At 63.2% G+C, this 115343-nt stretch carries 102 protein-coding genes and 1 pseudogene (2 of these 103 only partly in view); 65 read left to right on the top strand and 38 right to left on the bottom strand.

Annotated features, from left to right (window positions below; all coding sequences use genetic code 11):
• The 6 genes from AC1RT2_RS22895 to AC1RT2_RS22870 form a co-directional block, all read left to right on the top strand.
• Window positions 1-331, top strand: the 3' end of a protein-coding gene (locus tag AC1RT2_RS22895) for a sugar phosphate isomerase/epimerase family protein (protein WP_493105628.1). The gene continues 536 nt to the left of window position 1, outside the view; only the last 331 of its 867 coding nucleotides appear in the window; its start codon lies off the left edge, out of view; its stop codon occupies window positions 329-331.
• A 7-nt stretch (window positions 332-338) separates the two neighbouring features.
• Entirely contained in the window at window positions 339-1187 is an 849-nt protein-coding gene (locus tag AC1RT2_RS22890; protein ID WP_493105626.1) for a sugar phosphate isomerase/epimerase family protein, read from the top strand.
• Window positions 1184-2692, top strand: a complete 1509-nt coding sequence (locus tag AC1RT2_RS22885; protein ID WP_493105624.1) for a sugar ABC transporter ATP-binding protein — start codon at window positions 1184-1186, stop codon at window positions 2690-2692. The genes AC1RT2_RS22890 and AC1RT2_RS22885 overlap by 4 nt, the downstream gene beginning before the upstream one ends.
• Window positions 2689-3669 carry an ABC transporter permease gene (locus AC1RT2_RS22880; RefSeq protein ID WP_493105622.1) on the top strand — a complete coding sequence of 327 codons (981 nt, stop codon included), beginning with the start codon at window positions 2689-2691 and terminating at the stop codon, window positions 3667-3669. Before AC1RT2_RS22885 ends, AC1RT2_RS22880 begins: the two co-directional genes overlap by 4 nt.
• Window positions 3666-4667, top strand: a complete 1002-nt coding sequence (locus tag AC1RT2_RS22875) for an ABC transporter permease (RefSeq protein WP_493105620.1) — start codon at window positions 3666-3668, stop codon at window positions 4665-4667. The genes AC1RT2_RS22880 and AC1RT2_RS22875 overlap by 4 nt, the downstream gene beginning before the upstream one ends.
• 61 nt (window positions 4668-4728) lie before the next feature.
• Window positions 4729-5853: a substrate-binding domain-containing protein gene (locus AC1RT2_RS22870; protein WP_493105618.1), complete on the top strand. Its 1125-nt coding sequence runs from the start codon at window positions 4729-4731 to the stop codon at window positions 5851-5853.
• 68 nt (window positions 5854-5921) lie between these two features.
• Here AC1RT2_RS22870 and AC1RT2_RS22865 read toward each other — a convergent pair whose 3' ends face one another.
• The 7 genes from AC1RT2_RS22865 to AC1RT2_RS22835 form a co-directional block, all read right to left on the bottom strand.
• The gene (locus AC1RT2_RS22865; protein WP_493105616.1) at window positions 5922-6974 is read right to left on the bottom strand and encodes an ABC transporter ATP-binding protein; all 1053 of its coding nucleotides are present in this window, start codon (window positions 6972-6974) and stop codon (window positions 5922-5924) included.
• 2 nt (window positions 6975-6976) lie between these two features.
• Window positions 6977-8506, bottom strand: coding sequence for a sulfatase (locus AC1RT2_RS22860; RefSeq protein WP_493105614.1), 1530 nt, complete (start codon window positions 8504-8506; stop codon window positions 6977-6979).
• 1 nt (window position 8507) lies between these two features.
• A complete protein-coding gene (locus AC1RT2_RS22855) occupies window positions 8508-9335 on the bottom strand; it encodes a carbohydrate ABC transporter permease (protein WP_069063210.1) in 828 nt (275 codons plus the stop codon).
• Window positions 9332-10267: a carbohydrate ABC transporter permease gene (locus AC1RT2_RS22850; RefSeq protein WP_493105612.1), complete on the bottom strand. Its 936-nt coding sequence runs from the start codon at window positions 10265-10267 to the stop codon at window positions 9332-9334. Before AC1RT2_RS22850 ends, AC1RT2_RS22855 begins: the two co-directional genes overlap by 4 nt.
• A 9-nt stretch (window positions 10268-10276) precedes the next feature.
• Window positions 10277-11632: an extracellular solute-binding protein gene (locus tag AC1RT2_RS22845; RefSeq protein ID WP_493105610.1), complete on the bottom strand. Its 1356-nt coding sequence runs from the start codon at window positions 11630-11632 to the stop codon at window positions 10277-10279.
• 103 nt (window positions 11633-11735) lie between these two features.
• Window positions 11736-13286: a CehA/McbA family metallohydrolase domain-containing protein gene (locus tag AC1RT2_RS22840; protein ID WP_493105608.1), complete on the bottom strand. Its 1551-nt coding sequence runs from the start codon at window positions 13284-13286 to the stop codon at window positions 11736-11738.
• Window positions 13287-13466: 180 nt separating this feature from the next.
• A complete protein-coding gene (locus AC1RT2_RS22835) occupies window positions 13467-14570 on the bottom strand; it encodes a GntR family transcriptional regulator (RefSeq protein ID WP_444800512.1) in 1104 nt (367 codons plus the stop codon).
• Between the two features lie 227 nt (window positions 14571-14797).
• Between AC1RT2_RS22835 and AC1RT2_RS22830 the strand changes: the two genes are divergently transcribed.
• The 6 genes from AC1RT2_RS22830 to AC1RT2_RS22805 all read left to right on the top strand — a co-directional run bounded on the left by AC1RT2_RS22830 (window position 14798) and on the right by AC1RT2_RS22805 (window position 20405).
• Entirely contained in the window at window positions 14798-15604 is an 807-nt protein-coding gene (locus tag AC1RT2_RS22830; protein ID WP_493105606.1) for an ABC transporter ATP-binding protein, read from the top strand.
• Window positions 15601-16392 (top strand): ABC transporter permease, encoded by a 792-nt coding sequence (locus AC1RT2_RS22825; RefSeq protein ID WP_493105604.1) that lies wholly within the window; start codon window positions 15601-15603, stop codon window positions 16390-16392. Before AC1RT2_RS22830 ends, AC1RT2_RS22825 begins: the two co-directional genes overlap by 4 nt.
• Entirely contained in the window at window positions 16389-17168 is a 780-nt protein-coding gene (locus AC1RT2_RS22820; RefSeq protein ID WP_493105602.1) for an ABC transporter permease, read from the top strand. The genes AC1RT2_RS22825 and AC1RT2_RS22820 overlap by 4 nt, the downstream gene beginning before the upstream one ends.
• A 37-nt stretch (window positions 17169-17205) precedes the next feature.
• Window positions 17206-18249, top strand: a complete 1044-nt coding sequence (locus AC1RT2_RS22815) for an ABC transporter substrate-binding protein (protein WP_493105600.1) — start codon at window positions 17206-17208, stop codon at window positions 18247-18249.
• 69 nt (window positions 18250-18318) lie between these two features.
• Window positions 18319-19386 (top strand): Gfo/Idh/MocA family protein, encoded by a 1068-nt coding sequence (locus AC1RT2_RS22810; RefSeq protein WP_493105598.1) that lies wholly within the window; start codon window positions 18319-18321, stop codon window positions 19384-19386.
• Complete coding sequence (locus AC1RT2_RS22805; RefSeq protein ID WP_493105596.1) at window positions 19377-20405, top strand: Gfo/Idh/MocA family protein; 1029 nt, start codon at window positions 19377-19379, stop codon at window positions 20403-20405. Before AC1RT2_RS22810 ends, AC1RT2_RS22805 begins: the two co-directional genes overlap by 10 nt.
• Before the next feature lie 76 nt (window positions 20406-20481).
• On the opposite strand, the gene AC1RT2_RS22800 is transcribed toward AC1RT2_RS22805, so the two are convergent.
• Together AC1RT2_RS22800 and AC1RT2_RS22795 are read right to left on the bottom strand one after the other, a co-directional pair.
• The gene (locus AC1RT2_RS22800; protein WP_493105594.1) at window positions 20482-23691 is read right to left on the bottom strand and encodes an efflux RND transporter permease subunit; all 3210 of its coding nucleotides are present in this window, start codon (window positions 23689-23691) and stop codon (window positions 20482-20484) included.
• The gene (locus AC1RT2_RS22795; RefSeq protein WP_493105592.1) at window positions 23688-24941 is read right to left on the bottom strand and encodes an efflux RND transporter periplasmic adaptor subunit; all 1254 of its coding nucleotides are present in this window, start codon (window positions 24939-24941) and stop codon (window positions 23688-23690) included. Before AC1RT2_RS22795 ends, AC1RT2_RS22800 begins: the two co-directional genes overlap by 4 nt.
• 341 nt (window positions 24942-25282) lie before the next feature.
• On the opposite strand from AC1RT2_RS22795, the gene AC1RT2_RS22790 reads away from it, so the two are divergent.
• Window positions 25283-25576, top strand: a complete 294-nt coding sequence (locus AC1RT2_RS22790) for a glutaredoxin family protein (protein ID WP_493105590.1) — start codon at window positions 25283-25285, stop codon at window positions 25574-25576.
• Window positions 25577-25586: 10 nt separating this feature from the next.
• The gene (locus AC1RT2_RS22785; RefSeq protein ID WP_493105588.1) at window positions 25587-26612 is read left to right on the top strand and encodes a 2Fe-2S iron-sulfur cluster-binding protein; all 1026 of its coding nucleotides are present in this window, start codon (window positions 25587-25589) and stop codon (window positions 26610-26612) included.
• Between the two features lie 100 nt (window positions 26613-26712).
• Here AC1RT2_RS22785 and AC1RT2_RS22780 read toward each other — a convergent pair whose 3' ends face one another.
• The 3 genes from AC1RT2_RS22780 to AC1RT2_RS22770 all read right to left on the bottom strand — a co-directional run bounded on the left by AC1RT2_RS22780 (window position 26713) and on the right by AC1RT2_RS22770 (window position 28924).
• Window positions 26713-28254: a multicopper oxidase family protein gene (locus tag AC1RT2_RS22780; RefSeq protein WP_493105586.1), complete on the bottom strand. Its 1542-nt coding sequence runs from the start codon at window positions 28252-28254 to the stop codon at window positions 26713-26715.
• A 68-nt stretch (window positions 28255-28322) separates the two neighbouring features.
• The gene (copM, locus tag AC1RT2_RS22775) at window positions 28323-28715 is read right to left on the bottom strand and encodes a CopM family metallochaperone (protein ID WP_493105584.1); all 393 of its coding nucleotides are present in this window, start codon (window positions 28713-28715) and stop codon (window positions 28323-28325) included.
• Between the two features lie 14 nt (window positions 28716-28729).
• Window positions 28730-28924 carry a heavy-metal-associated domain-containing protein gene (locus AC1RT2_RS22770; protein ID WP_444800503.1) on the bottom strand — a complete coding sequence of 65 codons (195 nt, stop codon included), beginning with the start codon at window positions 28922-28924 and terminating at the stop codon, window positions 28730-28732.
• Window positions 28925-29086: 162 nt separating this feature from the next.
• Here AC1RT2_RS22770 and AC1RT2_RS22765 point away from each other — a divergent pair, with 162 nt between their 5' ends.
• The gene (locus AC1RT2_RS22765; protein WP_493105582.1) at window positions 29087-31594 is read left to right on the top strand and encodes a heavy metal translocating P-type ATPase; all 2508 of its coding nucleotides are present in this window, start codon (window positions 29087-29089) and stop codon (window positions 31592-31594) included.
• Between the two features lie 61 nt (window positions 31595-31655).
• Complete coding sequence (gene cueR, locus AC1RT2_RS22760; RefSeq protein WP_493105580.1) at window positions 31656-32105, top strand: Cu(I)-responsive transcriptional regulator; 450 nt, start codon at window positions 31656-31658, stop codon at window positions 32103-32105.
• A gap of 75 nt (window positions 32106-32180) precedes the next feature.
• Here cueR and AC1RT2_RS22755 read toward each other — a convergent pair whose 3' ends face one another.
• Window positions 32181-33047: a GntR family transcriptional regulator gene (locus AC1RT2_RS22755; RefSeq protein ID WP_493105578.1), complete on the bottom strand. Its 867-nt coding sequence runs from the start codon at window positions 33045-33047 to the stop codon at window positions 32181-32183.
• 153 nt (window positions 33048-33200) lie between these two features.
• Between AC1RT2_RS22755 and AC1RT2_RS22750 the strand changes: the two genes are divergently transcribed.
• The 13 genes from AC1RT2_RS22750 to AC1RT2_RS22690 all read left to right on the top strand — a co-directional run bounded on the left by AC1RT2_RS22750 (window position 33201) and on the right by AC1RT2_RS22690 (window position 45200).
• Window positions 33201-34280 carry an isocitrate/isopropylmalate dehydrogenase family protein gene (locus AC1RT2_RS22750; RefSeq protein WP_493105576.1) on the top strand — a complete coding sequence of 360 codons (1080 nt, stop codon included), beginning with the start codon at window positions 33201-33203 and terminating at the stop codon, window positions 34278-34280.
• Window positions 34281-34335: 55 nt separating this feature from the next.
• Window positions 34336-35256 (top strand): GntR family transcriptional regulator, encoded by a 921-nt coding sequence (locus AC1RT2_RS22745; protein WP_493105574.1) that lies wholly within the window; start codon window positions 34336-34338, stop codon window positions 35254-35256.
• The gene (locus AC1RT2_RS22740; protein ID WP_493105572.1) at window positions 35253-36611 is read left to right on the top strand and encodes an acyclic terpene utilization AtuA family protein; all 1359 of its coding nucleotides are present in this window, start codon (window positions 35253-35255) and stop codon (window positions 36609-36611) included. The genes AC1RT2_RS22745 and AC1RT2_RS22740 overlap by 4 nt, the downstream gene beginning before the upstream one ends.
• On the top strand, window positions 36604-36906 hold the full coding sequence (locus AC1RT2_RS22735) for a DUF4387 family protein (protein ID WP_493105570.1): 303 nt from the start codon (window positions 36604-36606) through the stop codon (window positions 36904-36906). Before AC1RT2_RS22740 ends, AC1RT2_RS22735 begins: the two co-directional genes overlap by 8 nt.
• A gap of 218 nt (window positions 36907-37124) precedes the next feature.
• Entirely contained in the window at window positions 37125-38078 is a 954-nt protein-coding gene (locus AC1RT2_RS22730; RefSeq protein ID WP_493105568.1) for a tripartite tricarboxylate transporter substrate binding protein, read from the top strand.
• A 30-nt stretch (window positions 38079-38108) separates the two neighbouring features.
• Window positions 38109-38582 carry a tripartite tricarboxylate transporter TctB family protein gene (locus tag AC1RT2_RS22725; protein ID WP_171902494.1) on the top strand — a complete coding sequence of 158 codons (474 nt, stop codon included), beginning with the start codon at window positions 38109-38111 and terminating at the stop codon, window positions 38580-38582.
• Between the two features lies 1 nt (window position 38583).
• Window positions 38584-40101: a tripartite tricarboxylate transporter permease gene (locus AC1RT2_RS22720; RefSeq protein WP_493105566.1), complete on the top strand. Its 1518-nt coding sequence runs from the start codon at window positions 38584-38586 to the stop codon at window positions 40099-40101.
• Window positions 40102-40184: 83 nt separating this feature from the next.
• Window positions 40185-41264 carry an Ldh family oxidoreductase gene (locus AC1RT2_RS22715; RefSeq protein WP_493105564.1) on the top strand — a complete coding sequence of 360 codons (1080 nt, stop codon included), beginning with the start codon at window positions 40185-40187 and terminating at the stop codon, window positions 41262-41264.
• Entirely contained in the window at window positions 41264-42049 is a 786-nt protein-coding gene (locus AC1RT2_RS22710) for a hydroxypyruvate isomerase family protein (RefSeq protein ID WP_493105562.1), read from the top strand. The genes AC1RT2_RS22715 and AC1RT2_RS22710 overlap by 1 nt, the downstream gene beginning before the upstream one ends.
• Window positions 42046-43422 carry an NAD-dependent succinate-semialdehyde dehydrogenase gene (locus tag AC1RT2_RS22705; RefSeq protein WP_493105560.1) on the top strand — a complete coding sequence of 459 codons (1377 nt, stop codon included), beginning with the start codon at window positions 42046-42048 and terminating at the stop codon, window positions 43420-43422. The genes AC1RT2_RS22710 and AC1RT2_RS22705 overlap by 4 nt, the downstream gene beginning before the upstream one ends.
• Before the next feature lie 8 nt (window positions 43423-43430).
• The gene (locus tag AC1RT2_RS22700) at window positions 43431-43838 is read left to right on the top strand and encodes a cupin domain-containing protein (RefSeq protein WP_069063182.1); all 408 of its coding nucleotides are present in this window, start codon (window positions 43431-43433) and stop codon (window positions 43836-43838) included.
• An 11-nt stretch (window positions 43839-43849) separates the two neighbouring features.
• Window positions 43850-44143 (top strand): antibiotic biosynthesis monooxygenase family protein, encoded by a 294-nt coding sequence (locus AC1RT2_RS22695; RefSeq protein ID WP_493105558.1) that lies wholly within the window; start codon window positions 43850-43852, stop codon window positions 44141-44143.
• Window positions 44144-44153: 10 nt separating this feature from the next.
• Window positions 44154-45200 carry an AbrB family transcriptional regulator gene (locus AC1RT2_RS22690; protein WP_493105556.1) on the top strand — a complete coding sequence of 349 codons (1047 nt, stop codon included), beginning with the start codon at window positions 44154-44156 and terminating at the stop codon, window positions 45198-45200.
• On the opposite strand, the gene AC1RT2_RS22685 is transcribed toward AC1RT2_RS22690, so the two are convergent.
• Entirely contained in the window at window positions 45185-46255 is a 1071-nt protein-coding gene (locus AC1RT2_RS22685) for a threonine aldolase family protein (RefSeq protein WP_493105554.1), read from the bottom strand. The genes AC1RT2_RS22690 and AC1RT2_RS22685 overlap by 16 nt on opposite strands.
• Window positions 46256-46520: 265 nt before the next feature.
• On the opposite strand from AC1RT2_RS22685, the gene AC1RT2_RS22680 reads away from it, so the two are divergent.
• Entirely contained in the window at window positions 46521-46754 is a 234-nt protein-coding gene (locus AC1RT2_RS22680; RefSeq protein ID WP_069063773.1) for a tautomerase family protein, read from the top strand.
• A gap of 166 nt (window positions 46755-46920) precedes the next feature.
• Here the strand turns inward: AC1RT2_RS22680 and AC1RT2_RS22675 are convergent.
• Window positions 46921-47019 (bottom strand): annotated as a pseudogene (locus tag AC1RT2_RS22675) (ABC transporter permease); the annotation flags it as partial.
• Between the two features lie 99 nt (window positions 47020-47118).
• Between AC1RT2_RS22675 and AC1RT2_RS22670 the strand changes: the two are divergent.
• The 9 genes from AC1RT2_RS22670 (at window position 47119) to AC1RT2_RS22630 (ending at window position 58788) form a co-directional block, all read left to right on the top strand.
• Window positions 47119-48936, top strand: coding sequence for a diguanylate cyclase (locus AC1RT2_RS22670; RefSeq protein WP_493105551.1), 1818 nt, complete (start codon window positions 47119-47121; stop codon window positions 48934-48936).
• Window positions 48937-49214: 278 nt separating this feature from the next.
• Window positions 49215-49871, top strand: coding sequence for a pentapeptide repeat-containing protein (locus AC1RT2_RS22665; RefSeq protein WP_493105686.1), 657 nt, complete (start codon window positions 49215-49217; stop codon window positions 49869-49871).
• Window positions 49872-50156: 285 nt separating this feature from the next.
• Complete coding sequence (locus tag AC1RT2_RS22660; RefSeq protein ID WP_493105549.1) at window positions 50157-52313, top strand: 4Fe-4S binding protein; 2157 nt, start codon at window positions 50157-50159, stop codon at window positions 52311-52313.
• A 32-nt stretch (window positions 52314-52345) separates the two neighbouring features.
• On the top strand, window positions 52346-54274 hold the full coding sequence (gene nosZ / locus AC1RT2_RS22655; protein ID WP_493105547.1) for a TAT-dependent nitrous-oxide reductase: 1929 nt from the start codon (window positions 52346-52348) through the stop codon (window positions 54272-54274).
• A 3-nt stretch (window positions 54275-54277) separates the two neighbouring features.
• Window positions 54278-55609: a nitrous oxide reductase family maturation protein NosD gene (locus AC1RT2_RS22650; RefSeq protein WP_493105545.1), complete on the top strand. Its 1332-nt coding sequence runs from the start codon at window positions 54278-54280 to the stop codon at window positions 55607-55609.
• Entirely contained in the window at window positions 55575-56474 is a 900-nt protein-coding gene (locus AC1RT2_RS22645) for an ABC transporter ATP-binding protein (RefSeq protein WP_493105543.1), read from the top strand. Before AC1RT2_RS22650 ends, AC1RT2_RS22645 begins: the two co-directional genes overlap by 35 nt.
• Entirely contained in the window at window positions 56471-57292 is an 822-nt protein-coding gene (locus tag AC1RT2_RS22640) for an ABC transporter permease (protein ID WP_493105541.1), read from the top strand. The genes AC1RT2_RS22645 and AC1RT2_RS22640 overlap by 4 nt, the downstream gene beginning before the upstream one ends.
• Window positions 57289-57870: a nitrous oxide reductase accessory protein NosL gene (locus AC1RT2_RS22635; protein ID WP_493105539.1), complete on the top strand. Its 582-nt coding sequence runs from the start codon at window positions 57289-57291 to the stop codon at window positions 57868-57870. The genes AC1RT2_RS22640 and AC1RT2_RS22635 overlap by 4 nt, the downstream gene beginning before the upstream one ends.
• 3 nt (window positions 57871-57873) lie before the next feature.
• A complete protein-coding gene (locus AC1RT2_RS22630) occupies window positions 57874-58788 on the top strand; it encodes an FAD:protein FMN transferase (RefSeq protein ID WP_493105537.1) in 915 nt (304 codons plus the stop codon).
• Window positions 58789-58865: 77 nt separating this feature from the next.
• Here the strand turns inward: AC1RT2_RS22630 and AC1RT2_RS22625 are convergent, their stop codons facing one another.
• The 13 genes from AC1RT2_RS22625 to AC1RT2_RS22565 all read right to left on the bottom strand — a co-directional run bounded on the left by AC1RT2_RS22625 (window position 58866) and on the right by AC1RT2_RS22565 (window position 73595).
• On the bottom strand, window positions 58866-59123 hold the full coding sequence (locus AC1RT2_RS22625; protein ID WP_493105535.1) for a hypothetical protein: 258 nt from the start codon (window positions 59121-59123) through the stop codon (window positions 58866-58868).
• A gap of 292 nt (window positions 59124-59415) precedes the next feature.
• Complete coding sequence (locus AC1RT2_RS22620; RefSeq protein ID WP_493105533.1) at window positions 59416-60219, bottom strand: hypothetical protein; 804 nt, start codon at window positions 60217-60219, stop codon at window positions 59416-59418.
• 97 nt (window positions 60220-60316) lie between these two features.
• The gene (locus AC1RT2_RS22615; RefSeq protein ID WP_493105531.1) at window positions 60317-61483 is read right to left on the bottom strand and encodes a PP2C family protein-serine/threonine phosphatase; all 1167 of its coding nucleotides are present in this window, start codon (window positions 61481-61483) and stop codon (window positions 60317-60319) included.
• 91 nt (window positions 61484-61574) lie between these two features.
• A complete protein-coding gene (gene tssE / locus AC1RT2_RS22610) occupies window positions 61575-62054 on the bottom strand; it encodes a type VI secretion system baseplate subunit TssE (RefSeq protein WP_493105529.1) in 480 nt (159 codons plus the stop codon).
• Between the two features lie 42 nt (window positions 62055-62096).
• Window positions 62097-63632, bottom strand: a complete 1536-nt coding sequence (gene tssC, locus AC1RT2_RS22605) for a type VI secretion system contractile sheath large subunit (RefSeq protein ID WP_493105527.1) — start codon at window positions 63630-63632, stop codon at window positions 62097-62099.
• Window positions 63633-63639: 7 nt separating this feature from the next.
• Window positions 63640-65133 (bottom strand): type VI secretion system contractile sheath large subunit, encoded by a 1494-nt coding sequence (gene tssC / locus AC1RT2_RS22600; RefSeq protein ID WP_493105525.1) that lies wholly within the window; start codon window positions 65131-65133, stop codon window positions 63640-63642.
• A 4-nt stretch (window positions 65134-65137) separates the two neighbouring features.
• Window positions 65138-65647 (bottom strand): type VI secretion system contractile sheath small subunit, encoded by a 510-nt coding sequence (tssB, locus tag AC1RT2_RS22595; protein WP_444798073.1) that lies wholly within the window; start codon window positions 65645-65647, stop codon window positions 65138-65140.
• Window positions 65648-65697: 50 nt separating this feature from the next.
• Window positions 65698-66831, bottom strand: coding sequence for a type VI secretion system protein TssA (gene tssA, locus AC1RT2_RS22590; protein ID WP_493105523.1), 1134 nt, complete (start codon window positions 66829-66831; stop codon window positions 65698-65700).
• 186 nt (window positions 66832-67017) lie between these two features.
• Complete coding sequence (locus AC1RT2_RS22585) at window positions 67018-67626, bottom strand: DUF6931 family protein (RefSeq protein ID WP_493105521.1); 609 nt, start codon at window positions 67624-67626, stop codon at window positions 67018-67020.
• 9 nt (window positions 67627-67635) lie between these two features.
• Window positions 67636-69672, bottom strand: coding sequence for a type VI secretion system Vgr family protein (locus AC1RT2_RS22580; protein ID WP_493105518.1), 2037 nt, complete (start codon window positions 69670-69672; stop codon window positions 67636-67638).
• A 125-nt stretch (window positions 69673-69797) separates the two neighbouring features.
• Entirely contained in the window at window positions 69798-70274 is a 477-nt protein-coding gene (locus tag AC1RT2_RS22575) for an Hcp family type VI secretion system effector (protein WP_493105516.1), read from the bottom strand.
• Between the two features lie 74 nt (window positions 70275-70348).
• Window positions 70349-73087, bottom strand: a complete 2739-nt coding sequence (tssH, locus tag AC1RT2_RS22570; RefSeq protein ID WP_493105684.1) for a type VI secretion system ATPase TssH — start codon at window positions 73085-73087, stop codon at window positions 70349-70351.
• Between the two features lie 145 nt (window positions 73088-73232).
• Window positions 73233-73595: an STAS domain-containing protein gene (locus tag AC1RT2_RS22565; protein WP_493105513.1), complete on the bottom strand. Its 363-nt coding sequence runs from the start codon at window positions 73593-73595 to the stop codon at window positions 73233-73235.
• 96 nt (window positions 73596-73691) lie between these two features.
• On the opposite strand from AC1RT2_RS22565, the gene AC1RT2_RS22560 reads away from it, so the two are divergent.
• The 13 genes from AC1RT2_RS22560 to AC1RT2_RS22500 all read left to right on the top strand — a co-directional run bounded on the left by AC1RT2_RS22560 (window position 73692) and on the right by AC1RT2_RS22500 (window position 91208).
• The gene (locus tag AC1RT2_RS22560) at window positions 73692-74723 is read left to right on the top strand and encodes an ATP-binding protein (RefSeq protein WP_493105511.1); all 1032 of its coding nucleotides are present in this window, start codon (window positions 73692-73694) and stop codon (window positions 74721-74723) included.
• The gene (locus tag AC1RT2_RS22555) at window positions 74720-75100 is read left to right on the top strand and encodes a PAAR domain-containing protein (protein WP_444798080.1); all 381 of its coding nucleotides are present in this window, start codon (window positions 74720-74722) and stop codon (window positions 75098-75100) included. The genes AC1RT2_RS22560 and AC1RT2_RS22555 overlap by 4 nt, the downstream gene beginning before the upstream one ends.
• Window position 75101: 1 nt before the next feature.
• Window positions 75102-76181: a methyltransferase domain-containing protein gene (locus tag AC1RT2_RS22550; protein ID WP_493105509.1), complete on the top strand. Its 1080-nt coding sequence runs from the start codon at window positions 75102-75104 to the stop codon at window positions 76179-76181.
• 71 nt (window positions 76182-76252) lie between these two features.
• The gene (locus AC1RT2_RS22545; RefSeq protein ID WP_493105507.1) at window positions 76253-76999 is read left to right on the top strand and encodes a type VI secretion system-associated FHA domain protein; all 747 of its coding nucleotides are present in this window, start codon (window positions 76253-76255) and stop codon (window positions 76997-76999) included.
• The gene (gene tssJ, locus AC1RT2_RS22540; protein WP_493105505.1) at window positions 76999-77547 is read left to right on the top strand and encodes a type VI secretion system lipoprotein TssJ; all 549 of its coding nucleotides are present in this window, start codon (window positions 76999-77001) and stop codon (window positions 77545-77547) included. Before AC1RT2_RS22545 ends, tssJ begins: the two co-directional genes overlap by 1 nt.
• Window positions 77548-77622: 75 nt before the next feature.
• Complete coding sequence (tssK, locus tag AC1RT2_RS22535; protein ID WP_493105503.1) at window positions 77623-78954, top strand: type VI secretion system baseplate subunit TssK; 1332 nt, start codon at window positions 77623-77625, stop codon at window positions 78952-78954.
• A gap of 9 nt (window positions 78955-78963) precedes the next feature.
• Window positions 78964-80421, top strand: a complete 1458-nt coding sequence (icmH, locus tag AC1RT2_RS22530; protein ID WP_493105501.1) for a type IVB secretion system protein IcmH/DotU — start codon at window positions 78964-78966, stop codon at window positions 80419-80421.
• Entirely contained in the window at window positions 80418-82208 is a 1791-nt protein-coding gene (locus AC1RT2_RS22525) for a type VI secretion protein IcmF/TssM N-terminal domain-containing protein (RefSeq protein ID WP_493105499.1), read from the top strand. Before icmH ends, AC1RT2_RS22525 begins: the two co-directional genes overlap by 4 nt.
• A gap of 23 nt (window positions 82209-82231) precedes the next feature.
• Window positions 82232-85720, top strand: coding sequence for a type VI secretion system membrane subunit TssM (gene tssM, locus AC1RT2_RS22520; RefSeq protein ID WP_493105497.1), 3489 nt, complete (start codon window positions 82232-82234; stop codon window positions 85718-85720).
• A 147-nt stretch (window positions 85721-85867) separates the two neighbouring features.
• On the top strand, window positions 85868-87703 hold the full coding sequence (tssF, locus tag AC1RT2_RS22515) for a type VI secretion system baseplate subunit TssF (RefSeq protein WP_493105495.1): 1836 nt from the start codon (window positions 85868-85870) through the stop codon (window positions 87701-87703).
• 51 nt (window positions 87704-87754) lie between these two features.
• Window positions 87755-88843, top strand: a complete 1089-nt coding sequence (gene tssG, locus AC1RT2_RS22510) for a type VI secretion system baseplate subunit TssG (RefSeq protein ID WP_493105493.1) — start codon at window positions 87755-87757, stop codon at window positions 88841-88843.
• A gap of 51 nt (window positions 88844-88894) precedes the next feature.
• Window positions 88895-90433, top strand: a complete 1539-nt coding sequence (locus AC1RT2_RS22505) for a class I SAM-dependent methyltransferase (RefSeq protein WP_493105491.1) — start codon at window positions 88895-88897, stop codon at window positions 90431-90433.
• A gap of 4 nt (window positions 90434-90437) precedes the next feature.
• Window positions 90438-91208, top strand: a complete 771-nt coding sequence (locus AC1RT2_RS22500) for a protein kinase domain-containing protein (protein ID WP_493105489.1) — start codon at window positions 90438-90440, stop codon at window positions 91206-91208.
• On the opposite strand, the gene AC1RT2_RS22495 is transcribed toward AC1RT2_RS22500, so the two are convergent.
• Genes AC1RT2_RS22495 through AC1RT2_RS22475 form a run of 5 tightly spaced genes read right to left on the bottom strand, consistent with a single transcriptional unit; the run spans window position 91201 to window position 96175 of the window.
• Window positions 91201-91539: a slr1659 superfamily regulator gene (locus AC1RT2_RS22495; RefSeq protein ID WP_493105487.1), complete on the bottom strand. Its 339-nt coding sequence runs from the start codon at window positions 91537-91539 to the stop codon at window positions 91201-91203. The two genes, AC1RT2_RS22500 and AC1RT2_RS22495, sit on opposite strands and share 8 nt — an antisense overlap.
• A 32-nt stretch (window positions 91540-91571) precedes the next feature.
• The gene (locus AC1RT2_RS22490) at window positions 91572-92120 is read right to left on the bottom strand and encodes a slr1658 superfamily regulator (RefSeq protein ID WP_493105485.1); all 549 of its coding nucleotides are present in this window, start codon (window positions 92118-92120) and stop codon (window positions 91572-91574) included.
• A gap of 4 nt (window positions 92121-92124) precedes the next feature.
• Window positions 92125-94485, bottom strand: coding sequence for a SpoIIE family protein phosphatase (locus AC1RT2_RS22485; protein WP_493105483.1), 2361 nt, complete (start codon window positions 94483-94485; stop codon window positions 92125-92127).
• Window positions 94482-95660 carry a class I SAM-dependent methyltransferase gene (locus tag AC1RT2_RS22480; protein WP_493105481.1) on the bottom strand — a complete coding sequence of 393 codons (1179 nt, stop codon included), beginning with the start codon at window positions 95658-95660 and terminating at the stop codon, window positions 94482-94484. The genes AC1RT2_RS22485 and AC1RT2_RS22480 overlap by 4 nt, the downstream gene beginning before the upstream one ends.
• Window positions 95657-96175, bottom strand: coding sequence for a ubiquinone biosynthesis methyltransferase UbiE (locus tag AC1RT2_RS22475; protein ID WP_493105479.1), 519 nt, complete (start codon window positions 96173-96175; stop codon window positions 95657-95659). Before AC1RT2_RS22475 ends, AC1RT2_RS22480 begins: the two co-directional genes overlap by 4 nt.
• A 192-nt stretch (window positions 96176-96367) precedes the next feature.
• On the opposite strand from AC1RT2_RS22475, the gene AC1RT2_RS22470 reads away from it, so the two are divergent.
• The 4 genes from AC1RT2_RS22470 (at window position 96368) to AC1RT2_RS22455 (ending at window position 101337) form a co-directional block, all read left to right on the top strand.
• Entirely contained in the window at window positions 96368-97309 is a 942-nt protein-coding gene (locus AC1RT2_RS22470) for a PP2C family protein-serine/threonine phosphatase (protein ID WP_493105477.1), read from the top strand.
• Window positions 97310-97467: 158 nt separating this feature from the next.
• Window positions 97468-98229 carry a Tll0287-like domain-containing protein gene (locus tag AC1RT2_RS22465; RefSeq protein WP_493105475.1) on the top strand — a complete coding sequence of 254 codons (762 nt, stop codon included), beginning with the start codon at window positions 97468-97470 and terminating at the stop codon, window positions 98227-98229.
• On the top strand, window positions 98226-100964 hold the full coding sequence (locus tag AC1RT2_RS22460) for a response regulator (RefSeq protein WP_493105473.1): 2739 nt from the start codon (window positions 98226-98228) through the stop codon (window positions 100962-100964). Before AC1RT2_RS22465 ends, AC1RT2_RS22460 begins: the two co-directional genes overlap by 4 nt.
• 1 nt (window position 100965) lies before the next feature.
• Window positions 100966-101337 carry a response regulator gene (locus tag AC1RT2_RS22455; RefSeq protein ID WP_493105471.1) on the top strand — a complete coding sequence of 124 codons (372 nt, stop codon included), beginning with the start codon at window positions 100966-100968 and terminating at the stop codon, window positions 101335-101337.
• 51 nt (window positions 101338-101388) lie between these two features.
• Here AC1RT2_RS22455 and AC1RT2_RS22450 read toward each other — a convergent pair whose 3' ends face one another.
• The 5 genes from AC1RT2_RS22450 to AC1RT2_RS22430 form a co-directional block, all read right to left on the bottom strand.
• Window positions 101389-101985, bottom strand: coding sequence for a hypothetical protein (locus tag AC1RT2_RS22450; protein WP_493105469.1), 597 nt, complete (start codon window positions 101983-101985; stop codon window positions 101389-101391).
• 419 nt (window positions 101986-102404) lie between these two features.
• On the bottom strand, window positions 102405-103682 hold the full coding sequence (locus tag AC1RT2_RS22445; RefSeq protein ID WP_493105467.1) for an ArgE/DapE family deacylase: 1278 nt from the start codon (window positions 103680-103682) through the stop codon (window positions 102405-102407).
• A gap of 72 nt (window positions 103683-103754) precedes the next feature.
• Window positions 103755-105128, bottom strand: a complete 1374-nt coding sequence (locus AC1RT2_RS22440; RefSeq protein WP_493105465.1) for an aspartate aminotransferase family protein — start codon at window positions 105126-105128, stop codon at window positions 103755-103757.
• A gap of 34 nt (window positions 105129-105162) precedes the next feature.
• The gene (locus AC1RT2_RS22435; protein WP_493105463.1) at window positions 105163-106659 is read right to left on the bottom strand and encodes an NAD-dependent succinate-semialdehyde dehydrogenase; all 1497 of its coding nucleotides are present in this window, start codon (window positions 106657-106659) and stop codon (window positions 105163-105165) included.
• 130 nt (window positions 106660-106789) lie between these two features.
• Window positions 106790-107272 (bottom strand): Lrp/AsnC family transcriptional regulator, encoded by a 483-nt coding sequence (locus tag AC1RT2_RS22430; RefSeq protein WP_069063166.1) that lies wholly within the window; start codon window positions 107270-107272, stop codon window positions 106790-106792.
• A 102-nt stretch (window positions 107273-107374) separates the two neighbouring features.
• Between AC1RT2_RS22430 and ehuR the strand changes: the two genes are divergently transcribed.
• The 9 genes from ehuR to doeA all read left to right on the top strand — a co-directional run.
• A complete protein-coding gene (gene ehuR / locus AC1RT2_RS22425; RefSeq protein WP_493105461.1) occupies window positions 107375-108760 on the top strand; it encodes a MocR-like ectoine utilization transcription factor EhuR in 1386 nt (461 codons plus the stop codon).
• Window positions 108761-108882: 122 nt separating this feature from the next.
• Entirely contained in the window at window positions 108883-109668 is a 786-nt protein-coding gene (ehuA, locus tag AC1RT2_RS22420) for an ectoine/hydroxyectoine ABC transporter ATP-binding protein EhuA (protein ID WP_069063164.1), read from the top strand.
• 56 nt (window positions 109669-109724) lie between these two features.
• Window positions 109725-110576 (top strand): ectoine/hydroxyectoine ABC transporter substrate-binding protein EhuB, encoded by an 852-nt coding sequence (ehuB, locus tag AC1RT2_RS22415; RefSeq protein WP_493105459.1) that lies wholly within the window; start codon window positions 109725-109727, stop codon window positions 110574-110576.
• Window positions 110577-110784: 208 nt separating this feature from the next.
• Entirely contained in the window at window positions 110785-111444 is a 660-nt protein-coding gene (ehuC, locus tag AC1RT2_RS22410; protein ID WP_493105457.1) for an ectoine/hydroxyectoine ABC transporter permease subunit EhuC, read from the top strand.
• 2 nt (window positions 111445-111446) lie between these two features.
• Window positions 111447-112109: an ectoine/hydroxyectoine ABC transporter permease subunit EhuD gene (gene ehuD / locus AC1RT2_RS22405; RefSeq protein ID WP_493105455.1), complete on the top strand. Its 663-nt coding sequence runs from the start codon at window positions 111447-111449 to the stop codon at window positions 112107-112109.
• Entirely contained in the window at window positions 112109-112885 is a 777-nt protein-coding gene (gene eutA, locus AC1RT2_RS22400) for an ectoine utilization protein EutA (RefSeq protein WP_493105453.1), read from the top strand. Before ehuD ends, eutA begins: the two co-directional genes overlap by 1 nt.
• Window positions 112886-112888: 3 nt before the next feature.
• The gene (gene eutB / locus AC1RT2_RS22395) at window positions 112889-113896 is read left to right on the top strand and encodes a hydroxyectoine utilization dehydratase EutB (protein ID WP_493105451.1); all 1008 of its coding nucleotides are present in this window, start codon (window positions 112889-112891) and stop codon (window positions 113894-113896) included.
• Window positions 113893-114885: an ectoine utilization protein EutC gene (gene eutC / locus AC1RT2_RS22390; protein WP_493105449.1), complete on the top strand. Its 993-nt coding sequence runs from the start codon at window positions 113893-113895 to the stop codon at window positions 114883-114885. The genes eutB and eutC overlap by 4 nt, the downstream gene beginning before the upstream one ends.
• 34 nt (window positions 114886-114919) lie before the next feature.
• On the top strand, window positions 114920-115343 hold the beginning of the coding sequence (gene doeA, locus AC1RT2_RS22385; RefSeq protein WP_493105447.1) for an ectoine hydrolase DoeA. 758 nt of this gene lie beyond the right edge of the window; only the first 424 of its 1182 coding nucleotides appear in the window; its start codon is at window positions 114920-114922; the stop codon falls past the right edge of the window.

Here is a 115343-nt window from a genome sequence, read left to right as displayed (position 1 = left end):
GGATACCGGCAACACCTTCATCGCCGGCCAGGAGCCGACCGAGTTTCTTCCGCGTTTCATCGACAAGGTCAGCCATGTCCACGTCAAGGACGTGTCGCAATCGCTGGCAGATTCGGTGCGTGGTGGGCAGACCGGCATTGCCGTCAGCCATTGCGCGCTCGGCGACGGCGTCAATGCGGAGAACATCAAGGCCTGCCTCGCCCAACTGCGTGACCATGGCTATGACGGTGTGCTGAGCCTCGAATGCGAGGGCGCGGCCGGACCGATGATCGAGAAATCGCTGGCCTGGATGCGTGCCACCTGCCGCGATCTCGGCATCAAGCTGCATTGAGCGCGCCATGAAACTCGGCATCAACCTTCTGTGCCTGACGGACTTCGTCGCGGACAGTCATTTCGACAGCATCGGGCGGCTGCGCGATCTCGGTTACGACGGCGTCGAGGTGCCGGTCCTCAAGGGCGAGGTCGCTCACTACGAGCGCCTGGGCAAAAAACTCGACGCTCTCGGTCTCGGCCGCTCGACCACGTCGATCGTGCCGACGCCGGAGGCCAGTCCCGTCAGCAGCGATGCCGAGGTGCGGGCTCGCGGGCTTGCGCATCTCGACTGGGCGCTCGATTGCGCCATCGCGCTCGGCGCCGAGAGCATGGGTGGCCCGTTTCACGCGCCGATCGGCGTCTTCACGGGCACCGGCGCCACCGAGGACGAACTGAAATACGGTGCGGATGCACACCGCGCGCTGGCCGAGCGGGCGGCAACTCACGGCATGCATCTGAGCCTGGAGCCGCTCAACCGCTTCGAGACCTATTACCTCAACACGATGGAGCAGGCCCGCGCGTATGTCGACCGGGTTGGACACCCCGCCTTCAAGATCATGTACGACACGTTCCACGCCAATGTGGAGGAACGCCGGCAGGAAGAGGCCATCCGGTTGATCGGTCCGGATATCGGCATTTTCCATGTGTCGGAGAACGACCGTGGCATCCCCGGGCGGGGGCACATAGACTTCGCGGCGATGTTCACCGTGTTGAAGGAGATCGGTTATGACGGCTGGTTGACGCTTGAGGCCTTCGGGGCCGGCCTGCCGGCTATCGCGGCGGCGACCCGCGTCTGGCGGCCGCTGTTTCCGGATTTCGAGACGCTTTTCTCCGAAAGCGCAACGTTCATTCGCAAGACATGGGCAGCAGCATGAGCAATCCCGCAATCGAGATGCGCGGCATCACCAAGAGTTTCCCCGGCGTGAAGGCGCTGAAGAGCGTGAGCTTTTCCGCCCATCCTGGCGAAGTGCACGCGCTCGCCGGTGAAAACGGTGCCGGCAAGTCGACGCTGATGAAAATCCTGTCCGGCGTCTATCTGCTGGATGGCGGCGCCGTCGTCGTCGGCGGCGAGGAGCGGCATTTCAGCCATCCGCTGGAGGCGATCCGCGCCGGCATCGCCGTGATCTACCAGGAATTTTCCCTGCTGCCGGAGCGCACCGTCGCACAGAACATCTTTCTCGGCCGGGAGCCGACGCGGCTTGGCCTGATCGACCACAAGGCAATGAACGCGGAGGCACGGCGGGTGCTCGCGCTGTTCGGCTCGGCGCACCGCATTGAGCCGGATACGGTCGTCGCCGATCTCGACGTCGCGAGCCAACAACTCGTCGAGATCGCCAAGGCAGTGTCGCTCGATGCGAAGGTCATCGTGATGGACGAGCCGACCGCGGCGCTCAACGAGGCGGAATGCGAGGTGCTGTTCGGGCTCGTCGACACGCTGAAGAAGCGCGGCGTGGCGATCGTCTATATTACCCATCGCATGCGGGAGATCACGCGGCTGGCCGACCGGGTAACCGTTCTGAAGGACGGTGAGACGGCCGCGAGATTCGATCATGTGCCGCAACCCGATACGATCGTGCGCGCCATGGTCGGCCGCGATATCGGCGATTTTTATGCCGCACCGGCAACGCCGGGGGAGATCGGCAACGTCGTGCTGTCCGTGCGCCATGCGGGCAATGAGTGGCTGAAGGACATTTCCTTTGACCTGCGCGCCGGCGAGATCGTCGGTTTTGCTGGGTTGCAGGGGGCAGGGCGCGTGGCGCTTGCCCAGGCGATTTTCGGCTTTGCACCCTTCGCCGAAGGTGAGGTTTTGCTTGCGGGTAAGCCAGCGCGTTTCACCAATCCACGCGACGCCATTCGCGCCGGTATCGGCCTGTTACCGGGTGACCGCAAGGCCGAGGGACTGGTGCTGATGCAGTCGGTTGCCGACAATGGTTTGCTGACGGCGCGTGCACTTTCCGGCCTCGCGGGCAAGGCCGATGCGACGCCGTTCGCCTCCGCCGAAGAGATGGACAAGCTGCTGCACGAGCTCGACGTCAGGGCCGGCAGCTTTTCCCAGGAGATCAAGGCGCTGTCCGGCGGCAATCAGCAGAAGGCGATCGTCGCGCGCTGGCTGGCGCTGGCACCGCGGCTGCTGATCTTCGTCGAGCCGACGCGCGGCATCGACGTCAATGCCAAGGCCGGCATCTATCACCTGATGCGTGATCTCGCGCGCAAGGGCACGGCGATCATGATGGTGTCGTCCGACCTGCCGGAGGTGCTGGGCGCCGCCGACCGTATCCTCGTCATGCGCGCCGGCGAACTCGTGGCCGCGTTCCCGCGCGGCGTGTCGGAAGCCGATGTCATGCTTGCCGCAACCGGCGAAGAGGCGGTGGCGGCATGAACACGGCAACCCTCACCAAACGTCCTGCCTGGCGCATGGAGCGCTATGCACCGGCTCTGCTGCTTGCCGCGGCGCTTGCCATCTACATTGTGATCGCGCTCAGCCTCGGCCTCACGCGATTCCTCACGCCGGAAGCGGCGATCTCCATCCTCAACCGTTCCATCGCGCTCGGCATCACCGCCGTTGGCCAGACCTTTGCCATTCTCGTCGGCTCGATTGACCTGTCGGTAGCGCATCTGATCTCGGCGTCCGCCGTCGTCTCCTCGGCGATCATGAACGGCGATCCGGCGATGATGGTGCCCGCGGTCCTCGCCGTGCTCGTGATGGGCGCGGTGGTCGGCACGTTGAACGGGTTGATGATCACCAGGCTGGAGGTTAATCCGCTGATCGCGACGCTCGGCATGGCGCTGATTATCCAGGGTTGCCTCGCCTCCTTCCATGGCCGGTTCGGTGGCTCGGTGCCGGATGCCTTCCAGTATTTCGCCTATGGCGAGGTGCTCGGCCTTCCGGTGAGCCTCATTGCTCTGGCGCTCCTCGTGCTGGCGGCCTGGGCTGTCTTGCGCTTCACCCGCTTCGGCTCGAACATCTACTCGGTCGGCGGCAATCGTGACACTGCGCGGGCGGCCGGCATCAAGACGGCGCGGGTGGTGATGGCGAGCCACATCATCTGCAGCCTGTGCGCCTCGTTGGCCGGCCTCTATCTCGCAAGCCGGCTGAAATCCGGCTCGCCGTGGATCGGCACGGAGGGTGCCTATGACCTCGAGTCGATCGCCGTGGTCGTTATCGGCGGCACGATCCTTTCGGGCGGGAAGGGTGGCATTTGGGGCACTGTCGCGGGCGTCATCATCTTCTCGCTGATCGATTCGATCTTCAATCTCGCCGGCGTCGACGCCTTCGCCAAGCAGGTGATGCGCGGCATCATCATCGTCGCCGCCGTCGCCTTCTACGCCGTGCGTTCGAAGAGGATAGTGGCATGATCCAGGAAACCGTCGGTTCCGCAAAGGCGCCCGGCGCCGCAAGGGGCGGCCGCCTGCCGAAGATCAATCCGGTCTTCTTCGTGCTCGCCGCGCTGCTTGTCGCCATCACGTTGTCCAATCCGAATTTCGTCGAGCCCACGGGATACATGAATTTCCTGAAGCGGGCCGCACCGCTGGCCATCCTCGCCGCCGGCCAGATCTACGTCATCGTTTCGGGCGGCTTCGATCTTTCGGTCGGCTCGGTGATCACGCTGACGGTGGTCGGCTCGTCGATGCTGCTCAACAACAATGCCGATGCGACGTGGTGGGTGATCCCGGTCATGTATGCGGTCGGGCTTGCCGTCGGCGTGGTCAACGGCCTCGTCGTCAGCTATCTGCGGGTACCCTCGCTGATCGCAACGCTCGGCATGATGATCACGCTGAATGGGGCCGCCTTCATGTGGTCGAGCGGGTCGCCGCGCGGCTACCTGCCGGACACCTTCCGTTTCTTCGGGCGCGTGAACATTCAGGGCATTCCGCTCATCCAGTTCCTGCCTGTGGCGCTGCTGGTGCTCATCGCGGTCGGGCTCTGCCTGTTCTGGCTCATGCACCGCACCAATCTCGGGCGTTTGCTGCATGCCATCGGCGATAATCCGCGCGCGGCGCAGATGTCAGGCGCTCCCTTGGAGCGGGTGCGCATCATCGCCTTCGTCGTCTCGTCGCTGAGTGCCGTGACGGCCGGCATCCTGCTTGGCGGCTTTGCCGGTGTCTCGACCGATGTCGGCGTCGGCTACGAATTGCAGGCAATCACCGCCTGCGTCATCGGCGGCGCGCAGCTTCTCGGCGGGCGCGGCTCGGTGCCGGCCTCGATTGCCGGCGCGCTGACGCTGACGGCGATCTTCACGCTGCTCAACTTCATCGGCTTGCCGAAACCGGTGCGCGACGTCGTGCAGGGCGTGATCCTGATCGTCGCCGTCGTGCTTGCCACCTACCGGCGTAACCGCGCCGGCCGGACCTGAATTTCGCCGGCCGAAAGGCCGTCGGGAGGAATCTGACATCATGATCAAATGGGAGTGAGACATGAAAAAACTGCTGACCGCCGCCCTTTCGGCTGCCCTGCTTGCGAGCACGGCACAAGCCCAACAGCTGAACTTCGACGACCCCGCGGAATTCGCCAGGCAGCGTGAGATGTTGACGGCGAAAGCCAATGGCCCGGAGGGGGAGCCATGGGAGCAATATTACGGTGACCAGATGGCCGACACCGCAAAATACAAGAAGGAAGGTCCCTATACGATCTGCTTCTCGAATGCCGGTGTGAACAATGCCTGGCGCGTGACCGGCTGGACGAACATGCAGGCAGAGGTGAAGCTCCATCCGGAGATCAAGGAACTCATCCATGTCGATGCCGAAGGCTCCGACGACAAGCAGATTTCCGACATCGATGACCTGATCAACGGTGGAAAATGCTCGGTGCTGATCGTCTCGCCGAACACCACGGCGGCGCTGACGCCCGCCGTCGAGAAGGCCTGCGCCAAGCTGCCGGTCATCGTCTTCGACCGCGGCGTCAACACCAAATGCCCGGTGACCTTCATCCACCCGGTCGGCGGCTACGGCTTCGGTATCCAGGCCGGCGAGTTCGTTGCGGCCACAGCCCCCGCTGGTGCAAACGTGCTGATGCTGCGCATCGTGCCCGGTGTCGACGTGCTGGAGACCCGCGCTTCGGCGGCCAAGCGCATCTTCAAGGAGAAGGGCCTGAACGTCATCGGCGAGGAGTTCACCGAAGGCGACAATGCCAAGACCAAGTCGATCGTGGAGGACTATCTGCAACGCGGATCGATCGATGCGATCTGGATGGATGCCGGCGCGACGGCGGTTGCGGCGCTGGAAGCTTTTGAGGATTCCAGCCTGCCGCTGCCGATCATCACCGGCGAGGACCAGCAGGACTTCTTGATGAAATGGAAGGCCGAAGGCTTCAAGGCGATCGCGCCGACCTACCCGACCTACCAGTGGCGCACGCCGATCATCGCGGCCGTGAAAGTGCTGAAGGGTGAGGCGGTGCCCGGGCCGGAATGGGTGATGCCGCAGCCGGCGATCACCGCCGAAACGCTCGATCTCTACGTCAACGACAAGATGCCGCCGCTGCACCACGCGATGTGCGGCTGTGAGAAGTTGCCCGACTATCCGGCAGCCTGGGGCGGACAGTAAACATGAGCGGGGCCGCGTGACACGCGGCCCCGTTTCGCCAATCGCACGGCGGTGAGGCATGGTCCGCGCTAGGTTATGCGTCGGCTGGTCGAAGCATCGAAAATATGCAGTCGCGAGAAATCCGGCAGCACGCGAACCGTCTCGCCCGGGCGGGCGTGCAGGCGCTCGCGGCCGAGATAGGTGAGTTTCTGGCCGTGCATGTCGAGCAGCAACAGTGTTTCCGCACCGGTCTGCTCGACGACGACGACGGTCGCCTCGGTGCCGGACGGGTCGAGACGGAGATGCTCGGGACGGATACCAAGAACGACGTCCGCAGGGGTTGTTGTGTTCTTGATCCCGACTGGAGCGGAGAAGCCGCCTTTTCCGGTGAAATGTCCGTTTTCAAGACGGCCTTCAAACAGGTTTATCGCTGGCGAACCAATGAAGCCGGCGACGAATACATTGTCGGGGTGATCGTAAAGGTCCAGCGGCGATCCTACCTGCTCGACGACGCCACCTCGCATCACCACGATCTTGTCCGCCATGGTCATCGCCTCGACCTGGTCGTGGGTGACATAGACGGTCGTGGTGCCGAGGCGCTGATGCAGCGCCTTGATTTCCGCGCGCATCTGCACCCGCAGCTTGGCGTCAAGGTTCGACAGCGGCTCGTCGAACAGGAAGACCGCCGGATCGCGAACGATGGCGCGGCCCATAGCGACACGCTGGCGTTGCCCGCCCGAAAGCTGGCGCGGCAGCCGGTCCAGCAAGGGGGAGAGGTCGAGGATTTCGGCGGCGGCGACGACGCGCCGATCGATTTCGTCGCGCGCCTTGCCGGCGAGCTTCAGGGAGAAGCCCATGTTCTTGGCGACGGTCATATGCGGATAGAGCGCGTAGTTCTGGAAGACCATGGCGACGTCGCGCTGCTTCGGCGGGATGTCGTTGACGATCCGCCCGTCGATCCGCACCTCGCCGCCCGAAATGCCCTCAAGGCCGGCGATCATGCGCAGCAGGGTGGACTTGCCGCAACCGGACGGCCCGACAAGGGCGACGAATTCGCCATGTTCGACCGCGACATCGATGCCCCGCAGGACCTCCACAGTACCGTAGGATTTGCGAACATCCCGGATCTGGACCTGTGCCATGGTTATTCCGCCCCCTCTGCGGCCGCGTCGAACGCCAGCCGCGAAAATGCTTCGGGCGGCGCGCTGTTTGCCTGCATCAATCGCGCCATCAGGTCCGTCAGGCGCTGCTCCTCTTCGGGGTCCGCCAGCGGTGTTTCCTGTCCCGGATCGGCGGTGAGGTCATAGAGGCGCGTCTCGGATTCGAGCAGCGCGCCAGGGCCGTAGTTGTTGTACATCGGCGATCGATCGATCACAGGCACCTTGAGCAGTGTCGCGCCCTTGGTGAAGTCGAGCGGCGGCGACAGTTCGACCGAAGCCAGTTCCGCCGGCGAGAACGGTGAGAAGATGTGCGTCGGCATCAGCGTATATTGGTAGAGTTCCTGCTGCGACAGGTCCTCCGGGAAGCGGTGATAGGTGTAGCGGCCATCGGCAACATTCACCGCGCCGCCGAAATAGCCGAACAGGGCGCCATCGCGCAGTGCCGTGCCATCGGCCATCGCGCAGAGCGAAAACCCTTCGTTTTCGGCTGGCGGCGTGGCGCCGAACAGATCGAGGAACGTTGCTGCGAGATCGATCGACTGGGTGAGGGCCTGTGACCGGCTGCCCGGCCGGGCATCTCGGGGGTCGTGCAGGAAGAGTGGAATGTGCGCCACCTCTTCATAGAGGTTCATGCGGTTCTTCGCCCAGAAATCGTGTTCGCCGAGCAGGAAGCCATGGTCGGTGGTGACGATAAGCGCCGTGTCCTTCCACAGGTCGTGGCGATCGAAATAGTCGAGCAACTCGCCGAGCAGGTGGTCGCACATCGCGACAACGGCGTAGTAATTGGCGCGCAACTCCTCACATTCTTCGGGCAGTTCGTCGACACGGCCGTAACGCGGCCAGTCGCGGATCGGGCCCTTCCAACCGGTGTCGAATGGCGCCTTGAAGCGTTCGGGTGCCGTGAAGGGCTCGTGTGGGTCGAAGGTCTCGATCTGCAGAAGCCAGTTGTCGGCGTCGCGGTTGCGGTCGAGGAAGTCAAAGCCCTCGGCAAAGCAGCGCACCGAAGGGAAATCCTTCTCTTCCTTGATGAACTCGCGGTTGACGATGTTCTGGCCGAAATAGGAGCGCTTCTGGTCGCTGAACTGCCGGGCGTGGTATTTTTCGCGAAGCCGCTCCCAGTGCGGCTGCACCATCGCTTTCCACCGGTCACCTTCCTGGCCGCGCACGAATTCATAGGAATCGTAGCGGTTGTGATAGGTCGCACCACCGTCTTCCCAATAGTGGAAATGGTCGGTCACGAGGTGGCTGTAGGTGCCACGCTGCTGGTGCAGGATTTCCGGAAAGGCATTGTCGAACGGCTCCAGCGGCCCCCAGCTGCGATGCAGAAAGGTAAGCCGGCCGGTCAGCATGTCGCGCCGGGCCGGCATGCAGGGCAGACTGCCGACATAGTGCTTGTCGAAGGTCACGCTGCGGGCGGCGAGGCGGTCGAAATTCGGCGTCGGGATTCGTGTGCCGCCATAGGGGCCGAGAAGATGCCTGTTCAGGGAATCGAAAAGAACAAAAACCGCCTTCATGCTATTTCACTGCTCCTTGCGTGAGGCCCTTGACGATGTACCGCTGGGCGACGAGCAGCACGAGAATGGCCGGCACCATCGCCAGAGCAGCGCTTGCCGCCATCTGGGTGTATTGAATCTCGAAATCCTGGGCGAACTTGGCGATGGCGACGGGAACCGTTGCTGTCTGCTTCATCGTCAGCGTCAGCGCGACGGCGAATTCGTTCCAAGAGAAGATGAAGGTGAGGATCGACGTCGCGGCAAGGCCGGGCGTGATGAGCGGCAGGATCACGTACCACAGGATATGCGGCGTATCCGCACCGTCCATGATCGCCGCCTCTTCCAGCTCCTTCGGCACGTCGCGAACGAAGACCGCCATCAGCCAGATCGCCATCGGCAGGTTGAGCGTCGCATGTGCGAGGATCAGCCCTGTGAAGGTGTTCTCCAGTCCGACGGCGCGTGCCATGGAAAACCATGCACTCGCCAGCGCCACCGGCGGGATCATGTGGAAGATCATCGTCCAGGCGAGGAAGAGATGCACGACCCACCCGGGCCAGCGCATCCGGTTGAGCGAGAAGGCGGCGAGCGTCGCGACGACGACGCAAAGCACGGTGCTGACGAGCCCGACGATGATCGAGTTGCGGTAGTTGAGCAGGAAATCCGAGGTCTTCGACCAGAGAACTTCGGAAAAATTGCTCCAGATCGGCGTGAATAGCACATCGCCCATCAAGAGCGATATCTGTGTGCGAAAGCCGGCTGCAACGGTCCAGATGATCGGCGCAAGAACAAGGACGGCACCGGCGGCGAGTGCCAGGTGGACGGGAACAATGGAATTGGTGCGACGGCTCATGATGTCGCTCCCGTGCGGCGGCGCGCTGAGAGAGCTACCACCAGAAGCAGCGACACGAGGAAGATGACGGCCACCGACATGGCCGAGCCATAGCCCGCCTTGTCTTCGGTGAAGAAGCGCTGGTAGAGCGTGAAGCTGATCACCTCGGTCGCGGTGCCAGGCCCGCCGCTGGTCAGGAGATAGACCTCGTCGAAGACCTTGAAGGCGAGCACGAGGCGGAAGGCGAAGGTGACGATGATCGTCGGGATCATCAGCGGCAGCGTGACGTAGACCAGCTCCTGCCACGGGCCGGCACCGTCCATCTCGGCAGCCTCGAAAACGTCCTGCGGCAGGGATTCGAGCCCCGCCAGGAACAGCAGGAAGCAGAATGGCGTCCAATGCCAGATGTCGACCGCGATCACTGAAAGCAGCGCTGTCTCGGGCGTTCCCAGCCAGTCATGCGGCATGATGCCAAGGAGAGAGAGCGCCTTGTTGACCAGTCCGAAGTCGTAGTTGAGCATCAGCTTCCAGATGGCGCCGATGACGATACCGGGGATCAGGATGGGCAGGATGAAGATCGCCCGGTAGAGCACGCGCCCACGGGTTATCTTGGTGCAGAGCAGTGCCATGGCGAAGCCGAGGATCATCTGGCCGGCGACGGCCCCGAAGGCGAAGATAAGCGTGTTGGAGATGCCGGCGCCGAACAGGCTGTCCGAGAACAGCGCCTTGTAATGGGCAAGGCCGACCCAGGTGCGCACCTGCTGCCCGTCCGCCCAGGTAACGTTCTGGAAGCTTGTGAGAAACAGGTTGGCGATGGGAAGCGCGCTGAGCGCCACCATCATGGCAAGGGCCGGCCCGAAGGTCAGCCAGCGCCAGAGACGCTGGCCGCCATCCTCGGCGGGATTGCTTGATCGCCGCAGCGAGCTTTGGGTTTGCGCGTTTGCGGCGGTCATGGGTGGCCCTTATTTCAGAGGGGTCAGCTTGTCGGTCTTGTAGGCGTGGCTGGCCATGATCTTCTCGATCTCGTCGGACATGCCGTTCAGCGCATCGACCGAGGTGATCTCGCCAGCAACCGCCCGATTGAGGCCGAGTTCCAGCACGGCGATCACTTCGCTCGCCTCGGGGAACTGGTAGATGTTGACGGCGTGCGGCAAGGCTTCGGCCAAGGGCTTCATCCAGCGATACCGGTGTTCGTCGGCAATCGGCTCCTTGTAGACGGCGGCGTGGACCGGGATGCCGCCGGCCTTGGCAGTTTCGAGCTGGGCTGCCTTCGTCTGGAACCAGCGCAGAAACTCGACGGCCGCGCGCTTGCGATCGTCGGGAACGTTCTTCGAAATGCCGGCGAGCCAATGGCCGAGACCGGGCGCGGTCTGGAGGCCTTCCGCGGCCGGCGGCGGCGCCCACTCGACTTTGTCGACGATCGCCGACTTGTTCGGATCGTCCATCTGCGACCAGGCGGCGATCACCATCATGATATGCGCGGAATGGCCGGTCACCATGGCCTGGATGACTTCGGCCTGGTCAGCGGCCGCTGTCTTCGGGTGGCCGGCTTCCTTTGCGAGCCGGATGTAGTAGTCGAGTGCCTCACGGCCGTGGTCGGAGTTCAGCGTGACCGAATAGTCACCGGCCGACTGGTCCTTGAAGATGCCGCCGCCGAAGCCGTAGAGATAGGGGTAGAAGTCGTAGGCCACGGTATGCGGCCCGCGCGCGCCGCGCTGGACGATGCCGTACATGTCGGGCGGATTGTGGAACTTCTTGGCGTTGGCTTCCAGTTCGGCAAAGGTCTTCGGCGCCGACAGGCCCGCTTCCTTGTAGAGGTCGCCGCGATAATAGAGCATCGGGATCAGCGGCGAGACCGGCATGGCCATCAGCTTGCCGTCGCTGGTCATGGTCTTCTTCTCGGCATTGTAATAGACCGTGTCGCCAAGCGTATAGACTTCGGGATCGAGCTTGAAGCCGGGGTCTATGTCGGTGATGGCCTCGACGAAGCCGCCGGCATACATTTCGGCAAACCAGCCCGAATTCATGATCAGGATGTCGTACTGGCCTTCGCTGGCGCGCACCGAGTTGCGCTGCTTTTCCAGCGAGCCGGCAAAGGGATTGACGTCGAGTTCGACCTTGTTGCCGGTCTCTGCCTCATAGGCCTCAACCGTCTTGCGAAAGCTTTCGAACCAGGGCGACTGGTTGATCACGATGGTGATCGGCGCGACGCTTGCCGCATAGAGCGGGCGGAATGCGCCTGGCGCGAGGCTGGCCGCCGCGGCCATGCCCACGCCTTTTAGGATCGTACGTCTGTGCATGCTGGTCTTGAATGTCATCGATGAATCTCCCTTGCCTCATTCATGCTGAACATCTATCGGCCTTCAAGAAAACAGGTGCTCCCCGCGGCCTTCGCGCCGCATTGCGGTTGCCCCCGCCCTCCTATTCGCAGAAAATCGGACTGGCCCAGTTCCACTGGCCATTGGCCTGGCGCATGCGGGCATAGATCCAGTCGCCCTTGCGCAACGGTTCGATCGCCATCTGCCCGCGCCACTGCCACTGGTGCGGGCGCGGCAGCGGGTGGAGCCGGAAGGCAGGGCTGTCGATCGGCCCGAGATTGCCCGAAAGCGCACCCTGCAGAAGGCGGCCAGTGCTGACCTGGAAGGTTTGGCCGTCGACCACCAACCGGACCCTGGCATCCGGCCGGATGCGGATGCGCGCGGCAATCGCTTGCATCGAAGCGGTGGTGTTGTTGGGGTTGCCGATCGAGCGGATCGTGAAATCGATGCGATTGCCGGAAAGCCGGACCGCGTTGTCATCCTTCGCATCGCCGCCTCCTTCCAGCGGCGAGACCACTTCAGACCCGCGCAGGCGCGGCTCGACGGACAGGATATCGCCGCCGATGAGTTCGAGGGAGCCTTGCCAGTCGTGGAATTTTCCGCGTGCGCCCCAGCCGAGTTCCAGCACGAGCAACGTTTCCAGCGAGCCATTGCCGGCATCGATCGGGCTGCGTTGCAGGTCCGGCGTGACCCGGCCGACGACATCACCGTTGCGCACAAGGTCGATATAGTCGATGGCACCGCCGCCGACCGCCTCGAGTTCCAGCGTTGTCGGCCCGCCCGCCGCCACGCTGCCGCCCTGCATGGTGTCACCGATCGAGAAAAACAGGTGGCTTGCGTCGCCGGTGAGGGCATTGGTGCGGCGCCGGTGGATGCCGTCCCAAAGGGCCGAACGGGAATTTTCCGCAGCATAGACCGCCGAGCGCCCGTGGCCGTAGGAACCGGGATAACCGCTGTGGTGATCCGTATTGCCGAGGAAGCCGAAACGGAGGCCGCGATTGAGGCCATGGCGGGCGGTGGATTGGCCATCGCTCGGCCCCATGGAATGCAGGAAGGGCCGGTCCATGACCGACGTCTCCGAACAGCCATGCATGGAGATGATCTCCATCACCGGCGACAGATCCGCGATGACGCTGTCCCAATTCACGCCGCGCGCGCCGAGGCGGTAGCCGATGTGATGCGGGAACGCGAAGACGGCATCACCGTAGGTGGCGCGCAGCCTTGCATGCAGCTCTGCCGGCGTGTCGGCCTTGATCAATTCCTGGCCCGCGATGTCGCGGTAGACGATCGTGTAGTCGCCATGCGCAAAGGAGTGGATTTCATAACCGGGGAAAACGGTGAAGACGCCCGGCTCGTCCGCCTCCGCAAGCGTGTCGAAATGGGCGCCCCACAGTCTGTCGAGCTTGGCAAAGCCTTTGACGTGAAAATCGACGATATGCGCCACGCTGGGATCGTCGACCGGCATATCCGGCCAATATGCGTGTCCCGTGACGGAGACGAAATCAAGCTGGCGGCGTGCGCGGCGCAGCGCCTGTTCGAGGCTGCCGTGGCCATAGGAAATGTCGCAGTGGTTGTGGATATCGCCGTAATAGACCCGTACGCCGAAACGAGAAGCCAACGGCGCCAGCCGCTCCGGCAGACGCTCACCCAACATGCCGTACCTCTCCTCCCTGGACGATGCGCGACCGCAAAGGTTCAATCGTCATCAGATACAATATGTATTGTATGCTAGCAGATGTATGGGCGGATGCAAGCGCGTTTTGGGTGATGGCGGGAAATTATGGTGGGGTTTGGCATACGCCAGCGCATGCCGCCGCGAATGCCGGCAATGGCGTCAGATGGAAGGTACGCCTGTGCTGCCGCGAGCATTCGAGATGCAGTCGAGATAGACGATCTGGGGTGGCTCGTGCGGCGCGGCAATGCGCTTGCGGATCGTGTCGATCAGGCTTTTGGCGGCATTGAGATAGGAGCTGCCGGCCATGGTCATGAAGCCGAAATGTTCGGTCGGGACGTCGTGATGCCCCAGTACGAAGAGGCTGAGATCCTTCGGGCAGGCAATCTCCATCTCTTCCAGGCATTGGCGAATGCCGAGAGAGTCGGAAATGCCGAGTGTGACCATCGCGGTGAACGGCAGCTTGCCATGCTCGTCGAGCAGCGCGGACAGTTCTTGTCCCAGCGCATCGCCGACGCGCTGCGTCGGGTGCAGCACGCCGCGAAGCGCGATGCTCTGCGTGTGCCGCCAAACGGTCTCATGGCGCTGGCTTATCCGGTCGAAGGCTCGCCGTGCGGCGAGGATCGGCTGGGCCATGGAGTCCAGCGATACAAGGGCTACGGAGCGGTGGCCGAGTTCGGACAGATATTCCAGGGCCAGGTCTAGCGCCGCTTCCCAGTCGGTTCCGACGCGGTCGATGTCGACGCCGGCGACGGAATGGCCGTCGACGACGAGGGCGCGCGTCTTGCTTTGCAGCAGGTTGAGCAGACGGATCGGAATGTTCTCGTAATGCGATTGGAGAATGGCCGCATCGAAATCGGGCACCGAGGTGAGGATCTCCAGCAGGTGCCCCGTATTGTGGTAGGAAATCTGGACGACCTTGCTGCCCGATCGCGACAATTGCTCGACGATATGGTTCTGCACCAGCACGCAGCGTTCGTTCAGGCTGGCATTCGACAGGATCAGCAGGCTCTCCAGATGCGCCACGGCACCGTCATCGCTGGACGCCGATGCCTCGCCGCCCTTGACCACGTAGGTGCCGCGGCCGACCTGCGAGGTCAGCATGCCCTCGTCGCGTAGGCGGGTGAGTGCCTCCTGCACGGTCGCCTGGCTGACCTGATGAATGCGCATGAGATCGCGCACCGTCGGCAGCCGCGCACCATCCTCAAGCCGGGAAATCTGATCCCTCAGGGAGGCGAGAACCGTGTTTGAGGACGCAGCGCGCAAGGATCTGCCTCGACCTTCGAATCGTGTCTGTTTTTTATCGCTTCCATCTCGATACATTTTGAATCTCGCCCCGGCAATCCCGCGCCCGAAACGACGGGATAAAGGGTGGTGAAGTCGCATTGTATTATAACTGATACAAATTGAACTTTACAATTTGAATTTCACGTATACGCTTTGGATCAAGACGGCAGCAGGTCGTCCGCGCAACGACCGGAGGGGAGTCCGTCGTGCTGGAAAACAATGTCCTTGTTCAACAGAGCCCAATCGCTCGTGCCGAGCGGAGCAGCCCGCCCTTCATTCGCGTCGATGGCGTGCGCAAGACATTCGCACAGCGGGACGGCGGCGCGGTGCCGGTTCTGGAAAAAATCGACCTGACGATCGCGGAGAATGAATTCGTCTCGCTGGTCGGCCGCAGCGGTTGCGGCAAGACAACCCTTCTCAACATGATCGCCGGTATCGAGGACGTCTCCAGCGGCAAAATCGCCATCGCCGGCAAAATCGTCACCGGACCCGGCCAGGGGCAGGGGGTGGTGTTCCAGCAGCATGCGCTTTTCCCGTGGCTGACCGCGGTCGACAATGTCGCGTTCGGTTTTCGCAAGGCCGGATTCACCAAGGCCGAGCGCCGCGTGCGCGCCATGGAACTGCTGCGCCTCGTTGGCCTGGAAGCGGCGGCCGCCCGTTATCCTCGCGAGATGTCCGGCGGCATGCAGCAGCGCGTCTCGATTGCGCGAGCGCTGGCCCTCGATCCGCAAATCCTCCTGATGGACGAACCTTTCGGCGCGCTCGACGAGTTGACGCGCATCGAATTGCAGCAGGAGTTGCTGCGCATCTGGGAAGCGCGCCGCAAGACGATCGTCTTCGTTACCCATTCGATCAGCGAGGCCCTTATGCTTTCGGACCGGATCGTGCTGCTTGCGCCGAATCCCGGCCGCATCCAGCGGGTCTTCGACGTCGACCTGCCGCGTCCCCGCCAGCGCACCCAGCCGGGCTTCAATGCGCTCTATCAGGATATCTGGAACGAGCTTTTGACATGACGCGCAAGCTCGCTCAGGCGGTACCGCCGCTCATCGCCTTCACCGTGCTCCTCCTCTGCTGGGAGGCCGGCGTGCGCTACGGCTTTCTCAAAGCCTACCAGTTTCCGCCCGTCAGCCGCATCGCGCAGGGTTTTGTCGAACTCTCGACAATCGGCTTTCCAACCGGCGTCTCGATCTGGTCGCATACACTCACCACGATCCTGCGCGTTCTGCAGGGGTATGGCGCAGCGCTTGTCCTGGCGATTCCCCTCGGCCTGCTCATCGGCGCCCTGCCGGTGGTCGATAAACTGACCGCTCCGCTGATTGTCTTTTGCCGTTCGATTGCCACACTGAGCCTGCTGCCGCTCGTCATCGTGTGGTTCGGTGCGGGCGAACTGACGAAGGTTTTTCTGATCGGCTACGGTTGCTTCTGGGTCATGCTGTCCAATGTGATCGCCGGAGTGCGCTATGTCGATCCGACCCTGCTGAAGGCGGCGCGTACCTTCGGTCTGAAAGGACTGGAACTCTACCGTACCGTCGTGTTCCCCGCGGCCCTTCCACGCATCTTCGCCGGTGCGCGCATGGCGCTCGGTGTCGGCTTCATGGTCATTGTCGGCGCCGAGATGATCGGCACCATCGAGGGACTCGGCGCCCTCATCATGGAGGCGCGCACTTTTTATCGCAGCGAAATCACCATCATCGGCATGCTGGTCATCGGCGTCATCGGCTTTTGCATCTCCGCCGGTCTCGCGGCGCTTGAGCGCCGCATGCTGCCATGGGCTGCCAATCTCGCCGAGGTGCGCCGATGAAGACCTGGGTCCGCTTCGTTTCCGCCAGCGACCTCACCCTCGGCCTCATCGGCGCGGTTTCTGCCATTGCGCTGTGGGAAATCTGCGCCCGCACGGGCGTGATCGACCCCGCGATCTTTCCAAGCCCGTCGCTTGCCATCAACGCGGCAGCCGAACGCCTGACGGCCGAAACGCTTGCCGACAATTTGTTCTGGAGCCTTCTTCGCGTCTTTTCCGGGTTCCTGCTCGGCGCGCTGGCGGGGGCGGCAGTGGGCATCGCTGCCGGCTGGTATCGCGGCTTTGGCGCCGTCATGCGGCCGCTGATAGAGCTTCTGCGGCCGATCCCACCGCTTGCCTGGATCCCGTTGGCGATCATCTGGTTTGGGCTCGGTGAGCCCTCAAAATTCTTCATCATCTTTCTGGGTGCGTTCTTTCCCGTCGTCACGGCGGCGTATCAGGGCATGCGCAGCATCGATCCGATCCTGTTGAAGGCGGCGCAAACATTTGGCCTCAACGGCGTGTCGTTGCTGCTGCGTGTCGCGGTACCCGCTGCCGCTCCTGACCTTGCGACAGGCATCCGCATCGGCTGGGGCCTGAGCTTCGGCGTGCTCGTTGCCGCCGAGCTGATCGCGGCCGACCGTGGCCTTGGCTACATGATCATCAACGAGCGCAACACTGGCGGCTCCGTCGGCGTCATCATCGTCGGCATCCTGCTCATCGGCGCGCTCAACCTTCTCACCGACGCTGCGATCGGCCTGGCGATCAAACGCTGGATAGGGCGATGGCACGGCGCCTGACCGACAACAACCGAAATGACAAAGAGGGAGAACAAGCATGCGCATGTTTCTGAAATCGCTGATACCCGCAGTCATGGCCGGCCTCTTCATGACGGCCAGCCCTTCACAAGCCCAGCAGGTGGAAACCGACACGCTGTCGATCAGCATCGGCCCCGATTTGCCGTTCCTCGTCCATATCGTCGCGAAGGAGAAGGGCTGGTTTGAGGAAGCCGGCTTCAAGACCGTCGAGTTCAAGACCTTCACGTCAGGCAATCTCGCCGGCGAGGCGTTGCTAGCCGACGAAATCCAGCTCTGGACGCCCGGCAACCTGCCGCCAGTGTCTATGGCGCACAACGGCATGCCCGTGGTGATCCTCGGCACGAATGCCGTCAGCCATGGGCTGGAAAAGATCGTGGTCCGGCAGGATGCCGGTGTCGACACCCCGGAAGACCTCACTAAGGTGAAGCTCGGCCTGCTCGTCAGCTCGACCTCGGGCGCCTTGCTGGCCAATGTCGCCAAACACTATGGCCTCGATGCCACGAAGATCCAGACGGTGAACCTCGCGCCGCCGGAGGCGATGGCCGCAATGGCCAACAACGAAATCCAGGGCATCGTGTTCTGGGAGCCGTTCCCCTATCGCGCGGTGCATGAGCAGGGCGCCAGGATCGTGCATTCGGGCACCAAGAGCTTTTTTGCCAACAACAGTGGTGAGGACGTGGCCGTTTCCAATAACCGCACCGTCTGGGTCGCCTCGCAGGACTGGGTGCGCGCCAACCCGTATGCCACGGCGGCGCTGCTGAAGGTGTTGACCAAGGCGCAGGCCTATGTCGCCGATCCGGCGAACAAGGATGAGGTTTTGAAGATTTTCTCCGATTTCCAGAAGCAACCGGTCGACATGAACGCGGCGTTGCTTTCGGACTACACGTTCACGCCGAATGTCGACAAATCCTACGTCGAGGACATGCTGGCCATCGCCGGCTACCTGAAGGCGACAAACCGCATCCAGGGCGATCCCAAGGACGTGCTCAGCTATACCTTTTCCGGCCCGCTGAAGGCGGCGAATGCCGCTGCCGTCGAGGTCGAGGGCCAGTGGGCGCCCTAACGTCATGAAAGCACCGGGCGCCTGTCACGGCAGGCGTTCGGCATATGTCACGCAAGCGGATTGATCATCATGCCTCCTTCGGCTGCCGATAGGATTGCCATCGCCGTCATCGGCGCGGGCTTCATCGCCGACTACCATATCAACGGTCTGCGCGCCGCAGGCGGGGCGAATGTCGCCGCACTCGTGGGCCGGCGGCCGAATGCCACAAGTGCAAGAGCGAAAATGCTCGGCATCGGCAGGGCGGAAACCGACTACCGCCGCGTGCTGGAGGACAGCGCGATTAACGCGGTGGTGATTGCCACCCCGGACGATACCCACGAGCGCATCGCGATCGACGCGCTCGATGCCGGCAAGCATGTTTTGCTGCAAAAGCCGATGGCGCTGAACAGCGCTCAGTGCCGCAGCATCCTTCAGGCGGATCAACAGGCCGGACGGCGCCTCACCGTCAGCTTTATGCACCGCTATTTCCCGGAAGTACGCTGGCTTCGCGAGCAGCTGCAATCCGGCGTACTCGGCACCGTCCATTCCGTGCGCATTCGAAACGCCACGCCGGGCGCGGACTGGAACGACTGGTTCTTTACGCCCGGCAATGTCTCGGGCGGCGTCGTCATGCAACTCGGCGTGCATGGTATTGATCTCGTTCAGCATCTACTCGGTCCGATCAGAACCGTTGCCGCCGATATGACGACCGCGCGGCCGGAACGGCAGCTTGCCGACGGGCGCACGGTTCGCACGGAACTCGAGGACAATGTGTTTGCCGCCTATCGCCTCGAGGGCGATGTGCGGGTGAGCCATGAGATGAGCTACACCGAGCTTGCCGGTTGCGATCGCTTCCGGCTGGAACTCTATGCGGAACGCGGCACGGTCTGGCTTCGGACGGAGCGCGGCACCGCGGCAATCCACGCCCCAGCAAGCGTCGGGAAGGCGGGTTGGGTGAATCCGGAGTTGCCGGAGGAAGCGCTTGGCGAGGCCCATCATCGCCATTGGCTTTCCATCATCCGGGGCGAGATGCCGTCGGATGATACGGCCGCAGCCGGTCTCAGTTCGGTCCGTGTGGCCGAAACCATTTATACAGCAGCGCTTTCCGGCATGAGAACGCCGGTCGGTGAGGAAGGGGAGAAGGCCGGATGCGCCTGAAGATCGCGATACTGGGCGTCGAACATTACCACGCCAATTTCTGGGCCGGCGCCTTTCTGCAGCGGCCGGAGGTCGAGATCGTCGGCGTCTGGGATCAGGCCGCGGACAAGGCGGCCGAATTTGCCGGTCGCCACGGCATCGAGGTACAGGACGACCTCCACCGCCTTATCCGGAAGAGCCACGCGGTAGCGATCTGCTCGGCGACGAGCGGGCACCTGATGCTGGTCGAAGCCGCCGCGGCTCTCGGCCGGCCGGTGCTCTGCGAAAAGCCGCTCGGGATCGACCGTGCCCAATGCGACGCCATCGCCGCAGTGGTGGCGCGTACGGGCATTCGCTTCATGCAGAGCTTTCCGAAGCGCTTCGACCCTGCCAACCATGCGATCGCGCGGCTTTTGCAGGAGAAAGCCCTTGGCCGGGTAACGCTCTGCCGGGTCCGGCACGGCCATAGCCATGGCCTTACGGAGGCTTTCCGGTCCGCCTGGTTCGTCGATCCGACGCGTTCCGGTGGCGGTACGCTGCTTGACGAGGGCGTGCATGCCGCCGATTTTCTGCGTTGGATGTTTGGCGAACCCGAGTCGGTTTTCGCCACACTATCCTCGGCGGCCCGGGGTCTTTCGGTCGAAGACACAGCCGTCGCCACCTTCCGCTATGCGGATGGCCTGATTGCCGAGGTGACGACGAGTTGGTGTTTTGCCGCAGCCGACACGTCGATCGAAATCTACGGAACGGAAGGCTCGATCCTGCTCTCCGGCGTCGACATCGCCTCGCGCCCGACGCGCGAAACGGATTTTCTGCGCGTGTTCCGACGCGGGGAGGGGGAGGGTTGGTCCGCTTCGGACATCGTCCCGTCCTTCAAGACGGGTGTCTTCCACGAGCACGTTGCCTGGGCTTTTGTCGACGCACTGAAGAATGGCGGCCCCATGCCGGTTACCATCGAGGACGGCCAAAAGGCCTTCGCGATGATCGAAGCGGCCTATCGCTCGGCCGCTACGGGGCGCGTGCAGATGATCGGGACATAAAATCCAACGAAGGCGGCCTCGATGCGAGGGCTGCACAGGCTAGCGCGCCCATGGACTGGGCGCGCATTTTTTCGCGTCAGGTTGTTGCCGGGGGCCGGGCAGACTGCTCCTTTCCGGCATAGGATTCGACTCCTGTGACGGTATTCCGCCTCTCGCGGGTGATGGCCATACGGCGCACCAAGACGTAGAACACGGGTGTTAGCACGAGGCCGAACAGGGTGACGCCAAGCATGCCAGCGAACACGGCAATACCCATGACATGCCGCATCTCGGCACCAGCCCCCGTCGCGATCATCAGCGGGACGACGCCGGCGATGAAAGCGAGGGAGGTCATCAGGATTGGCCGCAGGCGAAGCCGGGCTGCTTCGAGCACGGCGTTCAAAGGGTCGTCGCCTTCGTCTTCCTTCGCTCTGGCGAACTCCACGATCAGGATCGCGTTCTTGGCAGCCAGGCCGACGAGAACAACAAACCCGATCTGCGTGAAAATGTTGTTGTCGCCTCCAGTGAACCACACGCCCGCGATAGCCGAGAGCAACGCCATCGGAGCGATCAGCAACACAGCAAATGGGAGTGACCAACTGTTGTATTGCGCTGCGAGAATCAGAAAGGCGAGCAGCACAGACAGGGGGAAGACGTACATGGCGGTGTTGCCGGCTTGCTTCTCCTGATAGGCGAGGTCCGTCCACTCGAAGGCCATGCCGGGTGGCAACGTCTCCGATGCGATCCGTTCCATTGCCGCGGTCGCTTGCCCGAACGAATATCCTGGCGCGGGGCTGCCGCTGATATCGGCCGATGGGAAACCATTGTAGTGCATGACGCGGTCCGGCCCCGAACCGTGCTTGATGGTCAGCAAGGCCGACAACGGGATCATTTCGCCCGCTGCGTTACGCACCTTCAGTCGGCCGATGTCCTCCGGCTGCATACGGAATGGCGCGTCGGCTTGAACCATCACGCGATAGGTGCGGCCGAACAGATTGAAGTCGTTCGCGTAGAGCGAGCCAAGGTTGACCTGCAAGGTTTCGAAAATGGTGTCGAGCGACACCCCTTGCGACTTGGCCTTTACCCGGTCGATGTCCACCTGCACCTGCGGCGCATTCACCTGGAAGCTCGCGAGCATGCCAGCCAGTTCAGGTGTTTGCATCGCTTTGCCCATGAGAGCGCCTTGCGCCTGCGCGAGGGCCTCAAAGCCAAGCCCTGCCCGATCCTCGATCTGGATCTTGAAGCCGCCAGTCGAGCCAAGGCCTGGAACAGGAGGTGGTGGGAAGATGCCGGCAAAACCATCGGGTATCTGGCTGAATTTTCCCATCAGGCGGCCTGCAATCGCGAAAGCGGACAAGGAGGTGTCCTTGCGCTCGTCAAACGGCTTGAGCATCGTGAACATGACGGCGGCATTCGGAATGTTGACCATGCCGTTGACCGAAAGCCCCGGAAAGGCGACGACGCTTTCCACTCCCGGTTCGGCAAGCGCGATTTCCGACATTTTCTTGACGACCGCTTCGGTGCGATCAAGCGAGGCGCCGGTCGGAAGCTGCGCGATGCCGACGAGGTAATACTTGTCCTGGGCCGGTACGAACCCGGTGGGCACCGTCTGGAAACCCATCCACGTCATGCCCACCAGGCCGGCATAGATCAGCAAGACAAGCGTGCTGAGCCTCACGGCACGGCGCACCGACCAGACATAGGCATTCGAAGCGCTATCGAAGGCGCGGTTGAACAGCCGGAAGAACCATCCGAACACGGTGTCGATGACGATTGTCAGCCGGTCGCGCTTTGCATCGGCATGATGCGGTTTCAGGAGCACGCCCGCGAGTGCTGGGGAAAGCGTCAGAGAATTGATCGCCGACAGGATGGTCGAGATTGCGATCGTGAGGGCGAACTGCCTGTAGAACTCCCCTTGCAAGCCGGACAGGAAGGCGGAGGGAATGAACACCGCCGACAGCACCGACGTAATGGCAAGGATAGGCCCGGTCACTTCGTCCATGGCCTTGCGGGCAGCCTCTTTCGGCGTTTCGCCGAGCGCGATGTGACGTTCCGCGTTCTCGACGACCACGATGGCATCATCGACCACGATGCCGATCGAGAGCACGAGCCCGAAAAGCGACAGCGTGTTCAGTGAGAAGCCGAACAGGTACATGAGGGCGAATGTGCCGACCAACGATACAGGCACGGCAACGAGCGGAATGATCGAAGCACGCCAAGTCTGAAGGAAGAGTACGACCACCAGTACGACCAGCGCTATGGCTTCAAGCAGTGTCATGACCACGGCTTCCAGAGAGGCCTTGACGAAGACGGTAGGGTCGTAGGCGATGCGATGCTCTACTCCATCGGGAAAACCTTTCTGCAGGTCTTCCATGGTGTCGCGAATGGCGCTCGAAACATCTAGCGCATTGGCACCGGGGCTCTGGATGATCTGGATCGCCACCGCCGGTTTACCGTCAAGAAGGCTGCGTAACGCGTAGGAATCCGCACCAAGTTCGATGCGGGCAACATCCCGCAGACGGGTGATCTGGCCCTCGGCACCTGTCTTCACGACGATGTCGCCGAACTGCTCCTCGTTCGAAAGCCGGCCGAGGGTGTTGACCGTGATTTGGAACGCCGCCGAAGCATCCGGCTGCTGGCCGACGGAGCCGGCGGCCACCTGAACGTTCTGCTCGCGGATTGTCGCCACCACGTCGGAGGCGGTCAGGCCGCGCGCCGCCACCTTGGCCGGGTCGAGCCAGATGCGCATCGAGTATTCGCCGGCACCCCAGACCAACACGTCACCCACACCCGGCAGGCGCGCAAGCTGGTCACGCACCTGCAAAGTGGCGAAATTCGACAGGTAGAGAGGGTCGTAGCGATCGTCGGGCGAGACGAGATGCACGACCATCAGGATGTCGGGCGATGTCTTCTGCGTCACGACGCCGATGCGCTGCACGTCCTGTGGCAGGCGGGGGAGCGCGCGCGCGACGCGGTTCTGCACCTGGATCTGCGCCATGTCAGGGTCGGTGCCCTGCTGAAAGGCCACCGTCAGCGTCATGCGCCCGTCGGTCGCGGCCTGAGAACTCATGTAGAGCATGTTCTCGACGCCGTTGATCGCCTGTTCAAGCGGTGCCGCAACCGTTTCGGCAATAACCTCGGGATTGGCGCCCGGATAACTTGCGGTGACCTGAACCGTTGGCGGGGTGACCTGGGGATATTCGCTCAACGGCAGCTTCAGGAGTGTCAGGCCACCGGCGATCAGCATCAGGACAGACAGAACGACCGCAAAGATCGGGCGGTCGACAAAAAAGCGCGGAATATTCATCGACGCGCCTCCTGCGTTGCAGCTGCGGGCCGGTCTCCATCGGCGGATTGGTCTGCCAGCATGGAAACCATCTGCGGCACGACTTGCATGCCGGGGCGGACGAGCCCCTTTACGATGATCCTCTCACCCGGATCGAGGCCGGCTGAGACCACGCGCAGACCATCGATCATCGGGCCGAGTTCGACCGGGCGGTATTCGGCCTTGTCCTCGGCTCCCAGAACCAGCACATAACGGCGTCCTTGATCGATACCGATCGCCTGATCGTCGATGAGCACGGTTTGAGCTGGGTGGGCCGCAACGAGGTTCACGCGCGCAAAAAGGCCGGGCGCCAGTCGACCATCGGGGTTTTTGACAACGGCCCGCGCGCGGATCGTTCCCGTGCTTCGGTCAACGCGATTGCCGAGAAAATCGAAGGCGCCTTCATGCGGAAAGCCGGTATCGGTCATCAGCCCCACCTGCACCGGCAACGTGTCGGCAGCCTTTCCACGTTCTATCTCGCGCACATCCGCGATGAACGCGAGATAGGTGGCTTCATCGATGTCGAAATAGACATAGAGGGGATCGGTCGAGACGATCGTTGTGAGAAGTGTCGCGGCTCCGGCATTGCCCCCGGTGACAAGGTTGCCCTCGGAGACCAGAATCCGGTCGATGCGCCCACCAATCGGGGCTGTGACGCGTGTGAAGGAAAGATCGAGTTCGGCGGACGCCACAGCCGTCTTCGCGATCTCAGCCTGTGCCTGACGCTGACGGCGAGCAGTTTGCGCGTCGTCAAAGGTCTTGCGCGATACACTGCCATTGCGCGCCAGCATTTCGGCGCGGTTGAAATCGATCTCGGCCTGATCAAGCAGTGCCTTCGCCTGCTGCAACTGCGCCTTGGCGGCATCCAGGGCGACCTGGAAGGGCCTGGGGTCGATTTGGAACAGAAGCTTGCCTGATTCTACGAGCCCCCCTTCGGGAACACTGACTGCGTCGATTGCACCGCCGACACGTGGGCGCAGTTCGACGAACCTGGTCGCTTCGAGATAACCTGTAAACTCCACCGGCAGCGCCACCTTGCGCGTGACGACCTCGGCGACGGGCACCTGTGGTCCGGGTGCTTCTTCCGACTGAGCCGCGGCTTCTGACACGGCGGTCGACGATACCAGCGCGAGAAGGCGGCTCGCATAGGGCTCCACTTCGTTGCGATAGACAAAAGTGCCACTGGCAACGGTGACGCCAGCCAACAGCAGGGCGGCGACTTTCTTGTTCATTTTCTTTCACCTTCATACGGGCCGTTCCAGGCTTTCAGGAGACGGCAGCAGTCAATTTTGATGAAGGTGAGGTTTCCAACGACGGGAAGGTCAAGGCCCTTATTTTCCGAAATGGCGCCCGGCACATCTGGCTCATTGTTCACAGCCCTTAGTTGTTTCCATCCTGGCGCGTTGCACGTCGCGGCTCATCGCCTAAGGCAATCGGGCTGCGGATTTCCCGGCGTGAAAAAGTACATTTCTGCCCAACAACCGGCTTGACCTTGCAACGGCTGGAAGCCGCACCCTGACGACAATGCTTCTCTACCCAGCCGCTCTCTGGGCGCCCGGCCGTGAGCAAAACCATGTCGAATTCAGAGAAAGTCGAGATCATGACGGAAACCAGTACCCCGCACATTCTTATCTACACGACCCCGACCTGTCCGGACTGTCATGCGCTCAAGCGCTGGCTCTCCGAGCGGGGGCTAGCTTACGAGGAACGCGATCTCACCGATCCTCTGATCGCGGAGGAGGCAAAGGCGCGAACGGGTGTGCGAGTGGCGCCGATCACCATCGTCGGTTCGGAAATCTTCTACGGCACATTCCAGAGCCAGAAGCCGGGCCTGTCGAAGGCGCTCGGACAGACGCAAGGCATGTGAGGGATCGGACGTGACAGCCAAACGCATTGACATCCGGCAGGCTCGAGCCCGCCTTGAAGTCCCGAATGGGCAGACCATCCTTGATACGGCACTCGCCGCCGGCATTCCCTACCCCCATGGCTGCAAGTCCGGGCGCTGCGGCTCCTGCAAGTCCCGGTTGATCGAGGGGGAGGTGGACCTGCTTCAGCATTCGCGCTTCGCCCTGACCGATGAAGAGAAAGCCGACGGTCTTATCCTGGCATGCCGGGCGTTGCCCCGGACGGATGCAGCCGTGGCCTGGCTAGGCAGCGAAGACGACACCATTCAGGCGCCAAAACATGTGGAGGGCATCGTGACCTTCCTTAATGACCTCACCCACGACATCAAACTGGTTCGGATTGCACCCGGGGACGGAATTCCTTTGCAGTTCACAGCAGGGCAGTATGCGCAGGTCGAGTTCAATGGCGTTCCGGCCCGCAGCTATTCAATGGCCAACATGTACGGCGACGACGGTCTCGAATTCCATATTCGTCGTGTTCCGGGAGGGACTACCTCGCAGCATGCGCATGACACATTGAAGGTCGGTGATAGGGCAAGACTCACAGTCCCTTTGGGCTCTTCCGGTCTGCGCCAGCGGCATTCCGGCCCGATCCTGTGCATTGCCGGCGGCTCAGGGCTGGCGCCGATCAAGTCCATCGTGGAAACTGCTCTCGCTTACGGGATGAAGCAGCAGATCCATGTCTACTTCGGCGTCCGCGCTGAGCGTGATCTCTATCTTGTCGAGCATTTCCAGGCTCTTACCAAGCGGCATTTCAATCTCACCTTCGTGCCCGTGCTGTCGCAGGCGCAGCCCACACGATATCGGAGCGGTGTCGTGACGCTGGCTGTGGCGGAGGATCTTTCCAGCCTTGCCGACTGGAAAGCCTATGTTGCCGGCCCACCGTCGATGGTGGACGCGGCCATGGAGATGGCATTTGCGCGCGGATTGCGCAGGCAAGACATGCACGCCGACGTATTCTTTACCCCGGAGGATTTGCCGGCGCCGGCTGTCGAATGATGCTGCCGCCGGCGATGAGGCCCCCTCGCTCGTCCGCTAATGACAACGGCCCGCCGCGAACATCCTCGCGGCGGGCCTTTGTTTGGTGCGCTGATTCAGACTAGGCCTGGATGTCGATCGTGCCCATCATGCCGAGCTGTTCGTGCTCGAGGATGTGGCAGTGATACATGCGCGGTCCCGGCAGATCCTGGCGCAGCAGTATTCGCACCGTCTCGCCGGCCGTGATGTTCACGGTATCCTTCCACGCTCGATAGGATGGCATGGAGACCTTCCCATCTTTCTCATGCTCCGTGATCTGAAACTGCGTCCCATGCACATGGAACGGATGATCCATATCCGCCTCGTTGGCGATTTCCCAAAGCTCGACTTGTCCGACTTTCGAGACTTCGTCTATGCGGTTCATGTCGAAGCTGGCACCGTTGATCAGGAACTTCATCTCCATGCTGTCGGAAGACATGGACATGCCGGAGTGATCCATGTCGCTCATTGTCATGCTGCCATGGTCCATTCCGCCCATCGATTCCGTCAGCACGAACCGGCGCGTGACAGGCGGGATCCCGAGAGGTTCGATGGAGCGTAGCTTTGCAGGCAGGGGCGGCATTGCGGCCGTTGCCTCTTCTGATACGTTTGCCGTCAGCAGGATCATGCCGGCCTCGTTCGGTTTGCCAGGCCCCATCCAACCGCGCTCATAGTCGAGCGTCATGAGCTTGGCTTCGCCCGGCTTGTCGAAGGAAACGATCAATTCAACGCGTTCGGCCGGCGTGAGCAACAGTTCGTTGACGGCGACGGGTGCCTCGATCAGGCCGCCGTCCGTTCCGATGACGGTCATGCTGGCATTCTCGAACGCGAGGCGCAGGAACCGCGCATTCGTCGCGTTGAAGAGACGCAAGCGGCGTTTTTCGCCACGCGCGACAGCCATCGCCGGGTTCTTCTGCCCATTGACGAGCACGTGATCGCCGACGCGACCGTTAATCAGATCGGCCATCGTGCTTTCCGGCATCGTCCCGTCGGCGGCGATCCTGAGGTCGGTAAGCATGAGGACCGTGTCGCCATAGTCCGGCGGGATGGGGTCGTCCTTCGGTTTGACCAGAAAGATACCGGCGAGCCCGCGATAGACCTGCTCGGCGGTCAGCCCATGGGGGTGGGGATGAAACCAGTAGGACGCTGCACTGCCTTCCGGCAGCTCGAACGCATAGATGCGCGCATCGCCCGAGGCTACGGGGTCAGTTGGATTGCCATCCTGATCGGCCGGAACCGGCATGCCATGCCAATGGATCGTCGTGGGTTCGCCTGGAATCCTGTTCTCAAAGCTGATCTCGACTGTGTCGCCCTCATTTGCCTCGATCACGGGATTGGTGCCGTTGTAGAGAAGCACAGGCGTATCGAGCCCGTCAGCGAACCTTACGAAACCTGGTTCTGCGGCCAGCTTTGCCTTGAATACGCCGGGCACGGCCGACTGGTTGGACAGGCGTGGCAACGCCCTGAGCGGCTGCCCTTCCGGCAAAACCGGGTCGGTGGCCGTCGTGGGCATGTTGCGACCGCCGTGGCCGCTCATGCCGCCCATATCGTGCTTCATCTGGGCTGCAGCAGGCCCGGCAGCGACGAGACCCGCAAGGCTCGCCAGAAATGTCCGTCGATGCATTGATCGTCTTCCTCTTGGTCGCGTGAACTTCCTTGCCAAAGGCGGCCCGGAGGGCCGCCCTCCGATTGTTAGCGGCCGCGGGCGGCGAGCCAGGTTTTCATCATGGCGATCTCGCTTTCTTGCGCCTTGATCACCTCTTCGGCGAGTTTGCGCACCTGCGGATCCTTGCCGTGCTCAAGCACGACTTTCGCCATATCGATCGCCCCCTGATGGTGCGGGATCATGCCGCGCATGAAGTCGATGTCGGCATCACCGGTGAACTCGACCGTCACGTCCTTGTGCATGCGGTCATTGGCGGTGACGAACGCCACCGTCGAGGGAGTGTCGGGAACCGGCATCGTGTGGCCCGACATACTATGACCTTGCATCGGATTGTCCTTGTTTATCTGGCTCTCGGCGATTGCGAGGCCACCGCTGATGGCGAGCGCACCTGCGATGAAGATCGGGGTGAGCTTGTGCATGATGTCGCTCCAGCTCAGCCCGCGGTTGCCGGATAACCGGCCTCTTCGAGAACCTGTTGAACTGCGGCCAGGGTAGCGGTCGTCTCGATCTCGACGCTGCGTATGGCGGGACTGGTCTCGACCTTCGCGTTGGGATCGACCGACTGGATCGCCCGGGTGACGGATTTGGCACAGCCGCCGCAGGTCATGTTTTCGATTGTGAGCTTCATGAGAGTTCTCCTTGGTTGGGTCTCATGACACTCAAGCTGGGGCTTCCAACCATGGGAAGGTCAAGTGGCGCCGAAAGGAAAAGTTTGCTATTGACCTTCCCATGGTTGGAAGCCCCATCTTCTGTCCGAACCTTAATTTCGGAACGAGAAAAGGAGGCGGCTATGAATGCCCCCGTTCGCGCAACAGACTTAACCGGAACGATATCGCTCCCCATCGAGGGCATGACGTGCGCGTCCTGCGTCGGCCGTGTCGAAAGAGCCCTGAAGACCGTCCCGGGGGTCGAGACCGCATCGGTCAACCTGGCGACGGAGCGTGCGAGCATCACGACCAGATCGACGGTCGACCGCGCCAAGCTCATCGAGGCCATCGAAAATGCCGGCTATTCCGTGCCTGTGAAATCGGCAGGTTCGGCCGGCCCCACGGAGCTGTCGATTGACGGCATGACCTGCGCATCCTGCGTCGGCCGTGTCGAGCGTGCCCTGAAGGCGGTTCCCGGCGTAACGGGGGCGGTCGTCAATCTGGCGACGGAGCGCGCGACAGTCCACGGAGAGGCCGCGGTCGCGACCCTGATCGCGGTGATCGAGGACGCCGGTTATGAGGCAAAGCTGATCGGTGCGGCCGCCGCCGCCGATGGCGATGAAGACGAGAACGCCGGGCGAGCGGAGAAGAAGGACGCAGAGCGCCGTGAACTGGCCCGCGATTTCACCATCGCGGCGGTGCTCACCGCGCCCGTCTTTCTTCTGGAGATGGGATCGCACCTCATTCCGGGCGTGCATGGCCTCATCGAATCCACGATCGGCATGCAGTGGAACTGGTACATACAGTTCGCACTGACGACGCTCGTCCTCTTCGTTCCGGGCATTCGTTTTTATGACAAGGGGCTCCCGGCGCTCTGGCGTCTTGCTCCCGACATGAACTCGCTTGTGGCCGTCGGTACGCTTGCAGCCTACGGCTATTCGCTGGTCGCGACCTTCGCCCCCGGTTTCCTGCCGCCCGGCACGATCAACGTCTATTATGAGGCCGCCGCAGTCATCGTCGCGCTCATTCTGCTCGGCCGCCTGCTCGAGGCCCGCGCCAAGGGTCGGACATCCGAAGCGATCAAGCGCCTGGCCGGCCTTCAAGCCAAGACGGCGCGCGTGCGCAGGAACGGCAAGGTGGTCGACCTGCCGATCGGCTCGGTCGTTTCCGGCGATATCGTCGAAGTTCGTCCCGGCGAACGCCTGCCCGTTGATGGCGAGGTGGTCGAAGGCACAAGCTATGTCGACGAGTCGATGATTACCGGCGAACCGATCCCGGTGTCCAAGGCACTGGGTAGCGCGGTCGTCGGCGGCACCGTCAACCAGAAAGGCGCGTTTGCATTTCGTGCGACGGCGGTCGGCGGCAATACGGTGCTTTCGCAGATCATCCGCATGGTCGAAGAGGCGCAGGGCTCCAAGCTGCCGATCCAGGCGCTGGTCGACAAGGTCACCATGTGGTTCGTACCGGCCGTCTTCGCCGTTGCAGCGCTGACCTTCGCGGCCTGGCTCACCTTCGGCCCGTCACCCGCGCTTACCTTTGCGCTGGTCAATGCCGTCGCCGTCCTGATCATCGCCTGCCCATGCGCCATGGGTCTGGCGACACCGACCTCCATCATGGTGGGCACCGGCCGCGGTGCGGAACTCGGCGTGCTCTTACGCAAGGGGGAAGCGCTCCAGTTGCTGAAAGACGCCAAGGTCGTGGCGCTCGACAAGACCGGCACCCTCACCGAGGGCAAGCCGACCTTGACCGACCTGGAGCTGGCCGCCGGCTTCAGCCGGTCGACCGTCCTCAGTCTTGTCGCCGCCGTCGAGGCCAAGTCGGAACATCCGATTGCCAGTGCGATCGTGGAGGCGGCCGCCGGTGAAGGCATCGCGCTGCCGGTTGTGTCGGGCTTTGAATCGGTGACGGGTTTCGGCGTCAAGGCCATGGTTGAAGGCAAGCGCGTTGAAATCGGCGCAGACCGCTACATGAGCGAGCTCGGCCATGATGTCGCAACGTTCTCCGAGGTTGCCGCCCGTCTCGGTGACGAGGGCAAGTCGCCCCTCTATGCCGCGATCGACGGAAGGCTCGCGGCGATCATCGCGGTCGCCGATCCGATCAAGTCCGCCACGCCTGCGGCAATCAAGGCCCTGCACGATCTCGGCCTCAAGGTCGCAATGATTACCGGCGACAATGCCCGCACAGCCAAGGCCATAGCGGCTCGATTGGGGATTGACGAGGTGGTGGCGGAAGTGTTGCCGGACGGAAAGGTCGATGCGGTCCGCCGCCTCAGGGCCAAGTACGGCAAGGTCGCTTTCGTCGGCGACGGCATCAACGATGCCCCCGCACTTGCGGAGGCGGATGTTGGGCTTGCCATCGGCACTGGCACGGACATCGCAATCGAGGCTGCGGATGTGGTCCTGATGTCGGGCAGCCTGCAGGGCGTGCCGAACGCGATCGCTCTGTCAAAGGCGACCATCGGCAATATCCGGCAGAACCTGTTCTGGGCGTTTGCCTACAACACGGCGCTGATCCCGGTCGCGACCGGCCTCCTCTATCCGGCCTACGGCATCTTGCTCTCGCCGGTCTTTGCCGCGGGCGCCATGGCCCTGTCCAGCGTCTTCGTGCTCGGCAATGCGCTGCGGTTGCGGACGATCAAGCTGGCGAACTGACAAACCGCAGCAGTCGGCCTGGCATCCGGGTCGGCTTCGCGCCATTTTACGGAGAATATTGATGAACATTGGACAGGCATCAAAAGCCTCGGGCGTTTCAGCCAAGATGATCCGCTATTACGAGCAGACCGGCCTCATTCCCGCCGCTGACCGGACGTTGTCCGGCTATCGCGACTATTCGAACACCGACGTCCACATGCTGCGCTTCATTCGCCGTGCGCGCGATCTCGGTTTTTCGGTTGCCGAGATCAGCGATCTTCTTGGGTTGTGGCGTGACGAGACCCGGCAGAGCGTCGAGGTCAAGCGTCTGGCGCAGGGCCACATCGATGAACTGGAAAAGAAGATCAAGGGTCTGCAGGACATGGCCCACACGCTGACGACGCTCGTCAACGCCTGCCACGGCGACCACCGCCCACACTGCCCGATCCTGCAAAGTCTCGAAACCGATCTTGAGAACGAGGACCTGGTTATCCAGCCCCGTTCCGGCGCGGTCGCACGCCCGGTGCAATGACGCACCCGTCCTGGCGCGTGCGCGCGACAACGATCGCCATCTTGGTCGGCGCGCGCACCCCGGCGAACACCGGCGTCACGGCGCCTTCAAAGGACCCAGAGCACGCAGGTGCTTTCTCATCTCCTCGGCCGCGTCCGCGTTTTTTCCATCGAACAGAAGTTCCAGAATGCGGACATGCTCGATGCAGCGGGCGCGGGCGAGTTCGCGGTCGACCTTCTGCTGATATTCGATGAGCCGGCGAAGCCGATCGACGCGGCGCAGGCTCTCGATGAAGAAGGCGTTGCTGCTGCATTCGGCAATGGCCTCGTGCATTTCGCTGTTGATCTCGAAAAGCCGGACGGCGGAGATTTCCAGGATCCCGCCGGCCACCAGATGGCGCTGCTGCTCAAGGTGCCGCTCGAGGACAGGCCTGTCCAATATGAAGCCCGGCTCCAGGATAGCGGCGGGCTCGATCGCCTGGCGGAAGCTGTAGCTCTGCCGATAGGTCTCCATCGAGGTCAGGACCGGCAGGAACCGCCAGCCATGCCCGGGCAGGCGCTCGGCCCAGCCTTCTTCTGACATGCGTCGGAGGAGGGCCTGCAAGCGAGGGCGCGTGACGCCGTAGCGGCGCAGCAGTTCATTTTCGCTGATCCTGTCGGGGATCGCTCCGGCCAATCGGTCGCGGGCGATCGCCAGATACGTCTCCTCGCTGCCATCGGAACCAGACTCGCTTGCGGCAAAAGCCTCCGCCGCTCCGGGATCCGCGACCTCGAAACCGCCTCTTTCGGCCGGCGACAGCACGCCCGCGCGTTGCAACTCGCGGAGCGCCGTACGGATCGGCGAGCGCGAGACGAGGAAACGTTCGGCAAGGCTGCGCTCGGTCAGGGCGTCGCCGGGTGCCAGCCGTTCTGCATGCACAAGCCGGGCGATCTGCTGGGCTAGGGTGCTGGCGATCTGGGTCATGTCCGCTCCTTCGTGGCTGCGGGTCTTCTCGCATTTTTTGCGTGGTTCGCCAAGCTATGGTTTTTTGTGCTTGCATAGTGCCAGGATTCGGATTAGTGGGATTTTGTAATTTCAAAACACCATGAGTGTTGGCTCGATCGAGGAGGGTTACAAGTGCGCATATTGGCCCTGCCAGGTGACGGGATCGGTCCTGAAATCACCGCAGCGACCATTGAGGTTCTTGAGGCTGCCGACCGGCGGTATGGTCTTGGGCTGCGGATCGAAAGCGCAGATATCGGCCTGAAGGCGCTGGCGGAGCATGGCACGACCTTGCCGGACCCGATCATGTGGCGCATTCCGCAGGTGGAGGGTGTCATCCTCGGCCCAGTTTCGCATTACGAATATCCGCCGATTGAAAAGGGCGGCATCAATCCGTCCGGCGAACTGCGGACCAAATTCAACCTCTATGCCAATATCCGCCCCTGTCGTTCGCGCCCGGATCTGTCGATCCTGGAGAAGCCGATGGATCTCGTGATCGTGCGGGAAAACACCGAGGGGTTTTATTCCGACCGGAACATGTTTGCGGGCAGCGGCGAGTTCATGCCGGACCCGGACCTTGCTTTGTCCGTGCGCAAGATTTCCGCGGCGGCCTGTCGACGGATAGCAGAGGCGGCGTTCCGGTTGGCGGCGACGCGGCGGTGCAAGGTGACGGCGGTGCACAAGGCCAATGTGCTAAAACTCTCGGACGGGCTTTTCCTGCGCGAAGTGCGCAAGGTGGCAACCGCCTTCCCGGATGTGGTTCTGGAGGAATTGATTGTCGATGCCGCGGCGGCCCTTCTGATACGCCAGCCCGACCGGTTCGATGTCCTCGTCACGACCAACATGTTCGGCGATATCCTGTCGGACGAGGCGTCTGAACTGTCCGGCAGCCTTGGCCTCGGCGGTTCACTCAACCAGGGCGACGACATCTGCGTGGCGCAGGCCCAGCACGGTTCCGCACCGGATATCGCCGGACAGGATAAGGCGAACCCGACCTCGCTGATCCTCTCTGCCGCGATGCTGCTGGACTGGTTGGCCGAGCGTCACGCCGCGCCGCAGTTCGCCAGCGCTGCCCGGGGGATCGAAGCCGCGGTGGAAGCGGCGCTGGCTGACCCGGCCGGCCGTACCGCTGACCTCGCCGGTCCGCTCGGAACCGCCGCGTTCGCAACCCGCATCGCAGGTGCGGTCTCGCTTGGGGAGCGGCACCCACGATAATTGCTTGATTCCGGATTGTCGTATATATGCGCTTAATACCATTCCGGGGTTGAAAATGAACGAACTTCATCGCTCGCTGGCGGACAAGATCGTCCGCCACATCAGGACATCGGCCATGGAACAGGGACAGCATCTGACGGAAGCCAGCCTCCAGACCCTGTTCGGCACCTCGCGTCCGCCGATTCGCTCGGCGCTCGGGCTGTTGGCCGATCAGGGCATCGTGGAGCGGGTGCCGAACAAGGGCTTCTATCTGCTCGACCCTCACCGCGTCGCCGCCGATCAGTTGCCGGCCGCCGATGACACGTCGGACGAGGCGACCTACCTGCGCATCGCCGACGACCGCCTGTCGCGCCGCCTGCCTGACAGGGTCAGCGAGACGGATCTGATGCGGCGCTACGGCGCGTCGCGGCTGGCCCTGCGGCGCATCCTGACCCGCATTTCCGGCGAGGGCTGGATCGAGCGCAACGAGGGCAGGGGCTGGACATTCGCCGTGCTGATCGATTCCGTCGAGGCCTATCGCGAATGTTATGATCTGCGCCAGGTGATCGAGGTGCACGGCATACGCTCGCCGGAATTCCGGTCCGACCCGGTCGTGCTGGCAGATCTGCGCCGGCGGCAGGAAATCATTGCCGACGGGGGGTGGGAGCGCCTCAGCCAGATGGAGCTGTTCGAGGCAAATTCGGCCTTTCACGAGGGGCTGGCGACCTTGTCCGGCAACAGGTTCCTGCTGACCACCGTACAGAAACTCAACCAGCTTCGGCGCCTGATCGAATACCGGCAGACGCTGAACGCGGCGCAGGTACGGGGCCAGAACGCCGAGCACCTTGCCATCCTGGATGCGCTGGATGTCAGCGACTTCGAGAGGGCGGCAAGCCTGATGCAGGACCATCTTGGCAAGGCCAAGCTGCGCAAGGCCCGCGCTGAAATGTTTTCCGCTGGCTCCGCGAGCGAGCCAAACCAAGGAGGTGACACATGACACGCGTTCTCGTACCCGCAGGGGCGCTGGGATTGGGCTATGACCGCGAGGCGCTGGAGCGCGGCGTGGCCAACCGTCCCGATATCATCGCCATCGACGGCGGCTCGACGGATAGCGGCCCGTCCTATCTCGGGCGGGGCGTCTCGAAATATTCCCGCGCCTCGACCAAGGTGGAATGGCGCGAGTTGATGCAGGCGCGTGCGAAAGCCGGGGTGCCGCTGGTCATCGGCACGGCCGGCACCTGCGGCGCCGATGCGGCGGTGGACTGGCTGTTCGACATCACCCGCGAAATCGCCCTCGAAGAGGGCATGAAGGTCAAGGTCGCGACGCTGAAATCCGGCCAGCCGAAGGATCGGGTAAAGGCTGCGCTCGGCGGCGGCCGCCTGCACGCCTTGCCGGCCGCGCCTGACATCTGTGAGGCCATCGTCGACGACTGCACCAACATCGTCGCGCTCGCGGGCATCGAGCAGGTCGCGGCCGCGCTTGCCACCGGGGCGGATATCGTGATTGCCGGGCGCACCACCGATACGGCGATCATCGCCGCCCTTCCGGTCGTGCGCGGCGATCATGCCGGGGCCGCCTGGCATGGCGCCAAGGTTGGCGAATGCGGTGCGCTGGCCACCACGCAGCCGAATTCCGGCGTGATCCAGATCGACTTCGACGCCACGGGCTTTACCATCGAGCCGATGGCTGCGGATGCCGCCGCCACGCCCTATACCGTTTCGGCCCATATGCTCTACGAAAACTCCGACCCGTTCATCCTGCACGAGCCGGGCGGTCATCTCGACGTGACGCGTTCCGACTATGAAGCGCTCGATGGCCGTCGGGTGCGTGTCGAGGGCTCGAAATGGGTGCCGGGCCGCTACACGGTGAAGCTTGAGGGCGCGCGCGTCGTCGGCTACCAGACCGTCGGCCTCGCCGTCGTGCGCGAGCGTCGCTATGTCCAGCATGTCCGTGAATGGGCGGCGGATATCGAGGCGAAGGTGCGCGACAAGATCATCGCCCGCATGGGCCTTGCCGCCGATACCTTCAACGTCGAGATCCGGCTGATCGGCATGGATGCGACGCTCGGCGTGCTGGAAAACCGCCGCGACGTACCGGTCGAGGTGGGCATCCTGGGCATCCTCACCTGCCCGACCGCCGAACAGGCGGCCGAGGCCGGAAAGATCCTCAATCCCTATCTCCTGCACCATCCCCTGACCGAGGACGAGCCGATGCCGACCTTCGCCTTTCCCTTCTCGCCCGCCGAAATGCAGCGTGGCGCGCTCTACGAGTTCTGCCTCAACCATGTGATGGAACTGGACGATCCGCTGTCTGCCTTCGTGCTCGAAACCCATGAGGTGGGACATGCCTGAACTGGGAAGCCTCGTCAGCAAGGTACGCTCCAAGAATGCCGGGCCGTTCTGGCTGACGGTCGATGTCTTCTGCGATGATCCGACGACCTATACGCGGGTGCGTGAGGGGTTGAATGACGCCACGGTGGCGCGGCTCTTCGGCGTCGAGCAGCAGTTGCTCAAGCGCTTCGACATCCCCGCGCTGAACGTGGTGAAATTCTCCGTACCGCGCCCCGTCGTGCAGGGCACACGCGCCGACCGCGACATGCACGGAGCCGGCTGGGCCTGCCTTCTGGAGGAGCTGCAGATCGATTGATCGCCCTGCAGCAAGCCTTGGTTTTGCGCCGCCCTCTGTCCTGGTGCAGGGGGCGGTTTTTTTGTGGTTTCCTCATCGTCCAAGCCGACAACAAGGGTGTTGCGCAAAGGATTGTATTGTCGTAAGTATCTTATTAAGACAACGGCAAGGAGGCCGGTGTCTGTGTTGCCGGATAGGCAGCACCAGGGCTTTCGGCCCGGACTTTTTGGGAGGAAATTATGATAAAAGCAGTTTTTGCCGCAGCATTGGCGTTTTCGCTTTCGGCCGCAGCGCCGGCTTTTGCCGATCCGGCAGTGGTCATGGCGCCGGGTGGTGCTGGCGGCGGCTATGACGCCATGGCGCGCCTGCCGTTCGAAGCCATGTCGAAGGAAGGCATCTTTGCCGATGGCGCGACCTACACCAACAAGGGCGGTGCCGGCGGCACGATCGGCCTCGCAGAATTTGTCGGTGCCAACCGCGGCAACGACAATGCCGTCATGTCGATGGGCGTCATCATGGTGGGGGGTATCCTGCTCAATTCCTCGCCTGTCACGCTGGACGACGTGACGCCGCTGGTGCGCCTCACCAACGATACGGGCGTTGTCGCAGTGGCGACAGACTCGCCGATCAAGACCGTGGACGATCTCGTCAAGGCGATGAAGGCGGACATCGGCGCGGTGTCGATCGGCGGCGGCTCGGCCGGCGGCGTGGACCATATCGTGATGGCGCTGATCGCCAAGGAAAGCGGCCTGGAACCGGCCAAGCTGAACTACATCCCCTATGACAGCGGCGCGGAAGTCGTCACTGCCCTTGGCGGCGGCGCCGTGACGGTTGCCGTGTCAGGCGTCTCGGAATTCAAGCCGATGGCCGATGCCGGCCGCATCCGCATCATCGCGGTCACGTCCGAGGGCCGTTTCGAAGGCATCGATGCGCCGAGCCTCAAGGAATCCGGCCTCAACGTGGTTGTCGGCAACTGGCGCGGCCTCGTCGGTGCACCGGACATGTCGGCAGACGGCCGCAAGATGTGGCTGGACCGCTTCGCCAAGATGCACGACAGCGCTGCCTGGAAGGACATTCTCGCCAAGCAGGGCTGGGAAGATGCCTACCTTGCGGGCGACGATTTCGTCACGTTCCTCAACGACGAAAAGGTCCGTATCGGTGCAATCCTGAAAGAATCCGGCCTCGTCAAGTAACGCGCCGCGTGTCTGGAAAGGATGACTGACATGACGGAACGCCCCTATTGGATTGCGGCGGCAACGGTCGGCTGGGGAGCCGTCGTTCTCTGGAAGGCCGCGGAATTGCCCCAGTTCGACCAGTACGCCCATGTCGGCCCGGGCTTCATGCCCTCGGCCGTCGGGTTCGGTCTGGTCCTGCTGGGCTTGATGCTGGCGCTGCAGATCCGCCGGGGCGTTTCGTTCGAGGAGCAGAGCGCCGAGGATGTGAGCGAGGACCATCACGTCTCCTACAAGGCGCTTGGTCTCGTCGCCTTGGCCTGCGCCTTGCCGATGCTGACGATGAAGCCGCTCGGCTTCGTCGTCACCTGCACCGGCTGTTTCGTGCTAATCGCGGCGGCGTTTAAATCGCGCCGCTGGCACCTGGATATCGTTATCGGCCTCGGCTTTGCGCTGTTGTGCTGGTGGCTCTTCCGCAAGCTGGGTGTCCAGCTCGGCGGCCTTCTTCCGATGATGGGGGTGTAGAATGGACGCGATTACCGGCTTGATGAACGGTTTTTCCGTCGCGCTGCAGCCGCAGAACCTCCTATGGTGCTTCGTCGGCACATTCCTCGGCACCGCCATCGGCGTGCTGCCCGGCATCGGACCGGCGCTGACCATCGCGCTGCTCCTGCCCGTCACGGTCTATATCGAACCGACGGCAGCCTTCATCATGTTCGCCGGCATTTTCTACGGCGCCATGTATGGCGGCTCCACCACCTCGATCCTGCTCAACACGCCCGGCGAGAGCGGGTCGATGATGACCGCGCTCGAGGGCAACAAGATGGCCCGCAATGGCCGTGGCGCAGCTGCGCTCTGCACGGCGGCCATCGGCTCCTTCGTCGCCGGCACGATCGGCACGCTGGGCATCACCTTCCTCGCGCCACCGATCGCCGAACTTGCCTTCATCTTCAAGCCGCAGGACTACTTCGCCCTGATGCTGCTCGCCTTCCTGTCCGTTTCGGTGGTGATGGGAACGTCCAAGGTGCGCGGCTTCATTGCGCTGTTCCTCGGCCTGTCGCTCGGCGTGGTCGGCATCGACAAGCAGACCGGCCTGCAGCGGTTGACCTTCGGCGTGCCGGACCTGATGGACGGCGTCGAGATGACGGTCGTGCTCGTCTCGCTGTTTGCTATCGGCGAGACGCTCTATGTCGCCAGCCGTTTCGGCCTGCATAAGCCAAACCTCAATCCGCTGGCCGGCGGTATCTGGATGACCAAGGAAGACTGGAAGCGCTCCTGGAAGCCATGGCTGCGCGGCACGCTTTTCGGCTTTCCGATCGGCGCGCTGCCGGCGGGCGGCGCGGAAATCCCGACCTTCCTGTCCTATACGGTCGAGCGCAACCTGACCAAGCACCCCGAAGAATTCGGCCATGGCGCCATCGAGGGTGTGGCCGGCCCGGAGGCTGCGAACAACGCCGCCGCCGCCGGGGTGCTGGTGCCGCTGCTGACGCTCGGCCTGCCGACTTCGGCCACCGCCGCCATCCTGCTCGCCGCCTTCCAGAACTACGGCCTACAGCCGGGGCCGATGCTGTTCATCAATTCGGCCGACCTCGTCTGGGGCCTCATCGCCTCGCTCTATGTCGGCAATCTGATGCTGCTCATCCTCAACCTGCCACTGGCGGGGCTGTGGGTGCGGCTCCTATTCATCCCGCGTCCCTATCTCTATGCCGGCATCCTGATCTTCTCGCTGGTCGGCATCTGGGGCGTGTCGAATTCCTGGGTGGATCTTGCCATGATGTTCGGCGTCGGCCTGCTCGGCTATACGATGCGCGTCTACGATTTTCCGATTGCGCCCGTGCTGATCGGCCTCATCCTCGGGCCGATGGCGGAAGTGCAGATGCGCCGGGCGCTTGCCGTGGGGCAGGGGGATCCGATGGTCTTCGTCTCCACCCCGCTCTCGGCCGTGCTGGTCGCCGTCTCGGCGCTGATCCTGATCGTGCCAGCGATGCTGCACTGGCGGCGCACGCGCAAGATCAACATGCCCGACGAAACTGCCGGCGTCTGACGGCGCCATTCATCCATGCTGATACCTGACCGGCCGCACCCCATGCGGCCGGAAGGGAAAACTCAACCTTCCGGGAGCCCGCCATGGCCGAAACGCTTTACTTCCAAGCCGAAGACCTGACCCGATATGCCGCCGCCATGTTCCTCTCCGTCGGCATGAGCCGCGCGGACGCGGACCTGATCGCCGGAGATCTCCTCAAGGCGAACCTGCGCGGCGTCGACAGCCACGGCGTCAGCCGCATCCCGATGTATCTGGAGCGGTTGAAGCGCGGCCTCGTCAATCCGCGTCCTGACGTCAAGGTGACGAAGGTCGCGGGCGCCGTCGCGGCGGTCGATGGCGACAACGGCATGGGCTTCATCGCCTCCAACATCGCCATGAACGCCGCTTGCGACATTGCCGGCGAGATGGGCATCGGCCTTGCCGGCGTCAACCGCTCCACCCATTTCGGCATGGGGGCGTGTTATGCACTGCGCGCCATCGAGCGCGGCTTCATCTCGATGATCTTCACCAATTCCTCGCCCGCCATTCCGATGTGGGGTGGGCGCACGACCTTCCTCGGCGCAAGCCCCATCGCCGCCGGCATTCCGGGCGGCAAGCACCCGCCCTATGTGATGGACATGGCGATGACGGTGATCGCGCGCGGAAAAATCCGGCTGGCGGCGATGAAGGGTGATCCCATTGCCGAAGGGCTGGCGCTGGATGTCGACGGCAACCCCACCACCGACGCCGCCAAGGCGTTCGAGGGCGTCTGCCTGCCCTTCGGTGGCGTCAAGGGCTCAGTACTGGCGACGTTGATGGACCTGATGTCCGGCGTACTGACCGGCGCGAATTTCGGCGGCGATGTGAAAAGCCTCTATTTCGACCATTCCGAGCCGCAGAATGTCGGCCACCTGTTTTTCGCCATCAAACCCGACCTCTTCCTCTCGATGAGCGATTTTGCTGCACGCATGGATGAGTTCTACGAGCGCATCAAGGTTCTTCCGCGCGCGGCGGGTGTGGACGAAATCATGATGCCGGGCGAGCCGGAGCAGCGCCGCGAGGACGAGCGCCGCCGCACCGGCATCCCGGTCACCGACAATGTTATCGCGGACCTTGCCGCCGAAGGCGCCGGCGCCGGGATCGCCTTCCCCGAAGGTCGCGCAACGCCGTTCGGGACGGCCTGATGAACCGCCTCTCTGCTCATATCGGCTATCTCTACACCGAACTGCCGCTCGAAGAGCGGCCGGCCGCGGCCGCGCGCGATGGCTTTACCGCGATCGAGCATCCCGAGCCCTGGGCCGTGCCCGCCGCCGATATGCGAGCCCGCCTTGCAGACCTCGGCCTTATCTTCTCGCAGGTCACCTCCGGCATGGGCGATGCGGCAAAAGGGGAAAAAGGTCTTGCCGCACTGCTGGGCCGCGAAGCGGAGTTCCGCGCTGGCTTCGACCGGGCGCTCGATTACGCGCAAGCCATCGGCTGCCCCTTCGTCCACCCGATGGCGGGCGTGCCGAAGGGTGGCGTGCTGGACGCCGGCGAGACCTATCGCTTCAACCTCTCCTGGGCTTTGAACCGGGTGGAGGGGAGCGGCGTGCGTGTTCTCGTCGAGGCGATCACCATTCCCGGCTACTACATGGGCAGTCTTTCCCTTGCGGCGGAATTGCAGGACCAATTTCACGGCCGTTTCGACCTTCTTTTCGATACCTACCATGCCGCCACGCTTGGCGAGGATCCCGTCCTCTGGGCGGCGCAGAATGTCCGTCGTATCGGCCATGTCCACATTGCCGACCACCCCGGCCGCCATGAGCCGGGAACCGGCACATTGCCCTTCGATCGCATTCTCTCCGCCCTGACGGCGGCGGGTTATGCAGGTGCGGTCGGCTTTGAATATGTCTCGTCTGCCGCAACATCGACCAGCGCAGCGTTCCTGCCAGGCTGGAAGCGGCTCCTTTCCGAAAAGGTTCTTCCATGACCGCGATCACCTCCGTCAATCCCGCCACCGGACGCCCCATTCGAAGCTTCGAACTGCAGGACGAATCCGCTATCGAAGCCGCTCTGGAAGCCGCGAGCCAGGCGCAACGCGCCTGGCGGCTCGTGCCGGTCGGCGAAAGAGTGGCCTTGCTCACCCGCATGGCGGCAGCACTGCGCGCCGGCAAGGCGCGCTATGGCAAAATGATCGTGCGGGAAATGGGCAAGCCGCTCGCCGAGGCCGAGGCCGAAATCGAAAAATGCGCCTATAACTGCGATTTCTACGCCGAACATGCGCCGCTTTATCTCGCCGATGAGCCCGTGCCCTCCAATGCCACGGAGAGCGTCGTCGCCTTCGAACCGCTCGGCGTCGTGCTAGCGATCATGCCGTGGAACTATCCGTTCTGGCAGTATTTCCGCTTCGCCGCCCCGGCCCTCGCCGCCGGCAATGGCGCGATCCTCAAACATGCCAACAACGTGCCGGAATGCGCGCTGGCCGTGCAGGAGGTGATGGAAGCGGCCGGTGCTCCCGCAGGGTTGACGGCGACGCTCCTCATCGACACGTCCAAGGTCGCCGGCCTCATCGCCGACGCGCGGATTGCGGCCGTCACGCTGACCGGCTCGACCGAGGTCGGTGCCATCGTCGCATCGCAGGCCGGCAAGGCGCTGAAGAAGCAGGTGCTGGAACTCGGCGGCTCCGATCCGTTCATCGTGCTTGCCGATGCTGATCTGGAGGCTGCGGCGGAGACCGCCGTCAAGGCGCGCTACGTCAATGTCGGTCAGTCCTGCGTCAACGCCAAGCGCTTCATCGTCGAAGAGGCCGTCGCCGAGCGCTTCACCGCGCTCTTCGTCGAGAAGGCGGCAGCGCTGAAGATCGGCGATCCGATGGACCACGACACGAAAATCGGCCCGATGGCCCGCGAAAACCTGCGCACCAGCCTGCATGAGCAGGTCGAGCGGTCGCTGGCCGAGGGCGCGGAGCTGAAGCTCGGCGGCCAGCCGATCGAAGGGGACGGATTCTACTATCCGCCGACCGTGCTCGACCACGTCAAGCCCGGCATGACCGCCTTCCGCGAGGAAACCTTTGGTCCGGTTGCCGCCATCATTCGGGCGAAGGATGCCGACGAGGCCGTGGCCATGGCCAATGACAGCGAATACGGCCTCGGCGCCGCGCTCTGGACGGGCGATACCGCCCGAGGCCGCATGCTCGCCTCCCGCATCGATGCCGGTGCCGTCTTCATAAACGGCATGACCGCCTCCGATCCGCGTTATCCCTTCGGCGGTATAAAACGCTCCGGCTACGGACGCGAGCTCGGCGTCTACGGCATCCGCGAATTCGTCAACATCAAGACCGTCTGGATCGGTCCAGCCAAGTGAGGTCTCAAATGTCCGAACCTGCCATCCTGCGCCCGCACGAACTGAAGACCAATGATCGCGGCGGCGGTGCGCGCACCACGCCGCTCGTCACCCGCCGTTGCGGCTCGACCAGCATGATCAACGGCATTACCGCCTTCGACCCGGGCGCCGCCATCGGTGTGCATTTCCACAATTGCGAGGAAAGCGTCATGGTGATCGAGGGGGAGGCCATCGCCGAGATCGATGGTGTGCAGCATCACCTCGGCACCAACGACACGACGTGGATCCCCGCCAACGTGCCGCACCGCTTCATCAACGCCTCTGACAAGCCGATGCGCATCTTCTGGACCTACGCCACGGTCGATGCCACCCGCACCATGGTCTCCACCGGCGAAAGCCGCTCCATCGACGCCGAACACGGCCACGCACCGAAATGACGGAGGGTTCGATGTGCCCCATCATCGAGGTCGCCGAGATTACGGTGAACGACCCGACCGGCTTCGAGGCGGCCGTCGCGGCGGCGCGACCCTATTTCCTGGCGGCGGAAGGTTGCCTTGATCTGGCGCTGCACCGAGTTGTCGAAACGCCGGATACCTATCGGCTTCTGGTGAAATGGCGCCGGATCGAGGATCACACGGTCACCTTCCGCGCCTCGGAAGCGTTTCAGAAATGGCGGGCGCTGGCCTCGCCCTATTTCGCCGGCCCGCCGGTTGTGACCCACTCGACGGCAATAGATTTGTGACGGGCGGCGCATGAAATACGCACTGCTCCTGCGACGCTGCATGACCGTCCTGATCTCGGCGGGCGGCGTCGCCATCTTCCTGTTGCTGGATCTGCCCTTGCCGTTCCTGTTCGGCCCGATGGTGGCGTCGCTCGTGGTCGCGTTATGTGGCGTTCCGCTTGCAGGCCTGGGGCACGTTTCAATCGCGGCGCGTTCGGTGCTCGGCGTGGCGATCGGAACCTCGGTCACGCCAGCACTTGTGGCCGAGCTTCCCTCGATGCTTGCCTCGGTGGCGCTGGTTCCCCTCTATATCGTGGTGATCGGCCTGATCGGCGTGCCCTTCTTCCGGCGTGTCTGCGGCTTCGACTCGGTAACCGCATTCTACGCCGCCATGCCGGGCGGGGCGGCCGACATGACGATCTTCGGGCAGGAGGCTGGGGCGAATGTCCGGCAATTGTCGCTGGTGCATGTCACGCGGCTGATGGTCATCATGGTCGTCGCGCCGATCATTCTCGTCAACATCTACGGCGTCGGCCTTACCCATCCGATCGGCCCGCCGGCCTCCGACCTGCCGGTGTCGGAACTCGTGATCATGGCCGTCGCGGCCCTCGTCGGCTGGAAGGGCGGCGAACGGATCGGCCTTTTCGGGGCGGCGATCCTCGGGCCGCTGCTCGTTTCGGCCGTCCTGTCGCTCGCCGGCATCCTGCATCTGCGCCCGCCGCGCGAAGCGCTTCTGGCTGCCCAGTTCCTCATCGGCATGGGCATTGGCGTCAGCTATGTCGGCGTCACCATGCGGGAGTTGCGTGACACGGTCGCTGGTGGGGCCGCCTTCGTGGTGATCCTGGCGGCGCTGGCGGGCGCGGTAACGGAACTGGTGACGCTGACCGGCCTTGCCCCACCCGTCGAAGGCTTCCTGTCCTTCATCCCCGGTGGCCAGGCGGAAATGTCGATGCTGGCGCTCGTTTCCGGCGCAGATCTCAGCTTCGTCGTCGTGCACCACTTGACCCGCATCCTCGTGGTCATTCTCGGTGCGCCGGTGCTCTTCCGCTTTCTGCGGCGGGCTCAGCCGCCCGATTGATCGGGCCGCAGGCGCGCCAGCGCCGCGACGATTGCCCGTCCAGCGACCTCCACGTCGTCGGCCGAGACATCGAGGTGGGTGACCATGCGGATGCGGTGCTGCCCTTCGACATTGACGCGGATCGCCTCGCCCGCAAGCGCTTCCGCCAGCGCGCTTGCCGAAACACCCGTGCCCACGAGGTCGAGAAAGAGAATGTTGGTGACAACGCCCTCCGGCTGCACTTGAAGTCCGGGCACCGCTGCGAGGATTGCCGCAAGGCGTCGGGCATTGTCATGATCCTCCGCCAGTCGCTCGACATTGTGATCCAGCGCGTAGAGACCCGCGGCAGCAAGGATGCCCGACTGCCGCATCGCTCCGCCCAAACGGTGCTTCCAGATCAACGCCTCCTCGATAAACCCGGTAGATCCCGCCAGCACCGCGCCGACCGGGCATCCCAACCCTTTGGACAGATCGATCCAGACGCTGTCGCAGGGTGCCGCGAAACGCGCCGCCGGCAGGTCCGTGGCCACCGCCGCATTCAGCAACCGTGCCCCATCCATGTGCAACGCGAGCCCGTTTTCCAGCGCCAGCCCCTTCAATGCACGGATAGGGTCTTCCGACCAGATCCGGCCGCCGCCTCGATTGGTGGTCTGCTCGATGGCGATGACCCGACTGCGTGGCGAGCGGTGGCGCGGCGCCCGCAGGCGACTTGCGACGTCCTCGGCCGTAAAGATGCCGGTGGCGGTGTCGATCGGCCGGAACTGCGCGCCGGCAAGCACGGCGGCTCCCGCCCCTTCGGAGCCGAAGACGTGGGCGTTCTCCGCACAGATGATCTCGTCCCCCGGCCGGCAGTGCACGAGAAAGGCGATCTGGTTCGCCATGGTGCCGGAGGGCAGGAACAAGGCTTTCTCCTGGCCCAAAAGGCTGGCCACGCGCTCCTCCAGCGCCAGCGTCGTCGGGTCCTCGCCCCGCTGCTCGTCGCCCACCGGCGCGGCGCAGATGGCCAGGCGCATGGCCTCGGACGGCCGCGTCGCGGTGTCGGCGCTCAGGTCGATAAGGCGAGGGTGCTCTGGCATGGACATGTCCTTGAAACGTGCTGCTGGACTGTAGTTGCGAAAGACTACCGGCTTCTTACCCCGCACTGCAAACTCAACGGCGCAGACCGAGTTGCTTTCACCGCTTCGCTTGTGCGGCGCGCTTGTAAAACCTCGGCCACACCCGATTGGGCGGAGGTGTGGACTATCGGTGCGACGATGAAGAGGATTGATCATGAGGCCTTTTGTCATGCCCTCAGGCCGCATATCTTCCTCCGCGACAGACACGTCCCACGAGGAGACAATAATGCCACATGTGATACTCAAGATGGTCGAGGGGCGCACGGAAGAGCAGAAGAGGGCGCTCGCCGATGCGCTCACCAAGGCTGTAACAGAGTCGTTGGGCTGCAGCGAAGACCTCGTATCGGTCGCGATCGAGGACTTTAAGGATGAGGAATGGATGACGAAGGTCTTCGCACCGGACATTCAGCAGCGGTCGGATACGATCTACAAGATGCCCGACTACGGCCCCGGGGATTGACCGGACTTTGAGCCTAAGCGTGCAAGGTCCGGTTGGCCTCTCGCGACCGGGCATGATGTATCCATGGGTTCCGGTTAAAATCGCCGCTGGGTTCTGACGCGCCTACCAGGGCCAAGCAAGTCAAAGCCGGCGGTGAGCAACAGTATCGGATTTCCCCAAGGGGACGGATCAGGGCAAGCCCACTGGAAATGCGCAGGCCTGCGAAGAAGGAAGGCAGGGTGCTCGGAATACGCAGGCGCATCAGCGTCTGCAGCCGGGAAACCGTGCTTGCGCGGAAGAGGCTCGGCGAGCAGAGCGCCGGAGACCGGAATACTAGGCTGCCTTCCTTAATCCTCCCTCAAGCAGCGGCTGGCACAGTGGAAGGATGAGAATCACCACGATCACCAACTGGGCCTATGGCATCACCGTCGTTTTGACCGCCCTCTCCGGCGGGTCGTTCATCATGTCGTCACGCAGCGCCCTTCAGGAGCGCAGCGCGGTGGAGGAGCATCTCGTGCTCGACACGCTGGCCGAAGAGCTGGCGCTGGGTGCCGAGGTCATGAGCGATGAAGCAAGGCTGTACGTCATGCGGGGGGAAGAGCGTCATCTGCAGGCGTTTCACGCAGAAGAAGGGAGGGAGCGGCGCCGAGAGGAGGCCGTAACCAAACTTGCCGCGCAGGCGCTTGTGCCGGCCGAGGCCGAAGCGCTGGCGGAGATCGTCAGAGGGGCAGAGGCGCTGGACAAAATCGAGGCGAGCGCAATCGAACGGTTCCAGAGCGGAGACAAGATCGCAGCGCAGGACATTCTCTTCGGTGCGGAGCATGAGCGGGTTCAGAATACACTTCTCCAGACGGTCGCCCATTTTCGCGATCTGACCGCGACGCGGGCGACGTCCGAGCTTGAAGCGGCACGCGCACGGAGCAACTGGTGGAGCCGTGTCGCCGAGATCATGCTTGCGGTTACGGGCGCGCTGTTTGTTGCCGTGCTCTATTTCGTCTTGAGGCGAAGGGTGGCGATGCCGCTGCTGCGGATGGCGGGAACCGTGAACAGGCTGGCCAAACAGGACTATACCGTTGAAGTGCCGACCGAGCGCCGGGGTGACGAGATCGGAGAGATGAATGAGGCCATCGAGATCTTTCGGACGAACCTGATCGAGCGCGAGAGGCTCGATGCTGAGCGACGGACGGATCAGCACAGGAAGGACTTGATCCTGCAGATGATGCACCGCGTACAGGCGTGCCAGAACCAGGAGGAAATGACCGACGTGGTGGTGCGCTTCGCCCCGCAGATATTTCCCGGTCTTGCCGGCGGCTTGTACATTCTCAAGGAAGGCAACACGTTCCTGGTGCGCGCAGGCGCGTGGCTCGATCCCAAACAGTCGGCAGTGCATTTTCCTGCTGCGGCATGCTGGGGCATGCGCCGTGGCCGTTCGCATCACAGCAGCGTCAACGGCGCCGACGTTCCCTGCCAGCACCTCGACCATCCCGAAGCCGCGACCTTGTGCGTTCCGTTGACGGCGCAGGGCGACATGATCGGGCTGCTATATCTCGAAGAGCAGGGGGAGGAGATACTTGGATTGATGGGGCCGAGGCTCTATCTGGAACTGATCGCCGAGAATGTCGGCCTGGCGATCGCCAATCTTCAATTGCGGGAAAAGCTGACCACGCTCGCCGTGCATGACCCGCTCACCGGCCTTTTCAACCGCCGTTTCCTGGATGAACGGCTACAGCAGCATATCAGGGAAGAGAGCGGGGAACCGCTCGTCTGCCTGATGATCGACATAGACTATTTCAAGCGTTTCAATGACCAGTTCGGACACGATGCCGGAGATCTGGTCATGCGGTTTGTCGGGCAAACGCTTCGGGAAGCCTGTGCCCCCGTCGGCAGCGCGTTTCGCTTCGGCGGTGAGGAATTCACTGTTCTCTTGCCCTCCCTCGGGGAGGAAGAAGGGGTAGCGCTTGCAGACACGTTGCGCGAGAAGGTCAGCAGCGCCGCCCTCTCCCATGCCGGTCAGATCCTCGGCACCGTTTCCGTCTCGGTTGGAGTGGCGGCCTTCCCGGCGGGCGGTTCAATCGAAACGCTGATAACACGCGCCGATGCAGCATTGCTTGAAGCCAAGGCGAACGGGCGTGACAGGACGATTGCCGCAAGCGGGATCAAAGGCAGCCGAAATTCCAGCGCAACCTTGTCTCGTCAGCCATGATCTGCGATCGGCCTTCCATGTTGGATCGTTGCACGTGCGGTCTGGTAGCCATTTTGCAGTTGTCCATCGGATGGTAACATCTGACCCGGACTACCCTATGGGGCAGGGCAGATGAACGCCTGATGTTTCCGCGGCCGCGAGTTGGCTGATGACATTTGGCTCCTAATCGCCATATTTAAGTATCTGTCAGATTGAAAACAGCATTTGCAACGGGAGTTACATCGGTGAGCGGACTGCAGAAGGGCGTGTTTTTGGGCTTCGTTGCAGCATTTCTGGTGATGGCCGTGAGCCTTACTCTCCGTGATGCCAATGCCGCAGATTGCCGGGCGGACCCCGCGCCGGAAGTCGATTGGAGCGCCTGCAGCAAGAAGAACCTGATGCTGAGCGGAAGCGATTTTGCCGGCGCGAATTTCCGTGATGCCGATCTGAGCTTCACCGACATGCGCGCTACGAATCTGACCGCGGCCGACCTGGAGAAGGCGACCCTGATCCGGGCATGGTTCACCGATGCGCGCCTCGGCAAGGCGAATTTCGCAAGGGTCGAGGCCTATCGAGCGGGCTTTCAGAACGTCGTGGCACAGGGAGCCTCGTTTGCATCCGCCGAGCTTCAGCGCGCCACGTTCAATGGTGCCGATCTGCGTTATGCAAGTTTCGAGAAGGCTGACCTCAGCCGTGCGACCTTTGCCGAGGCGGTCCTTTCGGGCGCGACCTTTGCCTATGCGAACCTGTCGCGCGCCGATCTCAGCAAGGCAAGCGTGAAGGGAACGCTCGGTTTCGAAAGGGCGTTCATGCTGCTGACCCGGATCGAGGGACTGGATCTGTCCGGCGCTGCCGGTCTCGACCAGTCCCAGATCGATATTGCCTGCGGCGACGCGAAGACCAAGCTTCCGAAAGGTCTTACCGCGCCGGCATCCTGGCCCTGCCCACGGGACTGAGACGTCTCTTCTCCCCAGTACATGTCTGGCTCATGAGGTCGGCATGAATTTGCTGGCTGGCGCTGAACCGCGCGGGCTTTTTTCCCTGTGACTCCGCCTTGTAGAGGCCGTGGCAAGCAAACCGACTAGGCTCATGCCTTCAATGCCGCCGAAATATCTTGGCGTAGCCGGGTTCTACGCTGATCCGAGTTTGATTGGGCATTCGCCGCTTGTTTGATGCAGGTCAACGACCGTCTTGCTTGAACGCTCCAATGGTCCAGCAACGATTTGCTGGAACGCCCCGGAATGAAACTCCTCCGTCTTGTCCTTCTGCTCTGCGCCAGCCTTTGCGTTGTGGTCTCGGCCAGCGCGGCTACGGTGTTGCAGGAGTATCTGCCCGCTGCCACGGCCTCGGAACTCGTGCCGGGCGCCGAGGGCTTCGGCCCGGTGCGTGACGATCTGGCGGTGGCCCCGGTGTTGAAGGGCGGCCAGACGGTCGCCTGGGTCTTTATCACTTCGGATTTCGTGGGAACGACCGGCTATTCCGGCAAGCCGATCCATACGCTAGTCGCGGTGGACAAGGACGCGAGGATCGTCAGCGTCCGGCTGGTGAAACACTCCGAGCCCATCGTTCTCATCGGCATTCCGGATGCGAAGATCAAGGCGTTGGTTGCCGGTTATGTTGGCCTCGACCTCGTCGCGGAGGCGAAATCCGGCGGCACGGCGCATGAGGTGGATATCATCTCCGGCGCGACGGTGACGGTGATGGTGATCGACGATTCCATTGTCCGTTCGGGGCTGAAGGTCGCGCGTGCGCTCGGCCTTGGCGGACTGGCCCCGGACGTGGAAAATGCCGGCCCGCGCTTCGAGATCGATCCCGCTGCGGCCTCGCCGCAGGACTGGGCCGAGGCCGAGGGCGATGGAACGCTACGCCGGCTGTCGCTCGATGTGGCGCAGGTCAATGCTGCCTTCGCCGAACATCCCGACGAGCGAGCGCGCGAGCGCGCGATTGGGCAAGCGCCGCAAACCACCTTCATCGAGATGCAGACGGCGCCGGTCTCCGTTCCCGCCATCGGCAAGGCGTTGCTCGGCCCGGCCGAGGAGGCCAATCTCGCGGGATGGCTGGGCGAAGGCGAGAATGCCGTCGCGGTGATGGCGCGCGGGCTCTATTCCTTCAAAGGCTCGGGCTATGTGCGCGGCGGCATTTTCGACCGCATCGTGCTTATCCAGGACGACGTTTCTGTACGCTTCCGTGACCGTGACCATCGTCGTCTTGGCGCCATTGCGCTTGCCGGCGCGCCGGAATTCAACGAGATGGACCTGTTCCGCATTCCCGCTGGCCTCGGCTTCGATCCGACAAAACCTTTCCGCATTCAGCTCCTGGCGCAACGCGAGGTCGGGCCGATCGAGAAGGTCTTTCATACATTCGATCTCGCTTACCAGCTGCCGCTAAAGTATCTGCGCGCCATCGAGCTGCCGGCAAAGGATGTCGCCGCTGTCGCAGATCGTGACGAGGGAACCGCGCAGGCGGAGCTATGGAAACGCATCTGGAGCGACTCGACGCTGAAGATCGTCGTGCTGGGCGTCATGCTCGTGGTGTTGACAGGCGTGTTCTTCTTCCAGACCTATGCGGTCCGGAACGCGCGGGGCTTCTATATTTTCCGCATGGGCTTCCTGGTGGTGACGCTGGTCTTCCTCGGCTGGTACGCCAACGCACAGCTTTCGGTCGTCAACCTGATGGCGCTGTTCGGCAGTCTCGTGAACGGCTTCAGCTGGCAAGCCTTCCTGCTGGACCCGCTGACCTTCATCCTGTGGTTCTCCCTGGCCGCCGCGCTGCTGTTCTGGGGACGGGGCGCCTATTGCGGCTGGCTGTGCCCCTTTGGCGCCCTGCAGGAACTGACCAACCAGATCGCGCGCAAGCTGCGCATTCCGCAGTGGACACTGCCCTGGGGCCTGCACGAGCGGCTCTGGCCGATCAAATACATGATCTTCCTTGGGCTTTTCGGGGTGTCGCTGGTCAGCGTCGAGCAGGCCGAACATCTGGCCGAAATCGAGCCTTTCAAGACCGCGATCATCCTGAAATTCATCCGCGCCTGGCCGTTCGTGGCCTATGCCGCCGCGCTGCTGGTCGCCGGGCTCTTCGTAGAGCGGTTCTACTGCCGCTACCTCTGCCCGCTGGGTGCGGCGCTGGCGATCCCCGCGCGCATGCGCATGTTTGATTGGCTCAAACGCTACCATGAATGCGGAAATCCCTGCCAGAGTTGCTCCAACCAGTGTCCGGTGCAGGCCATTCATCGGACCGGCGAGATCAATCCGAACGAATGCATCAACTGCCTGCACTGCCAGGTGCTCTACCAGTCCGAAACCATCTGCCCCGTCGTGATGAAGAAGATGAAGTCGCGGGCAAAGCTCGCGGCGAGCCCCGGCGGTATCCCGATCCACCAGCCCGCAGCCAAAGTTTAATTGAAGCCAGGTTTATAAACAGGAGTCCGATCATGGAATCGAAGGAAAACAAGGGATTGAGCCGCCGAGCGCTGTTCAGCGCCACGGCAGGAAGCGCCGTGCTGGCCGGGGCGATGGGGCCTGCCGCACTGGGCTTGGGCGCTGCGGGGCTGGCGACCCCGGCCCGCGCCGCCACTGGGGCTGACGGGTCGGTCGCACCCGGCAAGCTGGATGACTATTACGGCTTCTGGTCTTCAGGCCAGACCGGTGAGATGCGCATTCTCGGCATCCCCTCCATGCGCGAACTGATGCGGGTGCCGGTATTCAACCGCTGCTCGGCCACCGGCTGGGGCCAGACCAATGAATCGCTCCGCATTCACCAGCGCTCGATGACGGAAAAGACCAGGAAGCAGCTTGCTGCTAACGGCAAGCAGATCCACGACAACGGCGACCTTCACCATGTTCACATGTCCTTCACCGAGGGCAAATATGACGGTCGCTACCTGTTCATGAACGACAAGGCCAACACCCGCGTGGCGCGGGTGCGCTGCGACGTGATGAAGACCGATGCCATCCTGGAAATTCCCAACGCCAAGGGCATCCACGGCATGCGCCCGCAGAAATGGCCGCGGTCGAACTACGTGTTCTGCAACGGCGAGGACGAAGCGCCGCTGGTCAATGACGGCTCGACCATGACGGACGTATCGACCTATGTGAACATCTTCACGGCGGTCGATGCGGACAAGTGGGATGTGGCCTGGCAGGTGAAGGTGTCGGGCAACCTCGACAATTGCGACGCCGACTACGAAGGCAAATGGGCGTTTTCGACCAGCTACAACTCCGAAATGGGCATGACCCTGGAGGAGATGACCAAGTCCGAGATGGACCACATTGTCGTCTTCAACCTCGCCGAGATCGAGAAAGCCATCGCGGCCGGTCAGTACGAGGAGATCAATGGCGTCAAGGTGGTGGATGGGCGCAAGGAGGCCAAGTCTCTCTTCACCCGCTACATTCCGATCGCCAACAATCCCCATGGCTGCAACATGGCGCCGGACAAGAAGCACCTGTGCGTTGCCGGCAAGCTGTCACCCACTGTCACCGTGCTGGATGTGACGAAGTTCGACGCCCTGTTCTACGACAATGCCGAGCCCCGCAGCGCCGTGGTGGCAGAGCCTGAACTGGGCCTCGGTCCGCTTCATACCGCCTTCGACGGACGTGGCAACGCTTACACTTCGCTCTTCCTCGACAGCCAGGTGGTGAAGTGGAACATTGACGAGGCGATCCGCGCCTATGCCGGCGAGAAGATCAATCCGATCAAGGACAAGCTGGATGTTCAGTACCAGCCGGGTCACCTGAAGACGGTCATGGGCGAGACGCTGGATGCGTCCAACGACTGGCTGGTGTGCCTGTGCAAGTTCTCCAAGGACCGCTTCCTGAACGTCGGCCCGCTGAAGCCGGAAAATGACCAGCTCATCGACATCTCCGGCGACAAGATGGTGCTGATGCATGATGGCCCGACCTTCGCCGAGCCGCATGACGCGATTGCCGTCGCCCCCTCGATCCTGTCGAACATCCGCTCCGTCTGGGACCGCAACGATCCGTTGTGGGCCGAAACGCGCAAGCAAGCCGAGACCGATGGCGTCAATATCGACGAATGGACCGATGCCGTGATCCGCGACGGCAACAAGGTCCGCGTCTACCTGACCTCGGTCGCGCCCAGCTTCAGCCAGGAAAGCTTCACGGTGAAGGAAGGCGACGAGATTACGGTGATCGTCACAAATCTCGACGAGATCGACGACCTGACCCACGGTTTCACCATGGGCAACCATGGCGTGGCGATGGAGGTCGGCCCGCAGCAGACGAGCTCCGTTACCTTCGTCGCCGCCAATCCCGGCGTCTACTGGTATTATTGCCAGTGGTTCTGCCATGCCCTGCACATGGAAATGCGCGGTCGCATGTTCGTGGAACCGAAGGGCGCCTGACCGATGATGCGTCTGCCCGTTCTCCTGATCGGCCTCCTTCTCGCGTCGCCGCTTGCGGCGGCGGAGCGCGCCGTTGTGCCGGGAACGGGCAGCCTGGCGGCTGCGATCGCCGGGGCTGCCCCCGGCGATGTGCTGAAACTGACCGACGGGGTCTATCGCGGCCCCGTCACCGTCGACCGTCCGCTCACCATTCTCGGAACCCGTGGGGCCGTGGTGGACGGCGAGGGTCAAGGCAGCGTGATGACGATTTCCGCGCCGGATGTGACGTTGACGGGCTTTACGGTCACCGGGTCGGGCCGGGTGAACCAGGATCTCGATTCAGGCGTAAAAATCCTCCAGGGCGCCGCCCGCGCCCGCATCGAAAAGCTGCTTGTCACGGGCAACATGCATGGCATCGACGTGCATGGCGGCCGAAACACCACTGTCCTGCAAAACGAGATCGTCGGAACGAACAGCCCACGCATGAACGAGCGTGGCAACGGGATCTATGTCTGGAACAGTCCTGGCACGCGGCTTGAGGGCAATTTGATCCGTTACGGCCGCGACGGTATCTTCTCCAACGCCAGCGCCGACAGTGTCTATCGCGGCAACATCATGCGTGACCTGCGCTTTGCCGTGCATTTCATGTACACCCGAAACACCGAGGTTTCCGGCAATGTCTCGGTTGGAAACCATCTCGGTTTCGCCATCATGTTCTCCAACCGGGCGAAGATCCTGAACAATCTCAGCCTTGGCGACCGCGAACACGGGTTGATGCTGAACTATGCCAACAATGCCGACGTCACCGGCAATCTGGTGCGGGGCGGCACGAAGAAATGTTTCTTCATCTACAACGCCCACAAGAACCTCATCTGGGACAACCGGTTCGAGAATTGCAGTATCGGCATTCACTTTACCGCCGGCTCTGAGAAGAACGTGCTGACCGGCAATGCCTTCATCGCCAACCGCGAGCAGGTGAAATATGTCGGCACCCGCAACATGGAATGGAGCCATGAGGGCCGGGGCAATTTCTGGTCCGACCATCCGGCCTTCGATCTCAACGGCGACAGCATCGCCGACAGTTTCTACCGACCCAACGACATGATGGACCAGATCCTCTGGTCGCAGCCGGCGGCGAGCCTGCTGATCGGCTCGCCCGCCGTACAACTCGTACGCTGGAGCCAGCGGGACTTTCCCGCCACGCTGCCCGGAGGCGTGCGCGACAGCGCGCCGCTGATGCGCCCCCTGACCATATCCGTCCCGCCCGACATACTTGGCTACGAAGCCGAGGCCGCCGGTCGCTGGGCCGAAGGAAATTATGATGACACCGACCCTGACAATCTCTCGGCTCACTAAGCGGTTTCAGACCGTCGAAGCGCTGAAGCAGGTTTCGCTGACGCTGGAGCCCGGAAAACGCGCGGCGCTGCTCGGCCATAACGGCGCAGGCAAATCGACGATGATGAAGATCGTCCTCGGCCTCATTCCCTTCGATGGCGGCGAGGTGTCGGTCTGCGGCGCGCATCCGGGCTCGGCGTCCGCGCGGGCACAGGTTGCCTATCTGCCGGAAAACGTCGCCTTCCATCCCGCCCTCACAGGGGAAGAGCAGCTGCGCCACTATCTGGCCCTGCGCGGCGAAAACCCGCGCCAGGCCACGGAACTTCTGTCCCGCGTGGGTCTGACCCATGCCGCTCGGCGTCGGATCGGCACCTATTCCAAGGGCATGCGCCAGCGTGTGGGCCTGGCTCAGACGCTGATCGGCCGCCCGCGCCTGCTGGTGCTGGACGAGCCGACCTCGGGCCTCGACCCGGTGTCGCGACGCGATTTTTACGATCTGCTCGACGGCCTTTCCGCCGAGGGAACGGCGATCCTCCTCTCCTCCCACGTACTGACCGAGGTGGAGGCCCGCACCGACCGCATTCTCATTCTTTCCGGTGGGGAACTGGTGGCGGAAGGCACGCTTGCGGATTTGCGCGCCCGGGCCGCACTGCCGGTCGCCTTCTCGGTTCGCCCCGCGCCCGGCCATGCGGCATCGCTGGCGGCAGCTTTTCCCGAAGGCGGGCTAGGGGACGACGGTCTTTTGCGCCTTTCCTGTTCGCAGGCGGAAAAACTGCCGCTCCTCGCCCGTATCGCAGCGCTTGGGGAAGAGATTGCCGATCTCGATGTCATCCCGCCGAGCCTTGAGGACATCTACAGCCATTTCAGCCGAAGGGACGGGCAATGAACCGCATCCTCGCCACCGCGATAAGCGAATTCCGCATCGCCTTCCGCAATCGCTGGGTCTCCATCGCCACCGGCATGATGGTGCTGTTCGCGCTGGTTCTGGCCGCTGCCGGCTCCGCTCCGACGGGCGATGTCGGCGTGGATCGGCTCTCTGTGACGGTTGCGTCCTTGACCTCGCTCGCGGTTTATCTGGTGCCGCTCCTGGCATTACTGATGAGTTTCGACGCGGTGGCGGGCGAGGTGGAGCGCGGCACGCTGCCGCTTCTGCTCACCTATCCCGTTTCGCGCCAGCAAATCCTGCTCGGCAAGCTGTTGGCCCATCTGGCGATTCTCGGCCTTGCGGTGACGCTCGGCTATGGTGCGGCGGCACTGGTGGCCATCTGGTCCGATCCCGCCGCGACCGCGGGGCTTGGCTCGCTGTGGCGGCTGATCTGGTCCTCGGTCCTGCTGGGCGCAACCTTCCTCGGTGCAGGCTATGCGCTCTCCGCGTTGGCGCGGCGACCCTCCGGGGCGGCAGGGCTGGCCATTGCACTCTGGCTGGTGGCGGTGGTGCTCTACGACCTCGCCTTGCTGGCGCTGATCGTCACGGACGGGGGCGGGGCTTTCACGACGCAGGCCCTACCTGTGGCGCTGCTCGCCAATCCGGCCGACGCCTTCCGCGTCTTCAATCTTTCGGCAGCGGAAGCTGTCGCCGTTGCCGGCGGCATCGGCGGGGCGGCGGGCGCAATCCCCCTCTGGCAATCGGCAGCCTCGCTCCTTCTCTGGCCGCTTGCTGCCATCGCGCTTGCCGTTACGGCCTTCCGGAAGGTGACGCCATGAGAATTCGCCTTCGCCCCGTGCTGCTTGTGGCAATGCTCGCGCTGCTGTCCGCCTGCAAGGAGGATGTGGCCCACAACACCACGCCACAGGACCTGACACCCGAGACCCTCGGCCATTACTGCCAGATGAACCTTCTGGAACATCCCGGCCCCAAGGCCCAGGTCTTCCTCGAAGGCAATCCCGCGCCGCTGTTCTTCAGCCAGGTGCGGGACGCCATCGCCTATATGCGTGGCCCCGAGCAGGTCGCGCCGATCCTCGCCATCTATGTCAACGACATGGGAACAGCGGGGGCAACGTGGGACCGGCCCGGCGACGGCAACTGGATTGCCGCCGACCTGGCCTTCTATGTCGTCGGTTCCGCCCGACGAGGAGGCATGGGCGCACCCGAGACCGTGCCCTTTTTCAATTGGGAGGAGGCTGCGGCCTTTGCCAAAGCTGAGGGCGGCCATGTGTTGGCGCTTAGCGACATTACCGATGCCATGGTCCTGACCCCGGTGGAAACCGACACGGACGATGGACCTGACGACGATGACTATCTCGGCCGTCTACGCGCTCTGCCCAATCCAGCCGGAGGTTGACCCATGATGCTGACAAGACGCCGCCTGATCGCCATTTCCGCCATTATGGCTGCTCTACCCGCCACTACTGCCCGCGCGAGGACGGGAGCCGCCCGGCACTGGACTGGCCAGGCTCTCGGCGCACGCGCCTCGATCAGGCTCGACCATCCCGAAGCCGAAGCCATAACGGCCCGCGTCATGGCCGAGATCGACAGGTTGGAAAACATTCTCAGCCTCTATCGGCCGCAAAGCGCGCTTTCGCGGCTGAACCGCGAGGGTCATCTCGACGCCCCGCCCTTTGAACTGCTGGAATGCCTGTCACTGGCCGGCGCCGTGCAGCGGGCGAGCGGTGGGCGGTTCGATCCGACCGTGCAGCCACTCTGGGCGCTCTGGGCAGAGTCCGCCGCAAGTGGCGGTCGACCCGATGCGCGGGCCATCGACGAAGCGCGGCGCAAGACCGGCTGGGACAAGGTGAAACTCGATGCTGCGGCGATCACCCTGCAGCCAGGAATGGCGCTGACGCTGAACGGGATCGGTCAGGGCTATGTCGCCGACCGGATCGCCGTGCTTCTGGAGGCAGAGGGCCTGACCGACATCCTAATCGACACCGGTGAGTTGCGTGCTCTCGGGGGACGGCCGGAGGGCGGCGAATGGCCTGTACGGCTGGAAACCGGAGAGCATCTGACATTACGCCAGCGCGCTCTGGCAACCTCCGCCCCGCTGGGCACGACCTTCGATCAAGCGGGGAGAGACGGGCATATCCTCGATCCTGCGACCGGAATGCCCGCGAGCGCGACATGGCGTTCGATCACGGTCTCTGCCCCTTCCGCCGCCATAGCCGACGCATTGGCAACAGCCGCGTGCCTGATGCCCGACGCAGGATCGATCGTCGCCATGATCGGACGTTTTGAAGGAGCGCGGCTGGATGCCAGGGCATAACTTGAGCCTAAGTCATCAAAACAAGGCGCGCGCCATGACCTATTTCTCTCACTCTGGCCCATCTTCGCCATGTCACCTCAAGGTGACCACTTGACGACCGTAGCCCGCGGCAGCATGCGTTCCGTGACAGGGCACCCTTCTTGGATCTTGGTCCAGGACGAGACGTTGAGTTTCATCTCGCAGCGCGCGAGATAGGAACCGCCATCGACCTTCAGGCAGGACGTCTGGCCGAGCTCGAACATGACGCCGCGATTTCGGCATTTGCAATTGTGGGCATCCGCCAAGGTGGGGATCAGGGCTATTGCCAGACCAAGTATGAGCACTCCAATATGCATGGCTGATGCTCCGGACGATACGGCTCCAGACTACACCTGGCGGACGGCATCGTCAAAGTGGCCGCCCGCAGCCCAGGTGGCGCGCGCGTTACGTAAGGGCCTGCGCGTTATTCACGGCAAGGTCCTCTTGTATCAAGCCTGGCTCATTTCAGTCACGCTATCCACCAATCGCTAAACCGCAAATGGCGTGGCATAGCCGATCAGCGTCGCCACGCCCATCAATGATGAGGGTGCGCTGGGATTTGCGGCGGTGATCGGCAAGCCAACCGTGATGGGCTTGCCGCGGCAAGCGTTACATCAGCATCAGCTTGTCGTTCAGCGCCATCCAGCCGGCGGGCTCCTTGATCAGGGCCGCGGTGTCGTGTTTGCCGAAGATGCGGGTGAAGCTGCGCTTGGTGAAGATCTCGTGGAACATCGCCGAAGCGGGGCCAACGGGGCCGCCGGTGGCGCCGAACGCGCCGGCAATCACGGTTTCCTGGTAGGCACGCCAGTGAACCTCCATCGCCGTACGGGCGACGAGCTTGCTCAGCGTCACCTTGATGCCGAGCTTGGCGACGGTGGTTGCGATGTTCGTCGCAAGGCCGACGGCGGGGATTGGAATGGCGGCGCCGGCCAGACCCACGCCACGAACGCCGATCTTGGCGACTTTCGCCTTGAGCATCGCATCGACCCAGCGGGTGATCGTCTCGCTCTTCTTGAACCCCTTGCCGGCAGCCTTGATGCCGATCAGATGCGCGGCGGTCGTGCCAACGGCGCTTCCCTCACGCAGGATGCTGCCGACATCGACGGCCGTCACGCCGGAAGCCAGCCCGCCCGCAAGGCTGACCGCGCTTCCGCCCAATCCCTTGAACGTGCGTCCGGTGAAATATTTCCGGGTCTTGGGCGAAAGCCCGTCATGGCCATTCGCCAGAAAGGCCGGGTTCGGGATGACCTTCTCGTCGGCCTCCTCGGCGCCATAGGCCTCGCGAAGAAAATGGATGACGGAAACAAGGTTCGAGGCCGTGTCGTCGATACTCGATATAGATTCCACCACGCACCAGCACACGTCTTCTGCATCAGTCTTATCGATGGCGCCAAAATTGAAACTGCCCGGCACGATGTCCCCCTCGGTCTAGAGCTTCGGCCGCAAAGCTACTTCAAAGCTTGCTCAATTAACAGTAGCGAACGCGCCCGTTACCCGCGTTTGTACCGCCTTAGCGCAACCGTTTCACGACCAGCAAGGTGATGTCGTCGAACTGGGGTGCTCCCCCTGCAAAGGCATAGGCTTTCGCAAGCACGCCCTGGGCGAGATCGCTGGCTGTAGCGCCCGGATTTGCGGCGACTTCGGCCAGGACGCTATCCGTGCCGAACTGCATCTGGTCGCCGTTCTGCATGTCCGAAAGACCGTCGGAGGTGAGGAAGAGGACGTCACCCTCGGCAAGAACGAATTCACGATCGCTAAACGCGAGTGCCTCGATGACCCCGAGCGCCGGATCGGGAGGCGTTGAAACCTCGGCAACGGTGCTGCCGCTCGCGAGGATCGGATAGACGTGGCCGGCATTGCAATAGACGAGACGGCCGGTTGCGACGTCCAGAAGGGCAAAGAACAAGGTTACGAACCGCGAGTTCGGATTGTTCTTGCACAGTTCGTCATTGACGAGGGCGACGATCTCGGACGGCAATGGCACCCGCCCCGCGATGGCGTGGAATTGCAGCGTGCCTGCGCGCAACAGGCTGCGCGTGCGCGCCATGAAGAGGGCAGCTGAGGCACCCTTGCCCGCCACGTCGCCGATTGCGAGCGCGATCAAGCCCGGCGCCACTTCGAAAACATCGTAGAGATCGCCGCCAATTTCGAGCGCCGGGTCGATGCTTGCGAAGATCTCCAGTTGCCCGGGATCGACGGGAAAGCTGGTCGGGAGCATGGACTTCTGGCAGAGCCAAGCTTCCGCCAGCTCGCGTTCGAGCCGTTCCAGCTGGCGCTGGTTGATGTCGCGCAGGAATTTCTTCTCAAGCACCGCGCCGACACGGGCGGCAAGCAAGGCGGGGTTGAAGGGCTTGGGCAGATAGTCCTCGGCGCCCAGTTCAATGCAGCGCACCACCGATTCGATTTCCGATGCGGCCGAGATCATCACGACAGCCGTGGATTTGAGCCAGCCTTCATCGTTGAGCGCCTGCAGGGCATCGATGCCGTTCATGCGCGGCATCATCACGTCGAGAAGGATGAGATCGAAGGGCTCGGAACGAACTTTTTCGAGGGCTTCCAAGCCATCGCTGGCCTGCACGACATTGACGATGCCCTGCCGCCGCAGACGCCTTGCCAGCACATCCCGGTTGTCTTCGATATCGTCGACGATGAGGACTCGAGCCTGGGGAAAATCCAAAGAGGACCTCGTGAGTGATGGCCGGGTGACCGCGGCGGCGGTCGCTTTGCTCGCCGCTACGTTACGGCAATCGCCGATCGTTTCAAGGCCGTCAACGCCCGTTGATGGAAAGCATGCCGGTGACCGGGTCGATCGCCGTATTGAAGACGACAGCTTCGGTGGTGGAATCCGTTTCGAGAATGGCGTTGATCTGGAAGCGCAATATTCGCTCGACCTGGTTTTCCGGCACGACGAGTATCACCGAGAGCTCGCGGAACCTGGGTTCGAACCGGCGGACGACGTCCTCCAGGTTCTTGCGGAACTGCTCCTGCTGCGCCGGGGACGCGAGATGCTGGCTTTGCACTTCCGGCAGGCCATAGGTCAGGATCGACTGGCGCAGCTCCGTCAGCTTGGGGTCGGCGGGTAGCCGGCCCGGTCGGGTGTTGAACAGAATTTCAAGGTCGCGCCGCACGGACTCATGCAGCTCGTGCAAGGCGCGGTCGACGTTGCGGTCCGTTTCGATACTGTCACCCTGCAACAACCGGTCGAAGAGGGAAAGCCGGGGAGGGGCCTTGTTGGGAAGCCGGGCCATTCTCTATCCTTTGTTCTGGGCGATAGCGGACACAAACATGCTCTATCGAGAGCGTATCGTCTGCACTTCGGTACGCATGCGAAAACCCGAGATGACCTGATCGAACTGGAAATGCGGCTGGAGATGCAGCACGCAGTTCATGACGCCGGGTCGGCCGCTGATTTCGGTCATCTCAAGCCGCGCGCCGGCCAGCGGGTAGCGCGCCTTCAGCTCGGGGCCAGCGTCGGTGTTGCCGATCGTGTAGTCGCGCAGCCAGTCTTCGAGATAGCGTTCGAGATCCTGCGGCGTCGTGTAGGCGCCGACCCGGTCGCGGGCCATGATCTTCACGTAATGCGCAAAGCGGCTCATGCACATGACGTAGTGCAGCATGGCCGAAAGCCGGCCGTTCACCTGGGCGGGAAGGTCGCTATCGTTCGGGGCGGCATAAAGCGATTGAGCGCCGAGAAAAACCACGGAGCGATCGAAGTTGCAGGGGGTGAGCGCAATGAAGCCGAGCGCCTCGAGCACCTTCTGCTTCTTGTCGGTCAGTTCCACCTCCAGCGGCCGCCTGTAGGCGATCGTCTCGGACGTCGAGAAGTTTGCCACCGGCAGGTGGGCGACGACGCCGCCGAGGTCGCCGTGCGGACCCCGTGTGCCGCACATGTCGGCAAACCAGCCCCAGTCGCGGAACGCCCGGATCGCGATGACGCCGAAGGCGAAGGCGGCATTGCCCCAAAGCCAGGAATCGACGCCCGTTCCGCCTTCGCTGTAGCGGAAACCGTCCTGCCGCGAGGCGGTGTCGCGGTAGCGGTCGCGCAGCAGGACGCGCGGCATGGCGATACCGAGGAAGCGGCTGTCCTCCAGGTCGCGCAACCGACGCCACCGGTGATACTCGCCGAGCTGGAAACCCGCATCGAGTCGCTGCGCATAGGAAAGGTCGGCAAAAGTGCCAACCCCGAACAGTTCGGGCGCCGCACCGAGAATGCAGGGGGAAAAGGACGCGGCCGCGACCTGCGCGAGGCCGGTGAGCGTGCCGACATCGTCCTGCGCGCCCGCACCGGCCGGTGCGCGATGGCGCACCGCGTGGTCGCAGAGAAGCAGGCCGTACGGCACGCCGCCGGGCATGCCGTATTCCTCGCTGTAGACCTTGGCGAAAAGGGTGCTCTGGTCGAATTCGATCGCACGGTCGAAGTCGCGCGACAACTCGGCCCAAGTGGCATTGAACAGCTTGACGCGCACCTTGTCGTCGTTGCCGGTCTCCGAGAGCAACAGCTCTACGCCGCGCCAGGAAGCTTCGAGCTTGGTGAAGTCTTCTGTATGAATGATGGCGTCGATCTGGTCGCCGAGCAGCGGGTCGATGGCCGCGATGTCGCGGGTCAGGACCGCGCGCCAGCGTTCCCCGCCGCCGCGAGAGCCGAACCACAGGCGGAGGCATTCCTCCGGGTCGTCGCTTTCCATGAAACGGTCGAGCGTGGCGGAGATTTCCTCCCCGCCACGCTCGAGAACCGCATCGACGATGCGAAGCCGGAGACCGGCCTCGCTGTTGGCGCCAGCGCCGCCGGAAGGGTTTTCCGTGGCGATGGCATCGTCCTGTTCCATGCCTGCGTCAGCCCATCTGCGGGATGCGCGCGACGAGGCGCATGGAGGCCGTCAGCTCTTCCATCTGCAACCACGGGCGCAGATACGCGACAGCGTTGTAGGAGCCCGGCGAACCGGGGACTTCCTTTACGCTGATCGAGGCTTCCGCGAGCGGGTACTGCGCCTTCATCTCGGCGCTTGCTTCCGGATTGCCGTTGACGAAATTGCGGATCCAGTTGTTGAGCCAGGTTTCGCAATCGCTGACTTCCAGGAAGGAGCCGATCTTGTCGCGGCCCATAACCTTCAGGTAGTGCGAGAAGCGCGAGGTTGCCATGATGTAGGGCAGGCGGGCGGAAATCGCCGCGTTGGCCGTGGCATCGGGCTTGTCGTACTTCTTCGGGCGCTGCGTCGTCTGTGCGCCGAAGAACACTGCGTAGTCCGTGTTCTTGTAGTGGCAGAGCGGCAGGAAGCCGAGCTTGGAAAGCTCTGCTTCGCGGCGATCGGTAATGCCGATTTCCGTCGGGCATTGCTGATCGGCATCGCCGTCGTCACTGGTGAAGGTGAAGGTCGGCAGGCTTTCGACCTTGCCACCACCCTCGGCACCGCGGATCGCGACGCACCAGCCGTATTTCGAGAAGGCCGATGTCAGGCGTTCGCCGAGCGCGTAGGAGGCGTTCATCCAGGTGAACTCGTCCGGCTTCATCTTGGTGACGACGCCATTGGCGCCGATCGGGGCTTCCTCGAAGGAGAACTCCTCGATCTGCTTGCCCTGCGAACCGTAGGGAACGCGGGCGAGCACGCGCGGCATGGTCAGCGTGACGAAGCGAGCGTCTTCGCTGTCACGGAAACCGCGCCACTTGATGTATTCCGAGCTTTCGAAGATCTTTTCGAGGTCGCGCGGCTTGGACAGTTCAGTGAAGCTTTCCAGGCCGAACATCTTCGGGCTTGCGGCCGAGACGAAGGGGGCGAAGGACGCTGCGGCGACATTCGACATGCCCTGCAGCACTTCGAGGTCTTCCGTGCTGGAGCCGAACTCGAAATCGCCGATGAGCGCGCCATAGGGCTCGCCGCCGGGGGTGCCGAACTCGGTTTCATAGAGCTTCTTGAAGGTCTGGCTCTGGTCGAACTCGACTGCCTTGGTCAGGTCCTTGTGCAGTTCCTTCTTCGACAGGTTGAGAACACGGATCTTCAGCGTGGCGCTGGTTTCCGAGTTCTTGACGAGGTAGTTCAGGCCGCGCCAGCTGCCTTCCAGCTTCTGGAATTCTTCATTGTGCATGATGGCGGTCAACTGCTTCGACATCTTTTCGTCGATCGCGGCAATCGCCTTGTTGAAGGTCTGGGTCAGGTTCTTGCTGAACGTGACGGTGCCGGAAAGGGCTTCCGACGTCAGCGTGCGGAGCAAATCCTGAATTTCGTCCGGTTCGGCAGTCTTCGTGACCTGGATGGCCTGGTCGAGAAGGCTCACGGAGCCGGTGTCTTCTGCGACAGCTGCGCTGCCGGCTGCTTGGGTCTCGGCGCTCATCTGATTACTCCTTCGCACTCTCGGTGCCAAGTTCGTTGGCAAGGGCTGCAAGCTTGTCGGTGTTCTGCAGGACTTCTTCCAGGAGGCTTTCCAGCTCTTCGGAACGGTCCACCTTCGACATCAGGTCGCGCAGCTTGTTGCGCACGGCCAGAAGCTTGCGCAGCGGCTCGACCTGCTGGACGACGGCGCCGGGTTCGAAATCGTCCATCGACTTGAACTTCAGCGAGACAGGCAGCAGCGAGTCGTCGCCTGCCAGCGTGTTCTCGACCTTGAATTCCGCGCCGGGCGTCATGCGCTGCATGACGTCGTCGAAATTGTCGCGGTCGATCTGGGTGAACTTGCGGTCGCGCAAAGGCTTCTGCGGTTCGTAGGACTTGCCGGAGAAATCGCCGATGACGCCAACGACGAAGGGCAGTTCCTTGCGGACCTGTGCGCCCTCGGTCTCAACGTCGTATGTGATGTGAACGCGCGGTGCGCGCACCCTCTTGAGTTTCTGTTGAACGCTTTCTGCCATGACGGCCCCCTCTTCAGATGGTTGAATTGCTGCTCATACGGACTGGTAAATCAATAACCTGTTTCAGCTGCTGGCGGCTTGATACCCGCCGCCAGCAGGATGCGCTGGAGGTGGGCCGGGTCTTCGACCAGTTCCACCAGAAGGTCGGGTAGGCTCATGCGCGCACGCCTGACGGCGTCTTCGAGCGTGTACGACATGGGCGAGTGCGGTTCTGTCTTGCGAAAATAGCTGGCGATGCGGGTTAGCTCCGCCAAGGCCTCTTCGCGCGTCTGGTATCCGTCGATCTTGCGCACGGCCACAGCGCCGCCCGCTGCGGCCCGCTGTCCGGGCTCGCCTTCGGCCGCGTCTTCTGCGATGGTTTCTTCGCCAGCGGCAGAATAGTTCGCCACTGCCAGTTTGTCAGCGGCGAAATGGGTAATCGAGCGGGAGATCTCTTGCAGGAGCTCCCGGAGTGCGGAGACGGGCGGTGCATCCATTCCGGCGACCGCATCGAACGCCTTGTCCATGTCCGCGAGGGCGGCGATCGTCTCCTCGATGACCGCCTGGGTTTCCGAGAAGAACGAGGGTGTTGTATCCGCCACGCTTTCCTGGAACTGCTCCATGGTCACGGCACCGTTGTCGATGCGCTCCTGCCGGCGGGCGGGATCGGTGACCTTGGCGAGATCGGTTGCCTGCTCGTAGTTCCAGAGCGAAAAGCTCCACTGCGAGCCGCGTGTAATGGGCACGAGCCGGATCGGCTGGATGAGCGTTCCGACGGCACCCGACCCGTTGAGGCCGGCGACTGCGGAGACCTTGCCTTCGATGCCGTCTTCATCGAGCTCGGGAAAGCACGGCTCCCAGAAACCGGAGACGATGCCGGTGATTACCTTCATGCCGTCGCGCAGGCCCGCAAATCCCTCCTGCCGCAAAAGCGCCTCGACCAGCCAGGCGGCGATCTCGAGGTCCTTGCCGTGCGAACCGATGATTTCCATCGCGGTTTCGGCGACGGTGATCCATTCCGGTGGCGGGGCGGCACCGATTTCGACCGCCGCGCGTTCGGCGGAGCGTGCGGCGTTACGGGCATCTTTGGTACGGTAGTAAAGCGACGTCGGGGAACTGTCGGCACGCGGATTCGTCCCGGCAGGAGCCTCCTCCGAAATATTCTGGAGCAGAGCATCGATATCAATAACCTGCGGCAGAGCCATGGGTAGATATCCTCCTTCCCTTGCGGGCCTTTTTGCGAAAAATCGGGTGCACGCTGCTCCCGCCGTAATTGAAATCTCTAAGCAGACGCGAACTCGAATACCGCTACACGCGCGGGCCGGCAGCAAGCATGCTTAGCCCCAAATACTTAATTGATCTTGAAGCGAATCTCCGGATTCGCCCTACGATCAACTCATCCCGGTCGGCCGCTCGCCCGGCAACCAGCCGTTGCCGCCGTTGGCAATGTTGACCGCCCGTATGACTGCTGTCTCGAAACGGTTCACGAGTGTCGTCGCGTCACCCGCGGTAATCGATAATAACACCGAAGCACCGACGCCGATCGGCCCCAACCGGGGGTCCGCATCCGCATCCGGCATGCCTTCCGGGGCAAGGCTGCCGCCCGACCAGAAGACGGCGAGCGCCGCATAGGCGGCCGCACCCGTGAACTTGGCCGATTCGGCGCATTCCATGCAAGAGCGGCGGCGCGGTTCGTCCGGTTCGTAGACCCAGGCCGCGGTCCGCTCGAGGCACAGCTGTTCCAGCTCGGTGGGGGCCGGGATATTGGTCTTCGCGACGATATAGGCCCACCAGATCGCCTCGCGTACGGGAAGAGCGAAAGCCAGGAAACGGATGGCGTCGCCGATATTCTCCGCCTCGACGAGAAGCGACAGAAAACCCTGCGGCGACAGATCGGACAAGAGGAAGGGGCGCGCTTCGGCAGAGAGGTCCGCCCGGCTGCAGATCTCCTGCGCCGTCTGGGCCGTCAGCTTGCGGAAGGCTTCCGTCTGGATTCTCACCATCTACCCCTAATTGATCTTGACCATGCCGCCCTTGACGATGGCCATGCCATCGCCCGCGACATTGACGATCGGACCCTTGATCTCGCTTTTGGCGGAGCCCTCTATCGACACGGTGACGCCCTTCATGGTGATCCCGGCCTGCGTGATCTCCACCGTGCTGCTGCCGCATTTGAGGGTGATGCCCTGCATCGCTTCGAGCGTGATCTTGCCGGTACTTGCCTTCGTCGTCTGGTTTCCCTGGTTGAGGGTCAGAGTGTCATTGCCGACCGTCAGCGTTACTGCTCGGTCGCCCTGCTTGAGGGTCAGCGTGTCGCCGCCGGTGGCAAGTGTCACGGCGCGGTCGCCCTTGTTGATGTCGAGCGTCTCGTTGCCGGTCTCGATCGTTTCCGTCCGGTTGCCCTTCTTGATCGTCAGGCTTTCATGCCCCTCGGTGATCTCCGTGGTGCGGTTGTTCTTGATCGTCCGCTTCTGGTCATGGCCGACATCCAGCGTGTCGTCGTTCTCGACCTCGCGCAAAAAATCCTTCTCGGCGTGGAAGGTGATCTTTTCCTCGCCCTTCTTGTCTTCGAAGGAGAGCTCGTTGGCATTCGCCGTCTGGCCGGACTTGCTGCTGCGGGTCAGGAGCCCGCTCTTGGTCATGTTGGCGGGCAGCGCCCAGGGCGGCATGTTGTCGGCATTGTAGACGGCGCCCGTGACAAGCGGCCGGTCCGGATCGCCGTCGAGGAATTGCACGACGACCTCCATGCCGATGCGCGGCACGAAGACCGAACCCCAGTTGTTGCCGGCAAGCGACTGCGCCACGCGCACGAAGCAGGAGCTTTTCTCGTTCTTCTTGCCGTAGCGGTCCCAGTGGAACTGGATGCGGATGCGGCCGTACTTGTCGGTATGGATCTCGTCGCCGGCGGGGCCGACGACGATCGCAGTCTGCGGCCCCTGCACGACCGGTTTCAGTGCGGGCAACGGGTTGCGGGCAATTCGCGTTGCCGGCGCGCAGGTAAAGCTGTTGCGGTAATAGGGTCGCCCCTCGGTTCCGGGCCGCGTGCTGAAATGCGCGCGGTCGACGGCCTCGTGGTGGACCTCGGTCAACAGCAGCCGGCGGTTTTCCGCCGCTACCGGATGTTCCTTGAGCGTGAAGGCGTGGCCGCTGGTAAAGCTTGCGCAGGTGCTCGCGCCGGTCGCGGTTTCGAAGCCCGCTTCGGCGGCGTCGATCGCCGCGGTTGCGAAGCGCTTCAGGCTGTCCGCCTTCAGGGAAGAGCCGGGAAAGCGATAATGCTCCCATTTCTTTGCCGAAGCCGGTTGCTGGTTCGTCTTGCGCTCGCCTTCGATATTGTTCGCCGGCTTTTCGAAGTCGTAGTCCTCGATATGCCAGGTCGCATCGGTAAGGCTCGCCCCGGTGTTGAAGGAATAGACGCTGTCGACGGCCTCTTCCTGCCCCTGGCGATACAGCACCGCGTCCTGCAGGCAATCGGCATAGGCCGAGGCATTGTCGGTCAGCACCAGCTTGTGCGTGCCGTTCGTGTGCTTGAAGAAGTAGAAAATGCCCTCTTCGGCGAGAATACGCTGCAGGAAATCGAAATCCGTCTCGCCGAACTGCACGCGATATTCGCAGGTTTCGTATGTGCCGGTGAGCTTCTTCTCGAAGGTGACGTCACTGTCAGCCAGCAACTGCTCGGCGATGGCGACGACGGTCTTTTCCTGGAAAACTTTGTAGTCGGAGGTGCGCTGCGCGAGCCAGAGGCTCGGCGAGATGATCATCGTGTAAAGCCGGTAGTCGTTGCGTGTGAAGGCACCAGCCGAAAATGCGGTGACGATGCCGTTGACGTAGCGGCGGCTGCCGCCGGGCCTGGCAAGCGAGAGTGTGACGCTCTTGCCGAGCAGGTCCTTCGGCTCGATCGACGTGCGGGAGGAAAGTGCGCTGACGGTGAACTCGAAGAGGCTGGAAATGCCCTCCGTGCCACGCGCTTCCGTTGCGACGAAGGCGTTTTCCCCGAGAGGTGTCTCGAGGGTTATCCAACGGTCCTCTTGAACTAGGGTTGTAGCCATGACGTCTTACTTGCCCGATGGATGCGCGAAGACACGCATCGCCGCGTCAATGCAATCGAAGATCGAGGTGCGGCCGCTGATCCTTGCAGCGGCCGCGCCTTCAAGCGTTGTGCAGCCTTGGCCGATCAGCCGCTCTTGGCCGACGCGAGGTCGTAGTTGACCGTGACCGGCGTGCCGGCCTTGTTCTTGTCGTCGTATGGGGTGAACTTGAACTCGATCTTGGTGAAGTTGATCGATACCGATTCCGAAGGACGGTCGCCACCCGAGCTTACGCTGTAGCCGGAGATGAGCGCGTTCGTGAGCACGTATTCAACGTAGGTATTGCCCGGGTTGCCGGTGCTGACGAGGTGGATTTCCACCTTCTTGCCGGCCGTTCCGGTGACGGATTCGGTAAACAGCTTGGATGAGGAGCCATCAAGCGTCTTCGAAATGACGACTTCGCTGATGCTCGGCTGGCTCGCCTCGCGGTTGGCGGTCGCGCCGGCGGGCGTGGAGATGCCGCGGCCGGTGCCGAACTGCAGCGACTGTACCTCGATCCACTTCTTGTGGCTGTCGTGGGTCGCTTCCCCGTCAATGCCTTCGTATTTCAGATAAATCGCCATCTTGAGCTCCCTTGATATACTGAGTGAGGTGTCATGGATCAGCCGAGACGGTCAAAGACCGTCCGGTATTCGGTTCATTTTGCTGCCACGGATTCCGCCGGTTGTTCCGGTCGCTCGACCATATCATCCGAAGGTTGCGCGTGGAACTCGAACTGGCCGTTTTCGTCGAGCACGGCCTTCAGCCCGCCAATCTGGCGACCCTCTGCCATCACGGCCAGAACATGGGACGAAAGCCTCGGCAGCAGCCCACGCGAAAGAATGTATTCGATGTTGCGAGCGCCGCTTTCGACCTCGGTGCAGCGGGCGGCGATCGCCTCGACGAGGGTCTCGTCCCAGCTCAGCGTTGCATTGTAGTTCTCGGCAAAGCGCTTGCGGATGCGATTGAGCTGAAGCGCTACGATCTTGCGGATCACGTCGTCGGCGAGTGGGAAATAGGGCACCACAGAGCAGCGCCCGAGGAAGGCCGGCTTGAAGGTCTTCAGGAGTTCCGGCCTGATCGCCTCGGTAAGCTCCGTGACATCCGGCCGCTTGGACGGATCGGCATAGAGACGGTGGATGAGATCGGTACCGGCATTGGACGTCATGATGATGACGGTGTTCTTGAAGTCGATATCTCGCCCTTCGCCGTCGCGCAGCATGCCCTTGTCGAACACCTGGTAGAACACGTCCTGCACGCCCGGATGCGCCTTCTCCATTTCGTCGAAGAGGATGACCGAGTAGGGGCGCCGGCGCACGGCTTCCGTCAGCACGCCGCCTTCGCCATAGCCGACATAACCGGGCGGCGAGCCGACGAGCATCGAGACCTTATGCTCTTCCTTGAATTCCGACATGTTGATGACGGTGAGGTTCTGCTCGCCGCCGTAGAGCAGGTCGGCGAGCGCCAACGCTGTCTCGGTCTTGCCGACGCCGGATGTGCCGACCATCAGGAAGACGCCGATCGGCTTGCGCGGGTCGAGAAGTTTCGCACGCGAGGTGCGGATCGTCTCCGCGATCGCTTCCAGCGCATGGGATTGGCCGATGACGCGCTCGCGAAGCTTGTCGTTAAGGGCGAGGATCGTCTTGATCTCGTTGGAGACCATGCGGCCGACCGGAATGCCCGTCCAGTTGCCGACGACCTCGGCGATCGCCTGGCCATCGACCGTCACCCGCATCAGGGGCGTCTCGCCTTGCAGGGCTTCAAGTTCGCTGGTGAGGGTGGCGACCTCTTTCTTCATATCCTCGGGCGTTGCACCCTCGAGGCTTTGTTCGCCTGCCGCGGTTTCCGTCGCCTCGACGGTCGCTGTGAGGGCATCGTGCAGTCCGCGGATGCGGCCGACGAGATCCTGCTCGCGCTTCCATTGGTCTTCGAGCTTGGCGAGTTCTTCGGAGACGCGCACACGCTCTTCGTTGAGGTCTGTCATCCGCCGGGCATGGTCGGCGCCGATCTTCGTTTCGCGTGTCAGGACGCCGAGATCGGTGTCGATCATGTCCACCCGGCGCCGGCGGTCCTCCACGGCGGCAGGAACGGCATGGCTGGCGATCGCCACGCGCCCGCAGGCCGTGTCGAGCAGGCTGACCGCCTTGTCGGGAAGCTGGCGGCTCGGAATGTAACGGCGCGACAGCCGGACAGCATCTTCCACGGCTTCGGCAAGGACGCGCACGCCGTGGTGGCGTTCGAGCGTCGGGATGAGGCCTCGCATCATGGCGATGGCCGCCTCGTCGCCGGGTTCTTCCACCTTGACGACCTGGAAGCGCCGCGTCAGGGCGGGGTCGCGTTCGAAGTATTTCTTGTATTCCGCCCAGGTCGTGGCGGCGATCGTGCGCATTTCGCCGCGCGCGAGCGCGGGCTTCAGGAGGTTTGCGGCGTCGTTCTGGCCGGCAGCACCACCCGCGCCGATCAGCGTATGCGCCTCGTCGATGAACATGATGATCGGTTTTGCGGAGGCCTTGACCTCTTCGATCACTTTCTTCAGCCGGTTTTCGAATTCACCCTTCATGCCGGCGCCGGCCTGGAGCAGGCCGAGATCGAGGGACAGCAATTCGACGTCCTGCAGGGCAGGCGGCACTTCGCCCGCGGCGATCTTCAGGGCAAAGCCCTCGACGACCGCCGTCTTGCCGACGCCGGCCTCCCCGGTGAGGATCGGGTTGTTCTGCCGGCGGCGGGTCAGGATGTCGACGATCTGGCGCGTCTCGGAGTCGCGGCCGAGTACCGGATCGATCTTGCCTTCGCGCGCCCGCGCCGTCAGGTTGATGGTGTATTGGTCAAGCGCCGAGCCACTCTGCGGGCCGGAGGAAGCGGATGCGGTCGGTGCCCCGGAAGAGGGCGCCCCCTTGCCACCGCCGCTGGCGGACGTGCCGGCCTCGCTGCTGCCCGACACGATCTTCAGGAGGTTGGTCTTCAGCGTCTCGGCGTTGATCCGGGAAAATTGCGGGGATGCGTCGCGTGCCAGCGCCGACAGGGCGTCGTCACCGAGCAGGCTGACGAGCAGGTAGCCGCTGCGGATCGAGGTGTCGCCGAATTGCAGCGATCCGTAGATCCAGGCTTCGCGGATCCACTTGACCACGTTGGGTGTGAGCGCGGGAGAGCGGCTATTGCCGGTCTTCAGCCGGTCGAGAACCTTCGTCAGGTCTGCGGCAAGCCGGCTCTGGTCGATCTCGAAATGCCGCAGGATCGCCGCGACGTCGTTATCCGGCGCCTCGATCAGCTTGGTGAGCCAATGCTCCACCTCGACATTGTAGTGGGTTCTCGACAGCGTCAGCCCGACGGCGCCCTCGAGCGACGAACGGCAGTGCGCATTCAGTCGCCCTACCAGCGATTGCAGATCGACGTTCAGCAAAGCAGCCCCCCAGCTTTTGCCGCGCTGATTTCGGAAAACCCGCATGTCAGCGCAAAAAGATGTCTAGAATCAATTCATATAAAGCAAAACAATGACAACTCTTACGCCTAGTTCCCGTTGGAAGTCCATCGTCCCGCCCGCGTCAGCCAGCGACGGCGGCGTCGACATTCGCATAGATTGGAAACAACCTTAAGAAACCACTCATTTCGAAGACAAGGCGTATGCGGCTGTTCAGCCCGGCCAAGGCCATGCTGCCGCCTGCCGCGCGTATCTTCTTGGCAGCGGAGAGAAAGGCGGAAAGCCCCGTGCTGCTGATATATTCCAGTCCCGCCAGGTCGATGATCAGGCGGGTGTCTCCCCTGTCGATGATGGCGGAGAGGTGCCGGTCGAAGATTGGCGAGGTCTGGCTGTCTATCCTCCCGCTCGGCGCAATGACCAGATTGTTGCCCTGCCGGGTCTCGGCGATGTTCATGGTGATATTGACCTCGGGCTTTCTGTTGATCACTCTCGCGCGTGCCGGACGCGCATCCAATGCGGGTGATGATTTCAGAAAGTTGTACGACTTGCCAGAACGTTTTTCAAAACTCTGCGGTATGCCGTCGTGACGACGGCGGGCGACGCGTCAGACGCCGGGCTGGTCGCGCATCTGCGCGCATCTCTCTCGCCGCAGGGCTTTCCCGTGCGGCGAGAGGCAGAGATCGAGGGCGGTGCCGGCGATGCGAGCGGCGCGATTTCCTTCTACGATCATTATTGGCCGGCGCGCTCGGTGCTCGCGATCAGCGCTGTGCGGGTGGCGGGCGATGATCTCGATACGGCCCTGCGCGCGGCCGGCATCAAGCAGCTGATTCGCGCCGTTGTGGCCAAGACGCGCACCGCAGGTGAAGCGCTCGAGACATTGGCGGCCCGGATCGATACGGCTGGCCTCGATGTCGGCCTTATCGTCCTCGACGTGGCATCCGGGGCGGCATCGAGTGCGACGAGCGGCAAGGCGGCCGTGACGATTTCGGGAAAGCCTGGTCGTTCCGGCCGGACCGAACTGGCGGCTGGCGACCTCGCCTGGCTTTCCGCCGGCGATATCGGGACGCCTGCGAAAACCGCAGCACCGCCGGAGGGGATCGGGGCATTGGTGCGTGGCGCGATCGACCGCGGTTCTTCGGGCGCTGCCTGCGCCCTTCTTTTCAAGGCACGCGGGCGCCTCGCCCAGGAGACGACGTTCTCGATCGGCAATAGCCACGGTGATATCCAGGTCGCGGCCGAGAAGGTCCGGCGCTTCCTGGAAATGCATGGCGCGGACGAGGCGGATGTCACCGCTATCGACGTCGCGCTCGACGAAATCCTCACCAATACGGTGAACTACGGTTTCGAGGATGGCAACGCGCACGAGATCCTCTTGTCGCTGTCCATCGATTCTGGCGCGCTGACGATCGAGGTCCAGGATGACGGGCGCCCCTTCGATCCGCTCGCCATTCCCATTCCCGATCTCGACGCGGACCTGGAAACCCGACAGATCGGCGGGCTCGGCATGCATTTCGTCCGCACGCTGCTTGACACGGTTTCCTACAGCCGTCGTAATGGCTGGAACGTTTTGACACTTGAAAAGCAACTCGCCGGCATGGCGGAGAAGGCATCATGAACGCGGCGCGGATGGGAGACATGGTCAAGCAGGATGCGCCGCATTGCCATGCGCCGATCCATCCTGCCGCGCTTGTTCCCACCGCGGTGCCGCATCCAGCTCTCCCACTGCTGATCGTCAAGGGCCAGCCGAATGTCCTGATCGGCAACATGCCCGCCGCCCGGGTCACGGACATGACCATCCTGTGCTCGCTTCCGGGCTGTGTTCCCGGCGGGCCGGGAATGATCGCCAAGGGCTCCTCGACGGTGCTGATCGGCAATCTGCCGGCGGCACGGATCAACGACATGACGATGCATCCGGCCTGCGTTGCGCCCATCCCGAGCCCCGTCGGTAAAATTCTGCCGCCGGGCTGCCCGACGGTGATGATCGGCGGCTGAGGTGCGGATCTCCCATTTCGAGAAGCTGCGGCCGGTCTGCCCCGTCTGCCGTCTGAGCGGCCAGCACGGAGACCTCGCTCTCACCGTCGTCGAAAACGAGGCGCGGGGCGACATCCTCAGCGGTATCCTGTCCTGCCAGGCCTGCGGTTCCGAATTCCCGATCGTCGACGGCATGCCGATCATCGTGCCGGACGTGCGCCGCTTCGTGCAGGACAATATTTTCTACCTGCTGGCGCGCACCGACCTCACGCCCGCCGTCGAAAGCCTGCTCGGCGATGCGGCCGGGCCGGGTAGTGGCCTTGACTCGATACGCCAGCACGTTTCCTCCTATGTCTGGGATCACTGGGGCGACCAGGATCCGGTCGCCTATCATGCTGTGCCGGGCGGCGGCGCCCCGGCAGCGGTGTCGCGTAACCTTGCGCAGGCGCTCGACCTGCTGGGTGACGATCTGCCGGACGGCCCGGTGCTCGACATCGGCTGCGCGGCGGGCCGCACCGTCACGGATGCGGCCGAAAGGCTCGGCCGCGACGTGCTCGGTATCGACGTTTCGGTGCCGCTCGCGCGCTGCGGCCGACAGGCCGTGGTCGATGGGCACATCGATTACAATCTGCGCCGGATCGGCCTGGTATACGACCGGCGCGCCTATCCGCTGCGCCACAGGGCCGAGGGGCGTGGCGATGTCTGGATCTGCGATGCGTTAGCGCTGCCGTTCTCGCAGGGCACCTTCGCGCTTGCGATCGGCATGAACGTCGTCGACTGCATGCGCGATCCGCGGGCCGGATTGATCGAGATTTCCCGTGTTCTCTGCGATGAGGGACGGGCTGTCCTGTCCGTACCCTTCGACTGGGCGGGGCAAGTAACCCCGGTGGAAGCCTGGCTCGGCGGTCATTCGCAGCGCTCCGGCCATGCCGGCAGCCCGGAGGCCATCCTCGATCTCCTGCTTTCCGAGGGGCCGCTTGCCGCAGGCGCCCTGCGGCGCACCGATTCCGTCGGTGACGTTCCGTGGCACGTCCGGTTGCACGATCGATCCTGCATGTATTATTCCGCTTATCTGGTAGTCGCTCGCAAGACGGTGGGGTAACATCCGCTCGTGCCAGCGATTCTACGATTCCCTGACGTCAAGGAAATCCAAATCGTCCGCGGGGATGGACCATGCAATTGCGACTCGTACTCAAGGGCCCGGAGCGCCTGACGACCGGCATACGGGAAAGAACCGTTGAGACCGGGGCTGTCGTGATCGGGCGGTCCGCCGAGGCCGACTGGGTGCTGTCCGACCCCGAGCGTATCGTTTCCAAGCTCCACTGCCGGATCGAGCGGCAGGGCGGCGGTTTCCTGCTTACCGACATGTCCACCAATGGCGTGCTGGTCAATGGCGTGCCGATCGGGCGCGAAGCCTCCAGGATGCTCGTCGACAAGGATGTGCTGACGCTTGGCGACGCAATCATCGCTGTGGCCATCGAAACGGAGACGCCGGGCGTCATGCCGCTTCCGGTTGCAGACGACCCCTTCGCCGCAGGGCCTTTCGGCTTCGAGGAAGTGGCCACGGAAACGGTGAAGGCCGAAGCAGTCCAGGATGCGGTAACGGAGAATGCCCGGGACAAGGTTGCTGTTCTACAGGACTGGTGGATACCCACGGCAGAGAGCCGAAATGGCGAGCCAAAACCTGTGGATATCTCCGGGGGCATGGGGAATGCCTCGATTGCGCGTACCAATGCGGCGGGCGAGGCAGTAGCCTCAATGGCCGCTACTGGCACGAATCTCGCTGCCGAGGCTCTCGGGCTGGACGAGGCGGTGTTTGCGAAGGCTGTTGAAACGGCAATGTTGGTTTTGTCCGCAGAGGAAAAGCGTAGGTTCGAGGGGCGTTTGTTCGAGCTTCTTCGCAAGGAGAAGTCAGGTTGATGATTGAGCACTCTCCGGTGGGGCGGTGGTCGATCGGGTTGCGCGCGGTTGTCTTGCGCCCTTTCGCTCTGTTGTGTCTGTGCCTGCTCGTTTTCACGCTTTCCGGTTGTGGCCAGAAAAAGCCGCCGCCGACGGAAATCGAAATCAAGCCGGCGCCGGCCGCCGCCAGCCTCGACGTTATTGTGGTGGCGTCTCCGCTCGTCAATCCAGGGCCTGACGGCCTGCCGCAGCCGGTCGTCATGCGGCTCTATCAGCTGAACGGTGAGACGGCATTTGCCAATGCCAGCTTCCGCCAGCTGTGGGAGGCGGATGCGGAGACACTCGGGCCCACCATGCTGGGCAAGACGGAACTCTATCTGGCGCCGGCGGAGGTGCAGCGAGTAAAGGCCAATCTTATCGAGGGGACGACGATCGTTGCGGTGGTCGTCGGGTTTCGCAACTTCGAAGAGGCAAAGTGGCGGGCGATGGTCGGGCTTCAGGGGGACAAGAAGTTCAAACTGAAGGTGGATTTGAAGACGCTGTCCGTCGAAATGGGGCCGCAGGACTGACGTGGTCCGGCGTGCGGGGGCAAGGCCGGTGCGAAGCGGGGATTACCCTGCGCCGCCGGCAAAGGAAGGGTATGGATGTCGTTCGATGACAAGGTGATCTGGTCGGAGGGGATGTTTATCCGTGCCCAGCATTTCCAGCAGGAGGCTCGCCATGTCGAGCGCCAGCTGAGGGCCCGCACGAAAGCACTCGTTCCGTATGGCTGGGGTCTGACCGAGCTGCGCCTCAACCGCGAGCTTCTGTCGATCGGCCAGTTCGCCATCGAGCGGGCCTCCGGTATCTTCCCCGATGGAACGCCGTTCTCGCTGCCCGGCGAGAGCCTGCGGCTGCCGCCACTGATGCTCGGCGAGAATGTCCGCAACGCCGTCATCTACCTGACCTTGCCGCTCACCGAACCGGGCGGACGCGAAGTGGCGGATGCCGAGACCGAGCTGACCACGCGCTATACGCTCGCCGAAATCGACGTGGCGGACGCCAACAGCTCCGACATGTCCGCAGCCCCCATCAATGTCGGCAAATTGCGCCTTCGCTATGCACTGGAAACAAGCGACCGCAGCGGTCTCGCAGGCATCGGTCTGGCACGGATCAGCGAAGTCCGCAGCGACAATTCCGTCGTGCTCGACGAAAGTTATGTGCCGCCGGCGATGGACTGCGCCGTTTCGCCGATCCTGTCTGGACTGCTCACCGAGATCGTCGGCTTGCTCAATCACCGGGGCGAGGCGATCGCGTCGCGCCTCGCCGGCGCCAATGTGGGCACGGCGGCCGAAATCACCGACATGATGATGCTCCAGACGATCAATCGCTGGCAGCCCGTCTTCAGCCACATGGCATCGGCGAGCTTCGTCCATCCCGAGCGGCTTTTCATTGCGATGATCGGCCTCGCCGGCGAGCTTGCGACCTTCACCGCAGCCGGCCACCGGCCGCGGCCGTTCCCGGCCTACGATCACGAGCGCCTGCAGCCGACATTCGCGCCGGTCGTGGCTGCTGTCCGCCAGGCCTTGAGCGCCGTGCTCGAGCGCAGCGCCATCACCATACCGCTTATCGAACATCGCTACGGGATCCGCGTTGCGGAGGTCGCCGACCGGTCGCTCTATTCGAAGTACTCCTTCATCCTGGCGGCGAAGGCCGACATGCCGGCGGAAGCGCTGGTGCGCCGCCTCATCGGCCAGATCAAGATCGGTGCGGCCGAGCAGATCACCGAACTGGTCAATGCGGCGCTTCCGGGCATCATGCTGCGCGCGCTGCCGGTGGCCCCGCGCCAGATTCCGTATCACACGGGCAAGGCCTATTTCGAACTGGACCGTTCCAGCCCAACCTGGAAACAGGTCGCGGCCGGCAACGGGCTCGCCATTCATGTCGCCGGGGATTTCCCGGCGCTTGAGCTCGATCTTTGGGCCGTGAAGGACTGAGGTGGCGGGGTGAACGATCCATTTGCTGATTTTCCAGGTGCCGACGACACGATCCGCAAACCGCTGAGCGGGTTGCCGTCGCGGCAATCGTCTGGCTTTGGCCAGGAAAGCATGTCCGGCAACACCTTTTCCAGCGGCAGCGGCGGTTTCTTTTCCGGTCGGCCCGATAGCGGGCAGGGCGGCGGCCAGCAGGAAAACCTCGATTTCGGGCTCGATGCGCTTCCCGTAGAGCGGGTTCGCCATCGGGGCGATCCTGCGATTGAAAAGGCCTTCGACCTTGCCGCGGTGAACCCGCTGGTGGGGGCTGCGTCCCCTCTGCTGTGGCTCGCCGGACGGTTGAACGAGAGTGCCGCGCCCGACGATATTGCGGAATTCCGTCGCCGGGTCCTCGAAGAAATCCGCAACTTCGAGACGGCGGCCATGGCCAAGGATACGCCGGACCGGCTGGTCCGCGTGTCGCGCTATGCGCTGTGCGCGGTGATCGACGATATCATCCTCAACACGCGCTGGGGGGCGACGACCGGCTGGGCAAGCCAGAGCCTCGTCAGTATCCTCTACAACGAGACTTGGGGCGGCGAGCGCTTCTACGACCTGCTCCAGCAGCTTCTCCAGCAGCCGGAACAGAATATCGACGTGCTCGAACTGATGGCGATCTGCCTTGCCATCGGCTTCAGCGGCAAGTACCGCGTCATGGACGGTGGGCAGGGGCAGTTCGCGCGGCTGCGCCAGGATCTCTATCGCGTTATCCGCCGGGTGCGCGGCCCCTATGAACGCAACCTCTCGCAGACCTGGCAGAGTGCAGCGGCGCCGCACCGCGCGCCGCGCAGCATGGCTGCACCGTGGGCCGCCGCCCTCGTGCTGCTCGCCCTTCTCGCCGTCGTCTGGGCGTTCTCCAGCATCAGCTTGCGCTCCAGCATCGAGCAGACCGCAGCCCAGATCAGTGCGCTGGTCCCGGGTATCCCGCTGCTCGTCGAACGGGCCGGCATCCCCTCCATTCCCGACCCGGTTCCGCCGGTACGCAAGACGCAGATCGAGCGGTTGTCGGAAGCGCTGGCACCGGAAATCGCCGATGGCCGCATCGAGGTGGCAAGCGTCGGCGAGTTGGTCGTCATCCGCATGCTGAAGGCCTCGTTCCCCTCCGGTGGCACGGACCTGTCGCTTGCCGAGGAGCCGCTGATCACCAAGATCGGCGCGGCACTCAACGAGGAAAGCGGTGCGATTGCAGTCGTCGGTCATACCGACAACATTCCCGTCGGCGCGGGAAGCCCGCTCGGCGACAATATGGCGATCTCGATTGCCCGCGCACGTTCCGCCGCGCAGATGCTGCAACGCCATGTCGACGACCCGGCGCGCGTCAGCTTCGAAGGGCGTGGATCCAACGATCCGATCCTCGCCAACACGACCCGGGAAAACAGGGCGCGCAACCGACGCGTCGAGTTCCAGATTCCAGCGGAAAAAGCACCATGAGGCCATGGCTGCTGCTCCTCTGGCTTCTTGGACTTACGGCCGCGGGGGCTGCAAGCTGGTTTCTGGCGAAGCAGCGCCTCGTCGGTAATCCCGATCTTGGGCTTCTGCTTGCCCTGCTGCCGGTGGTGGCTTGGGCGCTCGTACCGGTGGTCTTCTCGCGGTTCTTCTTCCGCCGCAGCGCAACGCCGGAAACGCCGGCGCTGCGCGAGTTGCGTCGGCAGGTTGCAGCCTTTCTCGCCGATCGCGGCCTGAAGGGCATGCGCGGGCGTTACTCGGTGCCGTTCTTTCTGATCGTCGGCCCTGCGGGAAGCGGCAAGACCTGCCTGCTCGAAAGCGCTGAAATGCGCCTCGGCATGCCGAAGACCATCGGGCCGGCAACCTGGTGGGTCGGCCCGGACGCGGTTTTCGTTGAGACCCAGATATCGGACGATGCCGGCGAGCTGTTCCGCCTTCTGAGGGCCGTTCGCCCGAAACTTCCCATCAACGGCATCATGCTTGTCATAAGCCCGGCCGATCTGGTGCTTGCCGACCAGCTCGAACAGCGCATGACCGCCGAGGCGATCGCCGCCTGGTTCCGCCAGGCCGACGAGATGCTCGACCAGACGCTGCCGTCCTATGTGCTGCTGTCACGCACCGATCTCGTGCCAGGCTTCCAGGAAATCTTCGAGCGCATCGAGCCGGCCGACCGGGCGCAGCCCTGGGGTTTTGCCCTGCCTTACAACACGAAGGAGCCGAAGACCGTCGATACGCTCCACACGGAGATCGATGCCGGCTTCGGCGACGTCGTCGAGACCATGCGCTGGCGCCACATCGAGATGCTGTCGAAGGAGTCCGACGCGATCCGCTGCGTGCACATCCACGGTTTCGCAGCCCAGATCGCTGCCATCCAGCGCATCGTCATGCCGCTCGTCGATGCCATGATGCCGATGGGCAACGGTACCTGGCGCGGCGTTCTGCTGCGCGGCATCTTCATGACAAGTGCCCGGCAGGAAATGCTGTCGATCGATGCCCTCCTGCCGGAACTGTCGCGCCGCTTCGCCATGCCGCGCAGTGGCATGCTGCCGCCCGATCTCGGCGTCGACGACGAGTTGAACCACGGCTATTTCATCAGCGGCGTTGTGAAGAAGGCCATCCTGCCGGAAGCCGGGCTCGTCCTGAAGGATCGGCAGGGCTCGTCGGGTTCGGCGCTCTACTGGCTGCCGCTTGCCCTTGCCCTCGTCGTCTGTGCGACGGGCGGCTACGTTCTCTTTTCGGCTTTCGATCGCGAAATCCGTCTCGGCCGGCAGGTTCAGGACGCGATTGGCGACGCACGTCCGCTGACTGGACCTGTCAAGCGGAGCGATGTCCCGTTGATGCTCGCCGCCCTGCAACGGCTCGAAGCTGTTGGCACGATGCTCGCCGAGCAGGCGCCGGTTCCGACCTATGCCTTCTGGCTCGACAAGCGCGCCACGCTTCGCGATGGCATAATCGATGCCAAACGCGCCTTGCGGGTCAATGCACTGGCGCCTGAGATTGCGGCCTGGCTTGAAGCCGATCTCGTCGATGCCGACAACGACACGGCCACCCTCAACACTCTGATCACCATCGCGGACAAGGCTGCCGACCCCGCGTCACCCGAGCTCAAGGCTTGGCTCGAGAAGCGCGCCGAAGCGATTGCCGGCAACGGGCAGGGCCCGTTCGTGGCGCAGGCGCTTGAGGCGATCACGCAAGCCGGCGGACTTGTCGTCGGCCCGGCCTATGTCGAGGCAGCACGCCGGCGCATCGCCCACCGGGAAAGCCTGACGTGAGCGTGCGGGCGAGATTGCGGAAGTTGTCGCGGGCCCTGCGCCGCCCAGGCGTCATCCTGACGCTTGCCGTGCTCTTTCTCGCCCTTCTCGTCTGGTTCGTCGGGCCGATGATCGCTTTCGGCGAGGCCCGCCCGTTCGAACCTGCTGCGTCACGCCTTGCGCTGCTTCTGCTTCTCGCCCTTGCCTGGGGTGGTATCGGCTTCTTGATGCGCACGAAGCGCTCCAGCGAGGAGGCGGCATTGCTTGCCGCCTTGCGCAAGCAGGAGGAGGAGGCGACAGCACAGGTCGACAGACATCAGGCGGCTGCGGATGCGGAGGTTTCCGCCTTTCGACAGGCCGCGAGCGGGGCGATGAGCTTGCTCAGGCGCGGCCACGGCGATCTTTTTGTCAGCGCGCGTTATGCACTGCCCTGGTACATGCTGCTTGGGGCCGATGGTGCCGGCAAGAGTTCGCTGGTGCGTGCCAGCGGTCTGACATTGCCCTTCGAGAGCGAAGGCGCCGTGGAGGCGCCGTCCGCGCGCTTTCATATCAGCGACCAGGCCGTGCTGGTGGAATTTGCGGGCCGGCTGATCGCCAGCGCCGAGCCGCAGGCCCGGCATCTCTGGCAACAGGCACTCCAGCATATCCGCAGCCTGCGCTCGCGCCAGCCGGTCAATGGTATCATTGTCGTGGTCAGCGTCGACGAGTTGCTGGCGATGCTGCCGGAGGAGGCGGCCGCCTACGCCACGGCGCTCCGCCAGAGGCTGGATGAGGCCGTCCAGCGGCTGCGCGCCAATGCCCCGGTCTATATCGTCGTCACCAAGCTCGACCGGGTCGTCGGCTTCGAGGAGATTTTCGAGGACCTGACGACGGAAGAGCGCGCCGCTCCGTTCGGGATACCGATCGCGGCCGATCTTGGCGGTGATGCGCGCGGCCCCGCGGAAGCGCTCGACAAGGGATTTGCCGGTCTCGTCGAACGCATCATGCAACGCCAGTTCGTCTGCCTTCAGGAGGAGCCCGACGAACTCCGGCGCCGACGCACCTTCGAATTTCCGGCGCAGTTCGCGCTGCTCAGGGAGCGCATCCAGCCCTTCGTGCAGCAGCTCGCCACCATGCACCGCTTCGGCACGGCGACGAACATGCGCGGTGTCTTCTTCACCTCCTGCCGCCAGACCGGGGACAATGTCGATGCGCTGGCCGGATCGCTCGCGCCGCTCTTCGGCCGCAGCCCGGCGACGATGACGCTGTTGCCGGATCCGGGCGCGCGCCGCATCCGGTCGTTCTTCCTCTTCGGGCTCTTCCGCAAGGTCATCCTGCCCGAGGCCGATCTCGGCGGCCTGACGCGCCCTGCGCTGGTGGCGAGCCGGATGAAGGATCTTGCGATCAATGCGGTGCTGTGCCTTGCCGCCTTCGCTGCGCTTGCCTTCTGGTGGCTTGGTTTCAGCGACGGACGTACCTACGTGGCCGATGTTACGGACCAGACGACCGCGGCACGCGGGCAGATTGCCGAGGCGGTTCCCGGCGGCACCCTTTCGACACGGTTCGAGCCGGTTCTTGCCGTGCTCGACCGGCTGGCCGCACTTGCCGAGGAAGAGCCGCGCGGCGCGACCTTCGGCCTCTACAGCCCGTCCTCCGTGCAGACCGAGGCGCGCAAGGCCTATGAAAAAGCCCTCGCCAACCTGTTCTTCCCCTTCGTCTGGCAATATCTGCGACAAGGACTCGCGGCCTCGCAGACGCCCGCCGCGCTGCGCTTCACCCAGCTGAAATTCTACCTGATGCTTACGGGCGAGCGTCCCCCCGGGCGCGAGACGGCGGCCCTGCTCGGGCCTGATTTTGCGGCAAACTGGATGCTCTACGACCGGAGCGATGCGATCGACCAGCGTATCGCCCAGCATTTCTCGGAGCTTGCGGCAGTCGCCATCCCGACACCGTCGGCGGATGCCACGCTCGTCGAGCGGGCCCGCGCGCAAATCACCGACTACAGCATTGCACGGCTCGCCTACGACATCGCCGTCACCTATCCCGACGTGAAGACTATGCCGATGTGGCGGCCGGTCGACCATATGGGGCTGGCCGGACCCGAAGCACTAGCACGCGTCAGCGGTGCTAGCTTCTTCGACGGCATCGAGGGTATCTACACGAAAGACGGTTTCGGCGTGATGATGCGCGCCTCGGGCGAAGCCGCGCTGGCGCTTGCCGATGATCTTTGGGTGATGGGCAAGCCCGATACGGTGCTCGACCGCGAACGCGAGGCGGGCCGTATCCGCGATGGTCTCGCCGACCTCTACCGCGTCAACTACATGGGCCGGTGGGACAGCCTGCTCGCCGATCTCGGCATTGCCGGCGGAACGGATCCGCGCCGGCTCGCCGATTCCGTGGCGATCGTCGCGGGCAACCCGTCGCCCGCTAGGGAACTGCTCGCGGCCATTGCCGCGGAGGTGGATCTGCAGGACCTCACCTCGAGCGCAGCCGGGGCAATCGAAAGCATGGTTGCCCAGCAGCTTTCGCAGGTCACGAAGACTGTTCGCGCGCCACGCCGCGTCGTCAACGTGCCGCAGTCCGTTACCGATTATTTCAAGGCTTTTCGTGCGGCTGTCGTGCCGGCTGCAGAGGGGCAGCAGGCGCCCGTCGACGACATGCTGGCGGCTCTCGAACCGCTCTATCGGCAGCTCAACCATGTTGCGGCCGGTGGTGATGTCCTGGAACTTGGCACAGAGCCGCAAACGCTTTTGAGCCAGTTGACCGACCGGAATAGCAAGCTGCCGGCGAACCTCCAGCCGTTCTTCGCCCGCATCCTTAGCCAGGTCGGCGCGGTGACGGGCGGCAGTTCGCGCGAGCGGCTGGCGGAAATCTGGAACTCGACGGTCCTGCCGCTCTGCACCGCGACGACCGTCGGCCGCTATCCCTTTGATATCGAAAGCATCAACGATACGTCGCTCGATGATTTTGCCCGGCTCTTCGGCCCGAAGGGGGCTATTGCCGGTTTCCGCGAGAATTACCTGAAGCCCTATATCGATTCGACGACAAAACCCTGGCGCTGGAAGACCGGCCAGCAGTTCGGCCTCGGTTTTCCGGATGACGTGCTTGCAGCCTTCGAAAAGGCCGACGATGTCGCGACCGTGTTCTTCGCGGGCCAGGAAAAGCCGAATGTCGATTTCACCGTCGAGGTCGGCAAGCTCGATGCGACGGCGCGCGCCTTCCTGCTTGATATCGGCGGCAAGGTTGCAAGCTATACCCACGGCCCGCCGGCGGGCACGCAATATCTATGGCCGCCGGAAAACCTGGTGGCGGGAGCTTCCATGTCGATGACGCCGGAGGTTGCCGGCCAGCGCAACATCCTGACGGAGCAGGGCGCCTGGGCGCTCTTCCGGCTTTTCGATCAGGGCCGGAAAATCGAGAAGAACCCGACGGATGTCGTCAGCTACCAGTTTCGCGTTGGCAACAGGGCGGTTCTCATGCGGCTGACCGCGCCGGCGACGCGCAATCCATTCGCACGGGATATCCTGTCGCGCTTCACCTGCCCGACGCTATGACGGGACAATTTCTCGCCGGATTTGCAGCAGGAGGGAGCGAGGCGTCTTTCCTTGACAGGTCAAGAAGGAGTACGCCAATGTTCGCGCAACCGTCGGGATACGTTCACTTCGAATCGACAAGGCGTTGGAGAGGGGTTCAACCAGCCCATGTCGGATGATCTGCTTGTCCATTACAATCGCGAACTTCTGAGCATTCGCCGTGCGGCGGCGGCCTTTGCCGCCGAAAACCCGCGCATTGCAGGCCGGCTGCGGCTCTCCGAGGATGCGATCGAGGATCCGCATGTCGGACGGCTGATCGAGGCTTTCGCCTATCTCACCGCCCGCGTGCGGCAGAAGATGGATGACGATTTCCCCGAGCTTACCAATGCCATGCTCGGCATCCTCTATCCGCATTTCGACCGGCCGATCCCGTCCATGTCCATCCTCCAGATGGACCCGAAAACCGAGCTCGCCGAACCTTATCACGTGCCCGTTGGTACGCTTCTCGACACCGAGCCGGTTGATGGCGAGCGCTGCCGTTTCAGCACCTGTTCCGAGGTCACGCTGCACCCGATCGTCGTCCGGTCGGCAACGCTGACCGGCCGTCCCATCACGGCGCCGGAAACGCCCCAGGCACACAATGCGGCAGGCTGCCTGCGCCTGACGCTCGAAATGACCGGCGATGATCTGACGTTTGCGAGCTACAATCCCGGTCGCCTTCGCTTCTTCCTGCGCGGCCAGCCGCAACTCGTCTATCCGCTCTATGAGCTTCTTCTCAACGATGCGGTGGCGGTAGCCTTTGCCGAAGGCGCCAACGATCGCAATCCCGCGATGCTCGATGCTTCCGCGCTCTCGCCCGGTGGTTTCAGCCCTGAGGAGAGCATGCTGCCCTATCCGCAGGCCTCGCACCCGGCCTATCGGCTTCTGACGGAATATTTCGCCTTCCCGGAAAAGTTCCTGTTCGTTGATCTTGCCTTCCCCGAGGCCGGCCGGCTTTCCGGCAAGGGGCGTACGCTCGACGTGTTCATCTATCTCAACCGCGCGGCCCCCGGTCTCGAGCGGTCCCTGACGGCGGCAGCCTTCGGGCTCGGCTGCACGCCGATCGTCAACCTGTTTCCGCAGACCGCCGAGCCGATCAAGCTGGACCAGACGGTCACCGAATATCGCGTCGTGCCCGACAGTCGGCGGCTGCACGCGCTCGAAGTCTACAGCATCGAAACGGTCGCCACCGTCAACGCCGACGGCGAAGCGCGGGAACGGCTGCCGTTCTACAGCATCCGTCACGGCATTGATGCGGAAGCGGTGGGCGATGACGAGACGTCTGCGGTCTGGTGGCTGTCCCATCGACGACCCGCCGAGGAGGAGAATCCCGGAAGCGAAGTGTTCCTGTCGCTATCCGATCCGGAGTTCAATCCGAAGAGCATTGCCGACGACGTGCTCTCGGTGGAGACGCTTTGCCTTAACCGCAACCGGCCGGAGCGGCTGCCCTTTGGCGGCGGACAGCCACAGTTGAGAATGGTCGAGCCGGTTCCCATGATAAAGGGCATGCGGCTTCTCACCGTACCGACCTCGACCATCCGGCCGCATTACGGACAGGGCGGGCGCTGGCGGTTGATCTCGCATCTGACGCTCAACCACCTCTCCCTCGTCTCGGATGGCGGCGTGGAAGCGTTGAAGGAGATCCTGCTTCTCTACGATTTCCGCAATTCGGCAGAAACGCGCGCGCTGATCGACGGCATCACGGCGCTCTCTTCGCAAAGCGGTACGGCACGTGTGCGAAGCTTCGGCCAGAGTGCCTTCTGCCGGGGTGTCGACGTGACGATGACCTTCGAGGAAAGCAACTTCTCCGGTAACGGCGTCTTCCTCATGGCGAGTATACTGGAGCGTTTCCTTGGCCTCTATGCGAGCGTCAATTCATTCTCCCGGCTCACCGCTCTGGTGAGGGGGCGAAGCGGAAAGCTGAAGACCTGGCCGGCCCGGGCAGGCGATCGAATTCTTCTCTAGGATACGTAGGGTTCTGCATCCGGGCATGCGTCGAACGAAAGGGTAGGAGATTTGCGCAATTCGAGGAAAGGCGGACAGGCTCTCGTCGCGCGCGTGTTCGATGCGCCGCAGGCGTTTGATCTTTTCCAGATGGTGCGCATCCTGGAGGCGCTTGGTGCCGAGGAAGGACGCGACATTGCGCACAAGCATGTGGACCCGGTCGGCCAGGGGGTGGACCCGGAGCGCGCCTCTTTGAGGATCCGCTCGTCGGTACCACTCGGTTTCGCGTCCGCCGAAGTGCTCTCCGTCCGCCGGCCACGCAGTGGTGGTCCGGTCGAGATGACGCAGACGCTGGTCGGGCTGACCGGCCCCTCCGGCGTGCTACCGCATGCGCTGAGCGAACTTGTGCAGATGAGCGTGCGCGAGCGCAATTTCGCGCTGCGTGAATTCTTCGACGTGTTCAACAACCGGCTGTCGGGGCTGCTTTACAATGCGTGGGCCAAGTATCGCCCCGTTATCGAGCGCGAGCGGGCAGCGCAGGTGGCGACACCTGCGACCATAGATCATGCGCTGAAATCCCTCGTTGGTCTCGGGCTGCCGGCAATGACGAACCGGACGAAAGCGGGCGACCATACCTTCGTCTTCTTCGGCGGGCTGCTCGCTCGGCAGGGCCGGTCGGCGACGGCGATCGAGCGGGCGCTGTCCGGAGCACTCGGACACGCGTTGCGGATCGAGCAGTTTTCCGGTGAGTGGTATCCGATCGCGCCGTCCGACCGCACGCAGCTGCCTGATCGTCTGCGCCCCCAGGGAAGCTTCGCTCGCCTCGGTGACGATGCGGTGATCGGCACCAGGACATTTGACATTCAGTCTGCCGTCACGATCTGCGTGGAGGCGCTGGCCTATTCCGCCTTCCGCTCGCTTCTGCCGGATGGAAGCCGCTCGCGCCTGCTGACGGATCTTGCGGCGACCGCGCTTGGAGCCGACAAGATGTTCAACATCCGCCTGGAGTTAAAGCCCGACCACGTTCCGGCGCTCCAGCTTGGCGGCGACCGTGCGGCCCCCAAGGCGAACCGGCTCGGCTGGAACACCTGGCTTCAGCCCGCCCGACCACGCCGCGAGGCAGCCTCCATCCAGTTCCGCCCACCACCGCATTTGCGTTAGACCTGTTGTTTTTACAGTTTTTCTGAATTTTCTCGAACATAGGATTGCCCCATGAACGACTGGACCAATGGCTATGTCTCCGACATCGAGTATCTCCCCGGATTCTATGTCGAACAGACGCCGGCGCATCTGGACGTCGCCTGCCTTCTGCGCGGCGTGGAGCCGCCGGTCGGGGAGGGAGAGGCATTTGCCTATTGTGAACTCGGTTGCGGGGTCGGCGAGACGGCGCTGACGATCGCCGCGGCCAACCCGCAAAGCACGGTCTGGGGCTTCGATTTCAATCCGGCGCATATCGCACGGGGCCGCGCTCTGGCCGAGGCCGGTGGCGTCGGCAACATCCGCCTGGAGGAGGCTTCGTTCGAGGACATCGCCTGCGGCCGGCAGCCCGGCCTGCCGATGTTCGACTATATCGCGTTGCATGGCGTGTGGAGCTGGGTCAGCCGCGAGAACCGCCGCTATATCGTCGATTTCGCCTCCCGCCATCTGAAGCCCGGCGGGCTGTTGTACGTTACCTACAATGCCTTGCCGCGTTGGACGGCGACCACGCCGATGCAAAGGCTGGTCAGCCTGTTCGCTTCGCTCGATAACGATCGCAGCGATCGGCGCGTGCTGCGTGCGCTCGACATGGCGCGTGCCTTTTCCAAAGCCGGCGCCGACATGATCCCGTCGGAGCTGCTCGACCGGCTCGATAAGGAGCGGGCGGAGGGAACTGCCTATCTTAGCCATGAATATCTGAACGCCCATTGGGCGCCCTGCTACCAGATCGACGTGGCTCAAGAACTGGCGGACGCAAAGCTGTCCTTCGTCGCCACGGCCAATCTTTTCGAGAATTATCCGGACCTTTCGATGACCGGCGAACAGCGCGGCCTCGTCGAGGGCCTGCCCGCGGCCTATGCGGAAACCGCGCGTGATTTCTTCCTCGCCCGCAGCTTCCGGCGCGATATCTATATGCGCGGCCCCCGGCCGATCGCGCCCAGGCGGCTGGAAGAGCGGCTTGCCGCTCGCAAGCTCTGCCTCGTCGTTCCCCCATCGGCGATAAAGCTCGAGATAAAGGTACCGGTCGGTGAGGCGACCCTCAACGAGGCGTTCTACAGCCCCGCCCTCGCAGCGCTTGCCGAAACGCCCATGACGATCGGCGCGCTGAAGAGCCTGCCGGAGGCGGCCGGGTCGACTGCCACGGAGCGAGAGATCCTGGGCATGCTGATCGGCTCCCGGCAGGCGATGGCGCTGTCGAACGCCGTTACAGAGGAGGGCATTGCCTCGGTGCGGGACTACAATCAAGCACATCTGTGCATCTGCGCCGACGAAGGGCGCGCCGTCTGCGCGCTTGCGGCGGCCGGGCTCGGCTCCGGTATCACGGTGCGCCTGTTCGAAATGCTGGCCTACGAGGTGCTCTGCGCCGGCGTCGCGCCGGACGCTGATGCCATCACGGCAGCGATCCAGGTGCTCCTGGAGAAACGGGGCGACAAGCTGCGCAACGAGGGCATCCCGATCGAGGACGAGGCGGAAGCACGCCGCATTATACGGGAGAATGTCGAGATGATCCTTGCCACCGCCCTGCCGATGTGGCGCCGGATCGGCGCGATCTAGCGCCATGAGTGGGCTTGGCGTCCCATCGGTCGGCGAGGTGCTCCGCGGGAGCGGCCCGGCCCTGGTCTATCGGTCGCAGATCGCGGCCGGGATACCTGTCGTCGTCAAGCGCTTGACCGGTACTGCGGTGCACGACGCGGTGGCGCTGCGGCGTTTCGAGCGGGAAAGACGTTTCGCGCGCCTCCTGCAACATCCCTTACTGCCGCGGTTTCTCGCCGAGGGAGACGACTGGATCGCCTTCGAAGCGCTGGACAACGGGCTTTCGGAGCCGATGGTTGCGGTGCGACATGGCAGCGCCGTGGCTGTAAGGCTGCTGCTACTACGTCTCGCCGACGCGCTGGCATTCGTTCATGCACGGGGCGTGGTTCACCGCGACGTGAAGCCCGCGCACATCCTGTTTCGGGGAGAGACGCCGGTTCTCATCGATTTCGGTATTGCCGGGACCCCGGGGGACGATCTGCAGCGCGAGGAGCTTTCCGGCACACCGGCCTGGATGGCGCCGGAGCAGCTTTTGGGCGGGCCAGTCGGGCCGGCCGCCGACATGTGGTCGCTCTCGGCGCTTGGCCTGTTCTTGCTGACGGGGCAAAAACCCTATTCCGGCGATGCGGAGGAAGTCTTGAGCCGACGGACGGCCGGCGAGAGGCCGGCCTTCGAAATACCTACGTCGCTCGAAAGCGACGATCCCGTCCTGATCCGCTGTCTGCGGACCGGGATCGGAGACGCCACGCACCGTCCGGCGGCTGCCGACGTCGCGCGGCTGTTTGCGATCAGCTGATCACCAGCTCGACGGCGGGATGCAGTTTCTTGAGGTTTGGCAGGGACTTGGACTGCCACGGAATCTGCGTGCTGCCCTTGACCAGCAGCTTGCTGCCTTGCTGCTTGCGAACGTCGATGGTGAACTTCGCGAGCAGGTTGATGCCGGAGCTGTTCAGGAATTCGAGCCCGGACAGATCGAGCGTGATCGTTTCCGGCTTCTCGGCCAGCACCTGTTGCATGAGCTCCAGGATAGGCGCGTAGGCCTCCGTGCCGGAGAGGCGCATAGTGCCCTCGTAGTGGATCGCCGCACCTTCGCTCCAGACGCGATAGTCGTTTGTTTTGATTTCCATTTTCAGCAATACACTCCCAGTAAATTTCTGTCTCAAACGATGTCGAGTGCGGCAAACGTGTCGAGGCGCATGGCATCGGTCCCCGTCGCCGGTTGGAAACGCCAGCCGAGACGGGCGCCATAGTCGTTCATCAGCGTGAGCAGGCCAAGTCCCGAGCCGCTCGAATGCATGTTCTCTGCATTTTCCTCGATGCGCTCGATGAGAAGCTCACCCGGATCGCGTGTTGTCAGCTCTGCAAGAAGCGTCTGGAATTTGCTCGCCGTCTCCTGAGTGATCAGGTTGCTGATGCGGATTTCGAAACAGCCCCCGTCGAGCGACGCATCAAGGGTGATGCCATCTCTGTGGCGGAACTTCAACGCATTTTCGAGGAGCTCGTTCGTCAGATAGCCGATGCTGTGGCGCGCCTCATTGTAGTCGCCGCCGTCTCCCGCCCGTTTCAGAGCGAAGAAGTCACCGAGGAACTCCGATGTCACGCCGCAATGCTGCCAGGCCAGATCGAGCGGCCCGTCGGCAAGACGGATGCGGTTTTTCAGCGCGCCGGCGCCGTTGGTGAATTCCACCTGTCCGAATGTGGCTTCCATGGCGTTACCTGTGTTTCATGACAACGAGCGTGATGTCGTCGTGGATCTTCTGTGTGTCGATATGCGCCATGAGATCGGCGATGATGCCGTCCTTGATCTCGTCGGCGGACTTGCGGCGGTATTTCTTGGCGCTCTCGCACAGCCGGTCGAAACCGAACAGTTCGCCGCCGGGGCTCTCCGCCTCGGTAACACCATCCGTATGCAGGACGATGACATCGCCGGTATCGAAGGGGAATTCGTGCGTTGCGATGAATGCGCCGATGTCGCGTTCAAGCCCGATCGGAAAACCGAGATCCATCGTGTCGATCCGTTCGACATCGTCGTTGTCGCGCAGCACGAGCACTTCTTCATGCTGGCCGGAGAGCGTGATCTTGCGGTCTGCGTAGTCGAGGAAGGCAAGCGACAGATGCTTGTCCGTCTTGGTGCGCTGGATGTTCTTGAAGACCGCGCGGTTGAGGACTTCCAGGAAGTCGCAAGGATTTTCGTCTCCCTGTTCCTGCAAGCCGCGCGCGACGGACTGCACCATCAGCATGAGCACGCCGCTTTCAAGGCCGTGTCCGGTGACGTCGCCGATGCCGACCTTCAAGCGCCGGTCGTCATGCAGGACGTCGAAATAGTCGCCGCCCACCTCGTCAGCCGGCTCCATGTAGCCGGAGACGTCGATGCCCTTGATCTCGTCGAGTTCGTCGCGTCTCGGCAGCACCATCATCTGGATATGCCGCGCCACGTCGAGTTCGGCGCCGAGACGCAGGTTTTCACTCTTGAGCTTCGCATTCAGCCCGTTGATTTCCTCGTTTGCGGTTTCGAGCGCGCGCGTACGCTCAGCCACGAGGTTTTCGAGGTTCTCCGTGTGATAGCTGATTTCTTCCGCCATGCGGTTGAAGGCGAGGCCGACCGCGGCTACCTCGTCGCGGGCCGGAATGGCGACACGCACGGAATAGTCCTTTTCCTGAAGGCGCCGTGCCGCGTCGGCAAGCGCTCGCAGCCCGGCAGTGATGCGGCCGGAGATGGCGAAGACGGCGGTAAGAACGACCAGCAGTGAAACGATGATGGTGCCGATCTGCCAGGTCACGACCTGACGCGTCTCTGCCGAGATGCCGTCCCGCGCAGCAATCAGCGAGGCGTAGATTTCCCGTTCGGGCACCATGAATCCGAGCGACATGACCTCGCGCGTCACCGGCACCTTGCCGGTATAGAGGTTCGTCGCGTCGAGCTGCTTCAAGAGCACGACGTAGGGCACGTCCTCGCCGTTCTCCGTAAGCGTCAGGGTGGTGAGGACGGTATCCTTGTTCGACGGCATGGCGAGCGAGGCGATCGCCGCCTGACCGCTATGCGCCAGCCGCCGGTCGAAGCCGCCTTCGTTGTTGATCTTGACGCCGAGCGTCTTCTCGCCGTCTTCCGTGACGGCGAGCACATTGCCGTTCGACATGGAGAGGAAGGCGAAGCCGGTCTCGGCAATCTTCACGCTCTTGACGATGTCGGCCAGCTGGTCGAGCGTCAGGTCGACACCGACGATGCCGTTCAAGTCCTTGCGATCGGGCGTGTGCAGCGGCTGGAAGAAGCTGACGATGATCTTGCCCGTGATGCCGTCAAGATAGGGCGACAGCATGGTGATGGCGCTATCGACCGGCCGCTCCGAGGGCTTGGCGAGCCAGGATTGCCAGGTCTCGTAGAGGCCGGGGAAGTAGAAGTCCCACCAATTCGTTTCGTTATGGCCGGGATAGACCTTGTCGAAAACGGAACCCTGATCGTTATAGGGCGTCGAGCGCAGGATCGGGTTTTCGCGCGGGCCGATATAGTACATTTGCAGCTTCGGCGGGCCGGCCTCGAGCATGCTCGGTCCGAACAGGTCGAAGGCGGCGCTGTCGCGCACGGTCTTCAGCGCCGCCGGCGTCGGCTGCTTGTTCTCGTCGAGCAGATAGCCCCAGACCGTGACGGCCGAGGCTTCGCCCGGCTGATTCTGCCACCAGTTTCCAGCCTGGTTGTAGGTCAGAGGCGTCGTCAGCTTGCTGTCGCCGGCAAGTTCCGTGCCGAGCTTGTCGTAGAGGCCCGGATTGTCGATGAGGGTCTGCATCGACCCCGCAAGGCCGTTGACTTCAGAATGATAGCGATCGAGCAGCAGGTCGGTGCGCTCGACCGTCGTCTCGATGTAGTTCTGCAGGTATTCGATGTTCGCCTTTTCGAGGCCGAGGCCAACTTCCTGCATGGCATTGGTGGAGAGACGGTTCACGTTCCACAACGCGATGCCGCCCGCCAACAGCAGATCCACCAGCACCGCACCGCCAACGACGAGCACGAATTTGGCCCGGAACGAGGTCAGCGAGAACCCCCAGCGCGAGGGCCGCGTTTCTGCAACGTCACTCATCGGGGCTTGCGTCCCGAAGCCACCCATACCGGCCAGCCGGCATAACCGCCCGGATGCAGGGCTGCGGCGATATGATCTTCGAAGCCTCGGCGGAATTTTTCAACGAAGGCTGCGTCATCACCGCGCCGCTCGGACATGCCGCCCGCAAACATTTCTTCCCATGCCATGATCATGTCGGCAAAGGCCTGCGGATCGCCGTCACGGTTGGTCACCATGAAGCTCTCGATGCGAATGTCTTCCAGCCCGGCACGCTGCAGCGCCTGATAGCTCTTCGGGCCGAACTCCAGATCCATGTCGAAATCCGCGAAAAGCTTCGACAGTTGCTCGTAGGTCCATTCGATGCTCGGGCCGCGCGGCTCTCCGAGGCATTGGGAAATCTTCTCGTTGGTAACGTAGACGCGGCCGCCTGGCTTGCAGATGCGCACGAGCTCGTTGACGATCATTTCCGGCTTGTTGAAGATCTGAAGTGCATGGCGGCAGGAGACGAAGTCGAACTGACCATCCTCGAGCAGCATCTCGGCGGCGTCGCCGTAGATATATTCGATGCCGCCTATCTGGAACTCGCTGGCGACCTGGCGTGCATAGGCAAGGCTCGATTTAGAGTGGTCGAGCGCCACGATGCGCGAAGGAGAGAACTCCTTGGCAACCAGCACCGCGAAGTCGCCGATGCCGCAGCAGATGTCGGCCATCGTCATGCCGGGCTCGAGCCCGTGGCGCGGCAGAATGGCGCGCTCGTGTTTCCAGGTGAGCTTCGTCTGCGTGCGCAGCACCGGCACGAAACCGCCTTCTTCCAGGAAGGCCTGGCCGGGATAGAATTCGCTGTCATACTCCTCGACGACGATCCGCGCGTTCTTGGCGGTCAGCGCGCCGAATTTCTTCGTTGACCAGCCGATCACGCTCGACGTGACGATGGCGATCCGGATGTCGGGCCGCTCCTCAGCCGCCTTCAAAAGCGCGCCGGCAAGCACGTGGAACGCCACATTGTTCAGGCGTACGAGGCGCTTGACGTTGACGTAGAAGGTCCCGCGGATCGAAGCTACCGATTTTTCCAGGAGGTGTACGCAATCCGCCATCTCGGTATCGCGCTGCGGGCGCATCGCGCCGGAGAGCGCGAATTCCTGATTGTTTTCGTCAAAGGTGACCTTGTAGGTCTGGACAAGCGGTTCGGCGATCATGCGGCAGGTGCCTCGAGCGTGAGTTCGGCGACGAGACGGATGGCATCTCCGTCGGCGGGTTCAATGGAAAAACGTGCTGCATAATCGACGGCGAGTTCAAGCAGTCCGATGTTCTGCTGCAAGGGGCCTTCAGCAAAAAGCGCCTTGTGATAGCGGGCTGCGACGTCGCCTTCGTTGAGGATGGCGACGGCCTCCCGGTAGAAGCCTGCCGCTTCCGCGTCGACCGGGATGGTGAGCGCGATGCGGTCGCTGGCGCCTGAGCGCGTGACCGAACAGACGAAGCTGCCGGACGGCTTGTGAAGGCGGTATACCGTTTCCAGCAATTCGTTCAATGCCGAGGAGAACAGGTTGGAATAGAGCAGAGAGTCGCTGCGGTTGTGACTGATCATTCGCGCGAAATAGGTCGACAGCCGGTCGCAATAGGCCCAGTTGGACGTAAAGCCGCTTATGTCCATGTCGAATTCGAGAAGCAGCGGGTGGTTATCCGCGTCCTTCTGCACTGCTCCCAGATTCATTCGCCCTAGCCTCGCGATTTCGTAAGCGGGAGGTGCCACCGCGCGCTTATCTATCTTTCGGGAAATTCCTAAACTATGTAATGTCCGAAGTGCCGGCGGTGCAGATGCTGCCAGCGGAGAGCGGCGCGCTCGACATAATATCGGTGGTTGCGCCGTCCCCTCCGAACCCATGCGGAAGTTTTCCATACAATCATGAATGATTCGTCAAATTCGCCCGTCGTTTCTTCCTCATCCCCAGCAATTGGCGATGCTGCGGAGCTTGCGCAGCTGCGCATCGATTTCGCACAACTGGAGGCAGAGTACGAAGATCTGAAGCTTCTCTACGAAGCGATGATCGAGCACGGCGAGGCGGTGGAAGATCAGCTGGCCGACCAGAACATCCTTCTGGAGCGCACGCAGGCACGGCTTGACGACGAGCTGAGCGATGCCGGTCGCTACGTCTTTTCCATCCTGCCCGACAAACGCACCGCGTCTCCGGCAACCGACTGGCTGCTGGTGCCCTCCACCGAGCTCGGCGGAGATTCCTTCGGCTACCACCAGATCGACGACGATCATTTCGCCATCTACCTGCTCGATGTCTGCGGCCACGGCGTCGGCGCTGCCTTGCTGTCCGTCACGGTCATCAACGTTTTGCGCGCGTCTGCGCTGGCAAACGCCGATTTCCGCGACCCTTCGACGGTCCTGAAGGCCTTGAACGACACGTTTCCGATGGAAAAGCAGAACAACATGTTCTTCACCATCTGGTATGGCGTCTACAAGGCGAGCACCGGCGAACTGCGCTATGCGACCGGTGGCCATCCGCCGTCGATCCTGCTGCGCGGTGAAAACCACCCGGAGGGCACGCCATCCCGCGAGCTTCTCATCACCGTCGGCGGCATCGCGATCGGGGCGCTGCCGGAAATGGATTACGAAAGCAGCGTGACCCATGTTGCAGCCGGCGACCGGCTGCTCGTCATCAGCGACGGAACATTTGAGGTGAATGGCCCTGATGATGAGATGCTGAGCGTCGAGGCGCTGGCCGATCACGCGGAGGCGGAGAGGTGCGGACCGCAGGGCGTCCTTGCCTGGGTCCGGTCGTTCAACGGGGACGGCCCTCTGCCGGACGACTTTTCCCTGCTCGAAATCCGCTTCTGAGCCGACCTTTTCCCGCAGTCCCGTTCACGCAGTTGTGTTTGCGCGGCCATCTGGCCCGCGCCGATGGGAGACTTCCAGCGGATTTGCCGATTGCCGGTAGAGAGAATTCCGCTATCTTCCCTTCATCGTAGTGTCGGCGTGTTGCATGCGGAGGAGGATTGGTCATCAACCCGTTCATGAAATGCGGCCTGGCCGCTCTGCTGGTTCTCCCGCTCCTCGCATCTGGTGCCGCCGCTGCGGAGGCGGCGCCTGCCGATCTCGCAATCGCGCGCAGCCTCGCGACCATGCTGCAATCCGCCCGCGCAGTCATTTCCGCCAACCAGGACCGGATCAATGATCCAGCACTCGGCGACAAGGGCCTGACGGGCGCTGCCGTGCTGGAAAAGGCCGTCGCGAATTACAGGCAGGCCACCGGCCGGGACCCGAACACCATCGATCCGGCCTCCTACGAGGGGCGGCTGATCCAGGCGCAGATGGACGCCGTGGTCGAGGTGATGGACGCCAACCAGCCGACGATCAACGCCAAGGGCGAGGGCTTCAAGGGCTTCATCCCCGCGACTTTCACGCGCCTGGTCGCCGAGGCTTTCGAGGCCCGCGTCGGCGAGGAGGCGAGCATGAAGTTCACCGCGCCGCCCGTGCTGATCCGCAACCGCAAGGCGCGGCCGGACACCTTCGAGGCGGCGGCGATCCGCGACTATCTCGAGGCCGCCGACTGGCCGAAGGGCCAGATCTACTCGGCCATGGTTTCCGAGGGTGGCAAGGAGAGGGCGCGCATCATGGTGCCCGAATATTACGTGCCCTCCTGTCTAACCTGTCACGGCGATCCGGCCGGGGAACTCGACATTACCGGCTACCCGAAGGAGGGCGCGCATGAGGGCGATCTCGGCGGCGTGATCAGCATCGGGCTCATTCCGCAATGAGTGGTGCAACGGCGTCGGTCTTCTCGCTCAGGCACCTGTCGATCCGGGTGCGGCTGATCATTCTTGCGGCGGTGCTGCTCATCGCGACCATCGGCAGCAGCCTCTATACCCGGGGCGAGCTGTCAAAGGCCCTTGAATCGGGGGATGAAGCCACCCGCGTCGCGGAGATCATCGCGCTTTCCGACGATGTGCGCACCGCCTTCAACAGCCTGCGGTACTGGCAGACAGACCTTGCCGTCAGCCTGTTGACGCTTGCCGAGACCCGTGCCGAAGAGGCGCGCACGCGCCTTGGCGAGCGGCTCGACAGGCTTGCCGAACATCGCCCCGCCGAGGCTGCGGCGATCCGGGCCGAGACCGACCGTTTCGATGCGCTCGCCGTCCAGGCGGTGGATGCCTACACGAACGACCAGCGGGTTATCGGCAACACACGTTTTGCCGAAGCGCGGCGCTATGGCATCAGTGCGGAGGAGAAACTGGCAACGCTCCAGAGCGAGCTTGCCGGTCAAGCCCAGACCGCACGGGCAAACATCCTGCGCCAGTTCGAACAAGCGTCCAATGTCGCGTCGCTGCTGTCGGTTGCCGCGGTCGTCATCGGCACCCTGCTGACGGTCATCATCCTCGGCTCGATCCTGAAGCCGCTCGGCGAGATCGTTTCCGCCGTGCGTGGCCTGACTGCCGGCGATGCCAACGTCGTCGTGCCGGAAGTCGGCGGCGGCGAGCTCGGCCGGGTGAGCGAGGCCCTGCAACTCCTGAAGGAAAGCCAGGGGGAGCGCGAGCGCCTGACCCGGGAGGCGGAGCATCAGCGCAAAACCCTCGTCGATGCGATCGAAAGTATCGCCGAAGGGTTCACACTCTACGGCCCCGATGAACGGCTGCTCATCACCAACCAGCGTTTTCGCGAGATCCACCCCGCCCACGAGGAGATGGTTGCCGGCACCTCGACCTTCCACGACGTGATCGAGGCAGGCGGGCGTCATGTCGTCGAGCTCGACCAGCCGCTCGACGAATGGGTCGCTGCAAGGATTGCCTCGCACGGCAACAGCGCTCCACGCGTCACGCCGCTCAAGGACGGCCGCTGGATGCAGATCAGCGAGCGCCGCACGCATGAGGGCGGCTTCACCATCGTCTATGTCGACATCACGGAGCTGCGCCAACGCCAGAAGGAACTGGAGCTTGCGCGCGACGAGGCGCAGCGCGCGACGCAGGTGAAGTCCGAATTCCTCGCCAATATGAGCCATGAGCTGCGCACGCCGCTCAACGCCATCATCGGCTATGCGCAGATCCTGCAGGAGGATGCCGAAGATACTGGCCAGACAGAATCCCTGCCTGACCTCAAGAAGATCGAGAGCGCCGGCAATCATCTGCTCGGCCTCATCAACGGCATTCTCGACCTGTCGAAGATCGAGGCCGGCCGCATGGAGGTCTACAGGGAGCGGTTCGACATCGGGGCGCTGGCAAGCGATGTCGCGGCGCTGATCCGCCCGCTTGCCGCCAAGAACGACAACAGTCTCGTCTTGAACTGCCCGGCCGATATCGGCACGATCGAGACCGATGTCACCAAGGTCAAGCAGGCCCTGCTCAATCTCCTGAGCAATGCCTGCAAGTTCACCGAAAAGGGAACGGTGTCGCTGACCGTCGAGCGGCAGGGCAAGGGCGCGGATCGCCTGGTGGTGATGACCGTTGCCGATAGCGGCATCGGCATGAACGAGGAACAGCTCGGCCGGCTGTTCCAGGCGTTTTCGCAAGGTGATAGCTCGACATCGCGCAAGTTCGGCGGTACCGGCCTCGGGCTGGCGATCAGCCGCAGCTTCGCGCAGATGCTCGGCGGCGACCTGACGGTGGAAAGCAAGCCGGGCGAGGGATCACGTTTCATCTTCGTCCTGCCCGATCCGGACGAGACGGCGCGGGCCGAGGAGACCGGCGAGGGCGACGACCCGTCGTCGTCGAAGCCGGCGGTAACGGAACGGCCCTGCGTGCTCGTCGTCGATGATGACGAGGCGTCGCTGAACATCATCGGATCGCACCTGAAGCGCGAAGGATACCGGATCATCTATGCCGGAGCCGGCGAGCAGGCGCTGGAGATGGCGCGCAAACACCGCCCCGCCGCCATCACGCTCGATATCCTGATGCCGCAGATGGACGGCTGGTCGGTGCTCGTGGCGCTCAAATCCGATCCGGAGCTTGCCTCGATCCCCGTTATCATCGTCAGCATCAGCAATGAGAAGGCGCTCGGCTTCACGCTGGGCGCGGCCGCCATGCTGACTAAGCCGGTCGATCGTGGGGAACTCGCCGATTTCATCGCAAGGCTCACCGGTGGCGGCCAGGGCGGCACGGTGCTCGTCGTCGAGGACGATGCGGCGACGCGGCTTCTCATGCAGCGCACCGTCGAGCGGCTCGGAAGCAGCGTCGCGTTGACGGAGAACGGGCGCCAGGGCATGGCATGGCTTGCCGCCAATACGCCGCCGATCGCCATCCTACTGGATTTGCAGATGCCGGAGATGAACGGTTTCGAGTTTCTCGCCGCCTTGCGCGAGCGGGAGGAATGGAACGCGGTTCCGGTTCTCGTGGTCACCGCCAAGCATCTTTCCAATGCCGAGCGCGAACTGCTCAGCGCCCGGGCGACGCAGATCATAGGCAAGGGCAAGGGCGCGCATGTCGAGCTCACCCAGGCGCTTCGCGACGTGCTCGTCTCGCGCGGCCCGGGCGGGGGGACGGTTGGCACTGGGACTTCATGAGATGACGAAGATATTGCTGGTCGAAGACAATGAAATGAACCGCGACATGCTGTCGAGGCGGCTCGAGCGCAAGGGCTACGAGGTCATTCTGGCAATCGATGGCGAGGAGGCGATCGTGCGGGCGGAAACGGACGGACCGGACCTCGTGCTGATGGATATCGGCCTGCCCGGCATCGATGGCTGCGAGGCGACGCGCCGCATTCGCAATGGCCCGGCCGGCACGCAACTGCCGATCATCGCGCTTACGGCGCATGCCATGAGCGTCGATGAGGCGCGCGCGCGGGAGGCGGGCTGCGACGACTTCGATACCAAGCCGATAGATCTACCGCGGTTGCTTGCCAAGATGGAAAAGCTGCTCTCCGGCGCCCGATGATTGTTCGATGCCGGCCTACGGGTTTTCCCGGGCGGGCGGCAGCCCGATGCTTCAGAAGATCCCGAGCTTGTCCGGGTCGAAACCGCCAACCTTCAGGTCCTTTCGAAACCGGATGACCTGCTGGGAAAACGCGCCGACAGGTTGGTAGACGCCGTCGGGCTTGTAGGTCGCGCCGGCACCACCGACGCCGCCGAAACCATGCCGCCCGTTGTCGTCCAGCATGCTCACGACCTGCGCTTGAGCGGCGTCGAAGAGGGTGTCGCTGACCGTGGTGTCGCCCAGCTTCTGCTTGAGCGCGCCGAAGAAGCCGCTCACCCCGCCGCCGTGGTTGTTCATCTTGTCCGCAAAGTTGCGCCCGACTGCGGACACCGCGGATGTGGCGTTCGTGCTGACGGTGCCCTGCAACCCGGAAGAGATGTTGACGATGCCGAGATATCCGTTCTGGGTGTATTCGTCGGGAATGTTGCCCTTGATGAACCAGTCGTTGAGGAACACGGCTTGGCGCTTGCGCTTCTCCGCCTTGAAGGCATCGACAAGCAGGAAGAAGACCGCCTGGTCCTGGACGTATCGGGTGGTGCAATAATTATAGAAAGTGTTCCGCCGCGCCGCCGTGTTGGTGTAGGCGCGAAACTCCGTAATGCTGGCCATGAATATCTACTTTATTTTTCGGAGGCCGCACGATGCGCCACCGTTCATAGATGTCGTCAATATAGTGACCTTGTACTCCCCGCGCGTTAAATTCCCGTGAAGCGCTAACCTCAAAAAACAGATAGGGAGCGCTTGAGGTGATCTGGCGAAAGTGGCGGATGGCTTCTTGGCAGCAGAGAAAGCCGCCCTTGGTGTTGACGTCGAGGTTGAGGTCCCACCCACGCCATCGGACTTTGCCCGGCCGGGTCACATTTTCCCGTTGCGGATGCATCCTCGCGGTCTGCGCGGGCGACCGGGCACACGGAAGAAGCGGTCGATCTCGCAGGCCTTGCGGGCAGAGCATCGCGAGCACCGACCGCCTTTAAAAGAGTGCCGCGAAGAAGCGCGGCGCCTACCAAGTGCCCCGATAGGGCGCTATGTCAGGTGTCCCGGACCCCGCACCAATCTACGGCGAAGAGCGCGAGTGTCTTTGTGACGCGCCGCAGGGAGGAAAGGCTGACGCGCTCGTCGATGCCGTGAATGTTTTCGGCAATGGGGCCATAGACCAGCGCGGGGATGTTGCCGTGTACCGAGAACACGGCGGCATCGAGATAGCAGGCCATGACGTAGGCGTTCAGATCTTCGCCCGCATGGGTGGCGGCATGGGCGCTGCGCAGGCTCGCCTCGGCTGCCGTGTCCTCCGGGAGTTCGTAACCGGCATGCATCACGCCGACCCAGGTGAGTGTCACGTGCTGCCCGCCAGCAAAGACGGGGTCCTCGGCCTGGACCCGCTCCACGAAAGCCTCGAATTCGGTCGCGCGGGCCTTCGGGTTCTCGCCCGGGTAGAAGCCGATCCGGCCTTCGGCGGTGCAGTCGCTGGGGATCGAGGCGATCCAGTCGCCGCCGGCGATGGTGCCGATCGTCAGCGCGACGGGATTTGCAAGGTCCTTGAACCAACGCTTGCCTTGCCGCTCGGCGATCCATTGCTGCTCCAGGGTCCTGAGATGGCCGATCAGGCGGACCATCAGGTCGATGGCGCTCTGGCCGGATTCCGGCTCGCGTGGATGGGCCGGGCGGCCCTTGGTTTCCAGCCTGAATTTCAGCACGCCGGCATTGGCGCGCACGAGCTGTTCATCGGTCGGCTCGGGGCTGACGATCGCGTCGGCGGTAAAACCGAGGGCAAACGCCGTTGCAGCACCGTTACCGGTGATTTCCTCTTCCACGACCGACTGTATCTGAACATGACCGCGCAGCGACAGGCCGGCTGCGGCGATCGCGTCGAGCGCGAAGATCGAGGCGACGAGGCCGGCCTTCATGTCGCCGGCTCCACGGCCGTAAAGCCAGTCGCCATCGCGGACGGGTTCGAAGGGTGGGGAGGTCCAGCGCTGGCTGCTTCCGGCGGGAACGATATCGACATGGGAATTGAAGGCGAGGGACCGTCCGCCGCCCTCAGCAGGCTTGCTGCCGACGACGTTCCAACTCGCGTCGTAGTCCACCGTGGCCGGTGAAAAGGCCGGGTGCTGGCCGATTTTCGAGGCATCGGTGCGGAAACGGCTGGTGATGAAACCGCGCTGTTTCAGCGCCGCCTCGATGAAATCCTGGGCCGCCGATTCCTCGTTGCGCAGCGACTTGAACCGCACCAGCGTTTCGAGGAAGCGGACCTGATCGTCGAAATGCTGATCGACTGCGTCGAGGATACGATCGTTCGCGGATGTCATGGCAATCTTGAGCTTCGGTTCAATGGAGGGGACGGGACAGCCTAGCCGCTGCCCCGCCCATTTCAAGCCGGTTCAGCCGAGAACGGATTTTACGGCATCGGCCGCTGCCTTCACGACGATATCCGCTTCCTCCCGCGTCAGGCACAGCGGCGGCGCAAAGCCCAGAATATCGCCTTGCGGCATGGCGCGGCCGATGACGCCGCGTTCCAGAAGGGCGGCGGAAACCTGTGGGCCGACCTTTTTCGACGGATCGAAGAAGACGCGGTCGTCCTTGTCCTCGACGAATTCAATCGCCGCCATCAGGCCATCGCCACGCACTTCGCCGACATGCTTGTGATCGCCGACGGCTTTCGCCAGTTCCGTGCGGAAGTAAGCACCGGTAGAGCCGGCGTTTTCGACGAGGCCGAGTTCGTCGATGAGTTCCAGATTGGCAACGCCGGCAGCAGCGCAGATCGGGTGCGAGGAGTAGGTCCAGCCATGGCCGATGGCGCCGAGTTCATCCGAACCCTCGACCAGAACTTCCCACATCTTGTCCGAGACGATGGTGCCGGAGAGCGGCGCGTAGGCCGAGGTGAGGCCCTTGGCGATGGTGATGAGGGCCGGCTTCATGCCGTAATGGTCGGAGCCGAACATCGTGCCGAGACGGCCAAAGCCGGTGACGACCTCGTCGGCAATGAGCAGGATGTCGTATTTGTCGAGCACGGCCTGGATCTTCTGCCAATAGCCCTTCGGCGGCGGCACGATGCCGCCGGTGCCGAGGATCGGCTCGCCGATGAAGGCAGCAACCGTGTCCGGACCTTCGGCGAGGATCATCTCCTCCAGCTTGTCGGCGCAATATTGCGAGAACTGTTCCTCGTCCATGGAGCGATCCGGCCGGCGGAAGAAGTAGGGCGCCTCCGTGTGCAGGATCGGCGCACGCGGCAGGTCGAAGGCATTGTGGAAGAGGGCAAGGCCGGTCAGCGAGCCGGTCATGACGCCGGAGCCGTGATAACCGCGCCAACGCGAGATGATCTTCTTCTTCTCCGGCCGGCCGAGAATGTTGTTGTAGTACCAGATCAGCTTGATGTTGGTCTCGTTGGCATCCGAGCCGGAAAGACCGAAATAGACGCGGCTCATGCCCTCCGGCGCGCGGTCGATGATCATCTTGGACAGCGTGATCGAGGCTTCCGTGCCGTGGCCGACATAGGCGTGGTAATAGGCGAGGTTCTTGGCCTGCTCGGCGATCGCATCGGCGATCTTCTGGCGGCCATAGCCGACGTTCACGCAATAGAGGCCGGCAAAGGCATCGAGGCTCGTCTTGCCGTTGGTGTCGGTAATGTAGACGCCTTCGCCGCCTGCTATGACACGCGTCGGCGTCTCGCCGCGGGCGTGCATGCCCATATGGGTCGAAGGGTGGAAGAAGTGATCGCGGTCCCAGGCGGTCAGTTCATTATTTCCGTCGAGCATGGTCTTTCCTTTCAGTATAGTTCGGCGCCCGGGATCAGGCGGCCGTGTCGATGCAGAGATATTTGAGTTCGGTAAAGGCCTCCATGCCGTGGCGTGAACCCTCGCGGCCGAGGCCCGACTGTTTCCAGCCGCCAAAGGGGATCGGCCCGCCGGTGATCTTGACGCGGTTGACCGCCACCATGCCGTATTCCAGCGCGCGGGCAAGGCGCATCTGGCGGGCGCCGTTTTCGGTGACGACATAGGCGACGAGGCCGTATTCGGTATCGTTGGCGCGCTTGACGACCTCCGCCTCGCTGTCGAAAACAGTGACGGCGGCGACCGGGCCGAAGGTTTCTTCGCGCATGATCAGCGTATTGTCGGAGACATCCGTCAACAGCGTCGGCTCGTAGAACAGCGGACCCGCCTTATGACGTTTGCCGCCGGTCAACAGCGTCGCGCCGTGCTTCAGGGCGTCGGCGACCTGCTCCTCAACCTTGGCAATCGCCCGCTCGTGCATCAACGGGCCGATCTCCACGTCGGCTTCAAGTCCGCCGCCGACTTTCAGGGCCTTGATGCGCGCCTTGAAGGCCTTTGTGAAGGCGGCAAGCACGGGGCGTTCGATATAGATGCGGTTTGCGGCCAGGCAGTCCTGACCGGAGGTGGCGAACTTGGCGTTGATCGCAATGTCGGCCGCCTTGTCGATATCGGCATCGGCAAAGACGATCAGCGGCGCGTGGCCGCCGAGTTCCATCACCAGCCGCTTCATGGTGGGCGCACACTGACCGGCGATTAGCTTGCCGATCTCTGTTGAGCCAGTGAAGCTCATCGCCCGGATGCGTGCATCGGCGTTCATGCGGCCGACGATGGTTGCGGCGTCGCCCGTCACCACGTTGAAGACGCCGGCCGGCACGCCGGCCCGCTCGCCGAGTTCGGCCAGAGCCAGCGCAGAAAGCGGCGTCTCGCTGGATGGATGCGCGACCACCGTGCAGCCGGCCGCAAGGGCCGCTGCGGCCTTGCGGGTGATCATGGCGCAGGGGAAATTCCATGGCGTGACGATGCCGACGACGCCGAGCGCCTCGCGGCGCACGATCATCTCGGCACCGGGCAGGTGACTGGTCACGCTTTCGGCGTTGAGGCGTTTGCCCTCCTCGGCATACCACTCGATGAAGGAGGTGGCATAGTCGATCTCGCCGCGGGATTCGGCGAGTGGTTTGCCCTGTTCGAGCGTCATCAGCAGCGCGAGGTCTTCGCGCGCGTCGAGGATCAGCCCGTGCCATTTGCGAAGGATGGCCGCGCGCTGCTGCGGCAGCAGGTCCCGCCAGGCCGGAAAGGCAGTGGCGGCGGCAGAAACGGCGTCCGTCGTCTGCTCCGCATCGAGAGATGCGACCCAGGCGAGCGGTGCGCCGGAGGCAGGGTCGGTCACGCTAAAACTGTTGCCGTCGCGGCCGGCCACCCAGCGGCCGCCGACATAGGAAAGCTCGCGCAACAGGTGCGGGTCGGCGAGGCGGGCAAGCGCGTCGTGGAATGTCGTCCGGGCAAATACGGCAGTCATGGCGGCCTCCTCTGGCTGGGTGCGAAGGAGTCTGCCAGAGGCCGGGCGGCAGATTGTCTATTGCCGGGGCGAGACGCAGAGACTTTGGCCAAATCTGCGACCCTCCGTAGACAATCTCTCTACGAAAGCCTCACTCGGAGGCGGGAAGCAGCGTCGTCAGCGGCAGGACGGTTTCCTCCTTCACCGTCTTGGTGACGATGTAGGTGAAGTAACGATCGATGCCGAGTTCACGGTCAAGCAGGCTGTCGACGAGCCGCTGATAGGCGTCGATATCCGCCGCCATGATCTTCAGGATGTAATCGACGCCGCCGCCGACCGACCAGCAGGCGACGATCTCCGGCGTCGTCGCCACCGCGCGTTCGAAACGGTCGAAATCCGCCTGGCGATGGTTGGCGAGCGTGACTTCCATCATGACGCTGGCGACGGGCGCCACGCGGCGCACGGCGACCCGTGCATGATAGCCCGAAATGATGCCGGCCTTCTCCAGCTTGCGCAGACGCAGCCAGCAGGGGGTGGGGGAAAGGCCTGCCTTCTCCGCCAGCGCCAGCTTGGTGATACGCCCGTTCTCCTGGATCGCCTCCAGGATGCGCAGGTCAATGGCGTCGAGTTTCATGCGGTCGCCCTCCGGGCGGGTATCATGTCAAAGCTGAGAAAAAGACAATGGAAAGGCATTTTGGCGTTGTCAATTGAACTGAATTTGAGCACTGTTGAAATCATGACAAGTTGGCGTCCCGATATATCCCAATTGCGCCGGCCGGCCTATCTCTCTCTTGCCGAGCAGATCGCCCGCGCCATCCAGGAAGGGCTGCTGCCGAACGGTACACGCCTTCTGCCACACCGCAAGCTCGCCGACGACCTGAAACTCTCCGTGCAGACCGTCAGTCGCGCCTATGACGAGTTGATCCGCCGCGGCCTCATCTCCGGCGAGGTCGGCCGCGGCTCCTTCGTACAGACCCGGCCGAAGGAACCGGAGCCGCCCTACCTGCCGGAGCGGCTTGGCGAACTGGTCGATCTGTCGATCCTGAAACCCGTCTGCGAGCAGCTTCATCTGGAGCGCATGCGCGAGGCCTTCGGCTGGCTTGCGGAAAACCTGCCGTCGAGTTCGGCGCTTTCCTTCCGGCCGAACATGGTGTTCCCGCGTCACCGCGCCGTAGCCGCCGAATGGCTGGCACGCTGCGGCCTCGATATTTCACCGCTCAACATCAACCTCACCAATGGCGCGACCTCGGGCATGACGGTGGCCTTGATGAGTGTGGCACCACCCGGCGCGACAGTTGCGACGGAAGCAATCAGTCACCACACGCTGGTACCACTCTCCACTTATCTGGGCCTGCACCTCGAAGGTCTGCCGATCGATCACGACGGCATGATCCCGGAGGCGCTGGACGACGCCTGCCGCAAAGGCGTGATCCGCGCGGTTTTCCTGCAGCCGTCCGTCATCAACCCCACGGCCACGCTGATGAGTGCCGAACGCCGCCAGGCGCTTGTGGGTGTCGCACGGCGCCACGACATCGCGATCATCGAAAACGATATTCTCGGGCCGCTGGTCGAGGGCCGGCCCCCGCCGCTTGCGGCCTATGCGCCGGAGCGCACGCTCTACATCACCAGTTTCACCAAGATCACCGTCCCGGGCCTGCGCATCGGCTACCTTGCGGCCCCCGACCGCTATATCGCCGCCGTCGCCAATCGCCACCTCGTCTCCAACTGGATGGCGACACCGTCGATTGCCGAGATCGCCACCCGCTGGGTCAGCGACGGTACGGCGATGGAACTGGTCAACTGGCAGCGCCGGGCGCTTGGCGTTCGCCATGCCATTGCCGAAGAGGCCTTTGCCGGTCTGCCCTACCATTCCCATCCGCAGAGCCTGCATGTCTGGCTGCCGCTGCCGGAGGGGCACACCGAGGAAGGGTTTGTCTCCCAAGCCCGCCTGCGCGGTGTGGCGATTGCCCCCGGATCCTCCTTCCGCACCTGCGATCAGCACTGGCACCCGGCCGTTCGCATCTCGCTGGGCTCGACCACCGAGCAGGAACTTCGCACCGGCCTCGGCATTCTGGCTTCACTGGCCAGCGGAAATCCGGAAGCCTTGCTGCTCGCGATTTGAGGCAATTGCCCGTCGAATAGGCGCCGAAACAATAATTGTCATGAGATTATTATTCGGATTGACATGATTTGTATCGCCACGCATCGTTAGGCCATCACTTGTCCCGACAGGGAGAGACATGCATGGCCGCACCCATCATCCGCATCGACAACATCACCAAGCGCTACGGTCCCTTGACCGTGCTCGACGGGTTGTCGATGGAGGTGCTGCCGGGCGAGAAGCTCGCGCTTATCGGCCCTTCCGGCTCCGGCAAGACGACGATCCTGCGCATCCTGATGACGCTGGAGACGATCAGCGGCGGGCATATCGAGGTCGAGGGCGATCAGCTCTACCATATGCCGAAGAACGGCAGCCTCGTGCCGGCGGATGACCGCCACCTGCACCGGATGCGTGAAAAGATCGGCATGGTCTTCCAGCACTTCAATCTCTTTCCGCACAAATGCGTTCTCGACAATGTCACGCTCGCGCCGATGCTGACCAAGGGCGTCGCGCGGGCAGCGGCGGAGAAGCGGGCGATGGAGCTTCTCGACATGGTGGGCCTCGCGGACAAGGCGAAGAGCATGCCCGCGCAATTGTCCGGCGGACAGAAGCAGCGTGTTGCCATCGCCCGCGCCCTCGCGCTCTCGCCGAAGATCATGCTGTTCGACGAAGTCACCTCGGCGCTCGACCCGGAACTGGTCGAGGAGGTGTTGAACGTCATGCGCAAGCTCGCCGCCGAGACCGACATGACGATGCTGCTCGTCACGCATGAGATGGGTTTTGCCCATGACTTTGCCGACCGCATTCTTTTCTTCGACCGCGGCAAGATCGTCGAAGAAGGGAAGCCGGACGAGATTTTCCGCAATCCCAGGCAGGAGCGCACGCAGACATTCCTGCGCAAGATCATCGCGGCAGGGCACCGCGTCTGAGGGCCAAGGCACCTCAAGAGAATTGCTCCAAGCAACAACCAGAGGAGTTCGGAACAATGAAGAGCAGATATTTTTGGACCATGGCCGCGGGTGCCAGCGCGCTGATGGCAATCGTCGCCGCCACGCCGGCTTCGGCCGATGACGGCAAGCTCGCAGAATTGAAGGAGCAGGGCTTCGCCCGCGTGGCCATCGCCAACGAGCCGCCCTTCACGGCGGTTGCTGCTGACGGCAAGGTTTCCGGCGCGGCACCGGATGTTGCGCGCGAAGTCTTCAAGCGCCTCGGCGTTGCCGACATCGTGGCGTCGATCTCGGAATATGGCGCGATGATCCCGGGCCTCCAGGCCGGCCGCCACGACGTCATCACCGCCGGCCTCTTCATGAAGCCGGAGCGTTGCGCCGCCGTCGCCTATTCTCAGCCGATCCTTTGCGACGCCGAAGCCTTCGCATTGAAGAAGGGCAACCCGCTCAAGCTGAAGAGCTACAAGGACATCGCCGACAATCCGGACGCCAAGATCGGCGCGCCGGGCGGCGGCACGGAAGAGAAGCTGGCGCTCGAAGCCGGCGTGCCGCGCGACCGTGTCATTGTCGTGCCGGATGGCCAGAGCGGTCTGAAGATGCTGCAGGACGGTCGCATCGACGTCTATTCGCTGCCGGTGCTTTCCATCAACGACCTCGTCTCCAAGGCGAAAGATCCGAATGTCGAGGTTGTGGCCCCGGTCGAGGGCGCGCCGGTCTATTGCGACGGTGCGGCCTTCAGGAAGGGCGAGGAGGCACTGCGCGACGCCTTCGACGTCGAGTTGGCCAAGCTGAAGGAATCCGGCGAGTTCGCCAAGCTCATCGAGCCCTACGGCTTCTCCGCCGCAGCCGCGATGTCGACCAACCGCGATAAACTCTGCGCGGCGCAGTAAACATGGTGGATTTGCCCCTCATCCCGCTGCCGCGACCTTCTCCCCGTAAACGGAGAGAAGGGGGCTGTGGCTCAGGTTTCCCATCGCCGATTACCTGGATGGGCGGGAATCCGGTGCCTGTTCGCCCTTCGCCCCGTTTACGGGGAGAAGGTGCCGGCAGGCGGATGAGGGGTGTCGCCCCGTTGTCATCAATTTGGTTGGGCACATCATGACCGACTGGTCCGGCTACATAGGGCTGATCCTGCAAGGCGCGCTGGTGACGCTTCAGCTCACCGTCATGGGCTCGGTGCTTGCCGTCATCATGGCGTTCCTTGCGGGGCTCGGCCGCGTCAGCCGCTTCATGGCGGTGCGCGTCCTCGCCACCACCTATATCGAGTTCTTCCGCGGCACCTCGATTTTCGTCCAGCTGTTCTGGGTCTATTTCGTGCTGCCGTTTGCCGGCGTTACACTTTCGCCGCTCCAGGCCGGTGTCCTGGCACTTGGCCTGAACGTTGGCGCCTACGGCGCGGAGGTCGTGCGGGGCGCTGTCAAGGCGATCGGCCGCGAACAGCGCGAAGCCTGTATTGCCCTCAACCTGACCCGCGGCCAGGCGATGCGCCATATCATTCTGCCACAGGCCCTGCCGTTGATGCTGCCGACCTTCTGCAACAATGCGATCGAGCTTCTGAAGGGCACGGCCGTCGTCTCGTTGATCTCGCTTACAGACATGACGTTCCAGGCGCAGGTTGTGCGCGCGCAGACCGGCAGCACGCTCATCCCCTTTGCGACGATCCTCGTGCTCTACTTCCTGATGGCGCTGGCGATTTCCACCGGCATGCGCTGGCTGGAACGGCGCGTCACCCGCGGCCTCGATGGTGTGAGGACCTGACGATGGAATGGGACTGGAAATTCGTCTGGGAAATCATGCCGACCCTCCTCGAGGGGTTGAAGATCACCATTCTCGCGACCGTGCTTGGCGCTACGGTTGCCGCCGTCGTGGGCCTCGTCTTCGCGATCCTGCGCATGACCGCGCCGAAGCCGATCGCCAAGGTCACCGGCTTCATCGTCGAGTTCATCCGCGGTACGCCGCTGTTGGTGCAGCTCTATTTCATCTTCTTCGTGCTGCCGGATATCGGCATTCGCCTGCCGGCGCTGCTGGCGGGTGTCATCGGCCTTGGTCTGCACTACGGTACCTATGCGGCGGAAGTCTACCGCGCCGGCATCGAGAACGTGCCGCGCGGCCAGTGGGAGGCGGCGAAGGCGACGAACCTCTCCAGCCGACAGACCTGGATCCATGTCATCCTGCCGCAGGCGATACCGCCGATGATCCCGGCGCTCGCCAACTATCTGATCGCCATGTTCAAGGAGACGCCGCTGCTCTCCGCCATCACGGTGCTCGAACTGATGAACCAGGCGAAAAGCGTCGCCAACAGCAGCTACCGCTATATCGAACCGATGACGATGGTCGGGGTGTTCTTCCTGATCATGAGCCTGATCTCCGTCGTCTTCCTGCGCTGGCTGGAAGAGCGCTATGCCCGTGTGGAGGAACGCTGATGCGCACACTTGATCTCACGCTCGCCTCTCGTGCGCCAAAACTCGACGATCGCCCGCTGACCAAACGCGTCGGCCTGATCATCCTTGCGACCGATCACACGACGGAAGTCGATTTCCAACGCATGGTCGGAAGCGACCGCATCGGCGTCTATTCGACCCGCATCCCCTATGCCAATCCGGTGACGCCGGAGAACCTGCGCGCCATGCAGCCGTCGCTGACGGCGGGTGCGGCCCTCATCCTGCCGGATGAACCGCTCGACGTGGTGATGTATTCCTGCACCTCCGCCTCGGTCGTCATCGGCGATACGCAGGTGAAGGCGGCGGTGAGGGCTGCCAAGCCGACGGCCACCGTCGTCACGCCCACCGCGGCCTCGGCTTCCGGCCTGAAGGCGCTCGGCGCCAGGCGTATTTCCGTGCTCACGCCCTATACGCTCGAAACCAGCCGGCCGATGGCCGATTATTTCCTGGCGCTCGGCTTTGACATCGCCCGCTTCACCTGCCTGGGGCTCACCGATGATCGGGAGATGGCGCGTATTTCCCCCGCCGAAATCGTCGCCTTCGCAAAGGAAGCGACGGCGCCCGATAGCGACGCGCTCTTCATTTCGTGCACGGCCGTGCGTGCGGCCGGCGTCGCGGCCGAGATCGAAGCCGCCATCGGCAAGCCGGTCGTCACCAGCAATCTGGCTACGGCCTGGGCCTGCCTGCGCCTTTGTGGTGATGAAGCCGCACGACCGGAGCTTGGTCGGCTCATGACACTCTCCTATTCGGGTCGGTAAGTCATGGCACATGAAAACCATCCCGTGACATTGGCGGATATCGAGCAGGCTTCCCGGCGTATCGAGGGTCGCATCTTGCGCACGCCCTTCGTCCTGTCGGCTTCACTCACCGAGCGCTGCGGTGTGCCGGTCGGCCTAAAGCTAGAGCACCACCAGACGACCGGCAGCTTCAAGCTGCGCGGCGCAATGAACGCCGTGCTTTCGCTTTCGCCGGAAGCGCGGGCGAGAGGTGTCGTCGCCGCCTCGACGGGCAATCATGGTCGTGCACTTTCCCATGCCGCCAAGGCGGAAGGTTCGAGCGCGACGATCTGCATGTCCCGGCTCGTGCCGGAGAACAAGGTGGCGGAAATCCGCAGGCTCGGCGCGACTGTGCGCATCATCGGCAAATCGCAGGACGAGGCGCAGGACGAGGTGGAGCGTCTGGTCGCCGCAGAGGGTCTGGTCATGGTGCCGCCTTTTGATAGCCCCGCCGTGGTGGCGGGGCAGGGCACATTGGGGCTGGAGATCATCGAGGCCATGCCGGATGCAGCAGTCGTGCTGGTGCCGCTTTCCGGCGGCGGGCTGGCTGCGGGTGTCGCCGCGGCGGTGAAGGGCCGGTCGGCGAAGACGCGGGTGATCGGCCTCACCATGGATCGCGGTGCGGCGATGAAAGCGAGCCTTGACGCGGGGCGGCCGGTGCAAGTGGATGAAGTGGCGAGCCTTGCGGATTCACTCGGCGGCGGCATTGGCCTCGACAATGCCGTGACCTTTACGATGTGCCGGGACTTACTCGACGACGTGATCCTGCTTTCGGAGGCCGAAATCGCCGCCGGCATGCGGCATGCCTATGCCGAGGAGCGCGAGGTGGTTGAAGGGGCAGGTGCGGTCGGGATTGCGGCGCTGCTCTCCGGACGGCTCGGCAGGCTGGACGGCCCGGTGGCCATCATCCTGTCAGGCCGCAATGTGGATATGGGCCTGCATCAGCGGGTCATTAATGGCAAGGCCGATCCGTTTGCGGAGGACGCGGCATGACGAAGATGAAGATACTCACCGAAGCGGAATTGCGCCGCATCGTTCCACTCGACATCGAGGCGATCGCCTGCGTGGAAGACGCCTTCCACGCACTCGCCACCAAAGCCGTCGTCATGCCGCCGATTCTGCGGCTCGACATGCCCGAGCAGCGCGCCGAGGTGGATGTGAAGACGGCCTATGTGCCGGGTCTTGACGGTTTTGCCATCAAGATCAGCCCCGGCTTCTTCGACAATCCGAAGATCGGTCTGCCAAGCACCAACGGACTGATGGTACTGTTCTCGACCAGGACCGGCCTCGTGCAAGCCGTGCTGCTCGACAACGGGTATCTGACCGATGTGCGCACCGCCGCCGCCGGCGCAGTCGCCGCCCGATATCTTTCGCGCCCCGATGCCGCGGTCGCCGTCATTTTCGGCGCCGGCATGCAGGCGAAACTGCAACTCGAAGCCCTGAGCCTTGTTCGCCCGATCCGCGAGGCGCGCATATGGGCGCGGGAGTTGGCAAAGGCCGAGACGGCGGCGGCGGACCTGACGCTGAAACTTGGCTTCCCTGTGCGGGCGGAAACCGATGGGCGGGCGGCTGTCGATGGCGCCGACATCGTTGTTACAACCACGCCCTCCGAAACGCCTATCCTCCAGGCTGAATGGCTGCAGCCCGGCCAGCACGTCACGGCGATGGGCTCGGATGCCGAACACAAGAACGAGATCGCGCCGGCCATCATCACCGGCGCCGGCCTCTACGTCGCCGACAGTCTCAGGCAGACGCGTCGGCTCGGCGAACTGCACCACGCGATCGAGGCTGGCCTGGTGACGGAGGGCACCCTTTTTCCCGAACTCGGCGAGATCATCGCCGGGCGCAAACCGGGCCGCACCGGCCCCGAGCAGATCACCGTGGCGGATCTTACCGGCACGGGCATCCAGGACACGGCCATCGCAACCCTTGCTGCCGCTCGCGCCGCCGCAACGGATGCCGGCACGACCTTCGAGAGTTGAGACCGGCTTTTCGCCGGGTACAGAGGAAACACCGATGAAACAAGCGAACCTGAAGTTCTCACTTCCGGAGTATCAAGCGCGTCTTGAAAAGACGCGAAAGGCGATGGAAGCCAAGGGCATCGACGTGCTGATCGCAAGCGACCCGTCGAACATGAACTGGTTGACGGGCTATGACGGCTGGTCCTTCTATGTGCACCAATGTGTCGTCGTGCCGCCAACGGGCGAGCCGATCTGGTACGGCCGCGGCCAGGATGCCAGCGGCGCGAAATTCACCGCCTATCTGAAACATGAAAACATCATCGGCTATCCGGACCACTACGTGCAGTCCACAGAGCACCACCCGATGGATTATCTCGCGGCCAAGCTTGCCGAGCGCGGCCTCGACAGGCTGAGGATCGGCGTCGAGATGGACAATTACTGGTTTTCCGCCGCCGCCTTCGCTTCCTTGCAGAAACACC

The organism is Shinella sp. GW821-FHT11G07 (assembly GCF_058808115.1).
The sequence above is the reverse complement of the archived record's forward strand: the minus strand, read 5'-3'. Positions and strand labels throughout refer to the sequence as shown.

Coding starts and splice junctions, on each gene's coding strand:
- AC1RT2_RS22890 (WP_493105626.1), top strand. CDS start 339: ATGAAACTCGGCATCAACCTTCTGTGCCTGACGGACTTCGTCGCGGAC.
- AC1RT2_RS22885 (WP_493105624.1), top strand. CDS start 1,184: ATGAGCAATCCCGCAATCGAGATGCGCGGCATCACCAAGAGTTTCCCC.
- AC1RT2_RS22880 (WP_493105622.1), top strand. CDS start 2,689: ATGAACACGGCAACCCTCACCAAACGTCCTGCCTGGCGCATGGAGCGC.
- AC1RT2_RS22875 (WP_493105620.1), top strand. CDS start 3,666: ATGATCCAGGAAACCGTCGGTTCCGCAAAGGCGCCCGGCGCCGCAAGG.
- AC1RT2_RS22870 (WP_493105618.1), top strand. CDS start 4,729: ATGAAAAAACTGCTGACCGCCGCCCTTTCGGCTGCCCTGCTTGCGAGC.
- AC1RT2_RS22865 (WP_493105616.1), bottom strand. CDS start 6,974: ATGGCACAGGTCCAGATCCGGGATGTTCGCAAATCCTACGGTACTGTG.
- AC1RT2_RS22860 (WP_493105614.1), bottom strand. CDS start 8,506: ATGAAGGCGGTTTTTGTTCTTTTCGATTCCCTGAACAGGCATCTTCTC.
- AC1RT2_RS22855 (WP_069063210.1), bottom strand. CDS start 9,335: ATGAGCCGTCGCACCAATTCCATTGTTCCCGTCCACCTGGCACTCGCC.
- AC1RT2_RS22850 (WP_493105612.1), bottom strand. CDS start 10,267: ATGACCGCCGCAAACGCGCAAACCCAAAGCTCGCTGCGGCGATCAAGC.
- AC1RT2_RS22845 (WP_493105610.1), bottom strand. CDS start 11,632: ATGACATTCAAGACCAGCATGCACAGACGTACGATCCTAAAAGGCGTG.
- AC1RT2_RS22840 (WP_493105608.1), bottom strand. CDS start 13,286: ATGTTGGGTGAGCGTCTGCCGGAGCGGCTGGCGCCGTTGGCTTCTCGT.
- AC1RT2_RS22825 (WP_493105604.1), top strand. CDS start 15,601: ATGACGCGCAAGCTCGCTCAGGCGGTACCGCCGCTCATCGCCTTCACC.
- AC1RT2_RS22820 (WP_493105602.1), top strand. CDS start 16,389: ATGAAGACCTGGGTCCGCTTCGTTTCCGCCAGCGACCTCACCCTCGGC.
- AC1RT2_RS22815 (WP_493105600.1), top strand. CDS start 17,206: ATGCGCATGTTTCTGAAATCGCTGATACCCGCAGTCATGGCCGGCCTC.
- AC1RT2_RS22810 (WP_493105598.1), top strand. CDS start 18,319: ATGCCTCCTTCGGCTGCCGATAGGATTGCCATCGCCGTCATCGGCGCG.
- AC1RT2_RS22805 (WP_493105596.1), top strand. CDS start 19,377: ATGCGCCTGAAGATCGCGATACTGGGCGTCGAACATTACCACGCCAAT.
- AC1RT2_RS22800 (WP_493105594.1), bottom strand. CDS start 23,691: ATGAATATTCCGCGCTTTTTTGTCGACCGCCCGATCTTTGCGGTCGTT.
- AC1RT2_RS22795 (WP_493105592.1), bottom strand. CDS start 24,941: ATGAACAAGAAAGTCGCCGCCCTGCTGTTGGCTGGCGTCACCGTTGCC.
- AC1RT2_RS22790 (WP_493105590.1), top strand. CDS start 25,283: ATGTCGAATTCAGAGAAAGTCGAGATCATGACGGAAACCAGTACCCCG.
- AC1RT2_RS22780 (WP_493105586.1), bottom strand. CDS start 28,254: ATGCATCGACGGACATTTCTGGCGAGCCTTGCGGGTCTCGTCGCTGCC.
- copM (WP_493105584.1), bottom strand. CDS start 28,715: ATGCACAAGCTCACCCCGATCTTCATCGCAGGTGCGCTCGCCATCAGC.
- AC1RT2_RS22770 (WP_444800503.1), bottom strand. CDS start 28,924: ATGAAGCTCACAATCGAAAACATGACCTGCGGCGGCTGTGCCAAATCC.
- AC1RT2_RS22765 (WP_493105582.1), top strand. CDS start 29,087: ATGAATGCCCCCGTTCGCGCAACAGACTTAACCGGAACGATATCGCTC.
- cueR (WP_493105580.1), top strand. CDS start 31,656: ATGAACATTGGACAGGCATCAAAAGCCTCGGGCGTTTCAGCCAAGATG.
- AC1RT2_RS22755 (WP_493105578.1), bottom strand. CDS start 33,047: ATGACCCAGATCGCCAGCACCCTAGCCCAGCAGATCGCCCGGCTTGTG.
- AC1RT2_RS22745 (WP_493105574.1), top strand. CDS start 34,336: ATGAACGAACTTCATCGCTCGCTGGCGGACAAGATCGTCCGCCACATC.
- AC1RT2_RS22740 (WP_493105572.1), top strand. CDS start 35,253: ATGACACGCGTTCTCGTACCCGCAGGGGCGCTGGGATTGGGCTATGAC.
- AC1RT2_RS22735 (WP_493105570.1), top strand. CDS start 36,604: ATGCCTGAACTGGGAAGCCTCGTCAGCAAGGTACGCTCCAAGAATGCC.
- AC1RT2_RS22730 (WP_493105568.1), top strand. CDS start 37,125: ATGATAAAAGCAGTTTTTGCCGCAGCATTGGCGTTTTCGCTTTCGGCC.
- AC1RT2_RS22725 (WP_171902494.1), top strand. CDS start 38,109: ATGACGGAACGCCCCTATTGGATTGCGGCGGCAACGGTCGGCTGGGGA.
- AC1RT2_RS22720 (WP_493105566.1), top strand. CDS start 38,584: ATGGACGCGATTACCGGCTTGATGAACGGTTTTTCCGTCGCGCTGCAG.
- AC1RT2_RS22715 (WP_493105564.1), top strand. CDS start 40,185: ATGGCCGAAACGCTTTACTTCCAAGCCGAAGACCTGACCCGATATGCC.
- AC1RT2_RS22710 (WP_493105562.1), top strand. CDS start 41,264: ATGAACCGCCTCTCTGCTCATATCGGCTATCTCTACACCGAACTGCCG.
- AC1RT2_RS22705 (WP_493105560.1), top strand. CDS start 42,046: ATGACCGCGATCACCTCCGTCAATCCCGCCACCGGACGCCCCATTCGA.
- AC1RT2_RS22700 (WP_069063182.1), top strand. CDS start 43,431: ATGTCCGAACCTGCCATCCTGCGCCCGCACGAACTGAAGACCAATGAT.
- AC1RT2_RS22695 (WP_493105558.1), top strand. CDS start 43,850: ATGTGCCCCATCATCGAGGTCGCCGAGATTACGGTGAACGACCCGACC.
- AC1RT2_RS22690 (WP_493105556.1), top strand. CDS start 44,154: ATGAAATACGCACTGCTCCTGCGACGCTGCATGACCGTCCTGATCTCG.
- AC1RT2_RS22685 (WP_493105554.1), bottom strand. CDS start 46,255: ATGCCAGAGCACCCTCGCCTTATCGACCTGAGCGCCGACACCGCGACG.
- AC1RT2_RS22680 (WP_069063773.1), top strand. CDS start 46,521: ATGCCACATGTGATACTCAAGATGGTCGAGGGGCGCACGGAAGAGCAG.
- AC1RT2_RS22670 (WP_493105551.1), top strand. CDS start 47,119: ATGAGAATCACCACGATCACCAACTGGGCCTATGGCATCACCGTCGTT.
- AC1RT2_RS22665 (WP_493105686.1), top strand. CDS start 49,215: ATGGCCGTGAGCCTTACTCTCCGTGATGCCAATGCCGCAGATTGCCGG.
- AC1RT2_RS22660 (WP_493105549.1), top strand. CDS start 50,157: ATGAAACTCCTCCGTCTTGTCCTTCTGCTCTGCGCCAGCCTTTGCGTT.
- nosZ (WP_493105547.1), top strand. CDS start 52,346: ATGGAATCGAAGGAAAACAAGGGATTGAGCCGCCGAGCGCTGTTCAGC.
- AC1RT2_RS22650 (WP_493105545.1), top strand. CDS start 54,278: ATGATGCGTCTGCCCGTTCTCCTGATCGGCCTCCTTCTCGCGTCGCCG.
- AC1RT2_RS22645 (WP_493105543.1), top strand. CDS start 55,575: ATGACACCGACCCTGACAATCTCTCGGCTCACTAAGCGGTTTCAGACC.
- AC1RT2_RS22640 (WP_493105541.1), top strand. CDS start 56,471: ATGAACCGCATCCTCGCCACCGCGATAAGCGAATTCCGCATCGCCTTC.
- AC1RT2_RS22635 (WP_493105539.1), top strand. CDS start 57,289: ATGAGAATTCGCCTTCGCCCCGTGCTGCTTGTGGCAATGCTCGCGCTG.
- AC1RT2_RS22630 (WP_493105537.1), top strand. CDS start 57,874: ATGATGCTGACAAGACGCCGCCTGATCGCCATTTCCGCCATTATGGCT.
- AC1RT2_RS22625 (WP_493105535.1), bottom strand. CDS start 59,123: ATGCATATTGGAGTGCTCATACTTGGTCTGGCAATAGCCCTGATCCCC.
- tssE (WP_493105529.1), bottom strand. CDS start 62,054: ATGGCCCGGCTTCCCAACAAGGCCCCTCCCCGGCTTTCCCTCTTCGAC.
- tssC (WP_493105527.1), bottom strand. CDS start 63,632: ATGGAACAGGACGATGCCATCGCCACGGAAAACCCTTCCGGCGGCGCT.
- tssC (WP_493105525.1), bottom strand. CDS start 65,133: ATGAGCGCCGAGACCCAAGCAGCCGGCAGCGCAGCTGTCGCAGAAGAC.
- tssB (WP_444798073.1), bottom strand. CDS start 65,647: ATGGCAGAAAGCGTTCAACAGAAACTCAAGAGGGTGCGCGCACCGCGC.
- tssA (WP_493105523.1), bottom strand. CDS start 66,831: ATGGCTCTGCCGCAGGTTATTGATATCGATGCTCTGCTCCAGAATATT.
- AC1RT2_RS22580 (WP_493105518.1), bottom strand. CDS start 69,672: ATGGCTACAACCCTAGTTCAAGAGGACCGTTGGATAACCCTCGAGACA.
- AC1RT2_RS22575 (WP_493105516.1), bottom strand. CDS start 70,274: ATGGCGATTTATCTGAAATACGAAGGCATTGACGGGGAAGCGACCCAC.
- AC1RT2_RS22555 (WP_444798080.1), top strand. CDS start 74,720: ATGAACGCGGCGCGGATGGGAGACATGGTCAAGCAGGATGCGCCGCAT.
- AC1RT2_RS22545 (WP_493105507.1), top strand. CDS start 76,253: ATGCAATTGCGACTCGTACTCAAGGGCCCGGAGCGCCTGACGACCGGC.
- tssJ (WP_493105505.1), top strand. CDS start 76,999: ATGATTGAGCACTCTCCGGTGGGGCGGTGGTCGATCGGGTTGCGCGCG.
- tssK (WP_493105503.1), top strand. CDS start 77,623: ATGTCGTTCGATGACAAGGTGATCTGGTCGGAGGGGATGTTTATCCGT.
- AC1RT2_RS22525 (WP_493105499.1), top strand. CDS start 80,418: ATGAGGCCATGGCTGCTGCTCCTCTGGCTTCTTGGACTTACGGCCGCG.
- tssF (WP_493105495.1), top strand. CDS start 85,868: ATGTCGGATGATCTGCTTGTCCATTACAATCGCGAACTTCTGAGCATT.
- AC1RT2_RS22505 (WP_493105491.1), top strand. CDS start 88,895: ATGAACGACTGGACCAATGGCTATGTCTCCGACATCGAGTATCTCCCC.
- AC1RT2_RS22500 (WP_493105489.1), top strand. CDS start 90,438: ATGAGTGGGCTTGGCGTCCCATCGGTCGGCGAGGTGCTCCGCGGGAGC.
- AC1RT2_RS22495 (WP_493105487.1), bottom strand. CDS start 91,539: ATGGAAATCAAAACAAACGACTATCGCGTCTGGAGCGAAGGTGCGGCG.
- AC1RT2_RS22490 (WP_493105485.1), bottom strand. CDS start 92,120: ATGGAAGCCACATTCGGACAGGTGGAATTCACCAACGGCGCCGGCGCG.
- AC1RT2_RS22485 (WP_493105483.1), bottom strand. CDS start 94,485: ATGAGTGACGTTGCAGAAACGCGGCCCTCGCGCTGGGGGTTCTCGCTG.
- AC1RT2_RS22480 (WP_493105481.1), bottom strand. CDS start 95,660: ATGATCGCCGAACCGCTTGTCCAGACCTACAAGGTCACCTTTGACGAA.
- AC1RT2_RS22475 (WP_493105479.1), bottom strand. CDS start 96,175: ATGAATCTGGGAGCAGTGCAGAAGGACGCGGATAACCACCCGCTGCTT.
- AC1RT2_RS22470 (WP_493105477.1), top strand. CDS start 96,368: ATGAATGATTCGTCAAATTCGCCCGTCGTTTCTTCCTCATCCCCAGCA.
- AC1RT2_RS22460 (WP_493105473.1), top strand. CDS start 98,226: ATGAGTGGTGCAACGGCGTCGGTCTTCTCGCTCAGGCACCTGTCGATC.
- AC1RT2_RS22455 (WP_493105471.1), top strand. CDS start 100,966: ATGACGAAGATATTGCTGGTCGAAGACAATGAAATGAACCGCGACATG.
- AC1RT2_RS22450 (WP_493105469.1), bottom strand. CDS start 101,985: ATGGCCAGCATTACGGAGTTTCGCGCCTACACCAACACGGCGGCGCGG.
- AC1RT2_RS22445 (WP_493105467.1), bottom strand. CDS start 103,682: ATGACATCCGCGAACGATCGTATCCTCGACGCAGTCGATCAGCATTTC.
- AC1RT2_RS22440 (WP_493105465.1), bottom strand. CDS start 105,128: ATGCTCGACGGAAATAATGAACTGACCGCCTGGGACCGCGATCACTTC.
- AC1RT2_RS22435 (WP_493105463.1), bottom strand. CDS start 106,659: ATGACTGCCGTATTTGCCCGGACGACATTCCACGACGCGCTTGCCCGC.
- AC1RT2_RS22430 (WP_069063166.1), bottom strand. CDS start 107,272: ATGAAACTCGACGCCATTGACCTGCGCATCCTGGAGGCGATCCAGGAG.
- ehuR (WP_493105461.1), top strand. CDS start 107,375: ATGACAAGTTGGCGTCCCGATATATCCCAATTGCGCCGGCCGGCCTAT.
- ehuA (WP_069063164.1), top strand. CDS start 108,883: ATGGCCGCACCCATCATCCGCATCGACAACATCACCAAGCGCTACGGT.
- ehuB (WP_493105459.1), top strand. CDS start 109,725: ATGAAGAGCAGATATTTTTGGACCATGGCCGCGGGTGCCAGCGCGCTG.
- ehuC (WP_493105457.1), top strand. CDS start 110,785: ATGACCGACTGGTCCGGCTACATAGGGCTGATCCTGCAAGGCGCGCTG.
- ehuD (WP_493105455.1), top strand. CDS start 111,447: ATGGAATGGGACTGGAAATTCGTCTGGGAAATCATGCCGACCCTCCTC.
- eutA (WP_493105453.1), top strand. CDS start 112,109: ATGCGCACACTTGATCTCACGCTCGCCTCTCGTGCGCCAAAACTCGAC.
- eutB (WP_493105451.1), top strand. CDS start 112,889: ATGGCACATGAAAACCATCCCGTGACATTGGCGGATATCGAGCAGGCT.
- eutC (WP_493105449.1), top strand. CDS start 113,893: ATGACGAAGATGAAGATACTCACCGAAGCGGAATTGCGCCGCATCGTT.